The following is a 115,343-nucleotide window of genomic DNA, read 5'->3' on the forward strand; positions in this document are numbered from 1 at the left end:
CGATTATTTTCTTTAATCTTGTGATGCAGACGATTTCTGCTTTTATGACATTTACACCTGCCTATATCATTTCGAAGGGCGAGGGAGGGCCGCTTGACGGGACACTTCTCTATTCGCTTTATTTGTTCCAGCGGGCGTTTAACTATTTTCAAATGGGCTACGCATCGGCGATGGCGTGGGTCATGCTTGTCATTGTCGGGCTGATTACGCTCATATTGTTTAAAACATCGTCATATTGGGTTCATTACGAGTCAAAGGAGGAATGACGGATGGAGCCGGTCAACGAGCCTGTCAGAAAAGCCCCGGTTTTTGAAAGAAAAAAAGCCGGGCGCGTCAGTCCCAAACGCATACTGTTCCATGTTTTTACGGCAACGCTGGCGGTGTTGCTGCTGTACCCGGTTATTTGGCTGTTTGTCAGCTCGTTTAAAGAAAGCGCCAGTATTTTTACAACCTCACATTCTCTCATTCCAGACCCTTTTATTCTCAGTAACTATGCTGAAGGGTGGAAGGGGATCGCGGGACAGCCGTTTCTGACGTTTATTAAAAACTCGGCGATTATTGTCGGGCTGTCAACAATCGGTGCCGTCCTGTCGTCGGCTGTCATTGCGTACGGATTTGCGCGTATACCGTTTAAGGGAAAAAAATTTTGGTTTGCGTGCATGATGGGGACGTTAATGCTGCCTCATGAAGTGTTGATGATTCCGCAGTATATTATGTTTGCGAAATTAGACTGGCTGAATTCCTTTAAACCAATAGTCGTTCCGCAATTTTTCGGGCATGCGTTTTTTATCTTTCTGATGATCCAGTTTATCCGGACGATTCCCGAGGAGCTGGATGAAGCCGCGCGAATCGACGGATGCGGACGCTTTGCCTGCTTTTGGCGGATCATTCTCCCGCTGATTGCTCCCGCGCTTGCGACGTCTGCGATTTTCTCCTTCTATTGGAAGTGGGAGGAGCTGATTCAGCCGCTCTTGTATTTGAATAAGCCGGAGCTTTACCCTGTTTCACTTGCGCTGAAGCTTTTTCTCGATACAGAGTCGGCTTCGAACTGGGGCGCGATGTTTGCCATGTCGGCCGTCTCGTTATTGCCTGTGATTCTTGTTTTCTTTTTGTTTCAGAAATATATCGTTCAGGGCATCAGTACGACCGGATTAAAATAAAAAGGAGTGTTGCAGATGGCACAGCTTATCTTTGATGAAGAAAAGGTGACGTCGGTTATTGACCGGATCGTGAAACGGACATTTCAGATGGATTTTGCGTGGGATTGGCCGGGCGGCGTCGCGTTTTACGGCGTGGCGGAGGCCTATGAAGCGACGGAAAACGAGGAATATATCAATCTGTTAAAAACGTGGGTGGATGAACAGCTGGAGGATGGGCTGCCGCCGCTTTCAATCAACGGAGTTTCCATCGGGCATACGCTTTTGTTCCTCCACAAGGTGACGGGTGATGACGTGTATTTGGAAACAGCGGCCGAGATGGCGGAATATGTGCTGCATAAGGCGCCGCGCTTTGGCGAGGGTATCCTTCAGCATACGGTGAATGCGGCAGAATATGTGTTTCCTGAGCAGGCATGGGCGGATACGCTGATGATGGCTGGGCTGTTTATGCTGAGAATTGGGCGGATCATGGAGCGTAAGGATTATTTTGAAGACGGCCTGCGCCAGTTTCACGGACATGAGGATGTGCTTCAGGACCCTGTCACGAATTTGTACTACCACGCCTGGGACAACAAAGCGCAAAATCATCTGTCGGGGATTTATTGGGGCAGGGCGAACGGCTGGGCGGCACTCACGATGGCAAAGGCGCTCCCGCTCATTGAGGTGACACATCCTTCCTTTATGATCATCGACGGATCGCTCAGAGACCAGCTGAGCGCACTTGTCCGGCTTCAGGATGAATCAGGGCTGTGGCATACGATTTTGGATGATCCGGATTCTTATCTGGAGGTTTCGGCATCAGCCGGTATTGCTTCTGCTCTGATGTCGAGCGGAAAGCTGTATACAAAATATGTGCAGAAATCGCTTGCCGCCATTTTGGATGCGGTGGAAGAGGACGGACGGGTCAGCAAGGTATCGGCCGGGACAGCCGTCATGAAAAATGCCGAAGGATACAAACAGGTGCCTTACAAACGAATACAAGGATGGGGGCAGGGACTTGCGCTGACGTTTCTTGCTGATGTATTGAAAACGAAAAAACGCGTGTATCAGTAAAGACAGCGGCGGGGGGAAAGGGATGAAAAAACAGCCTCAACAGAAGGAACGGGTTTCTCGCTGGAAGGGAACGTATTTCAAAAGAAACTTTGTCTTCATTTTGCTGATTGCCTGTATTCCCGGATTGCTGACTGGCGGCGCAATCTACTTTCTTTCGATCGACAAGGTGGAGAAAGAGCTGCAGAGATCGCATGAAGCACAGGTGGCGCGTGAGGTCAGCCGAATGGATGAGAAGCTGGGAGTGCTTGAACTGGCACTCACCCAGATGGCCTACGATTCTTCACTGATGAACGGATTGGCCGAGAGGGATTTGGAGAAAGACTTTACGTTCTCCTATCAATTAACGAAAAAACTGTTTCTTTTGCGGGACCAGCAGCCGCTGATCGAGCAGGCTTCCATCTTTCTGAACAGCCCCCGGCCACTTGTGCTGAGCCCTGAATACAGCGCTTTGACAGAACAGGAGGCGCTTCGCAAGTATCGCTCGCTGCTTGCCTCAGACCACAGCATTTATTGGAAACGGTCGGGAAACCAAGCGATGCTGACCCAGCTCATTCCGGGCGCGGCGGAGAAACCGTTCGGCGCTATCATGCTGGCGGTTGATCCGAAAGAAATGGAATCAATCCTGCAAAGCTTGTCCCCCTATCCTGATGGCAGTGCGCTGCTTTTAGATCAAAATCAAGAGGTGCTGTTTCATGAAGGGGAAATAGATTTTGAAAAGACTTTACTTCAAGAGATAAAAAAACAGCCTGCTGAGAAAGGTCATTTTCAGATGGAATGGGAAGGCAAGGTGTATTCTGTCTCCTTTGGAGAAATGAACCGGATGCATCAGCAATGGACCTTTGTGTCAGCGGCGCCTCTTTCAGCTATTACAGCGCCGATGGTGTTTTTATCAAAAGTGATCATCGTGATGCTGGTCATTTGCATCGGTTTGGCGGTATGCATGACATGGTATGCATCAAAAAAAATCTATCGTCCCATTCAGCATTTGCTTGGCTTGTTTACCGGAGGAGAGAAGAAAGAATGGCAGGCGTCCGGGCAGGATGAATTCAAGTGGATTGAAAAGAGATGGCAGGATCTATCCCTTGAAAGCCAGAAGCTCCAAGAGCAGCTCCTGCGGCAGACGCCCCATATGAAAAAGAGTTTTTTGCAGCATCTCTTGCAGGGCGATTTTTACTATGACAACGAGGAAAGCCTCAGATTGCGGATGGAGGAGGCTGGCTGGAACATCGGCGGAAACGCGTTTCATGTGCTTGATCTACAGGTGACAGGGCTCCGTTGTGAAAAAAGCATCTTCCGTGAAGGTGATGAACAGCTTGCCGTGTTTACCCTGACCAATCTGGCTGAGGAATTGGCGGATAAACGCGTTTTTCAGCTCTCCATACTTGATATCGGCCGGCTTTCTGTCACCGTTCTTGTGATGATAACAAACAGCTCTGATCTGAAGGTGTATATAACGGAGCTGGCACGCCAATTTGGGAATGTAACCGGACTATGCCTGACCTCGACATTGAGCAGCGAGACGGAGCGTGTCACGGAAATTCCTTCTTTATTTCAGAATGTGAAAAGCGGCAAATCCTGCAGGCAGTTTGCCAACCGGAATCAGGTCATTGATTTGCAGGCCGACTTCCCTCAGGATGAGCAGTTCGCTCCTTATTACCCTTTTGAACTGGAAAAACAAATTGTTCAGGCTATCCGGCTGGAAAGAAAACAGGAGGCCGAGGAACTGATTCGTGTATGCATGGAGGAACTGGCGGAAAAGGCGGCTATAGACAGGCATGTGCACTCCGCCCTGATTCAGCTGTTTTCCCGCATTCAGGAGGATATTTTGCATTCCGGGCTCAATCCCAGCGAACTGTTTCAGCATCGGAATCCGTTTCTTGATATTTCAGAATTGCGCGAACCTAACGAAGCGGCGGCCTGGCTGATGGATGTAGTGGTGACGCCTTACCTTTCCAAGCTTGAGGGCAGAAAAAACAGACAGCAAAAGCAGCTGGCAGAACGTGTGATTGCGATGATTCACGAACAGTATATGGCGGACATTTCATTGGAAAGCTGTGCCGATGCGCTTGGCATGAATTCATATACGTTAAGCAAGGCATTTAAGCAAGTGACCGGTATTAATTTTATCGATTATGTGACCCAGATCAGAATCGAAAAGGCGAAAGAACTGCTGGTCAATACGAATAAAAAAATTCATGACGTGTCAGAAGAAGTCGGCTACCGCCACAATTACTTTAACCGGATTTTCAAAAAACAGGTCGGCATGCCGCCGGGTGTCTTCAGGCAAATGTATCAGGAAACGCCGTGAAAGGAGAGAACATGTGATGAAGAAACCGATTCAAGTATTTTTAGCGGGAGATTCCACTGTGAGTGACTGCCCGCCTCATGAAGCGCCGATGGCGGGGTGGGGGCAGGTATTCGGGCAATTGTTTTCTGAAGAGGTAGTGGTGCACAATCATGCCAAAGGAGGAGCGAGCACCAATTCTTTTGTGGAGGAAGGAAGGCTTCAAGCAATTGCCGAGCGCATCACACAAGGCGATTATTTGTTGATTCAATTCGGCCACAATGACCAAAAACCGCGGGGGACGAAGCCGTACTCCACATTTCAGCAGTTTCTCACCTTGTTTGCAGATACGGCACGCGAAAAGGGCGCGCATCCTGTGTTCGTCACATCGGTGCAGCGCCGCCGCTTTGATGAAAACGGACGGATCGAGCATTCCCTCGGTGAGTATCCCGATGCGATGAAAGCACTGGCGAAGGAGCTCGATGTACCTGTGATTGATCTGCTTGCGAAAACAAAGGTGCTGTATGAAGAATACGGGCCGGAGGAGTCGAAGCGATTGTTCGTTTGGTTTCAGCCGAATGAACATCCGAATTACCCGGACGGCATTGAGGACAATACGCATTTTTCGGAAAAAGGTGCAATGGAGGTTGCGAAGCTTGTGGCAGAAGGCATTGAAGAGCTCGGACTTCCGCTTAAGGACCACCTTGTGAGCCGGGAGGGAAAAGAACATGTATAAGGAAGGCGCGTGCCTGTATCGCAATCCGCTCCGGTCTAAAAGCGATGTAAAGGACTGGCGGATGGAGGGAGGCGGACAGATCTCATTTGATGATCACAGCTTGCACTTGTCACATGTCCAGGACGAAGCGCACTTTGTCTTTTGGTGTCCGGAAACCTTTCCAGACGGCATCATTGTGACATGGGACTTCTCTCCGATCGAGCAGCCGGGATTGTGTATGCTGTTTTTTTCTGCTGCGGGAATGGGAGGCGAGGATTTGTTTGATCCAAGTCTCCAGAAAAGAACGGGAAAATACCCCGAGTATCATTCGGGGGACATCAACGCTCTCCACCTGTCGTATTTCCGCAGAAAATACCCGGAGGAAAGAGCGTTCCGCACCTGCAATTTAAGAAAAAGCCGCGGTTTCCACCTCGCCGCAATGGGGGCCGATCCGCTGCCTTCTCCAGACGACGCTGATTCTCCGTATCGTATGAAGCTGATCAAAGACAAAGGCTATGTGCACTTTTCAATCAATGGTCTGCCCATTCTTGAGTGGATGGACGACGGCAGTACATATGGGCCTGTGTTAACACAAGGAAAAATCGGGTTCCGGCAGATGGCCCCCATGAAAGCAGCTTACAGGGATTTTGCCGTGCATCAAGCGGTGAGAAGATGAAGACGACTGTAACGGATGCGCTTTATGCAGGCTGCGAAGCGGTGGTGAAAATAGCATGGCTCAACGGGCTGTGGCTGTTGTTTACACTTTTGGGCGGCGTTCTTTTCGGATGGGCGCCGAGCACAGCCGCGATGTGTGCCGTTATAAGGAAATGGCTGATGGGGCAAAAGGATGTCCCAGTATTTCCGTTATTTCTCGATACCTATAAAAAAGAGTTTCTCAAGGTTAATGCGATCGGATTGGCGTTTTCGGCTCTTTTGCTCATATTGTCTGCCAACTATCATTATTTTTCTGCCAGTACGAATTGGCTGTCCTTTGCCGTAACAAGCTGCACGCTGCTTGCAGGGCTTTTGTATATCATCGCGCTGATGTATGTGTTTCCCCTTTATGTGCATTACCAGCTCCCGCTTCGCAAATATATTCCGCAGGCACTGCTTTTTGGCGCCATGAGACCGCTGACGACCGGCTGTATGCTGATCGGGTGCGGATTTGTCCTTTATTTGCTGTATACGCTTCCTGGCCTGATTCCGTTTTACGGCCCATGTTTATTTGGGCTTGTGTTGATGTTTTTTGCTCTTAGGGGATTTCAAAAGACGGAGGCCCAGCATCATCAAGCCGGGTAACAAAAAAATGACAAATACGCAAAAAAGTGCAGTGTCCGAAATAGGCAGATGCAAAAAAGTGAAATTGAAGACAGCTCACACAGCGCATAAAATCCAATTTAAGTAAGCGCTTACAGATGAATGAGAAGGAGCTGTCTGATGATTACACGAAGGAAACGCATGTTTACTGCTGTTACGTTGCTGGTCTTGTTGGTGATGGGAGCCTCTGTATGTCCTGTGAAAGCTGAAGGGGCAGCGCGGCAGATGGAAGCGCTGAACCGGGGGCTTGTAGCGGTCAAGACGGACGGGGGCATTTTTGTCAGCTGGCGGTTTCTTGGAACCGAAAACGCATCTGTTTTGTTCAATGTGTACAGAGACGGGCAAAAACTGAATGCTGCGCCTGTCAAAACAACGAACTATGTGGATAAAAACGGATCGGCGGGCTCAACGTATACGGTTCGGGCTGTTGTAAACGGTACCGAACAGCCGGCTTCTGAAAAAGTCTCCGTATGGGCGCAGCCGTATCATTCCGTCCCCCTGGATAAACCGGCTGGCGGCACGACGCCAAAGGGTGAAGCTTACACGTACAGCGCTAATGACGCAAGTGTTGGCGATGTGGATGGTGACGGGCAATACGAGCTGATCCTGAAATGGGACCCGTCTAACTCAAAAGACAATTCACAGGATGGCTATACGGGTGACGTGCTGATTGACGCGTATAAACTGGATGGCACAAAGTTATGGCGGATCAATCTCGGCAAAAACATCAGAGCGGGCGCGCACTACACCCAGTTTATGGTGTATGACCTTGATGGTGACGGAAAAGCGGAAGTGGCAATGAAAACGGCAGACGGGACAAAAGACGGCACGGGCAAAGTGATTGGAAATGCCAATGCAGATTACAGAAATGAACAGGGGCGTGTGCTTTCAGGCCCTGAATATCTCACTGTGTTTCAAGGTTCAACCGGGAAAGAGCTTGTCACCGCAAATTTTGAACCGGCGCGCGGCAATGTGTCGGATTGGGGAGACAGCTACGGCAACCGTGTTGACCGTTTTCTCGCCGGCATTGCCTACCTTGATGGACAGCGGCCGAGCCTGATCATGACCAGAGGGTATTACGCTAAAACCATGCTAGTTGCCTATAACTTCAGGGACGGAAAGCTGTCAAAGCTTTGGACGCTGGACTCCTCAAAGTCAGGAAACGAAGCGTTTGCCGGACAGGGGAATCACAACCTGAGCATCGCGGACGTTGACGGGGATGGAAAAGATGAGATTATTTTCGGCTCAATGGCTGTAGATCATGACGGGAAAGGCATGTACTCGACCGGCTTAGGCCATGGGGATGCCCTCCATACAGGAGATCTTGATCCGGGCCGGCCGGGGCTTGAGGTGTTTCAAGTACATGAGGACAAAAATGCAAAATACGGCTTATCCTTCCGGGATGCTGCAACCGGAAAAATCCTTTGGGGCGTTTATGCCGGCAAGGATGTAGGCCGGGGAATGGCTGCTGATATTGACCCGCGTTATCCGGGACAGGAGGTGTGGGCAAACGGTTCCCTCTACTCGGCGAAAGGGGTCAAAATCGGAAGCGGGGCTCCGTCCTCGACCAACTTCGGCATCTGGTGGGACGGCGACCTGCTCCGGGAACAGCTGGACAGCAACCGAATTGATAAGTGGGATTATCAAAACGGCGTATCGAAAAATGTGCTGACTGCATCAGGCGCAGCGGCTAACAACGGCACAAAAGCAACACCGGCGCTTCAGGCTGATCTGCTCGGTGACTGGCGGGAGGAAGTCGTGTGGAGAACGGAGGACAGCAGTGCTCTGCGCATTTACACGACGACCATTCCGACTGAGCACAGGCTGTATACGCTGATGCACGATCCGGTGTACCGGCTTGGCATCGCCTGGCAAAATGTCGCCTATAACCAGCCGCCGCACACAAGCTTCTTTTTAGGAGACGGCATGGCGGAACAGCCAAAACCAAATATGTATACGCCTTAACTGAAAGGGGGAAGGAACGGGCTGCGCGCAGCCCGTTCCCATCAAATGAAACCAAAAAAGAGGCAAATGGAATACTTGACCAGAGGTTTGATTGCAGTAAAGACAGATCAGGGCGTGTTTGTCAGCTGGCGTTTTCTCGGCACGGATCATGAGACGACGGCTTTTCACCTTTATCGGGACGGAATGCGGATCACCCGCGAGCCAATCGCTGAAAGCACCAATTTTCTCGATCAAAACGGAACGGCTGACTCTGTTTATCAAGTGGCGGCTGTCAATAAAGGACGGGAAGAAAAGCTTTCCAAGGAAGCTCGTGTTTGGCAGGAAAATGTTCTGGAGGTTCCGCTTGCCAGACCGGAAGGCGGTGTGACGCCGGACGGAAAGCCGTACACTTACAGCGCCAATGATGCCAGTGTCGGGGATGTAGACGGGGATGGAGAATATGAAATCATCCTGAAGTGGGACCCGTCTAATTCCAAAGACAACGCCCATGACGGATATACCGGGGAGGTGCTCATAGATGCCTATAAACTGGACGGCACCTTTTTGTGGCGCATCAACCTCGGCAGAAACATCAGGGCGGGCGCTCATTACACGCAATTTATGGTGTATGACCTGGATGGTGACGGAAAAGCAGAAATCGCCATGAAAACAGCTGACGGCACAACAGACGGGAAAGGACATATCATCGGTGATGAGCAGGCCGATTTTAGAAACGAACAGGGCAGAATTTTGTCCGGCCCGGAATATTTGACTGTGTTTAAAGGAGAAACCGGTGAGGCACTCACGACCGTGGAATATGAACCGCCCCGCGGCAAGCTGGAGGATTGGGGAGACGGATATGGAAACCGGATGGACCGTTTTCTCGCTGGAATTGCCTATTTGGATGGGGAGCGGCCGAGCCTTGTAATGGCACGCGGCTACTATACGAGAGCCGTGCTCGTGGCATACGATTTCAGAAACGGAAGGCTCAAAAAACGCTGGGTATTTGACTCCAACCAGCCGGGACATGAAGCGTACGCAGGACAGGGGAACCACAGCTTAAGCGTGGCGGATATCGACGGAGACGGAAAAGATGAAATCATATACGGCGCAATGGCTGTCGATCATGACGGAACCGGCCTGTACTCAACGGGGCTCGGGCACGGAGACGCGATGCATGTAGGGGATCTGGACCCGTCACGAAAAGGGCTTGAAGTGTTCCAGGTGCATGAGGACGCCACGAAGCCGTACGGACTGTCACTGCGAGATGCCGGAACCGGTGAGATATTATGGGGCGTCCATGCTGGAACTGACGTTGGCCGGGGCATGGCGGCTCATATTGATCCAAGCTACAAAGGGGCGCTCGTCTGGGGAATTGATCCGCCGGGCAATGATGGCAAGTCGTATGGGCTTTTCACGAGCAAAGGCGAAAAAATCAGCGATAAAGCGCCCGCTTCAGCCAATTTTGCCATCTGGTGGGACGGTGATTTGGTCAGAGAACTGCTGGATCATGACTGGGACGGAACGATCGGCAGGCCAAAGATTGAAAAATGGGATGCTGAAAACGGCTGTCTGAAGACGATATTTCAGCCAGCCGGCGTGTTGTCCAACAACGGCACGAAAGGAAACCCGGTTCTTCAGGCCAACCTGTTCGGAGACTGGCGGGAAGAAGTGATATGGAGAACGGAAGACAGCAGCGCGCTCCGTATCTATACAACGACACATCTCACCCGCCACCGCTTTTACACGCTGATGCATGAACCGGTTTACAGGCTCGGCATCGCCTGGCAGAATACCGCCTACAACCAGCCGCCACACACGAGCTTTTACCTCGGAACGGGAATGAAAAAACCGCCGAAGCCCGCCCTGTACATAGCGGGAAGTAAAGCGGAGGCGCCGCTGTAGGAGGACTAAGGGATAAGACGCAAAGGCTGAACGCTACGACAAGATGATTAACGAACGGGCAGGATGAACCAATGCTCAAGCGCTGTACGCACCGTTCTTTTTCAAGGGAAGAGCTATCCGTGATGGAAGCTGTATAAAAAACGAGGGGGAATGAAAAATGGCAAATCATATTTATCTTGCCGGCGATTCGACTGTTCAAACGTATGGAGACAGCACAAATCAAGGGGGCTGGGGGCAGTTTCTCGGCTCGCATCTGCCGGAGCATATTCAAGTGATCAACAGAGCGATCGGGGGAAGAAGCTCGAAAACATTTGTGGAAGAGGGCAGGCTTCAGGCAATCCTTGATGTGATCGAGCCGGATGATTGGCTGTTCGTGCAGATGGGCCATAATGACGCGTCGAAAAATAAGCCGGAGCGCTACACCGAGCCCTACACGACCTATAAACAATATTTAAAGAAGTATATCGTAGGCGCGCGGGAAAAAGGCGCCCATCCGCTTCTCATTACCCCCGTAGCCCGCTTTCATAACGAAAACGGCGTGTTTTTGAACGACTTTCCAGATTACTGCATTGCCATGAAGCAGACGGCTGAAGAGGAGAATGTCCAGCTCATTGATCTGATGGAGAAAAGCCTTGCTTTCTTTACTGAGAAGGGCGAGGAAAAAGTATACACCTATTTTATGATTTCAGAAGGGATTAACGATTACACGCATTTTACAAAAAAAGGCGCAAATGAAATGGCGAAACTTGTGGCAAAAGGCATAAAGGAGCTCGGCCTGCCATTGACAGAATCGATCATCAAAGAAAGGTGAAAATGTGATGAGAAAACTGTATCATGGCGCTTGCTATTATCCGGAATTATGGGATGAAGAGACGATTCAGCAGGACATTGACATCATGCGTGAAGTTGGCGTAAATGTTGTGCGGATCGGCGAATTTGCCTGGTCTGTCATGGAACCTGAAGAAGGAAAAATTGACGTCGGTTTTTTCAAAGAAATCATCGCCCGGCTGTATGATAGCGGGATCGAAACGATTATGTGCACGCCGACGCCTACCCCGCCGATTTGGTTCTCACATGGCCGGCCCGAACGCATGCATGCCAATGAAAAAAGAGAGATCATGGGGCATGGCTCCCGTCAGCATGCCTGCACGAACAACCCGTTTTTTCAAAAAAAAGCCGCTATCATCACCACAGCCATCGCCAAGGAGCTTGGCCGGCTCCCGGGGCTGATCGGCTGGCAGCTAGACAATGAGTTTAAATGCCATGTTGCAGAATGCATGTGTGAGACATGCTTGCACCTATGGCATGACTGGCTCAAAAATCGCTACGGGGTAATTGAGCGCTTGAATGAAGCTTGGGGAACCGATGTGTGGAGCGAGACCTATCAGACGTTTGAGCAAGTCCCGCAGCCGGGACCGGCCCCGTTTCTGCATCATGCTTCTCTACGCACTATGTATCAGCTGTTTTCGATGGAGATGATCGCTTCGTTTGCGGATGAACAGGCCAAAATCATCCGCTGCTATTCAGATGCGCCGATCACGCATAACGGATCAGTCATGTTCAGCGTGGACAATGAGCGAATATTTCAGAATCTCGATTTTGCCTCCTATGACACGTACGCTTCGCAGGAAAACGCCTCTGCCTTTTTATTGAACTGTGATTTATGGAGAAATCTGAAACAGGGGCGCCCGTTTTGGATTTTGGAAACGAGTCCGTCGTATGCTGCCTCGCTTGAAAGCTCCGCTTACCCGCACGCAGACGGGTATTTGCAGGCTGAAGCCGTATCGTCCTACGCCTTAGGGAGCCAGGGGTTTTGCTACTGGCTATGGCGACAGCAGCGTTCAGGCAGCGAGATTTCCCACGGTTCGGTTCTCAGTGCCTGGGGCGAACCCACTATCGGCTATCAAAATGTGCTGGCGGTTGAGCGGGCAAGAAAGGAAATCGAGCCTGTTATTCTATCGACTGAACCCGTTCAAGCCGAGGCGGCGATGACTTACTCTGACAGAGCAAAAGCATTTATTAAAACTGAGCCTCACCGGGGACTCCGGCATCGTTCGCTTGTGACGCTTTTTTATGAACGTATTCTCAACACGGGGATTCACCGTGACCTTATTCCGGAAGGCGCTCCACTGGACGGCTATCGCTTGCTGTTTACGCCATTTGTGCCGTATTTGTCTTCTGAATTTATCAAAAAAGCTTCGGCATTCGCTGAAGCGGGCGGCATCTGGATCACCGGGCCGCTGACAGGAGGGCGCACATGCGAGCATACCATTCATACCGATTGCGGACTTGGCGAACTTGAGAAAACGTCAGGGATCAAAACACTTTTTACCTTTCCGATGAATGAGAACGTGAATACAGGAATAGCGTTTGGCATCACGGCGCCGCTCGGACTATGGAGCGCGGTGTTTGACACAGAGAGCGGAAATACCCTTGGCACGGTTGAATCAGGACCGGGGGCGGGCCATGCTTTTCTGACAGAACGGAATTACGGCGAGGGGAAAATTGTCATGCTGGGCTCGCTTCCATCCGGAAAAGAAGGGGATGCGATGCTGGAAGCGCTCGTCAGGCATTATGCGGAGGAAGCTGTTATTTCCAGCCGCTCGGATGTAACACCCGGCACGATCGTTGCCCCGCGCAAAGGCGATAACGGCCTTGTGTGGATCGTTGTGAATATGGATGGAAAAGGAGGAAGTGTGACACTGCCGGAAGCGGGAACAGATCTGTTGACGAACCGTTTGGAAAAGGCGGGGAGACTGGCGGTCGGACCGCATGAATACCGTGTGATTCAATTTGACAATCACAGCTGATTCTTTGTATCGAATCAGCTTTTTTCTATGGAGGGAGAGACAGATGAAAAAGATCAAATGGTTATCAGGACAGCCAAAGTTGACAAGCGGCGTGACGTGGGGCGTGCCATGGAAAAAAGGAGAATTAAAAAAAGGAGACCGTCTGGCGCTTATGAATGAAAACGCGGAAACGCGATATGTGCAAAGCGAACCGTCGGCCTATTGGCCGGACGGGAGCATCAAGTGGACGAAGCACGCGGCGGTGTTTGGCGGTCAGGAAAACCAAAGCTTTACAGTTCGCAAAAGAGAAGTGCCGCAGCCAACTGAATCGCTCAGCATTCTTGAGACAGAGCATGACATCCAAGTGAATACAGGAGCACTCGTTTGTACCATTCATAAAACAGGATCTGATTTCATTCAATCATTGCAGATCAACGGAAAGCCGATCGCCGCAGGCGGGAGGCTCGTTGCGATAAGAGAAACGAGAAAAGAGTCGGCGGCGGAAACGGTTCTTTTGCATGAAAGGTCTGTCAGCTTTATCAAACGGGCGGCGATTGAGCAGAGTGGTCCTGTCAAAGCAGTAGTCAAAATCGAGGGAGTGCATGTGCTCCATAAAACGAATGAAGAATGGCTGCCGTTTGTCAGCCGATTGACGTTTTATGCCGGGCTGTCTGAGATCGGCCTTGTGCACACGCAGCTGATTGACAGGAGCGGTAAACAAGAATTCGTTAAGGGGCTCGGCATCGAATTCGACCTTTTTTTGGAGGGAGAGCCGTACAACCGCCATTTCCGCTTTGCGGGAGAGAAAGGGATGTATAAAGAACCCGCCCAGCTGTTTGGCACACGTAAATTCAATGAACGATATCCGCTTTATGAAAAACAAATCAATGGCGAAATGCTGTCTCCAGATGAAGAGCATAAGGAATGGTTTGCACATGGCACACAGAATGCGGTTTGGGACGATGTCAAGCTCGTGCAAGATTCCAGCGATCATTACAGCCTGTCAAAACGGACCGGAAAAGATTATGCGTGGGTTGGAATGCTGCATGGCAGCCGGGCTAAGGGGCTCTGCTATGCGGGCGGAAAAAATGGCGGTGTGGCTCTCGGCCTGCGGTATTTCTTTGAGAAATATCCTTCAGCACTGGAAATCACAGGTCTTGCCGGCAGCCGCCCCAAAATGACCGTCTGGCTTTGGCCCCCGGACGGCGAAGTGATGGATTTGCGGCATTATACAGGAAACACCCACGTGGCCAGCGCGTATGAAGGCTTTGATGAAATGCGCTCTGATCCGACAGGCATTGCGAACACAAATGAAATAAGCCTGGCGTGCTTTTCGCACATGCCGTCTGACGAAGTCCTCAATGCGCTCGCTGACAAATGGCAGGCGCCGCCGCTCTTGGTATGCGAGCCGAACGTCTATTACGAATCAAAAGCGCTCGGGGTTTGGAGCATCATTGACACATCCCATCCGCTCAAAAAAGAGCTGGAGGAACAGCTTGACGCCGCCTTTCTGTTTTATAAAAAGGAAGTAGAGCAGCGCAAATGGTACGGATTTTGGCATTATGGCGATGTCATGCATACGTATGATCCAATTCGGCACATGTGGCGATATGATCTCGGCGGATACGCATGGCAAAACAATGAGCTCGTTCCGACCCTATGGCTGTGGCAGGCGTTTTTTCGCTCAGGCAGAGAGGATATCTTCCGAATGGCAGAAGCCATGACCCGCCACACGAGTGAAACGGACAGCTTTCATCTCGGTGAATACGCCGGGCTTGGCTCACGGCATAACGTTGTGCACTGGGGATGCGGCTGCAAGGAAGCGAGAATCAGCATGGCCGGGCTTTATAAATTCTATTATTATCTGACGGGTGATGAGCGCACGGGAGACCTTTTGACAGAAGTGAAGGATGCCGATTATGCCCTCGTCAAAACCGATCCGATGCGCGCTTTTTACGAGAAAGGCAAGCACCCGACTCACGCCAGAACGGGACCGGACTGGGCGGCGTTTTGCTCGAACTGGCTGGCGGAATGGGAGCGGACCGAAAATCCTGATTATCTCCACAAAATCCAAACAGGCATCAACTGTCTGAAGCGGCTGCCGCTCCGCTTATTATCCGGCCCGACATTTGAATATGATCCGGCAACCTCGATGCTTCATCATATGGGAGACGGCATTGCGGGCGGATATCATATGATCATTGCCTTCGGCGCGCCGCAAGTGTGGATGGAGCTGGCTGAGCTTCTTGATGACCGGGAATGGGAGGATATGCTGAGTGAATTCGGCGAATTTTACACAATCAGTGATGAGGAAAAACGGAAAAAAAGCGGAGGCGCTCTTCATGACGGTCATTTTCACTGGCCGATGTTCGCCGCCGGTATGACAGCCTACGCCGCGAGAAAAAAACAAGATCCTCATCTCGCCGCCAAAGCGTGGAATCTTTTGCTAGATGATAAGCTCAGCCATACGCCGCTTCCGATCAAACCGGAGCGCATCGAGACATGGACGCAGCTAGAGGAGCTTCCATGGGTGACAACGAACACTGTCTCTCAATGGTGTTTAAATGTCATAGCGGCGCTGGAACTGATCGGAGATTCCCTTCCGGCAAAAAAAGAAACATCGGGCAAAAAAGGATAACAGCCGGAATTTCATAGGAGAAATGGTGCAAAAAATGAAGATTGCAAGAATTTATGTAAGCGCTTTATATTGAGAGGGGCAAAGGGGAAATGCAAATTGAAAAAAGGGGGACTTACGCAACATGAAAATAAGAATGCGAAAAAAATGGATGGCCTTGCCGCTTGCTGCCATGATGATCACCGGATGCAGCCATTCGGAAACATCCAATTCAGCAAGCGGTTCGAAAGATACGATCAAAATTATGGCGCCGCTTTTATCGCCGGAAAGCCCGAGTGATAAAAGCCCTTCATTAAAAGCGCTCGAAAAATACACAGGCAAAGAGATTAAGGTCACATGGGTGCCTGATTCATCCTACAACGACAAATTCAACATCGTCATGGCTTCAGGAGAGATGCCTCACGCGATTGTCATTAAAGATAAGTCAGCCGGCTTTATCAAGTCTGTCAAAGCAGGGGCGTTTTGGGAACTGTCTCCTTATTTAAAAGACTACAAGAATTTAAGCCAGGCAGATGAAAAGATTTTGAAGAACAGCTCGGTGAACGGCGAGGTGTACGGAATCTACAGAACGAGGGATCTGATCAGGGCGTGTATGATCATCAGAACCGACTGGCTGAAAAATGTCGGTCTGGATATGCCGGAAACGCTTGATGATTTCTATGAAGTGCTGAAAGCCTTTAAGGAAAAAGATCCTGACGGAAACGGCAAGGATGATACGTACGGCATGGTCGTGCCGAAATGGATGGGACTCGGCAACGGAAGCCCATGGGATGTTCTGCAAATCTGGTTCGGCGCTCCGAACCGCTACGGTGTTGAAAACGGAAAGCTGATTCCAGATTTTACAACGAAGGAATACATGGATGCGCTCACGTTTTTTAAAAAGCTCTATGATGAGGGATTGATCAATAAGGACTTTGCTGTCATGGATTCTGCGAAGTGGAATGATCCGGTTGTAAAAGGAAAAGCGGGTGTCATCGTTGATACAGGCTCAAGAGCGTCTCAAATCCAAAGCGCGATGGAGGAGGCGGATGAGTCGAACAAGGATATCATTGATATCGTCGGCTCGCTTGAGGGACCGAATGGCAAGCGCACCTTCCCGACATCTGGTTATTCAGGCATGATCACGATACCAAAATCAAGCGTCAAAACCGAAAAAGAGCTGAAAGAGGTGCTGTCCTTCCTCGATAAGATGAATGATAAGGAAGCGCAGATTCTCACGAACAACGGAGTGAAGGGCCGCAATTACGAGCTCAAGGACGGCGTATTCACCTCACTTGAAAAAAACAACAAATCTCTCCTGTATGAGCATGAAGGCTTGGCACAGTTCAGCATGTCGATTCCGAAAAGCGAGTATTACATCGAAGACCAGAAAACCAAGCTCTTCCAGCATCGCAAGGACATCATAACCGAAGGAGAAAAAATAGCCGTCTTTAACCCGGCTGAGTCGCTTGTATCTGATGTCTATACCCAAAAAGGAGCCCAGCTTGACAACATCATCCTCGACGCGAGAACACAATTTATCATTGGAGAAATTGATGAAAAAGGGTTCGCTGATGCAGTGGAGCTTTGGAAAAAAAGCGGCGGCAATGACCTGATGAAGGACTTGAACAAATTGTACCAATCGTCAAAATAAACCGATGCGCCTGCCTTTCGGCGGGCGCCCCGGTAACACGAAAGGAGAACAGATATGGAAACAGTGCCGAAGAAGGGAGATTCACCTGTTCTCACCGCTGGAAAAGGCATCAGCTGGATGGCTGCGCTCAAACGGGACAAATGGCTTTATCTTCTTCTTATTCCCGGTCTGCTTTATTTTTTGATTTTTAAATACTTGCCGATGTGGGGCGTGCTGATCGCTTTTAAAGACTATTCGCCATATCTTGGCTTCTGGAAAAGCGAATGGGTCGGTTTTGATTATTTCAAAGACTTTTTTATGAATCCGGATTTTTTCCGGCTGCTGCGCAACACCCTCATGCTGGCGAGCCTGGATCTTTTGTTTGCCTTTCCCGCGCCTCTCATTTTAGCCCTGCTTTTGAATGAGGTAAGAAAGGCCGCGTATAAAAGATGTATCCAAACCTTCATTTACGTACCCCATTTTGTATCATGGACAATTGTGGTCAGCATCACCTTCGTTTTCTTTACTGTCGATACAGGTGTGATCAACAAAATGATCATGAGCCTGACAGGTGAGCAGATTTCTTTCTTGTCGGATGCAGACTGGTTCCGGCCGATGATTGTGATGCAAAGCATTTGGAAGGAAACAGGCTGGGGAACGATTCTATTTTTGGCAGCGCTCGCTACGGTTGATCAAGAGCAGTATGAAGCGGCCATCATGGACGGAGCGGGGCGGTTCAGGAGAATGTGGCATATTACGCTGCCGGCGATTAGAAGCACAATTATCGTTTTGTTGATTTTAAGAATCGGCAGCTTTTTGAATCTTGGCTTTGAACAGGTGTATTTGATGACGAACTCGCTCAACCGCAGTGTGGCTGACATCTTCGACACGTATGTGTACATGATGGGGATTACCCAAGGGGCGTATAGCTACAGCACGGCGGTCGGTTTGTTTAAATCAGTTGTCGGGATTATCTTGATTTTTGGCGCCAATTACATTGCAAAAAAGTTTGATCAGGAAGGATTGTTTTAGAGGAGGGGAGAGGTATGGCTGAAATTCACACGATGCACAACACCAAAGCCGGACGGGTGTTTGACGTCTGCAACATTCTGTTTCTCGGCGGTGTCGGCGCGATTACCATTTTGCCGTTTTTATATATTATCGCCGGTTCCTTTGCGACAGAAGCGGAACTCGCCCAGCGGAGCTTCTTTATTTTCCCGAAAACCTTTACACTTGATGCTTACAAGTATGTGTTTTCGACACCGACGTTCCTTCGAAGCATGGGTGTGTCCATCTTCATCACGGTGGTCGGGACGGCTGTACAGCTGTTTTTCACCTTCACGATGGCGTATCCGCTGGCGAAGCGGCATGTGAAGGGACGGAATCTGCTGTTGAATCTGGTGATTTTCTCCATGCTGTTTTCAGGCGGCATGATTCCGACGTACCTTGTCGTAAAATCACTTGGCCTTTTGGATACGTATTGGGCATTGATTCTGCCGATGGCGATTAATCCGTTCAACCTTATTATTATCAAAAACTTCTTTCAGCAGCTGCCGCGTGAGCTGGAGGAATCAGCAAAAATTGACGGCTGTTCCGAAATCGGTGTCTTCTGGCGGATCGCCCTGCCACTGTCAAAGCCAGTTATTGCGACCTTTGCGCTGTTTTATGCGGTCGGGATTTGGAATGATTTCTTCCACGCTCTCTTATATATCAATGACAGTGCAAAATGGCCGCTGCAAATGGTGCTTCGCCAAGTCACGATTTTATCGGATTTAACGGCGACCAATGGCGATACGATGCAAAATGCCGTTCCGCCGGAGCAGGGAATTAAACTCGCTGTCATTGTCATTGCAACGCTGCCGATTTTGGCGGTCTATCCATTTTTACAAAAACACTTTGCAAAGGGAATGCTGATCGGTTCGGTGAAAGGCTGAGAAAGGGAGTGTTTCATATCAGTACATTAGATCAGATTAAGATTGCCTATATCGGCGGGGGGTCCCAAGGCTGGGCCAGAAGCCTGATGAGTGATTTGTCGATTGATGAACGGATGTCAGGCACGGTGGCGCTCTATGATCTTGATTTTGAAGCCGCTCAGAAAAATGAAGTGATCGGCAATCACAGCGGGAACGGCAGATGGAGATATGAGGCTGTTTCTACTTTGAAAAAGGCGTTATCAGCCGCTGATATCGTTATTATTTCCATTTTGCCGGGATCACTGGATGATATGGAAGTCGATGTCCACTTGCCTGAGCGCTGCGGTATTTATCAGTCTGTAGGTGATACTGTCGGGCCTGGAGGGATCATCAGAGGCTTGCGTGCTGTGCCGATATTTGCAGAAATTGCCCGGGCAATAAGAGACTACGCACCTGAATCATGGGTCATTAATTATACAAACCCGATGTCTGTCTGTACAAGGGTGCTGTATAAAGTGTTTCCCGGAATCAAAGCGATTGGCTGCTGCCACGAGGTATTCGGGACGCAAAAGCTATTGGCGGAAATGGTCACGGAAAGGCTGGGGATAGAGGTGCCGCGGCGTGAGGATATCCGCGTTAATGTGCTCGGCATTAACCATTTTACATGGATCACAAAAGCCTCTTACCGCCATATTGACCTGCTGCCTATATTCCGTGAATTCAGCGCGCACTATGGGGAATCAGGATATGAGCTGGAGGGGGAAAGCTGGAGGGACAGCGTCTTTTGTTCGGCACACCGTGTTGCGTTTAATTTATTTGAAACGTATGGCGCCATCCCTGCTGCAGGAGACAGGCATCTGGCAGAGTTTCTTCCCGGCCCATACCTCAAACAGCCTGAAGTATGGAAATTTCATCTCACACCTATATCATTCAGAAAACAAGACAGAGCTGAGAAACGACAAGAAACAGAACGGTTGATCGTGCAACAACGGGGCGTTGCTGAGAAAGCTTCGGGAGAAGAAGGCGTGAACATCATAGCGGCTCTTCTCGGATTGGGTGAACTCGTCACAAATGTAAATATGCCGAATCAAGGCCAGGTCTCAAACCTTCCTATACAAGCTATTGTCGAAACAAACGCATTCATCACAATGAACGGTGTCCAGCCGATTTTTTCCGGAGCGCTTCCGAAAGGGGTGGAAATGCTGGCGGCTAGGCATATATCCAATCAAGAGGCAGTGTCGGAAGCAGGTCTAACAAAGGATACTGGCCTCGCGTTTCAAGCTTTCCTCAATGACCCGCTTGTCAGGATTGACCGCAGTGATGCAGAGCAGCTTTTCAATGACATGCTCCAATGCACCATGCAACGTTGAGCGGAGCTTTTCCGGTTTAGAAAAGAAACCATTGACCATACTGATAGTATAATCAAGAAGTAGGTGCTATCAATATGGGAGATTATTTAAGTGTTGCGGTAGAATTGGTCTGCGGTTTAGGCATTTTATTTATTATCTTAAAGCTTCTCGGGAAAACCCAATTTTCTCAAATTACGCCGTTTGACTTTATTTCTGCTTTAATTTTAGGAGAATTGGTCGGAAATGCCGTCTACGATCATGATATCAAAATCAAAGAAATCATTTTTGCTTCGCTGCTGTGGGGCGTGCTGATTTATGTTATTGAATTTATCACGCAAAAAATGAAATCATCGCGAAAGTTCTTGGAGGGTGAGCCGAATATCGTCATCCGCAAAGGAGAGCTTCAATATAAAGTAATGAAGAAAAATAAGATAGACATTAACCAGCTGCAAAGCCTATTGAGGCAAGCGGGGAGTTTTTCGATCCAAGAAGTGGAATATGCGATTCTTGAAACAAACGGGATGGTCAGCGTGCTCCCCAAATCCGACTTTGACAAACCGACAAATAAGGATTTGCAGATTCCTTCGAAGTCTGTTTCCCTGCCGATCACTTTAATCATAGATGGAGAGGTTGTCCGGGATAATTTGAAGGAAGCAGGTGTGGATGAACAGTGGCTGAAGCAAGAATTGAAAAAGAAGAACATTGATAAGACGGAGGACGTGTTATTTGCAGAATGGCATAAAAATAAGCCGCTGTATACCGTAACATACGAACAAAGCAGATCAACATGACTCTTAGAAAAAAGCTTGCAGCAAGGCGCAAGCTTTTTATTGATTGTATGTCCCTTGTTTGACAGCACGTACATGGTACATGCTCACTTCAGTGCTGATCAGATAGTCAGGCTTTGGTTTGCCTTTGTTTGCTTTATGGCCGGCGATATGCGCATCGCTTTTTTCCCATTGCTTCCAGTGATCCTCTGATTCCCAGCGAATCATGACAACAACTTCTTCATCACCGCGGCGTACATTTTTCTCAAGCACTGTCACATCAAATAAACCTTCTTGTTTTTCAATGATTCCTTCAGCGCTGAAACGTTCTATGACTTTATCTGCAAAGCCTTCTTTAACCGTCATTTTTCTCAACTGTACAAACATTTGTCTCACTCCAATCATTCTCACATATGAATAATTGTAAATGAAATTCATTCTCAATGTCAAAGAAAGCGCAGGACGGAATCGAACCGCCGTGCGCAACAGTTTATTCTTTTAATAAAAACACATTTCCGTCTTCGTCCTTAAATTGAACGAAGGTGCCCCACTCCATTTGATTGGGCTCACCGAGAAATTCTACACCGTTTGTCTTCATTTTCTCGTATGTACCAAAGATGTCTTCGCATTCAAACACAATAGAAGCCTTCATTTGCTCTGAGCCTTTCATCATGGCTTTCGGGTAAATGACTAAACGAGTCTCGGCCCCTTTTGGCGCAACCTCCAGCCAGCTTGCTTCAGGTCCCATTGGGTGGTCCGCTGCAATATCAAAGCCTACCTTCTCTGTCCAAAATTGCTTCGCTTTCTGCTGGTCCTCGACATATACAGCAACAGTGCCAATTTGTTTGATCATAGGGAAACCTCCAAGTTGAAAAGATAATAATACTATAACCTGTTTACAGCCGAAGTAACATAAAAAAATCAGCCGGGAAACCGGCTGATTATTAAAATGAGCAGCTTACAACATCGATGTGATTTGTGTCTAAGGCGAAATAAACCCAGCGGCGCCGTGAGGAATCCCAATAAAAGCCGCCGACGGATCTTCTGCCAAGGATGATCGGGTAAAACCAAAATGAGCGGCCATTGGTTAACCAAACATAGGTAAATCGGAAAAGGCAAGGACGAATGGTGATGGGTTCAACTAACAAAACGGCTCCTTGAGAACCCTGCGGTTTTGGGGGTTTCGCTGGTATTTGGGAAGGAGGAGGTCCCTGCGGGGCACCGCCGAAGCCTGGGCTGGCACCGCTGCCAATACCAGGACCGGAGCCGCCGCCAAAGCCTGGAACAGCGCCACCGCCAATACCAGGGCCGGAGCCGCCGCCAAAGCCTGGAACAGCACCGCCGCCAATGCCAGGGCCGCCGCCAGAGCCCGGAACAGCGCCGCTGCCAATGCCAGGCCATGGATATCGGTATTCATATTCAAAAGCAGGCCAAGGCTCATAAAAATGCCCCGCAAACATATAAGGATCAACATAATACATGTGATAACGTCCTTTCTCATTGTAAACTGTACATTGCAGTTTATGCGGGCGGACTCTTATTGGTGCATTCGCCTAAGGATATGAAGCAGGAATGCTCTCAGAGAGCAGAATCATTTGATTTTTCTCTAGTCTTATTCACAATTCCGATTTATCATTTTATAATGAAAGTGCTTCTATTACGAAAAAGGAGACAGACCGTGAATATCGATCAATTATTATATCAATATATCATAGACAACACTGCGGATATTACTGAGAAATGGTTCAGTTTGCGTTGCCAGCTAAAAGGCGAGCTATATTCCGCCAGCCATTTAAGTGAAGAAACGAAAACACTTTTAACCGAGCAGCATACATTTACCAATATAACAATCGCAAGCGCATTTCTGGAGGATCAAACCGATTTTCAAGAAAACATGACAAAATGGGCGCAAAACGTTGCGAAAAACAGGGTAGAGCAGGATGTTCAAGTTCATGAGGTCGTAGAAGCCATATCCAATTCAAGAATCTCATTCTGGGACGCAGTCGCCACATTTATAAAAGAGAATCAGGAGATTGTGACAAATGAGGATGCAGACCGATGGAACCGCATTGTGAATCAGTCGTTCGATAAGCTGATTATTGAATTCTCCGAGCAGTACCAAAAATTCATGCTGATGAGGCTCACATCTCAGCAGGAATTGATCTCAGAGCTTGGCTGCCCGGTCATTTCCATTGCCGATGGAATCGGGATATTGCCGCTTATCGGCTCAATTGATACAAAACGGGCACAGGTCATTTTAGAAACAGTGCCGGTCCGCTGTGTCGAGAGAAAAATCACAAGCCTCGTCGTTGATCTTTCGGGTGTTCCGATTGTGGATACCATGGTGGCTCAGCAATTGTACAACCTGTCTAAAACGCTTTTCTTATTAGGCGTCAAAGCCGTATTTTCAGGGATTCGCCCGGATGTGGCCCAAACATCGATTCAATTGGGGCTTGATTTTAGTGAATATGAAACGTACGGCACGCTGAAGCAGGCATTAGAAAACATGGGTGTCCGCTGTATTGTTGAGGAATTGGAAGAAAACAAATAGGAAGTTTCCAGGCATATGATTGTCCGTCACCGGGTGATCATATGCCTTTTTGATTTGAACAGAAATCACCATTGATTTATCGAAAAAAACATAATATTATAATTCTTATAAGAATACTGTGAATTAAAACCTATTCAACAGGGGGGAAGGTCTTTTGGTTTCAAAATCAACGATTGATCCGGAAGTGATTGAAAAAATCATCAGCTCGCTGGAAACACTCCATTTCGGCACCGTTCAGATTACGGTTCATGATTCTCAGATTACCCAAATTGAGAAAATAGAAAAGCACCGTTTTTCGCTGAAAAGGAAAGAATCAAAATGATAATGTAAAGGGCGTTTGTTTTCATTAAATTCTCCTTAAAACATATACATATTTCATCCAATTTTTATATAATAGACCTTTAAGATCATTTTTTAGGAGGATTTTTGACATGCAAGCTACGGTTCACGAGAGTAAGCAATCGATCATGCAACGCATTTTGACAGTCTTTGTCTTCACATTGCTGATCGCGACTGTCGGCCTTTTTATCGGCCAATTTGTTCCTGTCGCTTTGATGCTGCCGCTTTCTATTCTTGAAGTGGCGATGATTATTCTGGCCTTCTGGATGCGCAGAAGAAAAGCGGTCGGGTATGCGTTTGTATATACATTCGCGTTCGTTTCCGGCATTACCTTATTTCCGATCGTCAGCCATTACGCTTCCATCGCCGGCGCCTATGTCGTGCTTGAAGCCTTTGGCTCTACATTTGTCATTTTTGCCGTCTTGGGCACAATCGGCGCAAAAATGAAGAAGGATTTATCCTTCCTGTGGTCATTTCTGCTGGTTGCGGTGCTCGCCCTCGCAGTGGTAGGGATTTTCAACATTTTCAGCCCGTTAAACTCAGCGGCGATGATGGCGTATTCCGTGATCGGAACCATCGTCTTTTCCCTTTACATTTTGTATGATTTGAACCAAATCAAACACCGCCACATTACGGAAGACTTGATTCCCGTTATGGCATTATCGCTGTATCTTGACTTTATCAACTTATTCATCAACCTGCTCCGCTTCTTCGGCATTTTGAGCAGTGATGATTAATGAAAAAGCGCCTGTCATTGGATAGGCGTTTTTTGCTATACATAAAAAAGGCAGGTGGAGTCGTGCGTCTGTCATGTTGTCAGGCGTGCATTGAAGGAGCCGTTTGAGCTTGTGCATTTGATTGGCATTACATGTGTCATCGGCGGCATATTTGTTACGGTCATAAAGAAAAAACAGCCGGATGCGTATCCGGCTTCAGAAGAAAAGACGCTTTAGCCTGTCCTGGTCGGACGGGTTTTTTAGTCTTTAAATACGCTCAGCCTTTCAAAAAGATCACCAAGCATCTTTACGAACATGTCTTTTTCCTCGTTGCTGTAGTTTTCCATGACCGCTGAGATTTTGCTGAAATGGCCGGGCAGAAATTCCTCAAGGCGTGCTTTGCCTTCCGTTGTCAGTTCAATGCTGATTTTTCGTTTATCCTCTGTGTGATACCTGCGGCTGACAAAACCGTCTCTCACCAGCCCGTTCAGCAGACCTGTAATCGTCGCTTTCGTGACGTTTGACTGCTTGGCAAGCTCTGTCGGACTTAACCTATGATCCTTGGCATCAAAGAGCAGCATCAGGATTTTGAATTTTCCTTCTGATAGCCCTCGGCCAGCAAAGTAATGCTCCATCACATGATTCATTTTTTTTGAAATATCAAAAAGAGATAAAAACAATTCAAGAGAGCCGGCGTCAATATTGGCATACGTTTCGGCGTGCTCTGTTATATGCTTATATTTCGGTAAATGTTTTAATTCCATCGCAAGTAGCTCCCGTACATTCGTTGTGACACGATTATAAAGGAGGGAAAACCATAACGCAACTTGGCTTGGAGATGATTGACAGCTTTTCTTGGGACATAGTAAGGTAATATAGTTAGGTGCCTAACTAATACATATAGAGCTGAAAAGGTGGTTATTTATATGAAACATATGTTAATAGCAGGAGGCGGAATCGGCGGCTTGTCAGCGGCCATTTCTCTCCGTAAGGCAGGGTTTTTCGTCACCTTATGTGAAGCGGCTTCAGAAAACCGAAAAACAGGTGCGGGGATTCTTCAGCCGCAAAACGCACTCGCGGTGTTGAAAGAACTGGGCGTATTCGAAGAGTGCTGTAAGCACGGCTTTCAAACAGAATGGTTTAAAACGTTTGATGAACAGGGGGATTTGCTGTTTCAAGTCAGTGAATCCTTTTTAGACGATTCACTTCCGGGACGCAATAATATCCTGCGCAAAACGTTAAATGACATTCTCCTGAAGCATGCCGAGGCGGCGGGTGTAGACATCAAGTTGGGGAAAAAGGTTGTTGCTTATGAAGAAACAGCTGAATCGGTCACTGCCGTATGTGAAGATGGAGAAAAGATGCAGGCTGACATTCTGGCGGGCTTTGACGGCATTCACTCCGTTGTTCGCGATATAATGCTGCAAAAGGAGACGGAAAAAGAGCATCTCGGCATGGGAGCGTGGCGCTTTTATATCGAACTTCCTGATTACACATTCGAGGACGCAACATTCATGTATAGAAGCGGAGACACACAAATCGGGGTGGTGCCATTGGCAGAACACGCTGGCTATGTCTTCGTCCTCCAGCCTTGCACGAGCGATTACTGGGATGAGGAAGATACCCGGTTTGATAGAGTAAAAGAGATTCTTTCTGGTTTTCGGGGGCTGGATTTTGTCACAAAGCACATGTCAAAACAGCATCCTGTCATCTTTAACAAACTGGAGCAGGTCGCCGTGCAGGAGCCATGGCATAAAGGCCGCGTTGTCATCGGAGGAGACGCCGCCCACGCCGGCGCGCCGACCCTGGCGCAAGGAGCGGCAATGGCGATCGAGGATGCCATCGTCCTCGCCGAAGAACTCCAAAACCACGCCGACCACGAAACAGCATTACAGGCGTACTACAAAAGAAGGGCCCCACGAGCGCTCAAAGTTCAGAACCTATCCTCAGAAATCGTCCGCCGCGGGCTAACAGAAGAGCCGGCAACGGAAGAGCTGATCGGGGAGTGCTATGCGGTGTTGAGGGAAGGGTATTAAATAGGAAAAGTCCAGAAAGTGATTTCTGGACTTTTTAGTCTTGCTCTGTTTTATTCCTTATCCGCTCAATCACCTCATGCAGCCCCTCAGGCTTATAAAACTCCACCGGCGAACTGCCCTTTTCAAACGAAATGGTCTCGGCTTCAATCAGCGCGACATAGCGCCCGTTTACTTTTGCGAGATGAATGGAGTCGCCAAAATCCGCTAGCAATCCCTTAATCTCTGTTTCTCCGACTTTCATTTTCAGTTGGGCCTCTGGCGTGTGCTCGATGATTTGGGCGGAGGCTTCGATGACTTGATGGGTGTCGAGGCGCTCTTGGATTTCCCGCTTTTCGCTTGCTTCCCAAATTTCAATGTCGTGCTCGAACTGCTTGAGCTCTTCGCTGTTGTCTTCAAATGTCTCGTAGACGTGCTCCTGCACCATGTTCATGACCTGATTTTTCATGATTTCCGGCATCGATTCGCCGTACTCGACGAATTTCAGAAAGTCCTCAAAATAGCGGGCGTGCGAGGCCTGATGGATTTTTAGCTCACCTTCTTCGACCATTCCTTCCTCTGGCATGTACGGGTATTGGATGCTTTTCATGTTTTTTGTCGTGATCGCCATTTCGACTTTTTTAATGAGAGAAGACGCGTCAGAGATGCGGGCGACCTTCGGCTCAAAGTCACATTTCATAATAAAGACAAATGACTCGTCAAAGTATTTTCTCGGTACGGCCGAAGCGACGAGAAACACGCCGCCGCGAACCGCGCTTGTGTCAAGGTACGTGCGGACGAACTGCTCGCTCAGCTCATTGAAGTCTTCTTTTGTTTCCGCCAGACGCGCGCGGTTGAACATGTTGTAGTTTGGGTTAGAATCGAGCTCGTGGCCGGGCTCGACGATAAAATGGCCGATTTTCGTCGGGACCTGCTCGGACTGCGGATGGCGGTCTGCTTTCCGTTTGACGATTTTTTTCAGTTCCCCGTCGAGAAAGTCCTTTAGCTCGCTTTCTTCAAATTCGCCCGTATCAAGGGTCTGGAAGTGCTTGAACTGCTTGTTCGCCTGCTCATCTTTGCCTTCCACCTGTATGACATAAAAGGATAAAAACCGAATTTCAAAATCCATATATAAACTCACCTTATTCGCGTATTGTACAGCTTCTCAAGTATAGAAAAAACAGCAATCATGCGTCAATTGGGAGAACGGAATAATCATGACCATGAAAGGGAAATGTAGTCAAATAGAAGGCATCTCATACGGAAAGGAATGGTTCGATGAAGGAAACAAGCCCGATTCCTCAGCCGAAGACGTTTGGGCCGCTCGGCAATTTGCCTTTAATCGATAAAGACAAGCCGACGCTTTCGCTGATCAAACTGGCGGAAGAACAGGGCCCGATTTTTCAAATCCATACACCCGCGGGCACGACCATTTTAGTGTCCGGCCACGAATTGGTGAAAGAGGTTTGTGATGAAGAACGGTTTGATAAAAGCATTGAAGGCGCCTTGGAAAAGGTTCGCGCGTTTTCCGGTGACGGATTGTTTACGAGCTGGACGCATGAGCCTAACTGGAGAAAAGCGCACAACATTCTGATGCCGACGTTCAGCCAGCGGGCCATGAAGGACTATCATGAGAAAATGGTCGATATCGCTGTTCAGCTCATTCAAAAATGGGCAAGGCTCAACCCGAATGAAGCAGTCGATGTCCCGGGAGATATGACCCGGCTGACGCTCGACACCATTGGGCTATGCGGGTTTAACTACCGCTTTAACAGTTACTACAGAGAAACGCCCCACCCGTTTATCAACAGTATGGTGCGGGCGCTTGATGAAGCGATGCATCAAATGCAGCGGCTTGATGTTCAAGATAAGCTTATGGTCAGAACAAAGCGGCAATTCCGCCATGATATCCAAACGATGTTTTCGTTAGTCGACAGCATTATTGCAGAGCGCAGATCGAATGGAGACCAGGGTGAAAAAGATTTGCTCGCCCGCATGCTGAATGTGGAAGATCCGGAAACGGGTGAAAAGCTCGACGACGAAAATATCCGTTTTCAGATCATCACGTTTTTGATTGCCGGCCATGAAACAACGAGCGGCCTGCTTTCCTTTGCGACCTACTTTTTATTGAAGCACCCTGACAAACTGAAAAAGGCGTATGAAGAGGTCGATCGGGTGCTGACGGATGCAGCGCCGACCTATAAACAAGTGGTGGAGCTTACATACATACGGATGATTTTAAATGAATCACTGCGCTTATGGCCGACAGCTCCGGCTTTCAGCCTTTATCCAAAAGAAGACACAGTCATTGGGGGGAAATTCCCGATCACGACGAAAGACAGAATTTCTGTGCTGATTCCGCAGCTTCATCGTGATCGAGACGCTTGGGGAAAGGACGCCGAGGAATTCCGGCCGGAACGGTTCAAGCATCAGGACCAAGTGCCTCATCATGCGTACAAACCATTCGGAAATGGACAACGGGCCTGTATCGGCATGCAGTTTGCCCTTCATGAAGCCACACTTGTGTTAGGCATGATTCTAAAATATTTCACGCTGATTGATCATGAGAATTATGAGCTTGATATCAAACAAACCTTAACACTTAAGCCGGGCGATTTTCACATCAGGGTTCAAAGCCGTCATCAGGAAGCCATTCATGCGGACGTTCAGGCAGTTGAAAAAGCCGCGTCTGATGAGCAAAAGGAGAAAACGGAAGGAAAGGGCGCATCGGTCATCGGTCTTAACAACCGCCCGCTTCTCGTGCTGTACGGCTCAGATACCGGCACTGCAGAAGGCGTCGCCCGGGAGCTTGCTGATACTGCCAGTCTTCACGGCGTAAGGACAGAGACAGCACCTCTGAACGACCGGATTGGAAAGCTGCCTAAAGAGGGAGCGGTTGTCATTGTGACCTCGTCTTATAATGGAAAACCGCCAAGCAATGCCGGACAGTTCGTGCAGTGGCTTCAAGAAATCAAACCGGGTGAGCTTGAGGGCGTCCATTACGCGGTATTTGGCTGCGGCGACCACAACTGGGCGAGCACGTATCAATACGTGCCGAGATTCATTGATGAGCAGCTTGCAGAGAAAGGCGCGACTCGGTTTTCTGCGCGCGGGGAAGGTGATGTCAGCGGTGATTTTGAAGGGCAGCTTGACGAATGGAAAAAAAGCATGTGGGCGGACGCCATTAAGGCATTCGGACTTGAGCTTAATGAAAACGCTGATAAGGAACGAAGCACGCTGAGCCTTCAGTTTGTAAGAGGGCTGGGCGAGTCTCCGCTGGCTAGATCGTACGAAGCCTCTCACGCATCCATTGCCGAAAATCGTGAACTCCAGTCCGCAGACAGCGACCGCAGCACTCGCCATATCGAAATTGCATTGCCGCCGGATGTTGAATATCAAGAGGGCGACCATCTTGGCGTATTGCCAAAAAACAGCCAAACCAATGTCAGCCGGATTCTCCACAGATTCGGCCTGAAGGGAACCGACCAAGTGACATTGTCGGCAAGCGGCCACAGTGCGGGGCATCTGCCATTGGGCCGGCCTGTCAGCCTGCATGATCTTCTCAGCTACAGCGTCGAGGTGCAGGAAGCAGCCACAAGAGCGCAAATACGTGAACTGGCGGCATTTACAGTGTGTCCGCCGCATAGGCGTGAATTAGAAGAATTGTCAGCAGAGGGTGTTTATCAGAAGCAAATATTGAAAAAACGAATTTCCATGCTGGATCTGCTTGAAAAGTATGAAGCGTGCGACATGCCGTTTGAACGATTTTTAGAGCTTTTACGGCCGTTAAAACCGAGATATTATTCGATTTCAAGCTCTCCAAGAGTGAATCCGCGGCAAGCATCAATCACAGTCGGTGTCGTGCGCGGCCCTGCGTGGAGCGGCCGTGGCGAATACAGGGGCGTGGCTTCAAATGATTTAGCTGAGCGCCAAGCCGGTGATGATCTCGTGATGTTTGTCCGCACACCGGAATCCCGGTTTCAGCTTCCAGAAGACCCTGAAACGCCAATCATTATGGTCGGACCTGGCACGGGAGTCGCGCCATTCCGCGGTTTCCTTCAAGCCCGCGAAGTTTTAAAGCGGGAGGGGAAAACGCTCGGTGAAGCTCATCTCTATTTTGGATGCAGAAACGATCGTGATTTTATATACCGCGATGAGCTTGAGCAGTTTGAAAAAGACGGAATTGTCACTGTCCACACAGCCTTTTCCCGCAAAGAAGGCATGCCGAAAACGTATGTCCAGCATGTCATGGCTGACCATGCAGAAACGTTAATATCGATCCTTGACCGCGGAGGCAGGCTTTATGTATGTGGTGACGGCAGCAAAATGGCCCCGGATGTGGAGGCGGCATTGCAAAAGGCGTATCAGTCTGTTCATGGCACCGGGGAGCAAGAAGCGCAAAACTGGCTGAGACATCTGCAGGATACCGGTATGTACGCTAAGGATGTCTGGGCAGGGATATAGATAAAGAAGACTGGAGACATCCAGTCTTTTTTGTCCTTTCGAAAAAATAGTGATCGCACTAAACATTAGTGCATACAATAACTTCAGTCCGCCGGAAGGGCGGGCTGTCTGCAAAACCTATTTTTCGTTTTTGCTAGTTTATGTTATTCTTATACTCGGTATCTATTTCTTTTTTCAAAGGCACACATGACAAAAGAAATCCTTTTTTTATTTCCGAGAAAAAAATGTGAAACGAAATGAAGGTTTCTTTCGTCCAGTGATTGGTTTCCAAATGGTTGTAATAAAAATGATATGGTGCGAAACATAAATATTCCGGCTTGCCGCGGTGTATTTATTGTTGTGTGATGCCTTGATTTTGTTTGGAAAGAAGGAATTGGAAGGCAGGATATAAAGAGCAGGTAAATATGAATGAAGAACTTAAAGTGTTTAAGAAAGTAGAGGTTGCCATGAAGAAACTTTTTTCTTACAAACTTAGCTTTTTTGTGCTGGCTGTTATACTGTTTTGGGCAAAAACGTATTTATCCTACAAGACTGAGTTTAATCTTGGGGTAAAAGGCACAACTCAGGAGATCCTCCTGATATTTAACCCATTCTCAAGCGCCGTCTTCTTTTTAGGACTGGCTTTGCTGGCGAAAGGGCGTAAATCAGCCATTATTATGCTGATTATCGATTTCTTGATGACATTTGTGTTATATGCAAATATTTTATTCTATCGTTTCTTTGACGATTTCTTGACGTTCCCGAACATTAAACAGTCCGGAAACGTTGGAAACATGGGAGACGGGATTTTCAGTATCATGGCCGGTCATGATATTTTCTATTTCTTAGATATTATCATTTTGATTGCGGTATTGATCTGGAGACCTGAATTAAAAGAATACAAAATGAAAAAACGCTTTGCGTCTTTAGTGATCCTTTCTGGGATCGCACTGTTTTTCATCAACCTGCACTATGCGGAAAAAGACCGTCCGCAGCTGCTGACAAGAACGTTTGACCGCAATTATATCGTGAAGTATTTAGGTCTTTACAACTACACCATTTATGACGGTGTGCAGACGGCTCAAACAGAAACGCAACGGGCCTATGCAAGCAGCGATGATTTAACAAGCGTCGAGAATTACACGACGTCTCATTATGCGAAACCGAACGCCGAGTACTTCGGCTCTGCCAAAGGCAAAAATATCATTAAAATTCACCTCGAAAGCTTCCAGTCATTCCTGATTGACTACAAGCTAAACGGTGAAGAGGTGACGCCTTTCTTAAATAAACTTGCGCACGGCGGGGAAGATGTGACGTATTTTGATAACTTCTTCCATCAGACAGGCCAGGGAAAAACATCTGATGCCGAGCTGACAATGGATAACTCGATCTTCGGTCTTCCTGAAGGCTCCGCGTTTGTGACGAAAGGCGAAAACACGTACCAGTCGCTTCCTGCGATTTTAGACCAGAAGGAAGGCTATACAAGCGCCGTCCTGCATGGTGATTACAAATCGTTCTGGAACCGTGACCAGATTTACAAACATATCGGATATGACAAGTTCTTCGACGCAAGCACGTATGATATGTCAGATGAAAATGTGATTAACATGGGACTTAAGGATAAGCCGTTCTTTACAGAATCGATTCCAAAGCTTGAGTCTCTTAAACAGCCGTTTTACGCTCATTTGATTACTTTGACAAACCATTATCCGTTTAACCTGGATGAAAAAGACGCGTCTCTTAAAAAAGCGACAACTGGCGATAACACTGTTGACAGCTACTTCCAAACAGCGCGTTACCTTGACGAAGCGCTTGAGCAATTCTTCAAGGAGCTGAAGGAAGCCGGCCTGTATGACAACTCAGTCATCATGATTTACGGTGACCATAACGGTATTTCTGAAAACCATAACCGAGCGATGAAAGAGATTCTTGGAAAAGAGATCACAGATTATCAAAACGCACAGAACCAGCGTGTGCCGCTGATGATCCGCGTTCCTGGCAAAAAAGGCGGAGTGAACCATACGTATGGCGGCGAAATTGACGTTATGCCGACACTTCTGCACTTAGAAGGAATTGATTCTCAGAAATATATCAACTTTGGTACTGATTTATTCTCTAAAGACCACGACGATACGGTGGCATTCAGAAACGGAGACTTCGTAACGCCGAAGTACACATCAGTCGACAATATCATTTACGATACGAAGACAGGTGAAAAACTGAAAGCGAATGAAGAAACGAAGAATCTGAAAACAAGAGTGAACCAGCAGCTGAGCCTTTCAGACAGTGTCCTGTACAAAGACTTGCTGAGGTTCCATAAACTAAATGATTTCAAAGCCGTTGATCCGTCAGACTATCATTACGGCAAGGAAAAAGAAATCAAATAAGATGAAAAAGAGCCTTGAGCGGGCGCATTGCCTTCGCTCAAGGCTCTTTTTTTTGGTTACATAACCAACTTCAAAAAATAGATTCTATTTGGTCACCAAGGCCGTCTTTCTCTCATATCATTACAGTAGATTTTGAAACCGGATTGAAATCGGACAAATTATCGGGGAAATGCCTTGATAGATTGTGAAGATGTACCAGGTTTCGAACTCAATATTCATAGAGATGAGGGGTAGAGATGAAAGCGGTCATTCTCTGCGGCGGAAAAGGAACGAGAATGAGTGAAGTCACGAATGACATTCCTAAACCGCTCGCCATGATAGGCGGCAAACCGATTCTATGGCATATTATGAAAATTTATCAGTACTACGGAGTAAACGAGTTTATTCTGCTGTTGGGCTATAAAGGCGAAAAAATCAAGGAATACTTTCTCGACTATGAATGGAAGCACAACAGCCTGACACTCGACACCTCTACGGGAGAGGTACAGATCCTGGGGCAGCCTGAAACGTGGAAAATTACGTTTTTGGAGACTGGGGAAGATACGCTGACAGCCGGAAGAATCTTGCAGGCGAAAGACTATATCGGTGATGAAACATTTCTGCTCACCTATGGGGACGGGCTGGCCAATATCAATCTTTTCCATCTCATCAGCTATCATCAGACAAAAGGTGCTGTCGCGACTGTCACCGGGATTGACAAAGTCTCGCAGTTTGGCACCTTGACGGTTGAGGATGGCATGGCGAAAACATTTTCTGAGAAGACATCAAGTGACGGAATTATCAACGGCGGATTCTTCGTTCTCAGTCCAAAGGTTTTCGAGTATTTGCCGAAGGACGGGAACGCGATGTTCGAAGATGAACCGCTGAAGAACCTTGCCAAAGACGGGGAGCTTGCTGTGTACCGCCATTACGGATTTTGGACGGCCATCGATACGTATAAAAATCTCTTAGAAGTCAACAAAATGTGGAATCAAGGACAACAAGTATGGAAGGTATGGTGAATCGATTTGAGTTTCTGGAAAAATAAAAACGTATTTGTCACGGGATGTACAGGTCTTTTAGGAAGCTATTTGGTGAAAGAGCTGATCGAACAGGGCGCAAACGTGACAGGGCTTGTCAGGGATCATGTGCCGCAATCTAATCTTTATCAGGGAGAACATATCAAGAAAATGAACATCGTGCGGGGTTCTCTTGAGGACTTGGCTGTAATTGAACGCGCGCTTGGCGAGTATGAGATCGACACTGTCTTTCATCTCGCTGCACAAGCGATTGTCGGCGTAGCAAACCGCAACCCGATTTCTACCTTTGAAGCGAATATCCTCGGCACATGGAATATTCTCGAAGCCTGCCGCAAGCATCCGTTAATTAAGCGGGTCATTGTCGCTTCAAGTGATAAAGCTTACGGCGATCAAGAAAACCTTCCATACGATGAAAACATGCCGCTGCAAGGCAAGCACCCGTACGACGTCTCAAAAAGCTGCGCAGATCTGATCAGCCACACCTATTTTCACACGTACGGGCTTCCGGTCTGCATTACACGCTGCGGAAACTTATACGGCGGCGGAGATTTGAACTTCAACCGCATCATTCCTCAGACGATTCAGCTTGTGCTGAACGGGGAAGCGCCGGAAATCCGAAGCGACGGCACATTTGTACGGGACTACTTCTATATTGAAGACGCCGTTCAGGCTTATCTGCTTCTTGCAGAAAAAATGGAAGAAAACAATCTTGCCGGAGAGGCCTTTAACTTCAGCAATGAGATCCAGCTGACCGTACTTGAACTGGTAGAGAAAATATTAAAGAAAATGAACAGTAATCTGAAACCTAAGGTGCTGAATCAGGGAAGCAATGAAATCAAACATCAATATTTATCCGCGGAAAAAGCAAGAAAGCTGCTGAATTGGACACCGGCCTACACTATTGATGAGGGACTTGAAAAAACGATTGAGTGGTATACAGAATTCTTCAAAAAGTAATGTGAAACGAGGTGAACAAGACTGTGACCAGCGCGTATTGCACCGTTTTATCAAAAGGAAGATTATATCAGGCAGTCGCTTTGTTTAAGTCGTTAGAGCAAGTTGATCAAGACAGTCCCATTTTTATACTTTGCATGGATGAAGATACGCACCGCGTGTTACAGAAGCTGAAGATGAAGCAGCTGAACCTTGTGCCGGTGGCCGCTCTTGAAAATGAAATGCTTCTAAAGCTGAAGGAAACTAGAGATCAAAGTGAGTATTGCTGGACGATGAAGCCGATCTTTCTGCAAGCTGTGCTGAACAGCAATCCTGAGCTGGAGCGCGTGACGTATATTGACGGGGATCTCTTTTTCTATGCAGATCCATCGCCGATTTTTGAAAACCAGCCGGACTGCTCGGTGCTGCTTTCACGGGGGGATATTGTAATCCCTTCTTTTGAGAAAGAGCAGATTGACATGCTGCAGCGTCTTTTAGGCAGATATAATTCCGGATTTATCAGCTTCAAGCATGATGATGCAGGCACGGATTGCTTGGAGTGGTGGAAGGAACGCTGTCTTGAGGAATGCAAAAATGCACCGGGTGAAGGGAAATTCGGTGATCAAGGCTATTTGGATTATATGTCTGAGCTGTTTCCGAATGTGTGTGACATTACGACACCCGGCGTGAACATCGGCCATTGGAATTATGGGCAGTATACGTTTTCCTGGAAAGATGGCCGGATCGTGCTGGAGGATGGCAGTCCGCTGATCTTTTATCATTTCAGCGGATACCGAATCGTCAGCATCAATGAAATCAAACAGATTCATGAAACAACCCGCACAGATCTGCCGTTTGTGCATGAACTGTATCAAGAGACACTGCCGCATATCATTCAGCACATCAAAACGTTAGACCCTGAATTTAACGGTTTTGCTTCAAAAGATGACAACAAATAAATGAGTAAATACAGGAAGTGAAAATGAAGTGAAAGCAAGCGTTATTATTCCTGCATATAATTCAAAGGAGCGCCTTTACAACAGCCTTCTGTCATTAAACCAGCAGGAGTGCGATGAAGAATTCGAAGTCATAGTAGCGGACAATGGCTCTGAGGACGGGACGCTCTCGATGCTTGAGTCATTTCAAGCTGATTTTCCGCTGATCTTTACACGGATTAAAGAAAACAGGGGCATTGCGTACGGACGAAATCAGGCGCTTCGCAATGCCAGAGGAGACATCCTGATTTTCCATGACAGCGATATGCTTGCGGCAAAGGACCTTGTGGCAAAACATATAAAAGCCCATGAGAACGAAGAGAATCTCGTCGTGTGCGGGTTGTTTTGGAAACGGATCTACAGTTTTTATTATGAACGGTTTGAAGAAGAACATAAGGAACAGCTCGCAAAGCTCACAGGTGAAATGCCGAAGAAAGACAAACAAAAGCTGCTGGAGGAAGCGGACATCAAAAACGGAAGCTTTCTTGATAATAGCTTTGACCTCGATACCGACTTTATAGACGTGCTCAAGAAGATTTTAGATGAGTACGGCGATGACTTGAAAGGCTATCATATGCCATGGCGCTTTTTTATCACGAATAATTCCTCTGTGAAACGCAAGCATGTGGTTGATCTCGGTTTATTTGACGAAGGCATTGTGCGTTACGGGTTTGAGGATTATGACCTCGGGATCAGGCTTCATCAGGCCGGATTGACCTTCAGGCTTCGTCGCGATATTGTCAGTGTTCATCAGGAACATCCAAGCAATTGTAAGTCTGTAGACGATATTCGGGCAAACATTGCCTATATGTGCGATAAATACAATAACATCCGCTCCTTAGACGTTCATCTCGCATTTAATGGGCCGTTCCCGCCTGACATGACGAACAGAATCATGGCTGATATTCAAAAGCTGCTGGAATCACAGAAATATGATATGCTGCTGAATCTGTTTCTTGAGCTTCTACATGTTGTTAAAGAGCGCAACATTGATCCGGATTGGCGAAAGAAATCCCCAAGGGTGACGGCGAAAAGCTTTGATTTACAAACTGTCCGCAAGCTTCTGCCTAAGGCGAAGAAAAAGCTAGGCGTGAACGATTTTGCTAACGCACTGTATGCGCTTGTCAACGATTTGCTGCACGTGGATCTTAGATCATTGGATGTGGTATAAGTGAGTACATTTCATTTTTCAACGATAGTGTCAAGGACACATATCTTTAAGCTCATGCCTATGATTCATTCTCTCCATGAGCATTGCGATGATTTTCATTTATATGTGCTGTGTGTCGACCAGAAAGCGTATGAATTGCTTCAGCACGTTCCATGGGAGCATGTAACCTTTGTGCAGCTGCATGAAATGGAAGACCCGGAGCTGCTGAAAGCGAAAAGCAACAGAACGTTTCATGAATATTGCTGGACGTTAAAGCCCGCCTTTTTGTTTCATGTGATGAGCAAGTGGGATGACGCTGAATACTTTGCCCATATGGATACGGATCTATTTTTCTTTTCTGATCCGGCGCGTATTTTTGCAGAAAACCCAACGGCGTCTCTGTATTTGACTGATCATCGTAATTCGCCGCGCTTCATGTCCTACTACGACCGAACCGGACGCTTTAATACAGGTTTTGTCGGTGCCGGTCATACAAAGGAAGCATATGAAGCGGTGTGGCAGTGGAGACAGGACTGTATTGAATTTTGCACGGTCGAAATGGATACGGCACGAAAGACATATGGTGATCAAAGATATGTGGAGAAATGGCCGGAGCAGTTTAAAGGTGTTCATGTTGTCAAATCAATAGGAGCCAATACAGCGCTTTGGAATATCGAAAACTATAAGGTCGGGCAAAAGGACGGCCGCGTGTATATAGATGAAACGCCGCTGATTTTCTATCATTTCTCTGGGTTTACACTGGTGACAGAAAAAGAGTTTAATCTTTGCTGGTACTACCGGATTGAAGACGAAGCGGCAATTGAGATGATTTATATGCCGTATATATTAAATCTGAAAAGATGGATTGATGAAATACAGTCGGCGTTTCCGGACTTTGCGGATGGCTTTATCCCGAAGCACGCAGTGCCTGACACTCATTTTATCCAGCTGGATTAAAAAACCCCTGCCGCCTGGCAGGGGTTTTTTCAGCTATGCCATTCTCTCAGCTTCTGGTCACTCGGCAATAGGAAGGCAAGGATGCCGAGAACAGGGAGAAAGGCAATGGCGATCATCGTGGGGGTCAGTCCCGCGGCGTCAATCAGAGCGCCCAGCGCCACAGCGCCGATCGCGCCCATCCCGAAGGCAAGCCCGACGGTTAAACCGGACATTGTGCCGATTTTTCCAGGAACTAGTTCCTGTGCATAGACAACCGTTACGGAAAAGCTCGACATCAGAACCACGCCAATCAATGCGAGCACGCCATAGGCGAGAACCGGGCCGGCAAATGGCAGCACAATCGCCAATGGCGCCGAGCATAACAGCGAACCGACGATCACGAAGCGTTTTCCAAAACGGTCTGCAAGCGGGCCGCCGAGAAACGTGCCGATCGCGCCGAACAGCAAGAAGACAAAAATATAGCTTTGTGCCTGCTGAATGCTTACGTGATAGGTATCCATCGCGTAAAACGTGTAAAAGTTGCCGATCGCACTCGTATACCAAGAACGAGCAAAAATGAGAAATATAATAATAATAAGAGCAGATACAACAGATTTGGTGATGGCCGTGTTTTCAGCCGTTTTCTTTTGTTTGCCTGATTTCTGGGCAAGGCTGCCGAGACGTGAGGCGTACCATTTCGCAATATACATGAGAAACATAACAGCAAGCGCGGCGACAAGCGTGAACCAAACAGCGCCGAATTGCCCGAGCGGCACAAGGATCAGCGCGGTGATCAGCGGCGCCATCGCCTGGCCTGAGTTTCCGCCCACCTGATAAATCGACTGGGCGAGCCCGCGTTTTGTGCCGGCGGCCATATACGCCACACGGGAGCCCTCCGGATGGAAAATGGCCGAGCCTAATCCAATGAAAAACACACAGCATAAGATCGTTATGAATGACGGGGCAAATGCAAGGCCTAAAATGCCAAGCATGCTGGCGGTCAAACCGACTGGCAGCGCATACGGCCGCGGCCGTTTATCGGTATACCAGCCGACAACAGGCTGCATGACGGATGACACCATGTTTAATGTGAAAGCGATGATGCCGAGCTGTGTAAACGTCAGGCTCATGGAGCGTTCCAAAATAGGGAACATGGCCGGAATCACAGCTTGAAGCGAATCGTTGAGCATATGGCAAATTCCGATAATAATCAAAATCCGATACACCGTGGTGCCTGGTTTTTGAACTGTGTTTTCTTTTAACGGGGCGGCGATAGCCAATTGAGTCTCCTCCTTACATATATAACCAAAGCATACCACCATATTATTCATAAGGTGAAGAATTTATCAAGAGGAAAAAAGATTCTTATGAAAGAAATACCGTCAGCCTGATTAGCAGCTGACGGTATTTTCGATATTCAAAATGTGATATAGCTCTTCAAGCTTACGAATCTCATAGGTTGGTATGATCTCTGGCACATTCGGCTTCATGTCAGGGTTCATCCAGCAAGTATCAAGCCCGGCGATCTGTCCGCCTTTGATATCAGCAGTTAGTGAATCCCCAATGATTAATGTGTGCTCTGCTGAAAATTGAGGAATCCGTTCAAACACGTAATCGAAATATTCCTTCATCGGCTTTTGGAAGCCTGTGTCTTCAGAAACGAAAATGTCCTTGAAGAATGGAAATAATCCTGAATCACGGAGACGCTTATATTGTGTGTGTGACACGCCGTTTGTCACGATGTACAAATCGAACTGTTGCTGCAGATTTGAGATGAGATCAAATGCACCGTCAATAAGCTGATGTCCTTCTTCAAGAAAGCGGCGGTATTTTTGCTCAAGCAAAGCGCCGTCCGCCTCGTAACCGTACTCCTTGAGCAAAGCGGAGAAACGTGTGTTTACGACTTCATCCCGTGTCATCTTACCTTCTTCAAAGGCTCTCCAGAGACCTTGATTGATGGTTTTATACTGCGCCTTCATGTCATTTGTTAAAGGAATGTTCTGATCTTCAAACAGCAAACGCAGGGCTAAAGCTTCTGCCGCTTGAAAATCAAGGATGGTATCATCTACATCAAATAATAAAGTGCGGTATCGTTTCATCTGTGTGTCTCCCTTTCTCATATGTATTCAAAGTATAGCACATAAAAAAAGGAAAAAGCCGGCGGGTGAGGCACTGCCGGCTGAAAAGAGATTATTTGTTTAATAAGCTGTGTTTTCTCGAATATAGGAAGTAAACCAGTGTTCCGACAGCGATCCAGATGACAAATGAAAGCCATGTGACGCCGGGAAGGCTGTACATGAACCAGAGGCAGATGCCTGCGCTGATAATCGGCACAACCGGAACGAACGGCACTCTGAAGGACGCCTTGATTTCAGGATGTTTCTTTCTTAGCACAATGACAGCAATAGATATAACCGTAAACGCGGCAAGTGTTCCCATGTTCACCAGATGGGCCAGCGTTCCGAGGTTAATAAAGCCGGCGATTCCCGCTGCAACGATCCCTGTCAGCCATGTGTTGCGGAACGGGGTTTTAAATGACGGATGAACCTTTGCGAACAATCCAGGGAGAAGGCCGTCTCTGCTCATGGCAAATGTCAAACGAACCTGAGCGTACAGCAAAGCGAGCATCACCGTCGTAATCCCGATAATCGCACCGACAGAAATAATTCCGGCAACAGCGTCCTGTCCGACGAATTTCAGCGCAAAGGATACAGGATCTCCGACATTCAATTTGGCATAAGGCATCATGCCTGTCAGCACAAGCGATACCGCGATGTATAGAACCGTGCAGACAGCTAGAGCTGAAATAATGCCGACGGGCATGTTTTTTTGCGGATTTTTCACTTCCTCTGATGCATTAGAAACCGCGTCAAACCCAAGGTACGCGAAGAATACAGTGGCAGCGCTAAGTATGACGCCTTTCATCCCGAATGGCATAAAAGGAGACCAGTTGTCCGGTTTCACATAGCCGATGCCGACAATAATGAACAATAAAATGATCGCGATTTTCATCAGTACAATGACGTTGTTAAAGCGTGTGCTTTCCTTGACGCCTCTGCTGACAATCGCAGTGATGAGGAGAATGATCACCGCAGCCGGAAGGTTAAATACGGCGCCCGCCGTGCTTCCCGGCGCTCCTGTCAGTGCAGCCGGAATATGAAGATTGAAGCCGGCAAGCAATGATTGAAAGTATGAAGACCAGCCGGTGGCAACCGCCGACAGTGCAATGACATATTCAAGCATGAGATCCCATCCGATCAAAAAGGCGAGCAGCTCTCCAAGTGTCACGTATGAGTATGAGTACACGCTTCCCGAAATCGGAATGGAAGACGAAAACTCAGCATAACAGAAAGCAGCCAGCGCACAGGCGAGCCCCGCTAAAATAAACGATATGATGAGGGCGGGACCTGCACCGGTCGCTGCCACTGTTCCTGTAATGACAAAAATCCCTGTACCGATGACACAACCGATACCGAGCAAGGTTAAATCAAATGCGCTTAACGTACGGGCAAGGCTTTTTGACTTGCTCTGCGCACTCAATGTTTCAAGCGGTTTTTTTCTAAATAATGAACTCATCAAAAGTTCCTCCTGTAAATATTCAAAATATTCTAATCATTATATACAGTTCTTGTTGTATTATATTGTCGAAATTTGACGCAGTCAATAAAATATTTTTCTGCTTTAAACGATAGAAGCGAAACAGCGTTGTCGTATCATAGGATAGTAATTTTTACTAATCGTATATTCAATTTTATGCAAGATGAACCGATAGAAAAAATAGATTCGCCCATATTTTGATTTGCGGTTATAAAGGAGATGCTGACCATGTTTCAATATGAAGAGTTGAATAAACAGTTTATCGGCGGGAAATGGCAGGAGGGCAGCAGCCCAAATGTATTGGAAAACAAAAATCCTTATACTCAAAAAACATTCACAACATTCCGTAAAGCGACTGCTGACGATGTAGATGAAGCGTACAGGGCAGCGGCGCTGGCGAAGAAAAAATGGGATGCGGTCAATCCGTTCGAGAAAAGGACCATTTTAGAAAAAGCCGTCACGTATATCGAAGAGAACGAAGAAGCCATTATTTATTTGATTATGGAGGAGCTAGGCGGTACAAGGCTCAAAGCGGCTTTTGAAATCGGACTAGTCAAAAACATCATGAAAGAAGCGGCAACGTTCCCAATCCGCATGGAGGGGAAAATTCTTCCGTCCACAATAGATGGCAAGGAAAACAGATTATATCGCGTGCCTGCAGGTGTAGTCGGTGTCATCAGCCCGTTTAACTTCCCATTCTTTTTATCTATGAAATCAGTGGCGCCTGCACTCGGAGCCGGCAATGGCGTTGTGCTAAAGCCGCATGAGGAAACGCCGATTTGCGGCGGAACGCTGATTGCGAAAATTTTTGAGAACGCGGGAATTCCAGCGGGGCTGCTGAATGTTGTTGTCACAGACATTGCTGAAATCGGCGACAGCTTCGTTGAGCATCCAGTGCCGCGGATCATCTCATTTACCGGTTCTACGAAAGTCGGCAGCTACATTGGACAGCTTGCGATGAAGCATTTTAAAAAGCCGCTTCTTGAGCTTGGCGGGAACAGCGCCTTCATCGTGCTTGAGGATGCAGATATAGAATATGCGGTCAATGCGGCGGTGTTCAGCCGATTTACACATCAAGGACAGATTTGCATGTCAGCCAACCGCGTGCTTGTTCATTCTTCTATTTATGACAAGTTCCTTGAGCTGTACCAGGCAAAAGTGGAATCGCTGAAAGTCGGCGACCCAATGGATCCTGATACGATTATCGGGCCATTAATCAACAGCAGACAGACGGACGGGCTGATGAAGACTGTTGAGCAAGCAATTGAAGAAGGCGCTGTACCAGTGAAGCTTGGCGGATTTAACGGGACGATCGTGGAACCGACGATCTTAAAAGACGTCAAACCGTTCATGAGCATTGCCAAGGAAGAGCTTTTCGGACCAGTCGTCTCCTTTATGAAGTTTGATTCAGAAGACGAAGCGGTGGATATCGCAAACGAAACCCCGTTTGGCTTGAGCGGTGCTGTACATACGTCAAATCTTGAGCGCGGCGTGGCTTTTGCGAAACGCATTGAAACAGGCATGATTCACGTCAATGACACGACCATCAATGATGAACCGAATGTAGCCTTCGGCGGTGAAAAGCAATCAGGCCTCGGCCGTTTAAACGGTGAGTGGAGCCTCGAAGAATTTACAACGCTGAAATGGATCTCGGTCCAGCACGAAAAACGCAGCTTCCCTTATTAATGAAAAGGAGTGAATGGAATTGACCATAAATACGGAAAAAGAAACCGCAGATATTCTGGACGCATTTATCAAAGTAGCCCCTTATTTAAACAGCCTGGTTCAGGATGATATTACAATCGGCATTTATGATACGGAAAAACTGCTCGTGAATATACCGGCCAAAACCTTTTCGCTAAACGTAAAAGCCGGCGATCCGCTGCAGGAAGGGGATATCATCACAGATGCCATCCGAAGCAATCAGAAGAAGACGAGCATGGTTCCGAAAGAATTGTTCGGCTTCCCATTGATCGCGCGTGCCATCCCGCTGCACGACGAGAATGGAAGAGTCATTGGAGGCGTCGGCCTCGGAACGAGCCTTGAGGAGTCGTCAAAGCTGCATGATGTGGCGGAAAGCTTATCGGCTGTCGTTGAACAAACAGCCGCGGCTATTTCCGACATTTCTGAATCAATTAACGGGTTTTCAACTCAAATGTCGGGCATTTCCTCTCAGGCGAAAAAAGTAAGCGAAAGCGCCGGTGAAATCGCCGATATTTCAGTAACTGTTAAAGGCATCTCTGACCAAAGCAATCTGCTCGGCTTGAACGCCGCGATCGAAGCGGCAAGAGCAGGGGAGTCCGGAAAAGGATTCTCTGTTGTCGCAGATGAGATCAGAAAGCTAGCGACGCATTCAAAAGAAAATGTCGGCCAAATTGACCAGATTACGAAAAAAATCCACAGCCTGCTGAAAGGGCTGGAGGAATCCATTGAGTCGATTAATCAGCATACAGACGGACAAGCCGCTGCCGTTGAACAAATTTCCGCCACGATGCAGGAGATTTCAGGAAGCGCGCAGCATCTTGCAAAAATGGCTGAAAAAGCGCTTGAGGAAGAGTAAGAGACCGGGGACAAATGTCCCCGGTCTTTTTCTATCCTGCATTTCCATGAAATTCGTCTGACGTTTTACTAGTTTTATTCCAGCGGCTGATTTAAAATGTACACATGAACTTACGTGAGGATTGATAGGAACCATGAGCATATTAAAAGCGGAAAATCTTTATAAAACATACGGAGATAAAACATTATTTGACCATATCTCCTTTCATATTGAAGAGAATGAGAGAATCGGATTAATCGGGCCGAACGGAACAGGAAAATCAACGCTGCTGAAAGTGATTGCCGGCTTGGAATCTATCGAAGAAGGAGAAATCACGAAATCCGGAAGCGTGCAGGTCGAATTTCTTCATCAAGACCCGGAGCTGCCTGCGGGGCAAACAGTGCTGGAGCATATCTATTCCGGTGAATCGGCTGTGATGAAAACCTTGCGTGAATATGAAAAAGCGCTGTATGAACTGGGGAAAGATCCCGAAAATGAACAGCGCCAGAAACATCTGCTGGCAGCACAAGCGAAAATGGACGCGAACAATGCATGGGATGCAAACACCTTGGCAAAAACCGTATTGTCTAAGCTGGGCGTCAAAGACGTAACAAAACCGGTCAATGAGCTCTCAGGCGGCCAGAAAAAACGGGTGGCCATTGCCAAAAACTTAATTCAGCCCGCTGATCTGCTCATTTTGGACGAGCCGACAAACCATTTGGATAATGAAACGATTGAGTGGCTTGAAGGGTATTTAAGCCAATATCCCGGCGCCGTCATGCTGGTGACGCACGATAGATATTTCTTAAACCGTGTCACCAACCGCATTTATGAGCTTGAAAGAGGCAGTCTCTACACGTACAAAGGCAACTATGAAGTGTTTTTAGAAAAACGCGCGGAACGGGAAGCGCAGGCTGAGCAAAAGGAAACGAAGCGGCAAAACCTGCTGCGCCGCGAGCTGGCCTGGCTCAGACGAGGAGCGAAAGCCCGCTCCACAAAACAAAAGGCGAGAATTGACCGGGTAGAGTCGCTTAAAGAGCAGAAAGGGCCTCAGTCATCAGGTTCACTCGATTTTGCCATTGGCTCGCACCGTCTCGGAAAACAGGTTATTGAAGCGGAGAACGTCATGATCGCTTATGACGGCCGCATGCTCGTCGACCGTTTTAATGAACTTGTCATACCAGGTGAACGGATCGGGATCATCGGGCCAAACGGCATCGGGAAAACAACGCTGTTAAATGCCCTTGCCGGCCGTCATACGCCGGACGGAGGCGATATTACGATCGGACAGACGGTCAGAATCGGCTACTATACTCAGGATCATAGTGAAATGAACGGTGAGTTGAAGGTCATTGACTATATAAAAGAAACGGCGGAGGTCGTAAAAACGGCAGATGGCGATATGATTACAGCTGAACAAATGCTCGAGCGTTTCCTCTTCCCGCGTTCGATGCAGCAGACGTATATCCGCAAGCTGTCCGGCGGGGAAAAACGGCGTTTATACTTGCTTCAGGTTCTCATGCAGGAACCGAATGTCCTGTTTCTTGATGAGCCGACGAACGATTTGGATACTGAAACATTAAGCGTTCTTGAGGATTATATTGACCAGTTCCCAGGCGTCGTCATCACCGTATCCCATGACCGCTATTTCCTTGACCGCGTCGTCGACCGTTTGATTGTATTTGAAGGAAATGGCGTCATTTCCCGCTTTCAAGGCTCCTACAGCGACTATATGGAGGAGTCAAAAGCGAAAAAAGCGGCCCCAAAACCTGCAGCTGAGGAAAAAACGGCTGAAGCCGTGCCGAAGAAAAAACGGAAAAAGCTTTCTTACAAAGACCAGCTGGAATGGGACGGCATCGAAGATAAAATTGCCCAGCTGGAAGAAAAGCATGAGCAGCTCGAAGCTGACATCGCCGCAGCAGGCAGTGATTTTGGCAAAATCCAAGAGCTGATGGCCGAGCAGGCGAAAACTGCGGAAGAGCTTGAGGCTGCGATGGACCGCTGGACAGAATTGTCCCTCATGATCGAAGAACTGGAAAGCTAAAAAGCGTGGCCGCAGCAGGCCGCGCTTTTTTTCACATAATGGACAAAAACGAACCGGCCTGCTTATGTTAGGATAAAATTGTGTGTCAGCGGCACATGGAAAACTAACGGAGATGATGAAGTATGACATGGGCGATCGTGATGTTAATTCTCATGAGTCTGGTGAAAATCGTATTAACCTGTCTTCCTACAGGCGTCATAGAATGGCTGCTCGGCAAATTTGAAGTGCACGCCAAGCTGAGTGACGAAAATGCGAGTCTCTCTCTAGATGGAAAACGTCTCGAGGGTGCAGAGAAGCAGAAAGTGATTGATCAATTTAACGAAGCTGTCTTCCTGGAAAAATATTATATCTATCCAGGTGATGAAGAGCGTTATTTACATCCGGAAAACGGCGGCACGCCGCTGGTAATAGATACAAAAAAAGGAAAAAGAGACGTGAAGCTGTTCGTGTACCGCTACGACGACCATATCGACGTCGTGAAACAGTACAAGAAGAAAGTGATCGCGTATCGAGTGCTTTCTGAAAGCCTTCAAAAAGAGTCTCTGTCAGTGGCGGGAAGTTTAGCTTAAACAGGAAAGTGAAAGACGGGTGCTGTATGCTACTCGTCTTTTTTATTGTTTTTTAAAACTTAACGTTTACGTTAAGGTTCAAAAGGTGTATAATGGTAACAGAAACGGCGAAGGGGGATTTACCTTGGAATGGATGAAGATTGATCAAGTGGCCAAAAGAAGCGGACTGACAAAGCGGACCATCCGGTTTTATGAAGAAATCGGCTTGATTCCGGCGCCGAAACGGACAGACGGCGGTGTAAGGCTTTATTCAGAGGATGATATGGAGGAGCTTGAGAAAGTCATCAGCACAAAAGAGGTGCTCGGTTTTTCCCTTCAGGAGCTTCAGCATTTCATGGAAACCAGCCGCCAGCTAGAGTTAAACAAAGAGGGGTATTTGTTGTCACTGGATCCCAAGGAACGGAAAGAAAAACTGGAGGAAATTCAGGAAACCCTGAATCACCAGCTGAGTTTGATTGATGAGAAAATCCGCACATTCCAAAGCTTTAAAGAACGCCTGCAAGGCATGAAAAATAAAGCGGAACGCGCCATTCAATCAATCGAATGAAAAGTTTGTTAAACGCTATTTTTGTAGCGTTTCTTTTAATGGAATAAAGATGGAGGTCAGGTCAAATGGATAAGACAACACAAGTGAATCAGAAAACAGGCTTGCTCAGCCAGCCAAAAGCGGTATGGGCTGTCGCGTTTGCCTGTGTGATTTCTTTTATGGGAATCGGGCTGGTCGATCCAATTCTTCCGGCCATTGCCGCACAATTACATGCTTCACCTAGTGAAGTATCACTCTTGTTTACAAGTTATTTGCTTGTAACCGGATTTATGATGTTTTTCTCAGGAGCCATTTCCAGCCGCATCGGCGCGAAATGGACATTAATTCTCGGACTTATTTTTATTATTGTGTTTGCGGGGCTTGGCGGCAGCTCAAGCTCAATCGCTCAGTTAGTCGGCTATCGCGGCGGCTGGGGATTAGGAAATGCTTTGTTTATTTCAACAGCGCTTGCGGTCATCGTTGGTGTATCAGTCGGAGGAAGCGCCCAAGCGATTATTTTGTATGAGGCTGCGCTCGGTCTCGGGATTTCTGTCGGGCCGCTTGCAGGCGGAGAGCTTGGAAGCATTTCATGGCGCGCACCGTTTTTCGGAGTATCTGTCCTGATGTTTATTGCGTTAATCGCGATTTCCTTCATGCTTCCGAAGCTGCCGAAACCGGCAAAACGCGTCGGTGTGTTTGATGCGATGAAGGCCCTCAAATATAAAGGCCTTTTAACAATGGCGGTATCGGCATTCTTATACAACTTTGGATTTTTTATTTTGCTTGCTTATTCTCCGTTCGTTCTGGATTTAGATGAACACGGTCTTGGATATGTCTTCTTCGGCTGGGGCCTTCTGCTGGCGATTACGTCAGTCTTTACGGCGCCGCTCGTGCACAAAGCGCTGGGCACAGTGCGTTCGCTCGTCGTTCTCTTTATCGCCTTTGCGGCCATTCTCGTTATTATGGGGATCTGGACAGACCATCAGACTTTGATTATTACATGTATCGTTGTCGCTGGTGCTGTCCTCGGTATGGTGAATACGATCATGACAACCGCTGTGATGGGTTCTGCGCCGGTTGAACGTTCAATCGCGTCTTCAGCCTACAGCTCAGTCCGCTTCATCGGCGGCGCGCTCGCTCCGTGGATTGCAGGAATGCTGTCAGAACACTTTACTGCAAGCACACCATATACAGTAGGCGGAATCGTCGTTTTTGTCGGCATGCTTGTCCTTCTCATGGGACGTAAACATCTTGCTGGGATTAAGGCGGGACATTAATAACGAAAGACACTGCGCATATGCAGTGTCTTTTTTTAATCGTGGAATCTTCCCATTACTACCGTATTGTAGTAATTTCCGTCAGAAAGCAATTTCTCCTTTTTTAAGATTTCTTCTGCTTCAAATCCGTAAGTCTTATATAGTGAAATGGCTCTTTCGTTTGTTTCCAGAACATTCAGTGAGATTTTTTTAACGCCGTTGATGGTTCATGCTGTAGAGGGGACGTTTGCCATAGATAAGGCAAAACCGACGAATATGATCAGAAATGTTTAGAAACGCTCTATCAATACATACACAGCGTCATGAAAAACAGCTTTTCGCACGAGTGGTTTACCGCTTGGGCAGATGAGGAGGATTTTGAGCTGTCTGCCAAAAGAGAGCTGACACTTGATGAATTCACATCTCCATTTTAAAAGACAGAGAGCTTTTGAGAATCGTTCAGAATAAATGGCAGTAAAAAACCCGCCCTTTAGCAGGCGGGTTTTTTTATAAATTAAAGCACTTTCGTCGTCCAAGACTCGCAGTTCCACGTTTCTGTCGCAATATCCATATAAAAGTCTGGCTCGTGGGAAATGAGCAGAATGGAGCCTTTATATTCTTTCAGGGCGCGCTTGAGCTCTTCCTTGGCATCAACATCCAAGTGGTTTGTCGGCTCATCGAGCACCAGCAGGTTTGTTTCTGAGTTGATTAGCTTACACAATCTTACTTTCGCTTTTTCGCCTCCGCTTAATACGGAGACGCGGCTTTCGATATGCTTTGTCGTCAGTCCGCATTTTGCCAAAGCGGCACGGATTTCATACTGCGTATAAGAAGGGAATTCGCTCCATACTTCTTCGATGCACGTATTGTTGTTTGTTTCCTTGACCTCTTGCTCGAAATAGCCGGTATAGATGTGCTCACCGCGTTCAACAGAGCCTTCGAGCGGCTGGATTTCACCAAGCAAACTTTTCAGCAATGTCGTTTTTCCGATCCCATTCGCGCCGTAAAGGGCAATTTTTTGGCCGCGCTCCATGCGGAGGTTGAGCGGACGGGACAGCGGGGAATCGTAACCGATCACGAGATCCTTCGTTTCAAAAATCAGCTTGCCTGACGTTCTCGCCGGCTTGAAGTGGAATTCCGGCTTTGGCTTTTCTGCCGCAAGCTCGATCATATCCATCTTATCGAGTTTCTTTTGGCGGGACATCGCCATGTTTCTCGTGCTGACGCGCGCTTTGTTGCGGGCGACGAAATCCTTCAGCTCTGCGACTTCCTGCTGCTGCTTTTTGTAGGCCGCTTCAAGCTGCTGTTTTTTCACCTCGTAGACTTCCATAAACTGATGGTAGTCGCCGACATAGCGTGTTAGCTCTTGATTTTCAACGTGATAAATCAGGTTGATGACACTATTCAAGAACGGAATATCGTGGGAAATCAGGATGAACGCGTTCTCGTATTCCTGCAGGTAGCGTTTCAGCCATTCAATATGCTGTTCATCAAGATAGTTGGTCGGCTCATCGAGAAGCAGAATTTCCGGCTTTTCAAGGAGAAGCTTAGCGAGAAGGACCTTTGTGCGCTGTCCGCCGCTCAAATCGGTGACATCTCGCTCTAAACCGATATCGCTCAAACCGAGACCGCGGGCAATTTCCTCCACCTTGGAATCGATGACATAAAAATCATTGTTTGTCAGCGCGTCTTGAATGACGCCGACTTCTTCAAGCAGCTTCTCGAGCTCGTCGGGATCAGCCTCGCCCATTTTGTTGTATATCTCGTTCATTTCCTCTTCCATCGCAAATAAATAATGGAATGCGTCTTTCAGGACGTCGCGAATAGATTTTCCTTTTTCCAGCACGGTATGCTGATCAAGATATCCGACACGGACATTTTTTGACCATTCGACTTTTCCCTCATCAGGTTCAAGCTTTCCGGTAATAATATTCATGAAGGTTGATTTTCCTTCACCGTTTGCGCCGATCAAGCCGACGTGCTCGCCTTTTAACAGGCGGAAGGAAACGTTATTAAAAATGGCCCGGTCCCCGAAGCCGTGGCTTAAATCCTTTACAGATAAAATACTCATGTTTACACCTCTATCGTTATCAAACACGCACAATCGGCGTGTAATATTCACCCTTTTGATTATAAAGGAGGATTCGGAATGTTGAAAGGTATAGGAAAGAAAAAGAACAATTGCGTTCCGGGCGAGGTTTTGAGATACTATGGAATAGATTTCAGGAATTGAGGAGAACAAAATGACGCAAACTTGGCCATTTTTACATAATGCACAATCATTTATACAAGAGAATTGGAATGCTTCCGGCTTTCAAACGCCAACCCCTGTTCAAGAGCAGGCAGCCCATCTGATCATGGACGGAAAGGATGTCATTGCAGAATCGCCGACAGGCACAGGGAAGACGCTGGCGTATGCGCTGCCGGTCTTGGAGCGGATCAAACCAGAGCAAAAGCATCCGCAGGCGGTGATTTTAGCGCCTTCCCGTGAGCTGGTCATGCAGATTTTTCAGGTGATTCAGGATTGGAAAGCGGGCTCAGAGCTGCGCGCCGCTTCCTTAATCGGCGGGGCGAATGTGAAGAAGCAGGTCGAAAAGCTGAAGAAACATCCGCATATCATTGTCGGCACACCGGGCAGGGTATTTGAACTGATTAAAGCAAAGAAACTCAAAATGCATGAAGTGAAAACGATCGTGCTTGATGAAGCGGATCAGCTTATCCTGCCGGAGCATCGCGAGACGATCAAACAAATTATTAAAACGACATTAAGAGACCGCCAGCTTCTATGTTTCTCTGCCACGCTTAAAAAGGAAACAGAGGATGTGCTCCGCGAATTGGCACAAGAGCCTGAGGTGTTGAAGGTGCAGCGAAGTAAGGCGGAGGCAGGGAAAGTGAAGCATCAATACCTGATTTGCGACCAGCGCGACAAAGTGAAGCTGCTGCAAAAGCTGTCAAGGCTTGAAGGCATGCAGGCACTCGTATTTGTGAGAGACATTGGCAACCTGAGTGTATATGCGGAAAAACTGGCATATCACCACGTTGAACTCGGCGTTTTGCACAGTGAAGCGAAAAAAATGGAGCGGGCAAAAATCATTGCCGCATTCGAAGACGGAGAGTTTCCTCTTTTATTGGCGACTGATATTGCCGCACGCGGTTTAGACATTGAAAACCTGCCATACGTGATTCATGCTGATATTCCTGATGAAGATGGCTATGTCCACAGATCAGGACGAACAGGCCGGGCCGGAAAAGAAGGCAACGTGCTGAGCCTTGTGACAAAATTGGAGGAATCTAAGCTAAAAAAAATGGCGAAGAAGCTTGGCGTGGAGCTGAGTGAAGCTGTGTATGCAGGCGGAAAACTGAAGACGAAATAAAAAGGAGGGCGGAAAGCCCTCTTTTTTTGTTGTAAAATAATAGAAAAGATTCGCGGGGGTGGGAAGATGGCTTCAATAGACAGGTTTCAAGCAGTGAAGGAGTCAGAGCTGAAAATCCTTGAACACTGGTTTGAGAATGAGGATACCAGACGGAGAATGGATGGGATGCTGCCATTAGATGAGTGGTACGCACGAGTAAATAAAGATAAACACTATACTGTCATCATGGCATATGATGGACAGCTGCCGGCAGGGATGGCCGTGATTGAGTTCGGGGAGGAGCGGACGTATATTGGATTGATCGTCAATCCTGTGTGCCGGCTTCAAGGGTACGGAAAACGGATATTGCAAAAACTGCTGACCGAACCTGATTTTACTAGAGTGCGGGAATGGGTGGCATGCATTGAAGAAGACAATCGAATCAGTTTGGCTTGCTTTCAAGCAGCAGGATTCACTTTGGAAGATACGGAACCTGATGAAGATGGTTTTCTTACGCTGATTCTTCGCAGCTGATCTCATCTAAACACAAAAGGAGGGCAAAAAGCCCTCCCGTTTTCATCTTCATTCAGCTCGGATCACTGACCTTGATCAGCTGTTTCCCTTTATTTTCTCCCTTAAATAAACCGAGAAACGCGTCAGGAATGTTTTCGAAGCCTTCTGTGATGGTTTCCTCGTAATGGAGTTTACCAGCCTTCAGCCATTCGGCCAGCTGTTTTGCTCCCTCAGAAAAACGATCGGAGTAGTCGCTTACGATAAAGCCTTGCATCAGCGACTTCGTTTTAATGAGTTTTGATTGGACACGAGGGCCCATGTCATCTGCTTCGCTTTCTGCGTTATAGGAAGAAATGGCGCCGCACACCGGAATGCGGGCAAATTCATTGAGCAGATTCATCACCGCGTCTGAAATCGGTCCGCCGACATTGTCAAAATACACATCGACACCATCAGGACAAGCGTTTTGAAGCGCTTTTTGGATATCATCCGCTGTTTTGTAATTGATGGCTTCGTCAAACTGCAGCTCCTGTTTTAAATAGTCGATTTTTTCATCAGAGCCCGCGATGCCGACGACTCGCGCGCCTTTGATTTTGGCAATTTGCCCGACTGTTGAACCGACGGCTCCAGCAGCTCCGGAGACAACCACGGTTTCGCCTTCCTTCGGGCGTCCGATGTCCAGCAATCCGAAGTATGCTGTTAAGCCGGTCATTCCCAAAATGCCGAGATAGGCCGAAGCGGGAGCAAGGCTTGTATCAATTTTTCGCAAGGCAGACTCGCTCACAGCGGAAAATTCCTGCCAGCTGAGATTTCCGATGACGATATCGCCTTTTTTCAATTGGTCGCCGTCTGACACGACTTCAGCGATGACCCCGCCAGAGAGTGCTTCATCCAAGGCGAACGGTTCAACATATGACTTCGTATCCTGCATACGTCCCCGCATATAAGGGTCAACCGATACATAAAGCGTTTTGACAAGCACTTCCCCTTGCTTCGGCTCGGGGACCGGAATGGTTTCAAAGCGAAAGTCTTCATGAACAGGAACACCTTGCGGACGTCTTGCTAATTGAATTTGCTGCTGAGATGCTGTCATTTTCATCCTCCTATCACTTGGTTGACACCACTGTAACATGGACAGGAGAGGAAATACAAAAGGTAAGCTGGTATACAAAAAAGGTTATAGATGAGCTTATGCTTTCTACAAGCTCTTTTGTTTTAAAAGTTCTCTTTAGTCATTTATCATTATTAGAAAACAGAACAGAAAAAGAGCTCCTGTACACCTAGCTAAGATTGGCTAGTGTGTATGTCGATTCTTTTTCATATTCTTGCAAGCATCTGCGAGGGGGAGCTTAGTCGTTCACATTTTGATTTCGCATCAATCTGCAATAGCAAAGTCTATGCGATTTTTATACATCAGCAAAGATTTGTTCATTTTTTCCTTTTATGCCGAGTTTTTCCGAAAAAGATAATTGATGGCACTCAACCATTTTCTTTTGGTCAATTAAGTAATGTTTACTTATTAATTAAACACGCGAAAAAGCAAACGAAAACATAATTAAATTTTATATATTTATTAAAAGCTTATATGTTTATTTACCTTTTTTTTGAATTGTAATTGAGAAAATCCATATATTGCGGACACTAATAAAAGAATACCTGCTGAAACATAAACTAAACGAACTCCAAGGAAATCTGAAATAGCCCCTATAGCCAGAATTGAAAACATAAAAATGAACTGGACTAAAGAAGACCTTGCAGACATTATATTAATTCGAGTTTGCTCGGTTGTTATGTTCTGAATAAGTGTTTCTTGTGTAAGATCTCTTAATATATAAGCCGGCCCCATAAAGAGAACCAAAATTAGAGCTAAGTATGAATTACTTATAAAACCATATATTAAAGTTAAACTTCCATATGAGACAGCACCAATTAACATAAAATTAATTAACTTATTTTGAAATCTCTCCGACAGCTTATATATTATAAATCCCCCTATCATCGAACCTAAATAATATGCTCCATTAATAAATCCCCACCATGATTCTCCTTTATGCAAGACTTCGTTAACGAAAGCTAAAGAGACAGATCCTATCCAAATCATTCCTGCCCATGACTCAATTAAATCCATAATAATAATTGTTCTAAGTTTCTTTTGGCTAAATAAATACCGCCAACCACTTACTATACTCTTATTGGGAGAATTTTTTTCACGTATGACAGAATTAGCGTGGCCATGTGGTAGACAAAATAAAAGAGAAAGAAGAGATGTAAACAACAAAAAGATAGTAAGTATAATGGTATATCCCTCACCTAAAAATGCAATTATGAGACCACCTAAAGACCAGCCTACAAATTGAAAAGTTTGGTCCACTGTAGATAATAATCCATTTGCTTTTACTCTTTTATCAGGAGAGATTATTTCCCCTATAATTGCACTTTTTAAAGGTGAGAACCATCCATTAAAAAAGGAAATACAGCTAATAATAATAAAGACTAAAATGAGAGTTTGATTAGAGTAAGTTCTTAATAAAGCATAGAACAAACATATTAATAACAGCATTTGTATCAATTGAGAAATAATTATTGTAAGAGGCAGTTTTAAACGAATTGTTATTAACGGTAATATAGCACTTCCAAAAATACGAAAAATAATACTTATTAATGTCACCATAGAGGCGATGGTTGTCGAATTGGTCATTTTAAACAAAAACGAAATCACTACCATAGTATATAGAGAAAAACCTAAATTTGTAGTGGTCTGGCTAAATAAAATAGAATAATAACCTTTACTCATATGTATCCTCCCTTGGAATAATTTTTCTCGGTAAAGAGCTTAAACATATTTAAACACCTTAAAACAACAAAAGTAAAGAAAAAATTTCCTTGTAAACTATTTACTTTTATTCTATTTATTGTTATTGTTTATTTAAGTTCTCTGACTATTCTATCAATATTCAGGGAACCACATATCTTATTAAAGGGGGGAAAACCATGAAAAAATTAAGAAAAAACTGGAGAAAATCGATTGTTAGCCCGGTTCTTTATACTAATGAAAAATGGTAAACACTTAGGGAATAGCATTTAATGCTATTCCTTATTTCAACAAACAAATCGGGAGGTTATCGTAATTTGACTCTATTAATGCAAGATCATAAATCAATTTACAATAAAGATATAGAAATATTAATTGAAGTTGAAGAACTTATTACTTCTGTTCCAGAAAATAAAAAAAATGATTTTAAGAGTTTAATCGATAATAGAATTATGACTCTACTAAATAAAATTCAACACCCTGTAGCAGCTGAAAATGTGTTTGGGATGTGTATTGCTTATCCGAATACTTACATAAGGTATAGATTAATTGATTTCGTTGAAAAATGGGTACCTTATTTCTCTGCTGTAGAAACTATAATCAATCTAACCCAGGATCCGGATGATTTAGTTTCTTTTAAAGCTATGGATGTCTGTGCAAATCATAAAATTGAAGAATCTGTAGCATATTTGTCTTCGATCATTGATGATGTCCGGGAGAGTATAAGCTACCCTAAAAAACCTGTGGGATTAGGGGCCCAAAAAGTATTAAGTACATTATTAGATATATTCGGTGTTGAAAAACATGAAGAGCTAGTAATGCTAAAAAATTATTTTGATCAAAATGGTATCCTTCCTAATAACTTTGACTTTGAAGAAAAAATTCCTCAAAGTCTAATAGAGGAATTCGAAAAAACAGAAGAAGATGGCATGATTTTAATTCCGGGTGGCTTTTTTGAATTCGGTTTAAATGAAAATGAAATTCCTGACAAAACATTTAATTGGAAAGATGCTGTTCCTAGACAAAAAGTATGGTTACCTCCATTTTTTATCGATAAGTATCCTGTTACAAATAAAGATTATGATATCTTTACCGAGTTCATAGAGGAAAATGGGCATATATTCTGTCATCCTAATGAACCGCAGAATAAACAACATAGAAGAAATACATATTGGGATGATAGGTATTTAGATAATCATCCCGTTACAGGTATAGATTTTTATGATGCATTTGCTTACGCAAGATATAAGGGGAAAGAATTGCCAACCGAGTTTCAATGGGAAAAAGCTGCTCGAGGCGAAAAGGGTAATGTCTGGCCTTGGGGAGATAAATTTGATCCTGCAAAGGTTCAATATGCTGGAAGTCTTTATAATGAACCCATTACTTCTTTAAAGTCCTGGAGAGAAAATTTATTAAAAGCTCATGCTGATAAAGAATTAAATCATTTAACAAGTGATATTTTTGAGCAAAATGGTGAAAGTCCCTATGGAGTATGCGGTATGATCGGCGGAACATGGGAGTGGACTAGAAGTGAGCTTAAAACAAAGAGAGCTTTCCACCCTATTTTTGAGAATGTACCATTTAATAGTGTTAACTCATTTGCCGTTCTTAAAGGAGGATCATTCTTCTCTCATCCTGGCTTAATGTTCCCTTCTTTTAGAGCAAAAGATATTCCTTTCTGTCGACACAATGAAATGGGGATTAGATGCGTAAAGAATATTCCAGTATATAAAATTAGAGAATCAATTAATGGGCCAATTACTAATAAAGCAATTTATTAATCATTCTAGGTTAGAGACTTGATAAAAGTATACTAACATTGTGTAATAATGTTCAGCTTGTAGAAAAAACAATGTTTTTTCTACAAGATTTTATTTTAAATGCTTTTCATAATTATCAGGGATTGAGAATCAGAAAAAGAGCCATTAAGCTCGATCTTAGCTAGGTATTACGATCTTCTGTATATTATTGTGAGAAATATAGAAGATTCAGTTAGTTAGCATTTCGATTTTAAGCTGAGCCTGCAATAGCAAAGCATCTGTTTTGATTATTCTTTTTCTGATACATAAGCTAATTTTGTCGCTTTTCTTTTTTGTCTTTTCACGCATTTCGAGGATGACTTACTATAATTCTTTCAGCTTTTCTATGTGTTAAGATTCGAATAGATGAAATAACTTTAACAAGTTGGTCAATAAGAACAGATTTAACTTTATGTTAAAAGAGTATCTCGTATAGAACATAAGAAGAATGACGAGTTTTTTAAGATTATCATCAATTATGTGAGAATAAAATATTATAAGGGAAAATGAAGGCTGTCACGTTTCTCGACAGCCCTAGGGATTTCCTCTCCTTTTCATTTCGCCCGTAATTTCGGGCACAGTCCCGTCGGCAGGCACATTGGCTTCTGGTCGATCGGGCTTCTCATGATGCAGCATTCCAAGCCGAAGACTTCACGGAAAAATGGCTGGGTGAACACATCTTCCGGTGTTCCGGCGTTGTATATTTTTCCGTCCAGCACACTGATCAGATAGTCAGCGTATTGAGCAGCTTGGTTTAAATCATGGAGCACCATGACAACGGTGCGGCCATGGTCGCGGTTCAGCTTTTTCAGCAGTTCAAGCACTTCAATCTGGTGTGAGATGTCTAAATACGTGGTCGGCTCATCAAGCAAAAGCAAATCAGTGCCTTGCGCAAGTGCCATTGAAATCCAGGCTCTTTGTCTTTGGCCGCCTGAGAGGGCATCAAGTGTCCGATCCTTCAGTTCAATCATGCCCGTTGCTTCCAGCGCCCACTCTACCATGTCATGATCCTCTTGGGTATGCTTGGATAACAGCTTTTTGTGAGGATGTCTGCCAAAATAGCATAATTCCTCTACCGTCAATCCTTCAGGAGCCTGAGGAGATTGTGGAAGAATGGCCAGTTTTTTTGCGACTTCTTTTGATGGCTGGCGGTGGATGTCTTTTCCTTCTAGTAGCACTGTACCGCTTTTCGGAGCCATCAGCCTGGCGAGCGATTTGAGGATTGTTGATTTACCGCAGCCATTAGCGCCGATGAGCGCAGTGATTTTTCCTTCTTCTATCTTTAAGTCGACTCCGTCAATAATCACTGTACTGTCATATGAAAGAGTGAGCTGGTCTGCAGCCAGTTTTCCCATGGTATCCTCTCCCTACTGTTTCCTCGCTTCGAATTTCAATAAATATAAGAAATAAGGCGCGCCGATCACGGCTGTCAGTATTCCGGCAGGTATTTCAACCGGAGGCATGATGCCGCGCCCTAACGTATCTGCAATTAATAATATAATAGCACCAATCAATGCCGATGCAGGCAGTAAATATTTGGCTTTTTCTCCGGTAAGCCGTCTGGCGATATGCGGAGCAAGCAAGCCGATAAAACCGATTGAGCCGACGACGGCTACACAGCTTCCCGCCAGCGCCACCGCGGTGAAAATCAGGATGAATCTCAGCCGGTTTGCGTTTTCTCCGAGACCCTGTGCAAGCTCATCCCCGAGTGACATAAGATCCAGCTTCGGTATGAGTATGCAGACGATCGGAAAAAGAATCAAAAGCCATGGCGCAAGCAGGTTGACTTCTTCCCAGTTTCTTCCCCAGAGGCTTCCTGTCAGCCAAATGAGTGCAGCATTCACGTCGCCCGGAAACTTGACCATCATATATTGCATTCCGGCGTGGCAGACCGCGCCTAAAGCAATGCCTGATAAAGCCAGTGAAGAGGGCTGAATGCTCTTTTTTCGGGCTATCATTAATAATAGTACAGCAATAATGGCGGCTCCGGCAAATGCGGAGAACGGAAGCACGTATACCGGCGACTCAGGAAAGATGAGAATCACAGCCATCGCCGCAAGTCCGGAGCCTTTTGAAATGCCGACAACGTCCGGAGAAGCGAGCGGATTTCGGATCACACCCTGTAAAATCGCTCCGGCAGCGGCAAGCCCAGCACCGGCCAAAATCGCTAATATGATGCGGGGCAGACGATATTGCTGGATGATAAATTCAAAGGAATGATCCAGTCCCAGCAGATTCGTCACAACCGCATCAGGTGAAATGTATAATGCACCGATTCCAATGCTGATGACGGACAGTACGATCAAAATCACGGCCAATATGAGTATCGCCAGCAAGGGGCGTTTTTGTTTTCTGGTTGTTTTCTTCATTTCAGATGTCGCCCTTTCCTTGCCAAATATAAGAAAAACGGCGTTCCGATAATCGCGGTGACAATGCCGACCGGTGATTCATAAGGAAATGCAATCCATCTGGCCAGAACATCTGCGTACACCAGCAAAATGGCACCGAACAGTGCCGAAAACGGAAGCACGTATTGATAATGTTCTCCGATCAGCTTGCGGACAATATGCGGGACGAGCAGCCCGACAAAGCCAATCGGCCCGGCGACGGCTACGGAAGCGCCGGAAAGGACTAAAATAATCAAACTGATTAGAATCCGGATGCCGTTCATATTTTGTCCAAGTCCTTTTGCTGTTTCGTCTCCGAGACCGAGAACAGAAACAGAACCGGAAAATACGAGGGCAAGCCCGATGCCAATGACAGAAAACGGAGCGATGGTTATGACGTCCTGCCAGTTGCTGCCGTCGATTGCGCCTGTCATCCAGTACAGAACATCCTCACCTGACTCATTTAAAATAATGATGGCCTGTGTCATAGAGGAGAGGAACAAGTGCACGGCCATTCCTGACAGCGCCAGCTTGACAGGTGTCATTCCGCCGGATGAGGCAATCATATATACAATCGCGCCGCCTGCTGCCGCACCCGCAAAAGCGAATATAACAGATGAATAGGGCGATGCCGGCAGAATGACGAGAGAAGCAACGACAAAAAGCGATGCACCCGCATTCACACCGAAAATTTGGGGTGAAGCCAGAGGATTTCTGGTCATAGCCTGCATCAGCGCCCCTGCTACAGCTAGGCTGGCGCCGACAAAAACGCCGATTAATGTGCGGGGAAGGCGAAGAGTAGAGATGATGAGCTGTTCCTTTGAACCGTCCCATACAAAAAGATATTTCAATGAATCTATGATGCCGATGTCTGAGGCTCCTACTGAAAGATTCAGCCCAAGCCCAAATATAAAAATAATCAGTGCAATGATGAACATCATCAGTCTTGATGATGAGCGCCGTTTGGCTGAATGATACAACAGTCTCACTTCCTTACTGCGTCTGGTTGCAAAAACGAAGAAGCAAGGATTTCCCCTCGCTTCTCATTTGTCCTATTTATTATACACTTTTTTAAGCACATCTTTGGCGCTTGTTTCACTAGACTTGATGCCTCTGAATCTTGTCCAAGTGTCACGGTCCGCATCATAGACTTGTCCATTTTTCACCGCTTTGAGATTTTTCCAGAGCGGGTTCGTTTTCCACTCATCTACAATGGTTTTGCCTTCGTTGGCTGAGATGAACAAAATATCAGGATCGATTTTGCTCAATTGCTCGAGGCTGACCTCTTGATAGGCGTTATCTGACTTCACAGCGTGTGTAAAGCCGAGCATTTTAAAGATTTCTCCGTCATAGGATGATGATGTATGAAGCTGGAAGGAATCCGCTCTTGCAACGCCGAGAACGATGTTGCGGTTTTCATCTTTCGGAAGTTCGGCTTTTAGATCGTTGATGACTTTTTTGTGCTCGGCAAGCTTTTCTTTTCCTTCATCTTCTTTATTTAATGCTTTAGCAATGGTCGTAAAGCTGTCGATCGTTTCGTCATATGTCGCTTCACGGCTTTTTAATTCAATCGTCGGAGCGATTTGTTTCAGCTGTTTATAAATGTTTTTATGGCGCTCAGCGTCAGCGATGATTAAATCAGGCTTCAAGGAACTGATGACCTCAAGATTGGGTTCGCTGCGTGTGCCTACAGATGTGTAATCAATGGAGCTGCCGACAAGCTTTTTAATCATATCTTTTTTGTTGTCATCGGCGATGCCCACCGGCGTAATGCCGAGATTGTGAACGGCATCCAAGAATGAAAGCTCAAGCACAACCACCCGCTTAGGTGTGCCGCTTACTGTCGTTTTTCCTTCTTCGTCATGGATCACTCTGGAATCCTTAGACTCGCTTTTGCCGCTTCCGTTGTTATTCTGGCTTGATGAACAGCCGGATACAATGAGGCAGGCGAGCAATAAAACACTCATGATGGCAATCAACTTGTTAGAATAGGTGCGCATGTCATTCTTCCTTTTTTCAGATTTAGTAATGAGAATCATTATCACATGTAACACTATAATAGCATGGCTTATCATGTCAATATTTTTTTAGTAAAGAAAGCTGCGTTTTTTACTGCTTTCTCATGAAAGCATCATCAGACACAAATAAGTGGTATGCAGCGTTACCGTGTCTTCGAGACAAAAACGCATGGGCGTTGGCTTTAGAGGTTTCGAACATATCAGCAGTGACATAAGGAAGGAGAGTGCTGAGATAACCGGACAATTTCTTTTCTATTTCATCTGTTAGTGCAAATTCAATGTCGCCGATATTCATGATAATCGAGAAAACAAAGTCGATATCGATATGAAAATGTTCCTCGGCAAAAACCGCAAGCTCGTGAATTCCTGGTGAACATCCGGCACGCTTATGGAAAATCTGTTTGACTAAATCACTCACAATCCAAGCATTGTATTGCTGTTCTGGTGAAAAATATTGCATTAGACATACCTCCTGCTCGTACGGATAAAGGCAGCGTTTTATGGTCGTGTGCTCCGTGCAGCGGCTTCTCTTTAATTTTGATTTTTCTGAAAATACTTCCCGTTCCTATCACTTTACCATGGACGGAAAACAAATAGCTACTACCATTCCTCCTGTTTTTCTCTTTAATGTTCTGGAATCTGTTTCAGGTACAGACGATCGGGTATGAAAGAAATATAGAAAACATGAAGGAGGAATATCGACATGAAACCAGTTGTAAAAGAGTATACAAATGACGAACAGCTCATGAAGGATGTAGAGGAATTACAGAAAATGGGTGTTGCGAAAGAGGATGTATACGTCTTAGCTCACGACGATGACAGAACGGAACGCCTGGCAGACAACACGAGTGCCAATACGATCGGAGCCAAAGAAACAGGTTTCAAGCACGCGGTGGGAAATATCTTCAATAAAAAAGGAGATGAGCTCCGCAATAAAATTCACGAAATCGGTTTTTCTGAAGATGAAGCTGCTCAATTTGAAAAACGCTTAGATGAAGGAAAAGTGCTTCTCTTTGTGACAGATAACGAAAAAGTGAAAGCTTGGGCATAAAGCAAGGAAAAAACCAAAAGGCTATGACGGCCTTTTGGTTTTTTTGCGGTCTTTGCGGTGGTATTTTGCAGAATGCCGCAATAGGATAGCGGAACATTTTCGGTTCTGAATGTCCCTCAATTTGCTATTATATTTTTGTGATAAATTGGAATAAAATCTCACAAAATAGAAAATGGGGGTACATAGTGGATGAAAAAAGTGATGTTAGCTACGGCTTTGTTTTTAGGATTGACTCCAGCTGGCGCGAACGCAGCTGATTTAGGCCACCAGACGTTGGGATCCAATGATGGATGGGGCGCGTACTCGACCGGCACGACAGGCGGATCAAAAGCATCGTCCTCAAATGTGTATACCGTCAGCAACAGAAACCAGCTTGTCTCGGCATTAGGGAAGGAAACGAATACAACGCCAAAAATCATTTATATCAAGGGAACGATTGATATGAACGTGGATGACAATCTGAAGCCGCTTGGTCTAAATGACTATAAAGATCCGGAGTATGATTTGGACAAATATTTGAAAGCCTATGATCCTAGCACATGGGGCAAAAAAGAGCCGTCGGGAACACAAGAAGAAGCGAGAGCACGCTCTCAGAAAAACCAAAAAGCACGGGTCATGGTGGATATTCCTGCAAACACGACGATCGTCGGTTCAGGGACTAACGCTAAAGTCGTGGGCGGAAACTTCCAAATCAAGAGTGATAACGTCATTATTCGCAACATTGAATTCCAGGATGCCTATGATTATTTTCCGCAATGGGATCCGACTGACGGAAGCTCAGGAAACTGGAACTCACAATACGACAACATCACGATAAACGGCGGTACACACATCTGGATTGATCACTGTACATTTAATGACGGTTCGCGTCCGGACAGCACATCACCGAAATATTATGGAAGAAAATATCAGCACCATGACGGCCAAACGGATGCTTCCAACGGCGCTAACTATATCACGATGTCTTACAACTATTATCACGATCATGATAAAAGCTCCATTTTCGGATCAAGTGACAGCAAAACCTCCGATGACGGCAAATTAAAAATTACGCTGCATCATAACCGCTACAAAAATATTGTCCAGCGCGCGCCGAGAGTCCGCTTCGGGCAAGTGCACGTATACAACAACTATTATGAAGGAAGCACAAGCTCTTCAAGTTATCCTTTCAGCTATGCATGGGGAATCGGAAAGTCATCTAAAATCTATGCCCAAAACAATGTCATTGACGTACCGGGACTGTCAGCTGCTAAAACGATCAGCGTATTCAGCGGGGGAACGGCTTTATATGACTCCGGCACGTTGCTGAACGGCACACAGATCAACGCATCGGCTGCAAACGGGCTGAGCTCTTCTGTCGGCTGGACGCCGTCTCTGCATGGATCGATTGATGCTTCTGCTAATGTGAAATCAAATGTTATAAATCAAGCGGGTGCGGGTAAATTAAATTAAGAAAGTGAAAAACACAAAGGGTGCTAACCTTTGTGTTTTTTAATTAATTAAAATGTTTATTAACTTAGTTAAGGAGTAGAATGGAAAAGGGGATCGGAAAACAAGTATATAGGAGGAGACCTATTTATGGCTTCAGAAAAAGACGCAGGAAAACAGTCAGCAGTAAAGCTTGTTCCATTGCTTATTACTGTCGCTGTGGGACTAATCATCTGGTTTATTCCCGCTCCGTCCGGACTTGAACCTAAAGCTTGGCATTTGTTTGCGATTTTTGTCGCAACAATTATCGGCTTTATCTCCAAGCCCTTGCCAATGGGTGCAATTGCAATTTTTGCATTGGCGGTTACTGCACTAACTGGAACACTATCAATTGAGGATACATTAAGCGGATTCGGGAATAAGACCATTTGGCTTATCGTTATCGCATTCTTTATTTCCCGGGGATTTATCAAAACCGGGCTAGGTGCGAGAATTTCGTATGTATTCGTTCAGAAATTCGGAAAAAAAACCCTTGGACTTTCTTATTCACTGCTATTCAGTGATTTAATACTTTCACCTGCTATTCCAAGTAATACGGCGCGTGCAGGAGGCATTATATTTCCTATTATCAGATCATTATCCGAAACATTCGGATCAAGCCCGGCAAATGGAACAGAGAGAAAAATCGGTGCATTCTTATTAAAAACCGGTTTTCAGGGGAATCTGATCACATCTGCTATGTTCCTGACAGCGATGGCGGCGAACCCGCTGATTGCCAAGCTGGCCCATGATGTCGCAGGGGTGGACTTAACATGGACAAGCTGGGCAATTGCCGCGATTGTACCGGGACTTGTAAGCTTAATCATCACGCCGCTTGTGATTTACAAGCTGTATCCGCCGGAAATCAAAGAAACACCGGATGCGGCGAAAATCGCAACAGAAAAACTGAAAGAAATGGGACCGTTCAAAAAATCAGAGCTTTCCATGGTTATCGTGTTTCTTTTGGTGCTTGTGCTGTGGATTTTTGGCGGCAGCTTCAACATCGACGCAACCACAACCGCATTGATCGGTTTGTCCGTTCTCTTATTATCACAAGTTCTGACTTGGGATGATATCAAGAAAGAACAGGGCGCTTGGGATACGCTCACTTGGTTTGCGGCGCTTGTCATGCTCGCCAACTTCTTGAATGAATTAGGCATGGTGTCTTGGTTCAGTAATGCCATGAAATCATCCGTATCAGGGTTCTCTTGGATTGTGGCATTCATCATTTTAATTGTTGTGTATTATTACTCTCACTATTTCTTTGCAAGTGCGACAGCCCACATCAGTGCGATGTATTCAGCATTTTTGGCTGTCGTCGTGGCAGCGGGCGCACCGCCGCTTTTAGCAGCGCTGAGCCTCGCGTTCATCAGTAACCTGTTCGGGTCAACGACTCACTACGGTTCTGGAGCGGCTCCGGTCTTCTTCGGAGCAGGCTACATCCCACAAGGCAAATGGTGGTCCATCGGATTTATTCTGTCGATTGTTCATATCATCGTATGGCTTGTGATCGGCGGACTATGGTGGAAAGTACTAGGAATATGGTAGAAAGAAAAAGGCAGACGCGGTCTGCCTTTTTTTTATTTTCACTCCTTCGCAAGAAAACGGATTTTGAAAAATGAGAAAATTTCCTGTGAAAAATGGTATGATCTAGGTAGAAAGGACGGCTGGTGCTGTGGTGAAAAAGCGGTTCCATTTTTCCCTGCAAACAAAAATAATGGGGCTGATTGCGGCTCTGCTGGTCTTTGTCATTGGTGTGCTGACCATTACGTTAGCCGTTCAGCATACACAGGGAGAACGGAAACAGGCAGAGCAGCTGGCGGTTCAAACGGCGAGAACCATTTCCTATATGCCGCCGGTTAAAGAGCTCATTGAGAGAAAAGACGGACGTGCGGCTCAGACGCAAGAGGTCATTGAACAAATGAAAGAACAGACTGGCGCGTTTGCCATTTATGTTTTGGACGAAAAAGGAGACATTCGCAGCGCCTCTGGAAAAAGCGGATTAAAAAAACTGGAGCGGAGCAGAGAAATTTTGTTTGGCGGTTCGCATGTTTCTGAAACAAAAGCGGATGGACGAAGAGTGATCAGAGGGAGCGCGCCGATTATAAAAGAACAGAAGGGATACAGCCAAGTGATCGGCAGCGTGTCTGTTGATTTTCTGCAAACGGAGACAGAGCAAAGCATCAAAAAGCATTTGAGAAATTTGAGTGTGATTGCTGTGCTTGTACTGCTGCTCGGATTTATTGGCGCCGCCGTGCTGGCGAAAAGCATCAGAAAGGATACGCTCGGGCTTGAACCGCATGAGATTGCGGCTCTATATCGTGAGAGGAACGCAATGCTTTTCGCGATTCGAGAAGGGATTATTGCCACCAATCGTGAAGGCGTCGTCACCATGATGAACGTATCGGCGGCCGAGATGCTGAAGCTGCCCGAGCCTGTGACCCATCTTCCTATAGATGACGTCATGCCGGGAGCAGGGCTGATGTCTGTGCTTGAACAAGGAGAAATGCTGCCTAACCAGGAGGTAAGCGTCAACGATCAAGTGTTTATTATCAATACGAAAGTGATGAATCAAGGCGGGCAGGCGTATGGGATTGTCGTCAGCTTCAGGGAGAAAACAGAGCTGAAGAAGCTGATCGACACATTGACAGAGGTTCGCAAATATTCAGAGGATCTCAGGGCGCAGACTCATGAATTTTCAAATAAGCTTTATGCGATTTTAGGGCTGCTTGAGCTTGGGGAGTATGATGAAGCCATTGATCTGATTAAAGAGGAATATGCGATACAAAATGAACAGCATGATCTTTTATTCCATAACATCCATTCGCAGCAGGTGCAGGCCATTTTGTTAGGGAAAATAAGCAAGGCATCGGAAAAGAAGGTCAAGCTGGTGATTGATGAGAACAGCTCACTCGCGCCTCTTCCTGCGCATATCGGCTTGTCCCATCTTATTACGATTATTGGCAATTTAATTGATAACGCTTTCGAAGCTGTAGCGGAGCAAAGCGTGAAGGAAGTTTTGTTTTTTATCACGGATATGGGCCATGACATTGTCATTGAAGTATCAGACACAGGGCCCGGTGTGCCGCCAGAGAAAATAGAAGCTGTGTTTGAGAGAGGCTATTCCTCAAAGGGGATGAAGAGAGGCTACGGTCTGGCCAATGTGAAAGACTCAGTGTGTGAACTGGGCGGCTGGATCGAACTGGCGAATCAAAAAACTGGTGGGGCGGTATTCACTGTGTTTATACCGAAGGAGAAACAAAGGGGGAATCCATTTGATTCACATCGCGATTGCGGAGGATGATTTTCGAGTTGCGCAAATCCATGAGAGATTGATTAAACAGCTTGATGGATTCAAGATTATCGGCAAGGCGGCCAACGCAAAAGAGACATTGGCGCTTTTGAAGGAACACAAGGCTGATTTGCTTCTGCTGGATATTTATATGCCGGACGAGCTTGGGACCGCGTTGATTCCTGATATACGAAGCCAATTTCCTGAAGTGGACATTATGATTATCACAGCGGCAACAGAAACCCGGCATTTGCAGGAAGCGCTAAGAGCAGGAATTGCCCACTATTTGATCAAACCCGTAACGGCTGACAAGTTCAGGCAGGTGCTGCTTCAGTATAAAGAAAAAAGGAAGCTGCTCATGTCTCAGCCGGAGGTCAGCCAATCCATGATCGACCATATTTTTGGGAACAGTGTGAAGACAGCTTTGCCGGCAGAGGATTTGCCGACTGGCATTAATTCGATTACACTGCGAAAAATTAAGGAAGCGCTTCAGACTGCGTCAGAAGGATTGACAGCGGAGGAACTTGGGGAAAAAATGGGGGCGTCACGAACAACTGCCCGCCGTTATGCCGAGTATCTTGTGTCAAAGGAAGAAGCAAGAGCCGAGCTTGAATACGGGATTATCGGCAGGCCGGAGAGAAAATATTATTTGGCGGCGGATTAGATATGAAAAAATCTATAATCCTATTGATTATTCTATTGATCTTTATGCAGGGTGATATCAGGCAGGCGGCTGCGCCGCGCCTGCCGGACGGGCCGATAGAAATTGTCGTCCCTGCCGAACCTTCTGGCGGCTGGGATGTCACAGCGCAGGCGATCCAATCAGTTTTGAGGCAGAAGCAGATCGTGAAGGGTGATGTTCATATCGTCTATAAATCCGGCGGCGGGGGAGAGAAAGGCTGGAAATATGTCAACAAAAGCAGCAAACAAACCATCAGCATGACGTCCAGCCTAATATTAAGCAATGATCTTCTCGGGCAAAGCAAATTAAAAATGTCCGATTTTACGCCGCTCGCCATTCTCTCCAAGGAATGGCAGACGATTGCATTGCCAAAAGGATCAGCGTTAACAAATGGCAAGGATGTGCTGAATGAGATCAACATGCATCCCGGCAAGGTGAGAATCGGCTTTGCCCCGGGGTTTGGCAATGATGATCAGCTCTCGTTCGTCAGAGCGGCAGATATGTACGGCATTGACCCGTTTGACATTCAATTCTCACAGTATGACAGCAGCGAACAGCTCATTCAGGCGCTGATCAGACATGAGATAGAAGCGGCTTCCATGACACTTTCTGAAGCGAAACCATATGAACGAAACGGCGATATCACGTTAGCCGCTGTAACGTCTGATAAAAGGCTTCCCGGTTTTCCAAATGTACCGACGTGGAAGGAGCAGGGAATCCCGTTTGTTTTTTCTCATTGGAGAGGGATTTTGGGCCCGAAAAATATGTCTGAGGAAGAGATTTCTTATTGGGATCAAGCGCTAAAGAAGGTCACCTCTTCACCTGAATGGAAGCGGAAAATAAACGAACAGGACTGGGAAAGCTTTTATTTGAACAGCAGGGAAACGAAACGGTTTTTAGAAGAGCAATCTGCTTTTTATCAAAGCATCATGACAGGAAATTAAGATCCCGGCATCCCGGGATTTTTTTCATGGCGAAAATTGATCAAAAAGAACAAAACGGTTTTAAAAAATTAAAAATACAAAAAAACCAAATTATTTACTTGCGGTTGGTTTTCCCATACGATGGCAAAAAGGCAAGACAAAAAGGGGAGTAAGGGAGAAAAAAATGTAAGCGGATTCATTTAAGGGGGAATGGATGTGTTAGCAATTTTAGGCTTTCTCATGATGCTTGTGTTTATGGCATTGATCATGACAAAACGGCTTTCTGTTTTAACAGCATTGGTTTTGACGCCGATTGTGTTTGCGCTTATCGCCGGATTTGGATTTACTGAAGTTGGGGACATGATGATTTCGGGGATTCAGCAAGTCGCGCCGACTGCGGTCATGATTATGTTTGCGATCTTATATTTTGGAATTATGATTGATACAGGCCTGTTTGATCCAATGGTTGGCAAAATTTTAAGCATGGTCAAAGGAGACCCTTTAAAAATTGTTGTCGGGACAGCGGTTCTTACAATGCTCGTCGCCTTGGACGGAGATGGCTCGACAACGTACATGATTACGACAAGCGCCATGCTTCCGCTCTATTTGCTGCTAGGCATCCGGCCAATTATCCTGGCAGGAATCGCGGGAGTCGGCATGGGAATCATGAACACAATTCCATGGGGCGGTGCGACGCCGAGGGCGGCGAGTGCGCTGGGGGTTGATCCAGCTGAGCTTACAGGGCCGATGATCCCTGTCATTGCAAGCGGGATGCTTTGTATGGTGGCGGTTGCGTATGTGCTTGGAAAAGCGGAACGAAAGCGCCTTGGTGTGATTGAACTGAAACAGCCAGCCAATGCCAATGAACCGGCGGCTGCGGTTGAAGATGAGTGGAAGCGGCCGAAGCTTTGGTGGTTCAATTTATTGTTAACGCTTTCTTTAATAGGATGTTTAGTATCGGGTAAAGTCAGTTTAACCGTACTGTTTGTCATTGCGTTTTGTATTGCGCTGATTGTGAATTATCCCAATCTCGAGCATCAGAGACAGCGCATCGCGGCGCATTCCAGCAACGTGCTGGCTATCGGTTCAATGATTTTTGCCGCGGGGGTGTTTACGGGGATTTTGACAGGCACGAAAATGGTTGATGAAATGGCGATCTCGCTCGTGTCCATGATACCGGAACAAATGGGCGGATTGATCCCGGCGATTGTTGCCTTAACAAGCGGCATTTTCACATTTTTGATGCCGAATGACGCGTATTTCTACGGGGTGCTGCCGATTTTATCAGAAACAGCTGTCGCATACGGTGTGGATAAAGTGGAAATTGCCAGAGCCTCTATTATCGGCCAGCCGATTCATATGCTGAGTCCGCTTGTGCCATCCACTCATTTGCTTGTCGGACTCGTCGGAGTTTCTATTGATGACCATCAAAAATTCGCATTGAAATGGGCGGTTCTCGCAGTGATCGTCATGACGGCTATCGCTCTATTGATCGGTGCGATCTCTATTTCCGTATGATAATTCAGGCGTAATGACACACACTAACGGCATATAACATTCCGGAGGTGTCATTATGAGTAATCCTTATATGCCGCTGACTTCAGTCAGAAGCGGAACGGGGTTCGAAGCGGCAAAAGGGGTGCACGGCCTGACTGTGCAAATTGCGAATGTCTATTTTATTCAGCTGCCTTCTGAACCTCACTCATTTGTTTTAATTGATGCCGGCATGCCTCAATCAGCCGGCATGATTGTCAATGAAGCCAAACAAAGATTCGGTGAAGGGTTTCAGCTGAAGGCGATTATCCTCACACACGGGCACTTTGACCATATTGGGGCAATCGAAGAGATCCTTGAGCATTGGGATGTGCCTGTTTATGTCCATTCTCGGGAAATGCCCTATGTAACAGGTAAAGAGGATTATCCTCCGGCTCGTCCTGACAGCAAGAGCGGGCTGGTCGCCAAGCTGTCGCCGCTGTTTCCGCGGCACTCCATCGATATTTCCTCACATGTCCAGGCACTGCCGGAAGACGGTTCAGTTCCTTTTCTTGACGAGTGGATGTGGATTGCGACACCAGGACACACGCCGGGCCATATTTCGTTATTCCGCGATGACGGCCGCGTGCTTGTGGCAGGTGATGCTGTTATTACAGTGGAACAGGAGAAAATGGCTGACGTCTTGATACAAAAACAGGAGCTTCACGGTCCGCCGGCTTATTTCACGCCTGACACAGAGACGGCCGCTGAGTCCATTCTGAAGCTGGCCGGTCTTGAACCGGAAGCGTTATTGACAGGGCACGGCATACCGATGACCGGCAAAAACTTTCGAAGTGACTTAACTGAATTGGCAAATCGGTTATCGTCTATTTGACACCCGCATTACGCGGGTGTTTTTTATTGTTTTCCAGGAAGTTGCAGAAAAATCATTTGTCTTGCCGCTTAAAAACGATACAATGAAAAGCATGAAGTGATGTGAAGGGGAGAGTTTGTTGGAAGAAAAAGAAATACTCTGGAACGAAGCGAAAGCGTTTATTGCCGCATGCTATCAGGAATTGGGAAAGGAGGAGGAAGTGAAAGACCGTCTCGAGGACATTAAAAGTGAAATTGACCTGACCGGGAGCTATGTACATACGAAGGAAGAGCTAGAGCACGGAGCGAAAATGGCTTGGAGAAACAGCAACCGCTGCATCGGCAGATTGTTCTGGAATTCGCTGAATGTTATTGACAGACGAGACGTCCGGACGAAGGAGGAAGTGCGTGACGCCCTCTTTCACCATATTGAAACCGCCACCAATAACGGCAAAATCAGACCGACCATTACGATTTTCCCTCCGGAAGAGAAGGGTGAAAAGCAAGTCGAGATCTGGAATCATCAGCTGATCCGGTACGCTGGATATGAGTCAGACGGAGAAAGAATCGGAGACCCGGCTTCCTGTTCCCTGACAGCAGCCTGCGAAGAGCTCGGCTGGCGCGGAGAGCGAACGGATTTTGACCTTCTGCCGCTCATTTTTCGCATGAAAGGCGACGAACAGCCTGTCTGGTATGAGCTGCCGCGTTCACTTGTGATCGAGGTTCCAATCACACATCCGGACATCGAGGCGTTTTCTGATTTGGAGCTGAAGTGGTACGGCGTGCCTATCATCTCTGATATGAAGCTTGAGGTCGGGGGCATTCATTATAATGCCGCGCCATTTAACGGCTGGTATATGGGCACGGAGATCGGAGCGAGAAACCTCGCAGATGAAAAGCGGTACGACAAGCTCAAAAAAGTAGCGTCCGTGATCGGCATCGCCGCTGATTACAATACGGATTTATGGAAGGATCAAGCGCTAGTTGAATTGAATAAAGCTGTGCTGCACTCGTATAAAAAGCAGGGTGTCAGCATCGTTGATCATCATACAGCGGCAAGCCAGTTTAAACGGTTTGAAGAACAGGAGGAAGAAGCGGGCAGAAAGCTGACGGGAGACTGGACGTGGCTGATTCCGCCAATTTCACCCGCTGCCACTCATATCTTCCACCGCTCCTATGATAACTCAATCGTTAAGCCGAACTATTTTTATCAAGATAAGCCTTATGAGTAAACAATAGAAAATCGATGATGGCCTTCAAGGCTGCGGGATTCAGTCACAGAGATGTCGGTAACCTTTGAGAAAGGGCTTCCGTTCTTTACAGCCTCAACAAACGATTGCAGGGCGTTTTCCGGACCCTCTGCCAAAATCTCGACACGCCCGTCATCACGGTTTTTGACCCAGCCGGCCAGTTTTCGCTTATCAGCTTCCATTTGAACAAAATAGCGAAAGCCCACACCTTGAACCCGGCCGTCAACAATGATTCGGTATTGAAGCATGTAAAAACCACCTTTTCTTTTTATGATAATCAATCATTTTACAACCTGTAAAGGGGATGTGTTTGTATGAAACCAGAGCGCTATTCAGTTCTTTCTCTTAATCTGGGAAAACCGCAGACGCTTGAATATGACGGAAAGAAAATCGAAACCGGCATCATGAAGCGGCCGGCTGAATCAGCCGTCATGCTGCATCGGGAGAATTTTGAAGGAGACGGACAGGCGGACCTCGTCAACCACGGCGGACCTGATAAGGCTGTTTGTGTCTATCCGGCAGAGCATTATCCGTTTTGGGAAGAGTTTCTCTCAAGACCGCTGTCAAACGGCGCATTTGGAGAAAATCTGACGGTCGCGGGCCTGACTGAGGAGAATGTTTGCATCGGAGATGTGTTCAAGCTTGATGAAGCTGTTGTTCAGGTCAGCCAGCCGCGCCAGCCGTGTGTAAAGCTGGCGAAAAAGTTTGGTGTAAAAGAAATGGTGCTGAAGGTCCAGCAAACCGGCTATACAGGGTTTTATTTTCGCGTGCTGGAGGAGGGCAGGGTGTCTCCCGGTGCGAACCTTGAATTGCTGTCCAGAGGAGAGAAGGGGATATCCGTCCAGTTCGCCAACCGCATCAACTACCATGATGCAAAAAATCTCACCGCCATTGAACGGATTTTAAGTGAGGCTGCACTATCGAAAAGCTGGAGAGCATCCTTTATGAAAAAAAAGGACAGGCTGCTGCCGGTTGAATAGAAAAAAGCCGCGCATATCAACGTGCGCGGCTTTGCCATATTTAAGATTGTTTTTTCTTTGTTTCAAGCAGGTTGGCAAGAAAATAGGTTTTATAGCTTTGAAGCTTTCTTCCCTCATGGTGCGTGATCCCCTGCTTTTTTAGTTCTGCCACATACCAGCCTTTACTGCCGTAATGCATGTCAGAAAACTCCTTTCCCTATCTGATTTCGAAACGATTGGCATTGTAACATCTATAAAAAGATGCTGAAAAGAGATGCGGGGAAAACTGAGCCTTTCGCACTAGATGTGCGAATGTTCTTCTGTATGTATATGCGGAGCAAAAGCCGAATATGATTTAATGGCCGGTTAGTTTGATCATGACAACGCCAAATGTCATAATGGCGAAAACAATGCCGATATATGTGAGCATCCCGTTTTTTTTCTTAACGCCATAAACGGTCATAATGATGCCTTCAATGAAAAAAATGATGCCGAAAATAATAAACCACATGCAGATAAAGGCTCCTTTCACAGACATAATAGTAGTGTAGCATATCTGAAAGAGCCGGGCTGTGACAATATCAAGAAAGCCGGGCGCATATCGCCCGGCTCATGTTTTATTGTTTATCAACAAATTTGACCAGAAGCTGTGCTAAATGTTCTTTCTCATCTTCGTCTGCAACGCTCCAAAGCTCTTGCAGCAGCATTTCTTCACCGTTTTGCGGCTCTTCATGCTTTGCGAGGTAGTCTCCCAGGATCGCAGCGCTTTTGACAAGCTTGCCGTCATCCAATCCCAGCTTTTTACCTCGGTTGACTTGTTTTTTCAGGTAGCCTTTAAATTCCTCAAAGTCTTTTAAAATGTCTTCTTTTATTGTGCCATGCATCGCGTTCATTTCGTTTTCAATTTGGATTTTTTCTTGATCTCTGTTCATTGCAAGACCTCCTCGTGCAGAATAATGATGTTTTACCTGCTATTGGAGGAGGTTAAACCTGCCGGAAGCCCGGAATGTGTTTTACAGTTTCGTCAGGATAATCGGTTCATCTTTTGTGATGACGATCGTGTGTTCAACTTGGGCAACCATGCTTTTATCCGGCGTCTTGAACGTCCAGCCGTCTCCAGCTTCAACAATCGTTTCTGCTTTCGTTGAAATAAACGGTTCAAGCGCGATGACTGTGCCATTTTTGAACAGTGCGTTATCAAACGGATCATAATAGTTCATGATGTGGTTCGGCGCTTCATGCAGGCTTCGGCCGATTCCGTGGCCGGTCAGGGTTTTGATGACGGTAAAGCCTTGAGAGCGTGCTTCATGATAAACGGCTCTTCCGATCTGGTTTTGGCGCTTGCCCGCTTTTGCCTGCTGAAGCCCCTTTTGAAATGCGTTTTCCGCGCATTGGCAAAGCTTATGAAGGCGTTCTTCTCCTTCACCGAGCACAAATGAGATGCCTGTGTCGGAATAGAAGCCGCCAAATTCAGCGGAGATGTCGATGTTGACAAGATCCCCTGCTTTTAAAATTTTGGATGTGCTTGGTATGCCGTGAGCCACTTCATCATTTACGCTGATGCATGTCACGCCTGGAAAATCGTATTCCTTCTCAGGAGCTGAAACGGCGCCGTGCTCATCAAGCACAGCTTTTCCGATAAGGTCAAGGTCTTTTGTGCTCATGCCGGGCTCTGCCTTCCGCTTCATTTCTTCACGCGCAAGCGCGACGATTCTTCCGATTTTTTTCAGGCCTTCTAATTCTTGATCGTTTGTTACAATCATCTGTCATTCCCGCTTTCTTTTTAAATAATCTAGATTAAGCTTACCACAACTGTCTTAAAAATAGGAAACACACGGGCCTGGGAAAAAAGAAATACCCCCGGGAAAATTGGTATAGATCACTAGATATCTTATATGGTATATTTGAAAAAAAAGGGTATGAGGGGGATGGGTATGCTTTCATTTTTACAAAAACTCGGGAAGTCATTTATGCTCCCGATTGCAGTTCTGCCTGCGGTTGGAATTATCCTTGCGCTTGGCAGAGAGGATGTATTTAATATCCCGTTTGTCTATCAGGCGGGGACGGCGGTTTTTGATCATCTGCCGCTTATTTTTGCGATCGGAATTGCCATCGGCATTTCAAAAGACAGCAATGGGGCCGCGGGTTTATCAGGGGCGATATCGTATCTGATGCTTGACGCGGCAACAAAGACAATTGATAAAACAAATAACATGGCGGTGTTTGGGGGAATTATTGCCGGTTTAATTGCCGGTTACACCTATAACCGCTTCAAGGATACCAAGCTGCCTGAATATCTCGGGTTCTTCAGTGGCAGACGGCTTGTGCCGATTTTAACAGCCATTATTACGATCATTTTAGCGGGCATATTCGGAGTCGTCTGGCCGCCGATTCAATCGTGTATAAACTCGTTTGGAGAGTGGATGCTCGGGCTCGGCGGCATCGGGGCAGGCATATTCGGCCTATTCAACAGGCTGTTAATTCCGCTTGGCCTTCACCATGTGCTGAACAATATTTTCTGGTTCCAATTCGGAGAATATAACGGAGTGACAGGGGATTTGGCGCGCTTTTTCGCGAAAGATCCGACAGCGGGCACATATATGACCGGATTTTTCCCAATCATGATGTTCGGTCTTCCGGCGGCGTGTCTGGCTATGGTTGTGACTGCGAAGCCGTCTAAACGGAAAGCGACGGCTGGAATGATGATTGGATTTGCTTTAACAGCGTTTATCACAGGGATTACGGAGCCGATTGAGTTTGCATTTATGTTTTTATCTCCGCTTTTATACGCTGTTCACGCGGTCTTAACCGGGTTATCTTTATTTATCGTCAACTGGCTCGGCATCCGCTCAGGCTTCTCTTTTTCAGCCGGAGCTATCGATTATGTGCTCAGCTATGGAATCGCGGAAAAACCGCTGCTTCTGCTTTTGGTAGGTATATGCTATGCGGCAGTATACTTTATCGTGTTTTATGTACTGATTAAGGCGTTGAATTTAAAAACGCCTGGACGGGAAGACGATGATGTGGATGAAGTGCTGGATGAAAATAATGTTCAGGATGTAAATGAAAACATCATGCTGAAAGGGCTCGGCGGAAAAGAAAACCTTCAAACCATTGATCATTGCGCCACAAGGCTGCGACTGACTGTGAAGGATACCGCTTTGGTGGATGAAGCGCTGCTAAAGAAAGCAGGCGCAAAAGGGGTTGTCAAATCAGGGGGGCAATCGGTTCAAGTCATTATTGGCCCGAATGTGGAATTTGCGGCGGAAGAATTGAGAGCTGCTGTCAAATAAAAAAAGCGGAGAGGGCAACCTCTCCGCTTTTTCTTATTTATCTTCGTTATCCTTTGACGTTTCGGAAGAATCTTCGTCATGTTTTGTGTAATCATAATCAGAAGGATTCACCTTCTTAAAACCTTTCGGCTCGTAGAACCGCAGCAGGTCTCCGTTTATGATTTTATCGGACATTTCAAGTTCCTTCTTGACGAGCGAGTCTTCTGACTTGTCGACTTCGGATTCATCGAGTTCTTTTCCGGTTTTCGTGTCGTAATACTTACCGGATATTTTCGTGTACTTCGGTGAAATAAAGTCTCCGTTTCGGAACGGAATCACTTCACGGTGTTCTTTCGATAAAATATCAGAACCGGACATCAGATAGTCCTTCGTATCCACTCCGAGCAGATGCAGAATGGTAGGAGCCACATCAACGTCTCCGGCATATTTATGAACTTTCTCGCCCTTCACGCCGGCAGCGTGGATAAAGAGCGGCACCCGTTGAAGCTGGGCGTTGTCGTAATCAGTGATTTCATCCTTGCCAAGCACTTTCGCCATCGCTTTATTGTGGTTTTCAGAGATGCCGTAGTGGTCTCCGTACATCACAATAATCGATTTATCATATAACCCGTCTTTTTTCAGATCATTGAAGAATTGTTCAATAGACTGATCAAGGTAATGGGCTGACTGGAAGTAGTTATCGACGACAGAGTCACCAAAGTCTCCAGCCGGGAAGTCTGTATCCCCCTCATCCATTCCGAATGGGAAGTGGTTAGACAGGGTAATGAACTTCGTATAGAACGGCTGCGGCAGGCTTTCCAGCAGCGGCATTGATTCTTTGAAGAACGGTTTGTCTTTCATGCCGTAGTTTTTCGTGTTTTCTTCGTTCATGTCATAATAAGCAGAATCAAAGAATTTATCAATGCCTTCCGCCTTGTACATTTCGTTACGGTTCCAGAACGTCTGCGTGTTCCCGTGGAAAGTAGCAGATGTGTAATTCTTAGACTTCAGAATCGCCGGAACGGATTGCAGCGTGTTTTGCGCTTTGTTTACGAAAACTGAACCTTGAGCCAGCGGGTACAGAGAGTTTTCCATCATAAATTCAGCATCAGATGTTTTGCCTTGTCCCGTTTGGTGGAAAAAGTTATCAAAGTAGAACGTTTCGTTATCATGTGCCAGTTTATTTAAGAACGGTGTCACTTCTTTGCCGTCAATTTTATAGTCGATGATAAATGACTGCAAAGATTCAAGTGAAACGTAAATGACGTTTTTTCCTTCCGCTTTGCCGAAATACACGTTATTCGGCACATCGTAATTGGCTTTCATGTAGTTTTCTACTTCCGTCACGTCGCTGGAATCGGCAAGCGCGCGCTGGCTGTTGGACTTGATATTCTGTACAGCGTCATAAATCGTGAAATTGTATGTTCCCAAGTATTTCACAAGATAGTTCCGGTCGAATGATCTTGTCAGCAATTCAGGACGGTCTGATTCCGCAACTGCCAGGTTGATCAAGAACACAAGAATTGAAGACGCAAAAATAATTCGGAACGATTTTTTGCTTGACGTTTCGGCAGGCTTGTTTACTTTGATCGCCAAGATGATCAGGATGATCGTATCGATAAAGTAAAAGGCGTCAGTCGGTCTCATCAGCGAAAATGCGCTGTCACCGAGTTGGCCGCCGTTTGTTTTAGCCTGCATAATGACCGGAATTGTAATAAAATCATTGAAAAATCTGTAGTACACAATGTTGGCGTACAGTAAAAAAGACATTAAAAAATGAATCACTATAATGGCTGTCTGCTGTAATTTTTTCTTGAACAAGAGTCCAAAGCCAAGAAAGAACAAGCTTGAGCTAAGAGGATTCACAAAAAGCAATATTTTTTGTATCGTGTTGTCTATTCCTAAGTTGAAGTTCAGGACATAACCGACATACGTCTTGATCCATAACAGGACGACCGCAATTAAGAAGAAGGCCAGTCCTCTTTCTTTTATAAATGTTTTCATTGTTACACTCCTTTTTTCCGATCCAGTTCGAGCGAAACGATAGAAAAAACGAACGTATCCAATATAACACGAATCAGCAGATTAGAAAAGTGAAAATCGTATGATGGAGAAAGTGGCGAAAAACGCCGTCGAATCAACGTTTCGCTTTGATATGACCAAATGTAAAACAAGGTATCTTTCTAGAAACAAAGGAATAAAATGGTACATTGGGAATTGTATGATAAAATATAAGGTATAGATAAAAAGAGGTGAAATGATGGATTTTTCCCATATTGTGTCTGAAGATAAAATTAAGCGCGCCATCAAAGACGGGGACTTTCAAAACCTCCCGGGAATGGGAAAGCCGCTGCCGAAGGATGACGCGGCACACTTGCCGGAATCGCTGCGCATGGGCTATCGTATTTTGAAAAACGCGGGAATGGCAGAGGACGAGGGTGCGCTCAAAAAAGAGCTTATGACCATCGACCATTTAATCGAAAAGTGCTATGACGAAAAAGAACGCGAGCAATTAATCAGAAAAAAATCTGAAAAGCAATTGCTGCTTGATAAGCTTGTCGACAAAAAAGGCATGTTTTCAAAGCCAGCATCCGCTTTTTATAAGAATAAAGTATATGACCGGCTTGGACGAAACAGGCCTTCTTCCAGCTGATTTGTCTGATCTGCAGGATGGCGATTGATAAAAGCCATCCTTTTTATGTTCCAAGTTCTATGTCAAAAGGTTTATGTTTTTCCATCTATGGGAAATGACCCATAAACGAAAAAAGGGTGATGGGATGGAACGACTATTAGTATGGATAGAGCATATATCTGATTGGCTGTGGGGCCCGCCGCTAATCATCCTGCTGACGGGGACAGGGTTGTATTTCACTATTTTGCTGAAAGGTTTTCAATTTCGCTATCCTTTATACATTTTCAAACAGACAATTGGCAGCGTAGGAAAAAAGCCGAAGGGAGAGGGCACAGTCACACCGCTTCAGGCATTGACCTCAGCCCTCAGTTCAACGATCGGTGCAGCGAACATTGTCGGTGTGCCTGCCGCTATTATGTTTGGAGGGCCGGGAGCGGTTTTTTGGATGTGGCTGATTGCCTTATTTGCCATGGCGATTAAGTTTTCTGAGAGTGTTCTTGCTGTTCATTACAGAGAAAAAAATGAGCAGGGTGAATACGTCGGGGGACCGATGTATTACATAACAAAAGGGCTGCGCATGAAATGGCTCGGCGTATTCTTCTCTGTTGCGCTGATTGTGGAGCTGATCCCGAGCATTATGGTTCAGGGAAATTCGGTTTCAGTCTCGCTTGCCGAGACGTTTTCTTTCAATAAAATATACGCAGGAATCGGAATTGCATTTTTGATTGGGTTAGTGGTGATAGGAGGGGTAAAGCGGATCGGAAAAGTAACAGAGTTTGTCGTGCCTCTTATGGCAGGGGCATACGCAGGTGCCGGTCTCCTGATTGTTCTCATGAATCTATCATCAGTGCCGGCGTTTTTCTCTCTCATCTTTTCAAATGCGTTTACCTCTTCTTCAGCAGTTGGAGGGTTCGCAGGTGCTGCGTTGGCGGAAACCGTTCGCTGGGGATTTGCCCGCGGGCTGTATTCTAATGAAGCCGGGATGGGAACAGCCCCGATTGCACATGCGGCAGCAATGACTGATCATCCTGTGCGGCAAGGGTTTTGGTCTGTGATCGGCATTGTCATTGACACCTTGATCATCTGCACGACCACCGCTTTTGTCGTTCTTGCATCTGGTGTCTGGACAGGGAAGAACGCCTCAATTGACCCGGCAGCACTGACGACGGCTGCATTTCAGCATTATTTCGGTTCTGGCGGAGGGTACTTCGTTTCGGTTTCCCTAGTCTTCTTTGTCGTATCAACCATTATGGTTGTCATTTTTTACGGCGTAAAGCAAGCTGAATTTCTGTTCGGGCGGCTGGCAGGACACGTGATCAAATTCGTTTATTTAGCGGCTATTATCATAGGTGCCGCAGGCGGAGCAAAAGCCATTTGGGGTTTTTTGGACTTAGCATTGGCTTTTATTCTCGTTCCAAATGTGATTGCGCTGTTGTTATTGAGCAGAAAGGTAAAAGCGCTGTACACCGAATTCTTTACATCTGAACAGTACTACCTGAAAGATATAAGAAAAACAAAACAGAATCCTGTTTATCAAACAAAAGAAGCTAAAAATTCCTAGTGCTTTGCTTTGGCGCCGAACAACGCTTTGCTTTTTATGATCAAATAAATGAGTAAAGGCAGCAAAAGAGAAATCACTACATTAATGATTGGTTTGATTCTGTTAAAGTCGATTAGCTGATTTGTATTTAAAAAGAACCAAAAGCTGCATACGACTGAGAACATGCCGATTGGTGTATACATGGCTTTCGGGTCGATTTTTGAGTGTAAAAACGAAAGGCCGTATACCACGATATATAGGGAACCTGCTATCTTCACCATAATGACCGGAATCCAAAAGGCCGCGATGATCAGGTCTGAGCGATCCAGAAAATCCGTAATGCGGATCTGCCTGATGACCATATAAGCAGGATCAAAGAAAGTAGATGTCAGGTTGGGACCAAAGACAGAAATTGAAGAAAATAACATCACGGCCAGCAATAAAAGCGCCCAGCAGTATCGCGAAAATGGTGTATTTTAGCGGGATGCTTCGGTTTGAGAAGAGAAGCGGAAGGATAATCAATTCCCCCATTGTCCCAAACGCGTAATAGCCTGATTGAAGGTATGGGATTAGACCTTCAAAAACAGGCGTCAAGTTTTGAAGCTCAATTTGTGTGGCCAGCGTAAATGGAAGGAACAAGACCAGGGTGCCGAATGGAAATAAGAATATCTGCGCCATTCTGGTCAATGTTTCTTTTCCCTCTCTGGCAATACAGATCGCCACAAAGATAATAACACCGCCAAGAACAGCCATTGGTGTTCTCGGGAGAAATAAAATGTTAATCAAATTGATGAAAAAACGTATATCATGAGCATTGATTAACAGGAAATACAAAGAAAACAGTAAAATGATAATCCGGCCTGCGATTGGTGAGGAATCGCTCAGCAGCTCATAGATATTTTTATCCTGATGCTTTTTCATTAGCCTATGCATGAGCCAGAGTGCCGGAATCACGATGACAACGCCGAGGATGTAGCTGTGCCAGGCATTTTGTTTTGCTGATTCGATCATGAGAATCGGAGCATGCTTTAATCCGACCGCTAACGTATACAGTGCTCCGAAAAATAATCCTTGGTATGCAGAGGTCTTGTCCATAAAGCACATCCTTTCTGTCATGTTCAAAACGGAATATATTTAAACAGGTGCCCCAGCCGCGGAAGCAGGGGATTCACTCTCATATAAATCCATAGAAAAGCACTTCCTGCAATCAGCAGGCTGAAGGCCCATTTTGTTAGATTGTTTGCGGAACGAAAATTCTTCCATTCATATGCGTATATGGCAATGCACACAATCAATGTCTGTACGATATAGCTGATCATGCTAACGCACCTCCATTAATGGCTGATCGTTTTGTATAGGACACCGCCCTGCTCAATCGTCACAATTGGGACGACGTGAACCTCCATATCCTTATATACCTCTTCCCATTCCTTTTTCAGCAGATTCTTCGTGGTTGCCGTGCTTCTGATGGTCCTGTCTTGAAAGCCGGCCGGGTCTGCCTTTAGCTTTTGCAAACGATGAACGGTGCTGATCACATCCTTCTTTATGGTTCTGTTTAATGCTTTTTGAATGATGTAATACTGGTCATTTTCTCTCGTCTCATAGGTTGATTGGTTTTCCATAATAATTCCTTTAGCTCTGATCTCGATTGTCATTGACAGCTTTCCGTTTTTTTCAGCGGCATGAAAGGATGCATTGGACTTTTGAAGCTGAATGGATGCTTGTCCCATTTGATTCGGCAGGTCTACTACGAATTCTGGCTGGCGGGCTTGATTCAGCAACATCAGGGCTGCTGTCATGTGTTCATCTTTGAAAATATCCATCAATCTGTCTTTTTTAAAAATCGCAAGCCCGTCAATTTTCAAATTAGATTTGCCTTTCCCTCCAGGTTTTGTTTTAGATGCAGAGATGACCGGTGCATACGGATCACTGCCTATTTCTACTAGATCAGACATGAATCTGCTTAAAAAAACGGGGCGGCTCGTTGCGATAATGGCCAGCTCCCGAATCATTTCCGCCGGAAACTGTTCAAGCTGAACATCGGTGTTTAAAATGTCCCGCGCTTCTCCCCGGCTGACTAAAATGAGCGCCGTTAATCTGTTCTGCGGATTTCGCGTTAAAATATCAAAGACTGGGGCAACGCCGTCTCTCGCCATATCTTCTCCAATAATGACTGTACGTCTGTGGGACGTATTGATTGTCCGTGACAAGGAGGTTTGCAGCTTGTTGTTCGCTTCTCTGATCGTAGTGCCGGAAGCTGAATCAACATACCATGTTTTTGAACCGGCAGTTCCGCCGCCGCCCCCTGTTTGTCCGCCTAATTGGCCGACCAAGGGAATCTGCATGGCCACTCGATACTGATCTTTTTTCTTATCAATGGCTGAGCTGACAACAAATGCAATGTCATTGATTTCTGTCCGGTCCCAGCACCCCGTTAGAAGGATACAAATGAGAAGCGGCAAAACACACTTATATATTGTTTTCTTCATCTTTTGGGTCCTCTCTTTTCGCTCCCTTCTGTCCGTTGCCGCGCGAATACGTGCCCGGCCTTCTGGTCATCGTCCACCAAGGCGCCCTGACAAAAATATCTTTTACTTCATCTCGTTTAAACGGAGAAATCCCGGATAAATAAGGAATGCCGAAAGATTGCAGCTTGCATAAATGAAGCACTAAGATAATCGTGCCGAGCATAATGCCGAATATCCCAAAAATACTTGCCAAAAACATAAGCGGGAAACGAAGCATCCTGATGGAGATAGCTAAGTTAAACCGCGGAATTGTAAATGACGCGATCCCTGTTAACGATACGATGATCACCATGGGGGCAGACACAATTCCCGCTTCAACAGCGGCTGTCCCAATGACTAGGGCTCCGAGAATACTGACGGTCTGGCCGATGGTTTTCGGCAGGCGCACTCCCGCCTCACGGAGAGCCTCAAAAGAAATTTCCATAATCAATGCTTCTATGATGGCGGGGAAAGGAATCGGTTCACGAGCGGAGGCCACACTGAACATTAAGTTTGTCGGCATTAAGTCCTGATGGTATGTAATAACGGCAACATAAATAGCCGGCAAATATAAAGCAACGAATAAAAACATATAGCGAAGCCAGCGGATTAAGTTAGACATCAAATAACGCTCATAGTAATCTTCACTGGCCTGCATAAGCTGCCAAAACGTAATCGGGCCTGTTAAGACAAAGGGCGTATTATCTGTGAAAATGGCAAATCGGCCTTCGAGAAGCTGGGCGGCGACAGTGTCCGGCCTTTCTGTGTATTGCAGCTGGGGGAATGGCGAGTACGTGTCGTCTTCGATAAACTCTTCAATATATCCGCTTTCTAAGACAGCATCAATCTTTATCTTTTTGATTCTTTTTTTTACTTTGTCAATGACCTTTGGATCGGCAAGCCCGTCAATATAGGCCAAGACAACATCGGTTTTGGTTTTCGTGCCGATTTTAAACGAGATCATTTTAAGCTGAAACGTTTTGACGCGAAAGCGCACAAGAGCGGTATTGACCCTGAGGCTTTCAGTGAAGCCCTCTCTTGACCCTCTGATGGTCGATTCTGTTATCGGCTCTTCAATGCTTCTTCTTTGTCCGCCTTTTATATTTAAGATCAGGCCTTTTGAGTGCCCGTCGGCAAATAAAACCGCGTTCCCCTCAATGATGGATGCAGCCACTTTGCTCATACTCGTTTCTAATGCAACACTTGAAATTGATAGTGTATTTTGCAGCGCCTCTTCATGTTCATCTATTTGATCCGTCAAATGCATTAAGAAAGGGCGGAGGGCGTGATCCTGAATATGTTCAGATTTTACAATTCCTTCGATATAAACAATAAATCCGCACAGCCCGTTTCCAAAGTCAAATTGTCTAAATACGATGTCTGAGCAGCCTTCTGTTAATAAGGTCAGATTTTCGAGGTTTTCCTTCAAATTGGGAGAGATCGGTCTGTCCTGATTGTCTTCAAGCTCTTTGATGAGCTGAAGCGCTTTGTCGCGTTTATTCATAGAGGCTCACCCTGCTTTTTAATGTCATATTCAATAAGTGCTTGTGACTTTTAGGGTAACCTTGTCTGTTTCATATATTCCAGACTAGGATGAAAGCGCTATAAAAAAGTGTTGACTACCTGTATATACAGGAATACAATATGATTATAAGTTGTATATACAAGTTATAAAAACGGATACGGAGGGGTTGGCATGGGGGAACTGAACAAATCGGCACGTCAGATTGTCGAAGCAGTCGGCGGTGCTGAAAATATTGCAGCGGCAACTCATTGTGTTACACGTTTGCGTTTTGCTTTAATAGATGAAAGCAAGGTTGACCAAGAGATGCTTGATCAAATTGATGTGGTAAAGGGATCATTCTCGACAAACGGACAGTTTCAGGTCGTAATCGGCCAGGGAACTGTCAATAAAGTATATGCTGAACTGGTTAAGGAAACGGGGATTGGCGAGTCAACAAAGGATGAAGTGAAGAAGGCCTCAGAAAAAAATATGAATCCTTTGCAGCGTGCTGTGAAAACGCTTGCAGATATTTTTATTCCAATATTGCCTGCGATTGTCACGGCGGGTCTTTTAATGGGGATCAATAACATTTTAACGGCGGAAGGCATTTTCTTTAGCACAAAATCGATTGTGCAGGTTTATCCGCAGTGGGCGGATCTTGCTAATATGATTAACCTAATTGCAGGCACGGCCTTTACGTTTTTGCCTGCGTTAATCGGATGGTCTGCCGTCAAGCGGTTCGGCGGCAATCCGCTTCTCGGCATCGTGCTCGGGGTTATGCTCGTGCATCCTGATTTGCTGAATGCGTGGGGATATGGCGCGGCAGAACAAAGCGGAGAGATCCCGGGATGGAATCTATTCGGCCTAGAGGTGCAGAAAGTCGGCTATCAGGGCCAGGTGCTCCCAATTTTGCTTGCTTCTTATATGCTGGCGAAGATTGAGGTATTTTTAACAAAACGCACACCTGAGGGCATACAGCTGCTCGTTGTCGCACCAATTACGCTTCTCTTAACAGGATTTGCCTCTTTTATCATTATCGGCCCGATTACATTTGCGATCGGTAATGTACTGACTTCAGGGCTTATCTCGGTGTTTGGTTCTTTTGCTGCACTGGGCGGTCTGTTATATGGCGGTTTCTACTCAGCGCTCGTGATTACCGGTATGCATCACACGTTTCTTGCAGTCGACCTTCAGCTCATCGGTTCAAAGCTCGGCGGCACCTTTTTATGGCCGATGCTGGCGCTTTCTAATATCGCACAAGGTTCGGCGGCTCTGGCCATGATGTTTATCGTGAAGGATGAGAAACAAAAAGGCCTCTCCCTCACATCAGGGATTTCTGCTTATCTTGGCATTACAGAGCCTGCCATCTTTGGGGTGAATCTGCGATACAGATTCCCGTTTATCATTGCAATGGTCAGCTCTGGCCTGGCCGGAATGTATATTTCTTCTCAAGGTGTGCTGGCAAGCTCCGTTGGTGTCGGCGGCGTGCCGGGGATTTTCTCAATCATGAGCCAGTACTGGGGCGCGTTTGCAATCGGGATGGCTATTGTATTGATCGTGCCGTTTGCCGGAACATACGCGTATGCGAGATTCAAACATAAATAACAAATGGGGAGCGGGACGTGTTGAACGTTCCCTTTTCCCATTTTCAATTTAAATATGGTGGTGGAAACAGATGAAAACAGAACAAACGCCATGGTGGAAAAAAGCTGTGGTTTATCAAATTTATCCGAAAAGCTTTAACGATACGACGGGAAACGGTGTCGGCGATTTGAACGGCATTATTGAAAAGCTGGATTACTTAAAAACACTTCAAGTGGATGTGCTATGGCTGACGCCGATTTATGATTCTCCTCAGCATGATAATGGGTATGATATCCGTGACTATTACTCGATTTATCCTGAATATGGTACGATGGAGGACTTTGAGCGGCTAGTGTCCGAAGCACATAAAAGAGACCTGAAAGTCGTCATGGATCTTGTTGTCAATCATACGTCAACAGAGCACAAATGGTTTCGCGAGGCGATCTCTTCAATAGACAGCCCGTACCGTGATTTTTATATATGGAAAGACCCGCAGGAAAACGGTTCTCTTCCGACAAACTGGGAATCGAAATTCGGCGGCTCGGCATGGGAGCTTGACGAAGCATCGGGCCAATACTATTTGCATCTGTTTGATGTGACGCAGGCTGATTTGAATTGGGAAAATGAAGAGGTCAGAAAGCATGTCTATGACATGATGCATTTTTGGTTTGAAAAGGGAATAGACGGCTTTAGGCTTGATGTCATCAACCTGATTTCTAAAGATCAGCGCTTTCCGAATGCGGAGGAAGGCGACGGCCGCTCTTTTTACACTGACGGGCCGCGGGTGCACGAATTTCTGCATGAAATGAACGAAAAGGTGTTTTCGCATTACGACAGCATGACGGTCGGTGAGATGTCTTCAACAACCGTAGACCACTGTATCCGGTATACGAATCCTGACAATAAAGAACTTGATATGACATTCAGCTTCCATCATCTCAAGGTTGACTATCCTAACGGCGAAAAATGGGCCTTGGCGCCGTTTGATTTTTTGAAGCTGAAGGAGATCCTATCTGACTGGCAAACGGGGATGCACGCAGGAGGAGGATGGAACGCTCTGTTCTGGTGCAATCATGATCAGCCGCGCGTTGTATCAAGATATGGAGATGATGGCGCATATAGGGTGAAATCGGCGAAAATGCTTGCTACGGCCATTCATATGATGCAGGGCACGCCTTATATTTATCAGGGCGAGGAGCTGGGGATGACGAATCCGAAGTTTACTGACATAAGCTCCTATCGGGATGTCGAATCGCTGAACATGTATCACGCCTTTAAGGAAAAAGGAATGGCTGATCAAGAGATTACAGCCATTTTACAGGCGAAATCCCGTGACAATTCCAGAACCCCCGTTCAGTGGGATGCTACGGAGAATGGCGGTTTTACAACGGGCACACCGTGGATACCGGTTGCCGGAAATTACCGGGAAATCAATGCTGAAGCGGCGCTAAGGGATCAAAATTCGGTGTTTTACCATTATCAAAAATTGATTCAGATTCGCAAAATGTATGACATTGTGACAGAGGGAACGTATGAGGTAATCGCAAAGGATGACCCGAACATTTTTGCGTATCTCAGACATGGCAGCAATGAAAAGCTGCTCGTGATCAATAATTTTTACGGGACAGAGGCGGCCTTTACACTGCCGGACTCTTTAGCGCCTGACGAATGGAAGGCAGAGGTGCTGTTGACGAACGATGAAGCAAGGGAAGGGCTTCAGAACATGAAGCTCCGCCCGTATGAGTCCATTGTTTATCGTTTAACGAAACCGTGTTAAACTAAGCTGGGTGGTCCATAATGAAGGTGAATAAATTCATCACAATTTATAAAGACATCGCACAGCAAATTGAAGGCGGCCGATGGAAAGCGGAGGAGATTCTTCCGTCTGAACATGAGTTGACCGCACAGTACGGTACATCAAGAGAAACGGTCCGAAAGGCGCTTCATATGCTCGCGCAAAACGGTTATATCCAGAAAATCAGGGGAAAAGGCTCCGTCGTGCTCAATCGTGAAAAAATGCAGTTTCCCGTTTCGGGCCTTGTCAGCTTCAAGGAGCTCGCACAAACGCTTGGCAAAGAAACGAAAACAACTGTACACAAATTCGGGCTGGAGCCTCCGTCAGAGCTGATCCAAAAACAGCTCCGGGCCAATCTGGATGACGACATCTGGGAAGTCATCAGGTCTAGGCAGATTGACGGGGAGCATGTGATTTTGGACAAGGATTACTTTTTCAGAAAGCATGTCCCTCACCTGACGAAAGAAATTTGTGAAAACTCCATATATGAATATATAGAAGGAGAGCTCGGTCTTTCGATCAGTTACGCCCAAAAAGAAATTGTCGCCGAGCCGTGTACGGACGAGGACAGAGAGCTGCTCGATTTACGCGGCTATGACCATATGGTCGTGGTGAGAAACTACGTCTTTTTGGAGGATACCAGTTTGTTTCAATATACGGAAAGCAGACACCGTCTCGACAAATTCCGATTTGTTGATTTTGCGCGGCGGGGGAAATGAGAGAGGCGCCTGCCTGCGGCAGCGCGCTTTTTTGTTTGGTATCAAAATTGATACTATCCAACAAAAATGTGCGTACTTTTACTTTTTATCATAATGGCTACAATAGAGATGAGAGTAACCTAAAGGAGAGGTGTTTTACATGGCAGATCTAAAGAAACAAATTCTGGATGCATACAATTTCAGGCATGCGACTAAGGAATTTGACCCGAATAAAAAAGTGTCAGACAGCGATTTTGAATTTATTTTAGAAACAGGAAGACTGTCTCCGAGCTCACTCGGCCTTGAGCCTTGGAAATTTGTCGTCGTCCAAAATCCGGAATTCCGCGAGAAGCTTCGTGAATATACATGGGGCGCACAAAAGCAGCTGCCGACCGCAAGCCATTTCGTCCTGATTCTTGCGCGTACAGCGAAGGATATCAAATATAATGCGGACTACATCAAACGTCATTTAAAAGAAGTAAAACAAATGCCTCAAGACGTATACGAAGGCTATTTAAGCAAAACAGAAGAATTCCAGAAAAACGATTTGCATTTGCTTGAAAGTGACAGAACATTGTTTGACTGGGCATCAAAACAAACCTATATCGCGCTTGGCAACATGATGACTGCCGCTGCGCAAATCGGTGTTGATTCCTGCCCGATCGAAGGCTTCCAGTACGATCACATTCACCGTATTCTTGAAGAAGAAGGCCTTCTGGAAAACGGAAGCTTTGATATTTCTGTGATGGTGGCATTCGGCTACCGAGTGAGAGACCCTCGTCCGAAAACAAGATCTGCTGTTGAAGATGTTGTGAAGTGGGTTTAAATAAAGAAAGCTGCTCGCTTAGCGAGCAGCTCTTTTTTTATGCCTGATTCGCTCTATTCTGTTTTCTCCTCTGATGTAAGTACATTGCCGTTCCGAGTGCGCTGATCAGAAATCCGGCCAACAGGATCGAGTACATGGATGTGGCTGTGTCCGGAAGCAGGCCGCCAGCCGGACCGTCTGTTCCTGATCCGCCCGAACCGTTTCCTCCAGAGCCGTTAGTCGGTTGAGTGCCGGGAGGCGTATCATTTCCTCCGTTTCCGTCAGTTGGCTGTTTTCCGCCTGGTTTGTCGGAGCCGCCGCCATGATTGCCATCATCACCGCCTGTCGGTTGATCTGACGGGAATGCAGGCGGTTTGTTGTTCTCTCCGGAATTTAAGATCGTGTATTCGCTGAAGTGGTTTGTATATCCTGTCACCATATCATCATCGACTGATCCGTGATCTGTCTTTGTGAAAGCTTTCTTTTTCCTGTCGACATGATAAATGGCAGGGTTATGGGCTTCTTCAATATCAAACATGCGAAGCGAAAGCTGAACGGGCTCCTTGAATGATTTTATTTCTTTTCCTTTTTGCTTCACTGTAAAGTCATATACATCTGCCAGTGACACATCCAATTCTCCCGTCGACTTGATTCCGATTGCAGTGTCTGCTGATTTAAGGTTCGCCATTGGCATCTTCATGCTGTACCAGTAGTTGAACACCGTCAATGAAGGATCTGACTCTCTTTCTTTCAAAAGTTTGACCTGATCTTTTTTCATTTTAAGATTGATAGGCTTCTCTTGAGATCCTTCATGTGTTCCATAATAGACAAGTGGCGTGTTGGCATTTTTAGCGTAAATCGCAAATTTGTCTTCATCAAGTGTCCAGCTGCCGTCCTTCTGCTTTGTCGGCAGGAATACTTCTTTGATCCGTCCTTCAAGTTTAGGAGAGACCTTGTTTCCTAGTTTTTTCAGCTGTTCGGTGAAAATCTCATAATCAACGTAGCCAAGGTCTTCACCATGGGAGGCTTCTGTAAAGACAGAATATCCGTCTCCTCCGGCACCGACAAAATTATTCGTTGCCACGCGGTAGGTATTGTCAGGATCAAGATTAACTGTTTTTCCGTCACGCATTTCCAATTTGACTTCAAGAACACGGTGTCCGGGTTCCTTGTTTAATGTAAACGTATATTGGATTCCGGCCACCTGAGGGAAGGCGCCGCCTCCGTTTTCCACATTGCTTAATCCTTGTTCAAGAGCTTCTTTAATTTGTTTTCCGGTTAAATCGGCCACGTAAAGCGTATTGCCGAACGGCATCACGTTGAGCACCTCGCCGAGTGTGATATCACCTTTGTCAATGCCGGCTCTGATGCCGCCGCCATTTGTTATCGCTATTCTGGCGCCGGCTGCATCTTTCGCTTTTGCCAGCATACCGTCCGCGATGAAGTTTCCGAGATTCGTTTCTTTCGTGCGCACATGCTCACGCTGGCCGTCAAGCGCCACATCCGTATAGCCGACTTTTTCATTTTTCACGTCTTCTAATTCACTTTTGAACTGATCAAGTTCTTGTTTTGCTTCTGCGTTTTCTTCTGTATGCTCATCAATTGGCAGCACGCTCAGATTTGATTTGTCTGTTTGCACAACGCCATTTTCATCAAACGCGACATCAACGCGCCCCAAGAATTGGCCGTATTCTTTTGCCTGCGCCACGATCGTCGGTTCTTCGTTGTTTACGACCTCCATTTTGTCAACGAGGGTGTGAGTGTGTCCGCCGATGATCAAGTCAATGCCTTTTACTTTTTTGGCTAGCTCAAGATCCCGGTTATGACCGATATGGGTTAAAGCAATAATTTTATTTACTTTTTCTTCTTCCTGAATCGCTTTGACGGTGTTTTGTGCTGTTTCAAAGGCATCATTGAATACGATGCTTTTGCCCGGGCTTGAGGTTGTGGCTGTGTCTTCGGTTGTCAGTCCGAACACGGCCACTTTCTCGCCGTCAACGTCTAACAGAATGTACGGATGGATGCCCGGCTCTTTCTTTTCTCCCGCAGTAAAGGTCTGCGGCTTTTTGACAAATGATTTCAGCTTGGGCTCATTTGACACATCTACGTTTGCACTGACAATCGGAAATTCCGGCGCTTCAAAGTGATAGCGGTTCGCCGGATCAACGGTTGCGCTGTTTCCGCTTAGAAAATCAGAAAGCACTGTCGGGCCTTTATCAAATTCATGGTTCCCGAAGGTCATGGCGTCATAGCCCATCATGTTCATCATTTTCAGATCGGCCAAACCGTTCCATTTTGTAAAATACAGATTGCCGGAAAACACATCTCCCGCATCAAGGAGAATGTTGTGATTTGTTTCGCTGCGTACTTCGTTGATTTTCGTCATTCGTCTCGCTGCATCATCGAGATGTGCGTGCGTATCATTGGTGTGCATGACGGTCAGATCCCACAGTCCGTCTTTAGGAGGATCTGGATTTGTATCATCATCGAATTGCAGCTTATACACACCATAGCCTTCATTCGCAGACTTGCCTACATAAGCGACATCGTCTGCTTTATCGGCAAATGGCTTGGCCAAAAGCGAGGATTCAAACGTCAGATTCGTGCCGGAAACAGGCGCGATTGACCAGTTTTTGTCTGCCTTTGGATTGACTGTTTTTTGTTCAATAATGTAATCCATCAGCACCTGCCTGTTTTCAACCGCAGAGCCGTGGACAATTTTATCGCTCGTCAGATGAGGGAACCCGCCGCCTCCGGACGCACGATAGTTATTGGTGACGACGAGAAATTCCTGGCTTGGGCTGATCGGCTTGCCTTCATAGGAAAGATTGATGATCCGGGATGAATCCGCATTGATCACTTTTCCGTTCTCATTGTATTTAGCCGGTTTTGTCACATCGACCTGATATGTGACACCGTCAATCACGTCAAAATTATAGGAGCGGAAATTCTCGTTCAGCAAGGCCTGGTCGCCGCCTTTAGCTGGATCAATTTGATTGAATTGGCCTGCTGACATCTCCAGCCAGTCCTTGACCTCGCTGCCTGTCAGCTTGACGATTTGAACAGTATTATCGTAAAGATACAAGTCACCGACATTTTTAATCGCAAGATCTCCGGCTGGAATGTTTGTATAGTAATTGGCTCCGTTTCTGCCGCCTGCTTTAAACGGCGCTCCAGCGGATAAAATCGGCAGGTTCTTGTACTCGGTATCCTTCATTTCTTTTTCAGCGTACCACTTTTGCGCGTCAGTCACGATCTGAATGGAAGGATCATCTTTGACCTGTGCAAAGAAGCTGTTAATATCTGCTTCGGTTTTGCCGACTGGCTTTCGTACATACTCCAGTGTGTTTTGGTGTGTTTGCTGAATGGTGTTTGTAACGGTTTCGTTTCTTGATGTGACGTTGCCAGCAATAGATTCAATACTTCCTTTGGAATCTGCTACCTTCCATGAGCCGTCCGCCTTTTCAAGCTTGAGGTCAATCACGCCTAAATATTTGCCCCAGCTGCTTGGCATGACGACAGGAATGCCGTTAATTGTTCCCTTTTCCACATCGAACTGAGCAACACCCGCATACTCGGCGGAAGGAAAGAGTCCGTGCTGATGGCCCGAGATAATCGCGTCAATGCCTTTCGTTTTGGTGGCAAGGTCAAACACGGCGTTTTCTGCACCTGATGATTGTGACTGCTTTTCAATGCCGGTGTGGGCGAGGGCAATAATGACATCTGCGCCTTCCGCCTTCATTTTCGGGATTGTTTCATTGGCGGATTCTACGATATCCTGCACCTGCACCTGCCCCTCGAGATTCTTTTTGTCCCATGTCATGATTTGCGGCGGGACAAAGCCTATGTAACCGACTTTTACTTTCTGCTCATTACCGTTTTCATCAATGAGGGTTTTTTCATTAATCACATACGGCGTATAACGGTTTTCGCCGCTAGTTGTTTTGACGTTGGCATTTACAATCGGGAAATCGGCTCCTTTGATTGTGCCGTCGAGAAAGTCGAGCCCGTAGTTGAATTCATGATTGCCAAGCGTTCCGGCGTCGTATTTCAGCGCATTCATGACGCTGATAATCGGATGGGTTTTCGTGCCGGAGATAATGTCGTCTTTTTGATATTTCACCGCGTATTCACCCAGCGGATTCCCTTGAATCAAGTCGCCGTTATCCACAAGCAGGGTGTTAGGGTTTTGCTCGCGGTGCTTTTGGATCAATTGCGCTGTTCTCGCCAGACCGAAATCCGCCGTTTCTTTGTCGCTGTAGTAATCGTAATCCATCATGTTGGCATGAATATCAGTCGTAGCCAAAATACTCAGATGCACCTGAGGAGCCGCGCTTTCTTCTGCATGAATGGGTGGTGTTGGGAGGATTAGGCTAAGTATCATAATTGGGGGCAAAAGAATACGGAGAATGTTTTCGACGTGTGTTCGTCTTTTCTGTATTCTCACCAGTTCTCCACCTTTCAACGAAATTTGTGTTACAGCTCCTATTGTAAGAATATTTTGTAACTATTTGTAGGTGTTTCTTTATGATTATTGTAAAAGGGAGAAAAATGAGTATTATGTAGCAGTATCAAGCGACAAATACTGGGTATTTATGCTTATCGTTTGTCACAATCGCGGAATGTTTATTTTAGTGTGGCTGGGGTAGAGTGTTTTATGTAGACATATAAAGCGGGAGGTTATGAATCATGGGGAAAAAAATTGCAGTTGTTTTAACAGATTATTTTGAGGACAGCGAGTACTCTGAGCCTGCGAAAGCCTTTAAAGAAGCGGGACATGAACTGACTGTCATCGAAAATGAAAAAGGAAAAACAGTAAAAGGCAAGCAGGGAAAAGCGGAAGTGACGGTTGACGCGTCCATTGACGACGTAAATCCTTCAGACTTTGATGCGCTTTTGATTCCCGGAGGATTTTCACCAGACCAGCTTCGCGCTGACGATCGTTTTGTCCAATTTACAAAAGCGTTTATGACTGACAAAAAGCCGGTATTTGCCATTTGCCACGGCCCGCAGCTTTTAATCAATGCGAAAGCGCTCGACGGCCGAAAAGCGACGGGCTATACGTCCATTCGTGTTGACATGGAAAACGCCGGTGCCGACGTTGTGGACAAGGAAGTGGTTGTTTGCCAGGATCAATTGGTCACTAGCCGCACACCGGACGATATACCGGCATTTAACCGCGAGTCATTGGCATTGCTTGCGAAATAAGAAAAAACGGGCGCCCGCGGGCGTCCGTTTTTTTGTTGCTTAGGCTTGAGCACCTGTCAGTTTCTTGTACCTGTAATACAAGAAAGCAGCTGCAGCCGTTCCGATGACCGCAATGCCGAAGTCGAATATGAAAATATGGGCGATGCCCCCCGCTTTTGCGATAAGTCCTGTTGCAATCGGCAGCAGAATCGATGCAAGGCTTGAAGCGGTCGCTACAATTCCGGTAACGGTTCCTTTTCGCTTCCAGAAAAGCTCTGTCATTAACGTAATGGTAATTTGAAACACACCCGCAGTTGAAAAGCCTAAGAAAAAGGCAGTGATGTCCAGCACAACTGGGATGTGAACGGTCAGCATGACTGCGAGCGTACATAAAGTAATAATAGGATATAAGAGCGTTATGAAGACAGGTTTGACCCATCTGTTCAGCAAAACGGCTAATAATAAAACAGATGCCAGAGATCCTATACTATAATAGCTCAGCAATTGTACAGATGCTGATTCAGCTAAACCGGCTGCTTTTTGCGCGTAGCTCGGGAGCCAGATTTGAGAAACCGTAAATAAAGCCGTGGATGTAAAACCGATGATAATCAGTGCGGTGCCTTCTTTCTGAAAAACGGGTTCAGACAAGAAAACGGGAGATTCCTGTTGGCCGCTATTCGTTGGTTTCTTATGTTTTTTAGGAAACGAAAGCGTTGATAAATAAATAATATTCAGGAGATAGACCGCTGCCGGCAGATAAAAAGCAAATCCGTAAAACATGCTGTGGTCTGCTAAAAATGTGATCAAAAGCGGCAAAAGTGCGGCCCCGACAGACATAAAGGCCTTGACCAAGACATTCGCCGAACCGGAAGCAGACGGAAAGAGCTCGGTTAGGGCCGGATATGTTCCGGCATCCATCGCTGAATTTGCGACTCCGGCTAATAAGGCGAACACAAACGCCAGCTCATAGCTCGGTGATAAAGGAATACCGACTAAAAAGACGGCCATAATTCCCGCAGAAGCGACAACAAGCGGCTTTCTGCCGATTTTATCTGATAGAACGCCGGAAATGCCGTATGTCAGAAGTTTGCCAAACCCGATAGCGGCAATGACATAACTGATGCCGGTCGGATCGGTATTCCACTGTTTTGTTAATGAAGACATATTGGATGCGAGAATGATGTTGACCATCCCCAGAAAGAAGTAGTTGATATACATTCCGGATGCTGTTTTGATAGATGTCGATTGCATGCTTGTACTCCTTCAAATCTTATTCGAACACTTTGCTGTTTACTGTTCTAAGGAAAATTGGTTTGGGGAAATGATAAAAAAGACTCGCCGAGTTTCGGCCAGTCTCCATTATTTACGAAGCGAGGCTAATTCTTGAGCAATCGCCTGCATTTCACTTGGGCTGAATGATTCTTTTCTCATCACCATGCTGTGAAGGTACGTGAGGTCTTCAATCTTCTCATCACTGAAATCCTCCGCTTTGATTACGCCGACGTTCAGCATGTTCAGCTTTTGGGAAATCTCTTCAATCATCTGAGTTAATGTTTCTGTATTTGGGCTGGACAAATGGTTCCATCCTTTCTATGCGCAATATAGGTATGTTTTATTCTAACAGAATTCCATCAGAAAAAAACCCTATTCTAAAAGCAGGCTTTTAATTCCAAAAAAGTGAAGACATCAGTTGAAAAGGAAATGAACATCCTACTAAGATATTCATGAAGGTTTCTCTTTAGAGAAATAGGGGCAAAGAATAGGGAGGTTGCACAACATGATAAGCGTGTTATTTGTTTGTTTAGGAAACATTTGCCGGTCTCCGATGGCGGAAGCGATTTTTCGGGACCTGGCAGCCAAAAAAGAATTAGAGGGGAAAATTAAGGCGGACTCAGCAGGAATCGGCGGCTGGCACATCGGCAATCCGCCGCATGAGGGAACGCAGGAGATATTGCGCAGAGAAGGAATCAGCTTTGATGGCATGCTGGCGCGTCAAGTCAGCGAACAGGATCTGGACGATTTTGATTACATCATTGCAATGGATGCAGAAAATATCGGAAGTCTCAGAAGCATGGCGGGATTTAAAAACACCTCGCATATCAAAAGGCTTTTGGACTTTGTTGAAGATTCAGATCTTGCCGACGTTCCCGATCCTTACTACACAGGGAATTTTGAAGAAGTTTGCCAATTAATCAAATCGGGCTGTGAGCATCTGCTTGCGTCTATTCAAAAAGAAAAACAATTGTGAGTGAAAGGAGAATTTGCATGAACAACGAACGTTTAATGCTGAAAGGGATATTTCTCGGAGCTGCGGCAGGTGCGGCGTTATCACTGCTCCATAAGCCGACAAGACAGGCGTGCGGCATGAGATGGCTGACATGCAAGCATAAACTTTCACTGTACAAAAGCAATCCGGAGCTTTTAAAAAACACTGTCATCACAAAAGTGGATGAGGCCAAAAAGCTCGCCCAAACGCTTTCAAAGGAAGTCGACTTTGTGAACCAGCAGGTGAAAGAGCTGAAGAAAACAACGCCGCAAGTGATGGAACTCGTGCAAGAAACGAAAGAGCATTTTTCAAAAAAATGATCAAACATGCGAGGTGAGACGACATGAGTTTTTTGAAAGAGCTTTTCAGCAGATACACCCTTCATGAAGGACAAAGTAAATCAGCGGAGCTGGCGTATTTTTTTCTATTGTCACTGTTTCCGTTTTTGATTTTTATGCTGACGCTCACCGCGTATCTTCCGCTTTCTACTGATGATGTTTTAGGAGTCATAGAACAATATGCTCCCGCCAGTGCGATGTCTCTCGTTGAATCCATTACCCATCAAACCTTAAATAATCGAAATGGCGGTTTGCTGTCATTCGGGATTATCGCCGCATTATGGTCTGCGTCTAATGGAATGAACGCGATCGTCCGGTCGCTGAACCACGCGTATGATGTGGAAGAAAACCGCTCTTTTATCATTGTTCGTCTAACCTCTATTTTTTTGACGATTGCCATGGTATTTACGATTTTAGTGGCTTTGCTTCTGCCGGTATTTGGCCGGGAGATTGGAAGGCTCGCTTCTGACTTTGTCGGCGCGTCGGATCTGTTTTTATCCGTCTGGGCCGCCATTCGCTGGGGTGTCAGCCCGCTTGTGCTTTTGATTGTTTTTTCCGCGCTGTATGTGATTGCGCCGAACAAAAAGCTGTCTCTCCGGTTTGTCATGCCGGGTGCGGTCTTTGCGACCATCGGCTGGATCGTTGTCAGCACATTGTTTTCATTTTACGTCAGCACGTTTGCGAACTATAGCGCCACTTACGGGAGCATCGGGGGAATCATCGTTCTGATGATTTGGTTTTACTTGAGCGGCATTTTAATTATCCTAGGCGGAGAAATCAACGCTCTTTTACATAAACGTAAAAAGCTTCCTGATGAAAATCCCTACCATTAGCGCACCCTATAAACGAACTTCGGTTCAAAAAGAAGTCGGGGGGATATCGTGATGACCAAGCATACGAAAAAAGGCGGAAGCCATAACAAACAAAATTCGAAAAGCAAATCGAGCCATAAAACAAGCGGAAGCGCCAACGGACAAAACGGCTACCATTAGCATAAAAGCCTCCTGACATGATGTCGGGAGGCTTTTTGATTAAGAAGATGAAGAATAGGTTTCAGCCGGTGACCAGCTTTTCGGTTTGCCCAGCACAAGGGCCAGCCACACAATACTAAGCGTGAGAGTAATGAAGTAGAACAAGTTTGCGCTTTCAAATGTCTGCATATACCAGCCGCCGGCAACCGGGCCGAGGATGCTGCCGAGACTGAATGTAATGCCGCAAAGCAGGTTTCCCGCCGGCAGGAGGTGGGGCGGAAGAAGATCTGTCATATAGCTGATGCCAAGTGTAAAGGTTGATCCTACTGCCATTCCTGCAATAAAAAAGCAGCCGCCGATCACGTAAGGCGAAGGAAATACACCGGCAATGAAAAAGCAAAGAGCCCCAGTCAGTAAAATCACCAGCAGCACATTCCGCCTGCCGTATCTATCGCTGAGGATGCCGAGCGGAAACTGAAAGATAATGCTTCCAATCGCAAATGCGGGAAGGATGATCGCTACTGCGTCTACTGATATCCCCAAACGGAGCGCGTACACCGGAAAGCTTCCGTTCAGCGCCGTTTCCAAAAAGCCATAGCCAAATGTAGGCATAAAGGCAACCCACCCAAACAGCATGGCCTGATAAAATCGCCTGAAACTATTGTCTGATTTGGTTTCATGAGGACTGGTTTCCGGGTATGCATTTTGTAGAAAGAAAACAAAAAGCCACGCAAACAGACTGATGCAGCCGGACACGATAAAAGGAAGCGACGGACTCAGCTTGACAAGCGGCACCATGAACGGGCCTGCGGCAAAGCCAAGGCCAAAGGAAAGCCCGTAAATAGACAGGTTTCTTCCGCGATTTTGTTTTGATGACATGGAGGTCACCCACGTTTGCGTAGAAAAGTGAAGCATGTGGTCGCCGATTCCAATGAACAGGCGAAGCAGGAACCAGACCCAAACTGACTGAAGCCAAATAAATCCGAATAAGCTTAAAATGACAATGCTTCCGCCCATAACGATCAGCGGCTTGAATCCGAGCTTTCTGAGCGGCGCTTCCATAAACGGCGAAGCCAAAAGCACACCGATATACAGCCCGGTCGCGTGCAGGCCGTTGATAGCAGCGGATTCTCCATTTGTTTCAAAAATGATTGAAATGACAGGCAGCAGCATGCCTTGTGAAAACCCAGAAATGGATACGAGCAAGACAAGGATAAAGAAATGAAATCGTGACATCGTGTCAGTTCTCCTTATGTGGAATCTATGTTGATCGTACAATGTTTTCCAAAAGCAGGCAACCTGAAAAAAGCCTATATCACGCTATACATTTGCCCTCGTGTAATCATGAAGGTTTTTGAGAAGAATAAAAATAAAACAAGTCATAAAAAAGGAGCTATTTCACCATGAATCGTATCTTTTTTATTTTAGTGGCGGCCGGTGTTCCGCTTTCTGTGATTGGCAGTTTGATGCATTGGCCTTCCGCGGTTCTATTTGCCGTTTATTGTGTGACGATTATCGCGCTTGCAAGCTATATGGGGAGGGCGACAGAATCACTGTCCATCATTGCAGGACCGCGTATCGGCGGTTTGTTGAATGCAACCTTCGGGAATGCGGTGGAGCTGATTATTTCCCTTTTTGCATTAAAAGAAGGCCTGACAGGAATCGTGCTTGCCTCTTTAACCGGTTCAGTGCTGGGGAACCTGTTGCTGGTAGCGGGCCTATCGTTTTTTGTCGGCGGTTTAAAATATAAGCGGCAGGAATTTAATATCCATGATGCCCGCCATAACTCCGGGCTTCTGATTTTTGCCATCATTGTCGCCTTTGTGATTCCGGAGGTATTCTCTGTTGGTATGGGAAACGCCAGCAAGCTCAATTTAAGCATCGGCATCAGCATCATTATGATTCTGTTGTATGTGGCGGCGCTGTACTTTAAACTTGTCACGCATCGGGGCGTTTATCAGCCGAATAATGCCGCTCAGACTGAAGAAGAGGAAGAGCCGGAATGGTCAGGGAAGGTTGCGACGATTGTCTTGTTTGCGGCAACGATTGTGGTTGCATACATATCCGAAAACCTGGTCCATACCTTTCACTCGGTTGCTGAACAGTTCGGGTGGAGCGAGCTGTTTATCGGGGTCATCATCGTGGCGATTGTAGGAAATGCGGCGGAGCACGCGTCAGCGATTATTATGGCCTTCAAAAATAAAATGGACATTGCGGTTGAAATTGCAGTCGGCTCTACGCTGCAGATCGCTATGTTTGTCGCACCGGTTCTCGTCATCTGTTCTATCTTTTTTCCGACAAGCATGCCGCTTGTATTTACATTGCCTGAGCTCGTCGCGATGGTATCAGCGGTTCTCTTGATGATCGCGATTTCGAATGACGGGGATTCCAACTGGTTTGAAGGGGCGACACTGCTTGCTGCATATGTCATTATGGCGATCGGCTTTTTCCTTCTTTAACCTGAAAAAATGATGGATAACAACAAAGCGGGATGAAAAGACTAAGGGAAAATGCCATAGAAAGAGTGATATGATGAAAAAGCTATTTCATTCCACACTTATCGTGTTGTTATTCTTTAGTTTTTTCGGCGTTCAGCCCATCCACGCGAAAAAGCAGTTTAAGGTTCCTAATTCTGTCGCAAGCATTTCAAAGGAAAACACGTATCCGAATGCTTCACAGGATCAGCCAATGCTTCAGCCGAGCAAGCTGGCAAAGGAGTTGCTCGATCATTCTGAGGTGAAGATTGAAAATCCGCATCTCATCAAAATGCTGAATGAATCCAACATATCCGGCACACCGCTTGCAGTAGGGTACCGGGCGACAATATTTCTCGGGAAATGGGCGCTCGGCTATGAATCAAATGAAACAGTCGCAAACTGGGAATATAAAAAAATCAATACAAACCGTGCGGATAACCGCGGCGGGAAAGAAACGGCTGAAATGCATTATGCCCAGGAACAGCAGTACAGAGTGAAGGGCGGCCTGACAGCTAAAGTTCCAAATGCTGAAGATGTCAAAAGCATGATGATGCAAAAAGCAATGAAGAAAACGAACCTTCCGCTTGCATTTGAGACGGTCATTGGGGCTGGCACAAAACGGGATCAGATTTATAAAGTCGCTCCTAAAAAAATCGGTTATCTACATGCATATGCACCGGCTGTGAATGAAAAAGGAAAAGTGACTTACGGAGAAGTGTACTTAGTGCTGAAAGGAAATAAACGAAAACTCGTCGTGAAAAATGTCACGTCACAGGGAATCGGCGCCTGGATTCCGGTTCAAGATCATGTCACATTTGGCTTTCAGCTTTCCTCACTGCCAAGATAAATAAAAAACTGATTCCAACTCGGAATCAGTTTTTTTGTTTATTGGGTTCTCTCGATTCGGACCGCTTCCTCAAGCATTTGCACATTGTTTTGGTAGAGCTGGCGAACGAGAACCCGTCTTACTGCAAGGCTGGCACTGAAATAATCATCATCTTTCACCATGCCTTTAACCGTAAATTCGACGCCGCGATTGATTTTATTCAATGCGGTGATGCCGTGGATTTGAAACGGTTCTGTCGGATTGCCGAATTCATCCCGCTTCAATGAATCACGAAGCTCTTCATTCAGCATGTCACATGCCTCTTCCAACACGCTGTACACGCGGTCCGGATCTTCTTTAAAGCTGATAAGAAAGGATTCGGTAATCCGCATAAAATCAATATTATAGTTCTCTATTTGTCTGACCTCGCCGTTGCTGATGGTGAGCAGCTTCCCGCTCCATTCCCGGATTTGCAGCGAGCGGAGGCCGATTTCCTCCACTGTCCCGTTGAACAAGTTGTTGACGGTGACATAATCGCCTTTGTGCAGCTGGCGTTCATATATTAAGAACACACCAGCCAGCACATCTTTGATCAGCGATTGGGCGCCAAAACCGATCACGATACCTGCTACGCCCGCCCCGGCCAATATCTTGCCGAAATCATGCACAAATAAAGAAATAACGTAAAAGATAAAACCAATTGTTGCCGTATATTGGGTGACAGAACGGACAAGGCTTTCAATCGTTTTTTCCTTTTTTTCTTCAATAAAGTCCGTCCGTTTAAAAAATAGCTGTACCAGCCGGTTGATGATAAAGACACAGATCCAAAGGATAACCGCAACGAGGAGAATATCGACGATTTTATTTTGAAAAATCTCCGTAAGTGTTTCTTTCATCCGCATCTAACTCCTGGCTTGACGTTTTGTGAAGTCTGTATCCTGATAATAACTGTTTTTGACAAGAACATTCGGTCCGAGGCACCGGACATTCGGGCAGTGGCAACTCAGTTCTTTCGCAAGCTTGGTCTCTCTCCACTTTTCATAGGCGGAAGGGAGGCTGTCCGTCTGAATGTTGCCAAGCGGCGGGGTATCACCGAAATCTGTCACGATAATGTTTCCGTCGAAAATGTTCACATTCAGGCGGGACCGGCCGTCAGGGTCATTTCGCACTGTGACGTTTTTCGCCGCGCGAAGCCGGCGAAGCAGCTTTTGGTCGTCTTCGTCCGGACTGCAGGCATAAAACGGCAGCGTTCCGAACAGCATCCACGTATTTTCATCACGAATATCCAGCAAGCGGTGAATGGCCTGTCTCATCTCTTTCAAGCTGAGGGATTCAAGAGCGCTTGCGAAATCGCTTGGATACATTGGGTGGACCTCGTGACGCTGACATTTCATATCTTCTGTGATTTGGCGGTGAATATGCTCAATATGCGGAAGAGTTCGTTTGTTCAGCATCGTTTCCGCAGATACCATTACTCCGGCATCCACGAGCGTGCGGCTGTTTTCGATCATTTTTTCAAAATAGCGCGCGCGCTGTTCGAAGGTCGGTTTTCTGTCCATCATGGCAAAGCCGATTTCAGCAAAATCTTCAACTGTACCCCAGTTATGAGAAATATGTAGCACATCGAGATACGGAATGATCCATTCGTACCGCTCGATGTCGAGGGTCAGATTTGAATTAATTTGTGTCCGCACACCCCGTTCATGGGCATATTTCAATAAAGGAACAACATATTCTTTTACTGATTTCAACGAAAGCATCGGCTCTCCGCCTGTGATGCTGATGGATCTGAGGCGCGGGATTTCCTCCAGCCGTTTTAACAGAAGATCTATTGGCAGAGCATTCGGGTCTTTAGGCTGCAATGTATAGCCTACAGCACAATGCTCGCATCTCATATTGCACAGTGTCGTCGTTGTGAATTCAACGTTTGTCAGCTGCATGTCTCCGTATTGGTCAACATCCATATAGGCTTCCCAAGGGTCAAACTCGGGCGTAATCGGACGCAGCTTCGTGTTTTGTGTCATGACTATCTAACTCCTTTATAAATGGGCATACTAACGCTGCCAACAGTTAATTTTAGACCTGATTTGCCAAGATCGCAAGTAGCGCGGCGATTGAAAAACGGCAAAAAATGAGCTACCATAATAAAAAATGAATGGAGGAACAGAATGGGGAACGCCGTAAACAATAAAGATCAGCAGATTGATTATTTAAAGAACAGACTTGACATGTTTATGAACGTCATCGATTCATTAGACCCTGAAGCAACCGACGTTGAAGATATAGACAGGCTCATCAGCATGCTTGATGACTTGGAAGCCAAATACGAACGTTTTAAAAAAGATTGGGAATAAAACCGCGCGCCCGCCGCGGTTTTTTCTATTGGCATAAAGCAACAGTATAAAACAAAGCCCCTATCTGTAAAATAAGAAAAAATGCAGAAGGAGCGCTGGCCATGAAGTGGATGTGTTCAATATGCTGCGCCGCCGTATTGCTTGCCGGAGGTGCAGCACAGGCGGAAGCGGTGCCGAATGAGCCGATTAATTGGGGCTTTAAACGAAGTGTCAATCATCAGCCGCCAGATGCCGGGAAGCAGCTGAACAGTTTAATTGAAAAATATGACGCGTTTTATTTAGGGAATACAAAGGAAAAAACGATTTACTTAACGTTTGATAACGGATATGAAAATGGCTATACGCCAAAAGTGCTTGATGTCTTAAAAAAACATCGCGTAACAGGAACGTTTTTTGTCACCGGGCATTTCGTAAAGGACCAGCCTCAGCTGATCAAACGTATGTCAGATGAGGGCCATATTATCGGCAACCATTCCTTTCACCATCCGGATTTAACGACAAAAACAGCTGATCAGATTCAGGATGAACTTGATTCAGTCAACGAAGAGGTTTATAAAATTACGGGAAAGCAGGACAATCTGTACTTGCGTCCGCCGCGCGGCGTGTTCAGTGAGTACGTACTGAAAGAAACGAAACGCCTCGGCTATCAAACCGTTTTCTGGTCGGTCGCTTTTGTTGATTGGAAAATCAACAACCAAAAGGGAAAGAAATATGCCTACGATCATATGATCAAGCAGGCGCACCCGGGAGCCATTTACCTGCTTCACACCGTATCGAGGGACAATGCAGAAGCGCTGGATGACGCGATTACAGATCTGAAAAAACAGGGCTACACATTTAAAAGCATTGATGATCTGATGTTTGAGAAAGAAATGAGGCTGCCGTCTTTGTAAAAGAGAAAGACCTCTCCTTAAACGGAGAGGTTTTTCTTTATTTTATACATTTAATCAGTGCGGCCCAGTCCAGATCCCCGAAGCCTTTCTCAATCCCGCTTTCAAAATGGCTCTTGGCCAGCTCGGCAAGAGGAAGATTTGCAGAAACCTGTTTTGCGGCGGCGAGTGCCAGGTTGGTATCCTTCAGCCCTAAAGACATTTTGAAGCCGGCCGGCTCAAATTTCTGCTCGGCCATAATGGTTCCGTAATTTTGATAGACTGGAGAACCAAAGAGCGCGCTGGCGATTTCTAAAAATTGTTTTTGTTCTAAGCCGTATTTCTCCATCATTAAGAAGGATTCAGATAACGCCTCCAGCATGGACACGAGCAAGAAATTGATGCTGATTTTGGCTGCATTTGCCGTCTTGCTTTCTTCGCCGACGTCAAATACCTGCTGGCTCAGGCTGTCGAGCAAAGGCTTGGCAGCTTGCTTTGCTTCCGCCGGTCCGGCTGTTATGATACGGAGCGCGGCTTTGGCTGCGGCATCCGGTCTGCCAAGGACAGGAGCGGCGAGAAAAAATTGTCCTTTCTCTGCATGAGCTGCTGCGAGCTTCTCTGAGAATTCAACACTGATCGTGCTCATCGAGATGTGAATGCCATCCTCTGCTAATCCTTCAAGCAGCCCGTCTTCTCCAAATGTCACGGCGCTGACAGAATCATCATCTGCAAGCATTGTGATGACAATATCAGCGGACTTCGCCGCCAGCCGCGGCGTATCAGCTGCCTGTGCGCCTTCTGTGACAAGGTCTTCTGTCTTTTGTTTCGTCCGGTTATAGACAGTCAATTCGTAGCCTGCTTGAAGAACATTTCGGGCAATGGGCTGTCCCATATTGCCGAGTCCGATGACAGCAATTTTCAATCTGATCACTCCCTGAATATTTTTTCCATTATAAACAATATGAACAGAATATGCATAGCGATCGGCTTACAACAAAAAAGAACAGCTGCTCGCTGTCCTCATTTAAAAATATTGAACCATCCTTTATGTACAAACCAAATCAGCATTCCAATCACAAGCGCGGCCATCAGGCCAAGTACAGCAAAATATCCGTATTTCCAATGCAGCTCCGGCATGAAGTCGAAATTCATACCGTATACACCGGCAATAAAGGTGAGCGGGATGAAAATGGTCGACACTATCGTCAGTGTCATCATAATCGCATTCATCCGGTTTGAGTTTAGCGTCACGTAGCTGTCACGCAAATCGGACGTCATGTCCCGGTTGGATTCCACAATTTCAGACAACTTTAACAAATGATCATATATGTCGCTGAAGTAGGCTTTCGTTTCCCGCTGCTCTTTCACATGGTCAAGGCTTAAAATCCGATAGAGCAAATCACGCATCGGGATAATTGTCCGTCTTAAATGCAATAGGTCTGTTCTGAGTTCAAACACCTCGTTCATCAGCGTTCCATACGTTTTGTGGGGACGGCTTTCTTCAATTTCATTCAGCCGGTCTTCAATTTTATACACGAGAGGAAAATATTCATCAACAAGCTGATCCATGATCATATAAGAAATATGCCCGGGCCCTTTTTTCAATATATCCGGTGAAGCATACAAACGCTCCCGGACTTTAGCGATACCGGGCGTTTCGTGTAAATGAAAGGTGACGACAAATTTTTCGCCTTGAAAGATATCGACTTCCTCCGTCTCAAGTGTTTCCTTATTCAGCGCATGAATCACGTAAAAACGATAGCCGTCATAATGGTCAAGCTTCGGCCGCTGCATATGCTGGAAGCAATCCTCAATGGCAAGCGGATGAAAATGAAAAAAATCTCTCAATAACGCCGTTTCCGTATCCTCCGGGCCGTAAAAATCAACCCAGTACCATGCAATATCAGGCTGTTCCACTCGTTCGATCGGTATATTTTTCAGCAGCTGATGCTCTGTTGTGATTGCGGTAATGTTGATCATAAACAACCCTCCACCTGCCATTATATCATGCGGTCTTTATGAGAAAAGTATACGGTACTCTCTGCCTAATTCCAGTGGCATGTTATACTGAACAAAAACGGAAAAAGGGTGGATCTCATGTGGAAGGAAAAAGTATCTGTCACGCCTCCGTATCATTTTGACCGCGTGCTGGACAGGCTGTCTTTAGACCCCCTCAGTGCTGTTGATCGAGAGGCGAGGGAAGTCCGTGTGCCAATCAGAAATCAAGCGGGGGACGTATATATTTTAAAGGTACAGGCGTTAGGCCATGCGGGCGATCCTGAGTTCCTCGTCAGCGGGGAAACGGATCAGGGAGAAATGATGAAGGAAATCAAGCGGATTTTTCAATGGGAAAATCATTTGCAGGACGTTCTGGATCACTTTTCAAAAACGAGCCTGTCCGCCATTTTTGAAGAGCATGCCGGGACACCGCTTGTTCTGGACTATAGCGTGTACAACTGCATGATGAAATGCATTATCCACCAGCAGCTTAATCTTTCCTTCGCTTACACGCTAACAGAACGGTTTGTACATGCGTTTGGCGAGCAGAAGGATGGCGTGTGGTGCTACCCAAAGCCGGAAACGATTGCTGAACTCGATTATCAGGATCTGCGTGATCTGCAATTCAGCATGAGAAAAGCGGAATACACTATTGATACATCAAGGATGATCGCAGAAGGCACACTCAGCTTGTCAGAGCTGCCGCATCTGGCGGATGAAGACATTATGAAGAAACTGATCAAAATCAGGGGTATCGGCCCGTGGACCGTGCAAAATGTCCTCATGTTCGGACTTGGCCGTCCCAATTTATTCCCGCTTGCCGATATCGGCCTCCAGAATGCCATCAAACGCCATTTTCAGCTGGACGATAAGCCGGCAAAGGATGTCATGCTGGCGATGAGCAAGGAGTGGGAGCCTTATTTAAGCTATGCGTCTTTGTATTTGTGGAGGAGTATAGAATAATTCGTCTCCCACAATGAAGGAAATCCTGCAAACGTGTTATACTAGAAAGATGTGAAAAAACCATTTCACTTTCTGCCATCCGCAGAAAGCTTCATATAGAAACGGAGAGAACAACGTGAACCAACAAAAGAAACAGGCGCCCGTCGAACTGAAGGTCGGACAAACCTTTCCGCTGACGATTAAGCGTCTCGGCATTAACGGAGAAGGTGTCGGCTATTTTAAGAAAAAAGTCGTCTTCGTGCCCGGCGCGCTTCCTGGTGAAGAGATTGTTGTGCAGGCCACAAAGGTCCAGCCTAAGTTTTCGGAGGGCCGCATTAAGAAAATCCGCAAGGCGTCTGAACACCGGGTGGCACCGCCTTGCCCTGTTTATGAACAATGCGGCGGCTGTCAGCTTCAGCACCTTGCATACAGCCAGCAGCTTCGGGAAAAACGCGATATCGTCATTCAGTCTCTTGAACGCCATACGAAGTTTAAAGTTGAAAACATGGAAATCAAAGAAACGATTGGCATGGACAACCCGTGGAATTACCGCAATAAAAGCCAATTCCAGATCGGGCGCTCGCAAAGCGGCAGCATCATCGCCGGCTTATACGGCCTTGATTCTCATGACATCGTTCCGATTAAAGACTGTATCGTTCAGCATCCGGCAACGAACAAAACAACAGGCATCGTCCGCCGCATTTTAGAGGACTTCAATGTGTCTGTTTATAATGAAAGAAAACGAAAAGGCGACGTTCGCACGATCGTGACGAGAGTCGGCTTTGAAACAGGTGAAGTGCAGGTCGTGCTTGTAACCGCAAAAGAAACGCTTCCGCACAAGGAAGAAATCGTCAAAGCGATTCAAAAGCGATTGCCAGAGGTCAAATCCATTATTCAGAATGTAAATGGTGCGAAAACTTCAGTGATTTTTGGTGAGAAAACAAAACCGCTCGCCGGAAAAACAGTGATTCAAGAAGTGCTCGGCGACGTATCTTTTGAATTGAGCGCCCGCGCTTTCTTCCAGCTCAATCCGGAACAGACCGTCAAGCTGTATGATGAAGTGAAGAAAGCGGCGCAGCTGACCGGAAAAGAAAAAGTCGTTGATGCGTATTGCGGCGTCGGCACTATCGGCATGTGGGTGGCGGACGGAGCGAAGGAAGTCCGTGGCATGGACGTCATCAAGGAATCAATTGACGATGCCAAGAAAAACGCCAAAAAACACGGCATGGCAAATGCCACATACGTAACAGGAACAGCCGAGCACTGGCTCCCGAAATGGACGAAAGAAGGCTTCCGCCCGGACGTCGTCATCGTAGACCCGCCAAGAACCGGCTGTGACAGCACGTTCCTGGACACGATCAAAAAAGTCAAACCGAAACGCTTCGTCTACGTTTCCTGCAATCCATCCACGCTTGCGAAGGATTTGCAGACGCTGTCGAAGGACTATCGCGTGGACTATATTCAGCCTGTCGATATGTTTCCGCAGACGGCGCATGTTGAAGCAGTGGCGAGACTTGTATTAAAATCGTCTAACTAAAATAAACAATACCTAATCAGACCTAGATTTCGGTAGTATGAACAATTCCGATTTCCGGGTCTTTTTCATGTGCAGCCCTTGTCCTAACTGTCTTTTCTCAATTTTATCTTCCTTCTCATTCTCGGAGATCTTTATTTTAACTGGCGAAAAGAATTGAAAAAACGTGTTGAAAAGCGGGTGAAAAACAGCGTTATTTAACCGGAAAAATTTCCTTCCAGTATGATTAAAATACATGAGTAAAATGATGTAAAATCATAGATATTTTTTCATAATTTGTAAAATTATATATTGACTTGCAGTTATTACGTGTGAAATATTGATTATAGGAATATAAGGAAAGGTATGGCGTATATCATTTCAAGAGTCATTCGATGTAAAAAGTTGAAACATTGTAATAAACGAAAGAGGTGAAAATGATGGCCAACCCCATTTTAAAATGAATAACGTATGAGCACTAAAATAATAGTGCCGAGACGATAAAAACTATTACAGTAATACCAACAATAGTTATACTGGCTAAAAAGTATTGCAGAGAAGGAAATGGATAACTAAATGGATAAAGTATATAAAAAACGACCGTTATATAAAAGAAGTTGGTTTCAAACATTTTTGGCATTTTTAGTATCTCGGCTTTATTTTAATTTTGTAGAATTAACGGGATGGGGTCCTAAGTATAGAGAAATGAATGGATTCCCAGCAAACATAGTTGAACTAGATTTCTTTCAAACATATCTTTCATTCTATAATAATCCATGGTTTAATATTATTACTGTTTTCTTGGGAGTTTTCACTATTATACAAATAATTACAGGTATAACAAAGGATATTCGAAATTAAAGCAATAACTTCTGATGCCTTATTAATGATGAAAGAAAATGAACACTTTCTTAATTATCTTATGAGTGAAGACTGCGACACTTAGTCAGCAGTCTATTTTATTGGTTCTGGATCAGGATTACCGAATTATAACCCTATATAAATATATAGTAGGTTGCCACTTGCTGCGTTGGTTATTTTCTAAATCATGAGCAAATCCCAAATGATTCAGATTGAAGTTCTTGAATTCTTTTAAATAAGGGTTTATTTTCTCTTCTCATCCTCTTTACTCCATGTGATTCACAAGTGGTAGCAGCTTAAGTAGGTTTTTTCATTCTCTCGAGTACTCAGTTATACCACCCCCAACTCAATTTGCTTAATCAAAGTTTATCTCTTGAAGTTAGTTTTTCCGCAAATATGATATAGAGATACGGATATGGTGTAGTGTTAAATATCTTATCTTCAATAACAGGGCAATTATTTTGCGTTGGTAATATGGAGAACTCATATGATATTCTATTTAGGTTGGAATCCTTTTTATCCAAAAGTTCAAAAGTAAGGCCACTAAGATAGACGAAGGTCAGCGCGAGTTAACCACAATATAAAAAATAGGGTAGATAATCATCCCACGTGAAATGTTCAAAATTTACTATAGATTGATAAGAAATGCTTTCGCATGCGATAAGTGTAAAAAGAAAGCATGGTCAGTTTTTTAATATTGAGATACAGGTATAGCTGTATCCCCTAATGAAAGGATTTGATTTTTGTTATGACAGAAAATTTCTGGCGTGAATTACCACGGCCGTTTTTTGTACTGGCACCAATGGAAGATGTGACAGATGTAGTTTTCCGGCATGTAGTAAGTGAAGCAGGCAGACCGGATGTGTTTTTTACAGAGTTCACAAACTCAGAGAGCTATTGCCACCCGGATGGGAAGGATAGCGTGCGCGGCCGTTTGACTTTTACAGAGGATGAACAGCCAATGGTAGCCCACATATGGGGGGATAAGCCTGAAAACTTCCGTAAAATGAGTATTGGCATGGCAGAGTTAGGATTTAAAGGCTTAGATATCAATATGGGCTGCCCTGTACCTAATGTGGCAGGGAATGGAAAGGGAAGCGGCCTTATTTGCCGTCCTGCAGTTGCAGCAGAATTAATACAAGCTGCAAAAGCAGGGGGATTGCCTGTAAGCGTGAAGACAAGACTTGGATACACGGATGTGGATGAATGGCGCGAGTGGCTGACACACATTTTGAAACAGGATATTGCGAATCTTTCTATTCATCTGCGTACAAGGGCAGAAATGAGCAAAGTAGATGCGCATTGGGAGCTCATCCCGGAGATTAAGAAACTTCGTGATGAGGTGGCACCAGATACATTGTTAACAATAAACGGGGATATCCCTGACCGCCAAACTGGCTTGAAACTTGCTGAACAATACGGCGTCGATGGAATTATGATAGGGCGCGGTATTTTTACAAATCCATTTGCCTTTGAAAAGGAGCCGAAAGAGCATAGCAGCAAGGAATTGCTTGATCTCTTAAGGCTGCATCTGGATCTTCATGATAAATATTCAGCATTAGAAGCCCGTCCGTACAAGCCTCTTCCTCGCTTTTTCAAAATTTATCTCCGCGGGTTCCGAGGGGCAAGTGAATTAAGAAATCAATGCATGAACACAAAGTCAACAGATGAAGTGCGTGCATTGCTCGACGACTTTGAGAGAAAGTATCTTGATGGGGTAGAATAACAGCAGTGCTTGATTCAAAAAAGGCTAACACCATTCTTGACTAAAATAAACCTGGATTTTCGGTAAATCCGGGTCTTTTTTGTACGCAGCTTTTACTCAGCCTGTCTTTTCTCTAATTTATTGTAAGTAAATAATGGTATATTTAGTGGAGATATCTTATAAAGGGGAGAGGAAAATGAAACGACTATGCATCATCCCCTGCGGCAAGAAAAAAATCTGGGACGTCCAGCCTGATGCCGGGCCGGTAAGAGCAGAGGACGCTTATCTCAGCCCGTTTCATCAGGCGTGCGAGCGGTATGCGAAAGCATTTTTCGATGAGTGGGTGATTTTGTCTGCGAAGCACGGGTTCCTCCGCCCTAATGATTTCGTTTCGGGAAATTACGATGTCACTTTTGGCACCGGTCATCTGGAAATCATGACAGCGGACGAGCTGCGCCGTCAATTTCACGAAAAAGGCTTTTCTGATATCGAAGAGCTAGTCATGCTTGGCGGAAAAAAATATCGAAGCATTCTAAACGCCGTCATCGGAGAACACCAGCATATCAGCTGGCCGCTATCATCGTACAAAGGCATAGGCTATATGCTCCAAGCGCTGAACCGGGCTGTTGAAGAAAAGCATGAACTGTAGCTCGTACATATGTGGAAAAGAGTGGGAACATGAAAAAACTTGTGTTTGGCTTGCTTGCCATTGCGTTATTCGGATGCGGACTATATATCTATCATGTATGGTTCGGTGATCCATTTTCGAAAAATGCTGCAGAACAGAAGCTAGTCTCTTATGTGAAACAAACCTATCCTAAGAAAGAAATCAAGATCACGAATGGGGTATATAACGCTAAAACCTCTGAATATGTATTCGAAGCAACCTCCCAATCTCATCGCTACCCAATGTGTACGAAGGGATTTCTGCATCCTAAAGTAACGTGCGATGGAATTGAAGAAGCGTATACCGAATCAGTATCAAAACATGTAAATGAAGAAGCAACGAAGGCAATCGAAGCAGATCTGAAAAAAGCGGTTCCTCGACTTATAAAAGCTGATGCTGCTTTGAGTATTGAAAACGGACAGTTCACGTTAGATACAAAATGGAACAAACAGCTGGCTGAAAAAGCGCCTATGAGCATGACGATTCAGTTAGACGCCAGCGGGTTATCAAAAACAGATGCCGCAAAGATGGCGGAAACGGTCAGAAAAACGCTTAATGAAAAGGGATATACATACTCAAACGGCACGATAGACTGTATGCAGAAGGACGGGAACGGCGGTATCGGATATGTTAAATATTCAATTGATTTTCTTTCAAAAGCAGCTATTCAGTCAAACGATGCAGAGGAACTAGGAAGTTAAAAAGATTTCCAAGGAAATAAATACGTCGATCATTGTCAAAGGCCGGGTGATATCCGGTCTTTTTTTGCATGCTGTAAAACGAGACAAATGAATCAGTTTGAGACAAAACGAGACACACGTCTCAAACTGTCTCCAAGGTGAAGACGAGAAGACTGATTTTACGGGCTCAAAAGACTGGCACACTTCTTGCATTTATAATGGTGAACCCTAAATAGAAGGAGGCGCACAAAATGAAATTGTTAAAACGAGAAGGCTTGTCATTAACTGAGGAAAAAGCGCTGTGGATGTACCAAAAGATGCTGGAGATCAGGGGCTTTGAAGACAAAGTGCATGAACTGTTCGCCCAGGGAGTGCTTCCCGGATTCGTTCATTTATATGCCGGTGAGGAAGCCGTGGCTGTAGGGGTGTGCGCTCATTTACATGATGGCGACAGCATTACAAGCACCCACAGGGGACATGGACATTGTATCGCCAAAGGCTGTGACCTGGACGGCATGATGGCGGAAATTTTCGGGAAAGCGACCGGATTGTGCAAAGGCAAGGGCGGTTCTATGCACATTGCGGATCTTGATAAAGGCATGTTAGGCGCAAATGGAATCGTCGGGGGCGGCTTTACGCTCGCATGCGGATCAGCGCTCACGGCTAAATATAAACAAACTAAAAATGTAAGCGTTTGCTTTTTCGGAGACGGGGCAAATAACCAAGGCACCTTCCACGAAGGGCTGAATTTAGCGGCTGTATGGAACCTTCCTGTCGTGTTTGTCGCCGAAAATAACGGCTATGGCGAAGCCACCCCATTTGAGTACGCATCAGCCTGTGATTCAATCGCCGATCGGGCGGCTGCTTATAACATGCCGGGGGTTACAGTTGACGGCAAAGATATTTTAGCAGTTTACCAGGCAGCCGAGGAAGCGATAGAAAGAGCAAGAAACGGCGGAGGCCCATCTTTGATTGAATGTATGACCTACAGAAACTACGGCCATTTCGAAGGAGATGCCCAAACCTATAAAACGAAGGATGAAAGAGT

The 115,343-nt window shown here is 46.1% G+C and carries 104 protein-coding genes and 4 pseudogenes (2 of these 108 cut by a window edge); 73 read left to right on the forward strand and 35 right to left on the reverse strand.

Translation table 11 applies throughout. The features are described 5' to 3' along the window. The 17 genes from WA279_RS13545 to WA279_RS13625 all read left to right on the forward strand — a co-directional run. Positions 1-266, forward strand: the end of a protein-coding gene (locus tag WA279_RS13545; RefSeq protein ID WP_003233835.1) for a carbohydrate ABC transporter permease. 664 nt of this gene lie to the left of the window's left edge; the window shows 266 of its 930 coding nt (coding positions 665-930); its start codon lies off the left edge, out of view; its stop codon occupies positions 264-266. A gap of 3 nt (positions 267-269) precedes the next feature. Further along, positions 270-1,160, forward strand: coding sequence for a carbohydrate ABC transporter permease (locus WA279_RS13550; protein WP_014479106.1), 891 nt, complete (start codon positions 270-272; stop codon positions 1,158-1,160). Between the two features lie 15 nt (positions 1,161-1,175). Further along, positions 1,176-2,210 carry a rhamnogalacturonyl hydrolase YesR gene (gene yesR / locus WA279_RS13555; protein ID WP_336155627.1) on the forward strand — a complete coding sequence of 345 codons (1,035 nt, stop codon included), beginning with the start codon at positions 1,176-1,178 and terminating at the stop codon, positions 2,208-2,210. 22 nt (positions 2,211-2,232) lie between these two features. Further along, positions 2,233-4,518: a transcriptional regulator YesS gene (gene yesS, locus WA279_RS13560; RefSeq protein ID WP_336155629.1), complete on the forward strand. Its 2,286-nt coding sequence runs from the start codon at positions 2,233-2,235 to the stop codon at positions 4,516-4,518. Positions 4,519-4,531: 13 nt separating this feature from the next. Further along, positions 4,532-5,230, forward strand: a complete 699-nt coding sequence (gene rhgT / locus WA279_RS13565; RefSeq protein ID WP_080121151.1) for a rhamnogalacturonan acetylesterase — start codon at positions 4,532-4,534, stop codon at positions 5,228-5,230. After that, positions 5,223-5,885, forward strand: a complete 663-nt coding sequence (locus tag WA279_RS13570) for a YesU family protein (RefSeq protein WP_336155631.1) — start codon at positions 5,223-5,225, stop codon at positions 5,883-5,885. Before rhgT ends, WA279_RS13570 begins: the two co-directional genes overlap by 8 nt. After that, the gene (locus WA279_RS13575; protein ID WP_336155633.1) at positions 5,882-6,508 is read left to right on the forward strand and encodes a YesL family protein; all 627 of its coding nucleotides are present in this window, start codon (positions 5,882-5,884) and stop codon (positions 6,506-6,508) included. The genes WA279_RS13570 and WA279_RS13575 overlap by 4 nt, the downstream gene beginning before the upstream one ends. A 138-nt stretch (positions 6,509-6,646) precedes the next feature. Continuing rightward, a complete protein-coding gene (rhgW, locus tag WA279_RS13580) occupies positions 6,647-8,491 on the forward strand; it encodes a rhamnogalacturonan lyase (RefSeq protein WP_442894665.1) in 1,845 nt (614 codons plus the stop codon). Between the two features lie 45 nt (positions 8,492-8,536). Beyond that, entirely contained in the window at positions 8,537-10,375 is a 1,839-nt protein-coding gene (gene rhgX, locus WA279_RS13585; RefSeq protein ID WP_336155636.1) for a rhamnogalacturonan exolyase, read from the forward strand. A 157-nt stretch (positions 10,376-10,532) separates the two neighbouring features. Continuing rightward, positions 10,533-11,186 (forward strand): rhamnogalacturonan acetylesterase, encoded by a 654-nt coding sequence (locus WA279_RS13590; protein WP_336155637.1) that lies wholly within the window; start codon positions 10,533-10,535, stop codon positions 11,184-11,186. A 7-nt stretch (positions 11,187-11,193) separates the two neighbouring features. Then, the gene (gene yesZ, locus WA279_RS13595; RefSeq protein ID WP_336155638.1) at positions 11,194-13,185 is read left to right on the forward strand and encodes a beta-galactosidase YesZ; all 1,992 of its coding nucleotides are present in this window, start codon (positions 11,194-11,196) and stop codon (positions 13,183-13,185) included. 43 nt (positions 13,186-13,228) lie between these two features. After that, positions 13,229-15,802, forward strand: coding sequence for an exo-rhamnogalacturonan lyase family protein (locus tag WA279_RS13600; protein ID WP_336155640.1), 2,574 nt, complete (start codon positions 13,229-13,231; stop codon positions 15,800-15,802). Positions 15,803-15,923: 121 nt separating this feature from the next. After that, positions 15,924-17,432 carry an extracellular solute-binding protein gene (locus WA279_RS13605; RefSeq protein WP_336155642.1) on the forward strand — a complete coding sequence of 503 codons (1,509 nt, stop codon included), beginning with the start codon at positions 15,924-15,926 and terminating at the stop codon, positions 17,430-17,432. 54 nt (positions 17,433-17,486) lie between these two features. Then, positions 17,487-18,443: an ABC transporter permease gene (locus WA279_RS13610; RefSeq protein WP_015482931.1), complete on the forward strand. Its 957-nt coding sequence runs from the start codon at positions 17,487-17,489 to the stop codon at positions 18,441-18,443. A 14-nt stretch (positions 18,444-18,457) separates the two neighbouring features. Further along, entirely contained in the window at positions 18,458-19,345 is an 888-nt protein-coding gene (locus tag WA279_RS13615; protein ID WP_003242715.1) for a carbohydrate ABC transporter permease, read from the forward strand. 8 nt (positions 19,346-19,353) lie between these two features. After that, positions 19,354-20,694 (forward strand): alpha-galacturonidase LplD, encoded by a 1,341-nt coding sequence (gene lplD, locus WA279_RS13620; RefSeq protein WP_336155643.1) that lies wholly within the window; start codon positions 19,354-19,356, stop codon positions 20,692-20,694. Positions 20,695-20,768: 74 nt separating this feature from the next. Further along, positions 20,769-21,464, forward strand: a complete 696-nt coding sequence (locus WA279_RS13625; protein WP_015383052.1) for a DUF421 domain-containing protein — start codon at positions 20,769-20,771, stop codon at positions 21,462-21,464. Positions 21,465-21,500: 36 nt separating this feature from the next. Here the strand turns inward: WA279_RS13625 and hmoA are convergent, their stop codons facing one another. The 3 genes from hmoA to WA279_RS13640 form a co-directional block, all read right to left on the reverse strand. Continuing rightward, positions 21,501-21,827 carry a heme-degrading oxygenase HmoA gene (hmoA, locus tag WA279_RS13630; protein ID WP_336155645.1) on the reverse strand — a complete coding sequence of 109 codons (327 nt, stop codon included), beginning with the start codon at positions 21,825-21,827 and terminating at the stop codon, positions 21,501-21,503. 103 nt (positions 21,828-21,930) lie between these two features. Then, positions 21,931-22,293, reverse strand: a complete 363-nt coding sequence (locus tag WA279_RS13635; protein WP_003233803.1) for a VOC family protein — start codon at positions 22,291-22,293, stop codon at positions 21,931-21,933. A 91-nt stretch (positions 22,294-22,384) separates the two neighbouring features. Next, entirely contained in the window at positions 22,385-22,921 is a 537-nt protein-coding gene (locus WA279_RS13640) for a hypothetical protein (RefSeq protein ID WP_336155647.1), read from the reverse strand. A 197-nt stretch (positions 22,922-23,118) separates the two neighbouring features. Between WA279_RS13640 and WA279_RS13645 the strand changes: the two genes are divergently transcribed. The 4 genes and pseudogenes from WA279_RS13645 to WA279_RS13660 all read left to right on the forward strand — a co-directional run. After that, positions 23,119-23,991: an STAS domain-containing protein gene (locus WA279_RS13645; protein ID WP_032722991.1), complete on the forward strand. Its 873-nt coding sequence runs from the start codon at positions 23,119-23,121 to the stop codon at positions 23,989-23,991. A 154-nt stretch (positions 23,992-24,145) separates the two neighbouring features. Beyond that, positions 24,146-24,313 carry a YezD family protein gene (locus tag WA279_RS13650; protein ID WP_251188053.1) on the forward strand — a complete coding sequence of 56 codons (168 nt, stop codon included), beginning with the start codon at positions 24,146-24,148 and terminating at the stop codon, positions 24,311-24,313. A gap of 109 nt (positions 24,314-24,422) precedes the next feature. Next, on the forward strand, positions 24,423-25,067 hold the full coding sequence (locus WA279_RS13655) for a Bax inhibitor-1/YccA family protein (protein WP_003244397.1): 645 nt from the start codon (positions 24,423-24,425) through the stop codon (positions 25,065-25,067). 64 nt (positions 25,068-25,131) lie between these two features. Continuing rightward, positions 25,132-25,283 (forward strand): annotated as a pseudogene (locus WA279_RS13660) (DMT family transporter); the annotation flags it as partial. 23 nt (positions 25,284-25,306) lie between these two features. Here the strand turns inward: WA279_RS13660 and yetL are convergent. Beyond that, positions 25,307-25,810: a transcriptional regulator YetL gene (yetL, locus tag WA279_RS13665; RefSeq protein WP_336155653.1), complete on the reverse strand. Its 504-nt coding sequence runs from the start codon at positions 25,808-25,810 to the stop codon at positions 25,307-25,309. A 162-nt stretch (positions 25,811-25,972) separates the two neighbouring features. On the opposite strand from yetL, the gene WA279_RS13670 reads away from it, so the two are divergent. Further along, positions 25,973-27,082: an FAD-dependent oxidoreductase gene (locus WA279_RS13670; protein WP_336155655.1), complete on the forward strand. Its 1,110-nt coding sequence runs from the start codon at positions 25,973-25,975 to the stop codon at positions 27,080-27,082. A 34-nt stretch (positions 27,083-27,116) separates the two neighbouring features. Here the strand turns inward: WA279_RS13670 and WA279_RS13675 are convergent, their stop codons facing one another. Continuing rightward, a complete protein-coding gene (locus tag WA279_RS13675; RefSeq protein ID WP_003233793.1) occupies positions 27,117-28,187 on the reverse strand; it encodes a DUF3900 domain-containing protein in 1,071 nt (356 codons plus the stop codon). A 149-nt stretch (positions 28,188-28,336) separates the two neighbouring features. On the opposite strand from WA279_RS13675, the gene cypD reads away from it, so the two are divergent. The 7 genes from cypD to WA279_RS13710 all read left to right on the forward strand — a co-directional run bounded on the left by cypD (position 28,337) and on the right by WA279_RS13710 (position 38,942). Next, positions 28,337-31,522, forward strand: coding sequence for a bifunctional P-450/NADPH--P450 reductase (cypD, locus tag WA279_RS13680; protein WP_336155658.1), 3,186 nt, complete (start codon positions 28,337-28,339; stop codon positions 31,520-31,522). 446 nt (positions 31,523-31,968) lie between these two features. Beyond that, the gene (ltaS1, locus tag WA279_RS13685; RefSeq protein ID WP_003243930.1) at positions 31,969-33,888 is read left to right on the forward strand and encodes a lipoteichoic acid synthase LtaS1; all 1,920 of its coding nucleotides are present in this window, start codon (positions 31,969-31,971) and stop codon (positions 33,886-33,888) included. 236 nt (positions 33,889-34,124) lie between these two features. Further along, complete coding sequence (locus WA279_RS13690) at positions 34,125-34,889, forward strand: glucose-1-phosphate cytidylyltransferase (protein WP_336155660.1); 765 nt, start codon at positions 34,125-34,127, stop codon at positions 34,887-34,889. Positions 34,890-34,895: 6 nt separating this feature from the next. Then, positions 34,896-35,864 (forward strand): GDP-mannose 4,6-dehydratase, encoded by a 969-nt coding sequence (locus WA279_RS13695; protein ID WP_003244102.1) that lies wholly within the window; start codon positions 34,896-34,898, stop codon positions 35,862-35,864. A gap of 23 nt (positions 35,865-35,887) precedes the next feature. Then, positions 35,888-36,799 (forward strand): putative nucleotide-diphospho-sugar transferase, encoded by a 912-nt coding sequence (locus WA279_RS13700; RefSeq protein WP_336155661.1) that lies wholly within the window; start codon positions 35,888-35,890, stop codon positions 36,797-36,799. A gap of 28 nt (positions 36,800-36,827) precedes the next feature. Next, positions 36,828-38,006 carry a glycosyltransferase family 2 protein gene (locus tag WA279_RS13705; protein ID WP_251188060.1) on the forward strand — a complete coding sequence of 393 codons (1,179 nt, stop codon included), beginning with the start codon at positions 36,828-36,830 and terminating at the stop codon, positions 38,004-38,006. Beyond that, on the forward strand, positions 38,007-38,942 hold the full coding sequence (locus WA279_RS13710; RefSeq protein WP_336155664.1) for a hypothetical protein: 936 nt from the start codon (positions 38,007-38,009) through the stop codon (positions 38,940-38,942). A 29-nt stretch (positions 38,943-38,971) separates the two neighbouring features. Here the strand turns inward: WA279_RS13710 and WA279_RS13715 are convergent, their stop codons facing one another. The 3 genes from WA279_RS13715 to WA279_RS13725 all read right to left on the reverse strand — a co-directional run bounded on the left by WA279_RS13715 (position 38,972) and on the right by WA279_RS13725 (position 42,497). Next, on the reverse strand, positions 38,972-40,201 hold the full coding sequence (locus WA279_RS13715) for an MFS transporter (RefSeq protein ID WP_336155666.1): 1,230 nt from the start codon (positions 40,199-40,201) through the stop codon (positions 38,972-38,974). Between the two features lie 111 nt (positions 40,202-40,312). Further along, the gene (locus tag WA279_RS13720) at positions 40,313-41,020 is read right to left on the reverse strand and encodes a YjjG family noncanonical pyrimidine nucleotidase (protein WP_336155669.1); all 708 of its coding nucleotides are present in this window, start codon (positions 41,018-41,020) and stop codon (positions 40,313-40,315) included. A 91-nt stretch (positions 41,021-41,111) separates the two neighbouring features. Further along, a complete protein-coding gene (locus WA279_RS13725) occupies positions 41,112-42,497 on the reverse strand; it encodes an amino acid permease (RefSeq protein WP_003233771.1) in 1,386 nt (461 codons plus the stop codon). Between the two features lie 249 nt (positions 42,498-42,746). Between WA279_RS13725 and yfmT the strand changes: the two genes are divergently transcribed. The 6 genes from yfmT to WA279_RS13755 all read left to right on the forward strand — a co-directional run bounded on the left by yfmT (position 42,747) and on the right by WA279_RS13755 (position 49,473). Then, positions 42,747-44,204: a benzaldehyde dehydrogenase gene (gene yfmT / locus WA279_RS13730; RefSeq protein WP_014479141.1), complete on the forward strand. Its 1,458-nt coding sequence runs from the start codon at positions 42,747-42,749 to the stop codon at positions 44,202-44,204. 469 nt (positions 44,205-44,673) lie between these two features. Next, the gene (locus tag WA279_RS20885) at positions 44,674-45,078 is read left to right on the forward strand and encodes a methyl-accepting chemotaxis protein (RefSeq protein WP_369888597.1); all 405 of its coding nucleotides are present in this window, start codon (positions 44,674-44,676) and stop codon (positions 45,076-45,078) included. 133 nt (positions 45,079-45,211) lie between these two features. Continuing rightward, positions 45,212-47,101, forward strand: a complete 1,890-nt coding sequence (locus tag WA279_RS13740) for an ABC-F family ATP-binding cassette domain-containing protein (protein WP_336155672.1) — start codon at positions 45,212-45,214, stop codon at positions 47,099-47,101. Positions 47,102-47,223: 122 nt separating this feature from the next. Then, on the forward strand, positions 47,224-47,670 hold the full coding sequence (locus WA279_RS13745) for a YfmQ family protein (protein ID WP_327828780.1): 447 nt from the start codon (positions 47,224-47,226) through the stop codon (positions 47,668-47,670). A 124-nt stretch (positions 47,671-47,794) separates the two neighbouring features. Further along, on the forward strand, positions 47,795-48,217 hold the full coding sequence (locus tag WA279_RS13750; protein WP_043857940.1) for a MerR family transcriptional regulator: 423 nt from the start codon (positions 47,795-47,797) through the stop codon (positions 48,215-48,217). A 65-nt stretch (positions 48,218-48,282) separates the two neighbouring features. Beyond that, positions 48,283-49,473 carry an MFS transporter gene (locus WA279_RS13755; RefSeq protein ID WP_003233759.1) on the forward strand — a complete coding sequence of 397 codons (1,191 nt, stop codon included), beginning with the start codon at positions 48,283-48,285 and terminating at the stop codon, positions 49,471-49,473. 35 nt (positions 49,474-49,508) lie between these two features. Here WA279_RS13755 and WA279_RS13760 read toward each other — a convergent pair. Further along, positions 49,509-49,673: pseudogene (locus tag WA279_RS13760) on the reverse strand (GNAT family N-acetyltransferase); the annotation flags it as partial. Positions 49,674-49,715: 42 nt separating this feature from the next. Here WA279_RS13760 and WA279_RS13765 point away from each other — a divergent pair. Further along, positions 49,716-49,857, forward strand: a pseudogene (locus WA279_RS13765) (hypothetical protein); the annotation flags it as partial. Positions 49,858-49,966: 109 nt separating this feature from the next. Here the strand turns inward: WA279_RS13765 and WA279_RS13770 are convergent. Continuing rightward, the gene (locus tag WA279_RS13770; protein WP_014476110.1) at positions 49,967-51,523 is read right to left on the reverse strand and encodes an ABC-F family ATP-binding cassette domain-containing protein; all 1,557 of its coding nucleotides are present in this window, start codon (positions 51,521-51,523) and stop codon (positions 49,967-49,969) included. 172 nt (positions 51,524-51,695) lie between these two features. Between WA279_RS13770 and WA279_RS13775 the strand changes: the two genes are divergently transcribed. Both WA279_RS13775 and WA279_RS13780 read left to right on the forward strand, forming a co-directional pair. Continuing rightward, on the forward strand, positions 51,696-52,826 hold the full coding sequence (locus WA279_RS13775) for a DEAD/DEAH box helicase (protein ID WP_336155676.1): 1,131 nt from the start codon (positions 51,696-51,698) through the stop codon (positions 52,824-52,826). Positions 52,827-52,892: 66 nt separating this feature from the next. After that, positions 52,893-53,339 carry a GNAT family N-acetyltransferase gene (locus tag WA279_RS13780; protein WP_336155677.1) on the forward strand — a complete coding sequence of 149 codons (447 nt, stop codon included), beginning with the start codon at positions 52,893-52,895 and terminating at the stop codon, positions 53,337-53,339. 52 nt (positions 53,340-53,391) lie between these two features. Here WA279_RS13780 and WA279_RS13785 read toward each other — a convergent pair whose 3' ends face one another. Both WA279_RS13785 and WA279_RS13790 read right to left on the reverse strand, forming a co-directional pair. Continuing rightward, positions 53,392-54,411 (reverse strand): NADP-dependent oxidoreductase, encoded by a 1,020-nt coding sequence (locus WA279_RS13785; protein WP_336155679.1) that lies wholly within the window; start codon positions 54,409-54,411, stop codon positions 53,392-53,394. A 480-nt stretch (positions 54,412-54,891) separates the two neighbouring features. After that, positions 54,892-56,112, reverse strand: coding sequence for an MFS transporter (locus WA279_RS13790; protein ID WP_015252577.1), 1,221 nt, complete (start codon positions 56,110-56,112; stop codon positions 54,892-54,894). A 335-nt stretch (positions 56,113-56,447) separates the two neighbouring features. On the opposite strand from WA279_RS13790, the gene WA279_RS13795 reads away from it, so the two are divergent. Beyond that, the gene (locus WA279_RS13795) at positions 56,448-57,911 is read left to right on the forward strand and encodes a formylglycine-generating enzyme family protein (protein WP_003244287.1); all 1,464 of its coding nucleotides are present in this window, start codon (positions 56,448-56,450) and stop codon (positions 57,909-57,911) included. A 572-nt stretch (positions 57,912-58,483) separates the two neighbouring features. Here the strand turns inward: WA279_RS13795 and yfmF are convergent. From yfmF to WA279_RS13820, 5 genes are all read right to left on the reverse strand, one after another. Then, positions 58,484-59,284 (reverse strand): Fe(3+)-citrate ABC transporter ATP-binding protein YfmF, encoded by an 801-nt coding sequence (gene yfmF / locus WA279_RS13800; RefSeq protein WP_003233737.1) that lies wholly within the window; start codon positions 59,282-59,284, stop codon positions 58,484-58,486. A 12-nt stretch (positions 59,285-59,296) separates the two neighbouring features. Further along, positions 59,297-60,298, reverse strand: coding sequence for a Fe(3+)-citrate ABC transporter permease YfmE (yfmE, locus tag WA279_RS13805; protein WP_069703760.1), 1,002 nt, complete (start codon positions 60,296-60,298; stop codon positions 59,297-59,299). Next, positions 60,295-61,296, reverse strand: a complete 1,002-nt coding sequence (fecD, locus tag WA279_RS13810; protein ID WP_336155684.1) for a Fe(3+) dicitrate ABC transporter permease FecD — start codon at positions 61,294-61,296, stop codon at positions 60,295-60,297. The genes yfmE and fecD overlap by 4 nt, the downstream gene beginning before the upstream one ends. A gap of 72 nt (positions 61,297-61,368) precedes the next feature. Further along, positions 61,369-62,316 carry a Fe(3+)-citrate ABC transporter substrate-binding protein YfmC gene (gene yfmC, locus WA279_RS13815; protein ID WP_070548703.1) on the reverse strand — a complete coding sequence of 316 codons (948 nt, stop codon included), beginning with the start codon at positions 62,314-62,316 and terminating at the stop codon, positions 61,369-61,371. 109 nt (positions 62,317-62,425) lie between these two features. Beyond that, the gene (locus WA279_RS13820) at positions 62,426-62,794 is read right to left on the reverse strand and encodes a YfmB family protein (protein WP_003233730.1); all 369 of its coding nucleotides are present in this window, start codon (positions 62,792-62,794) and stop codon (positions 62,426-62,428) included. A 243-nt stretch (positions 62,795-63,037) separates the two neighbouring features. Between WA279_RS13820 and WA279_RS13825 the strand changes: the two genes are divergently transcribed. From WA279_RS13825 to nosA, 10 genes are all read left to right on the forward strand, one after another. Then, positions 63,038-63,385: a general stress protein gene (locus WA279_RS13825; protein WP_335388916.1), complete on the forward strand. Its 348-nt coding sequence runs from the start codon at positions 63,038-63,040 to the stop codon at positions 63,383-63,385. 189 nt (positions 63,386-63,574) lie between these two features. Then, positions 63,575-64,837 carry a pectate lyase gene (locus WA279_RS13830; RefSeq protein ID WP_003244025.1) on the forward strand — a complete coding sequence of 421 codons (1,263 nt, stop codon included), beginning with the start codon at positions 63,575-63,577 and terminating at the stop codon, positions 64,835-64,837. Positions 64,838-64,963: 126 nt separating this feature from the next. Next, entirely contained in the window at positions 64,964-66,400 is a 1,437-nt protein-coding gene (locus WA279_RS13835) for an anion permease (protein ID WP_015383080.1), read from the forward strand. A 127-nt stretch (positions 66,401-66,527) separates the two neighbouring features. Continuing rightward, positions 66,528-68,156, forward strand: coding sequence for a two-component sensor histidine kinase CitS (gene yflR, locus WA279_RS13840; protein WP_336155688.1), 1,629 nt, complete (start codon positions 66,528-66,530; stop codon positions 68,154-68,156). Further along, positions 68,128-68,808, forward strand: coding sequence for a two-component response regulator CitT (gene citT, locus WA279_RS13845; protein ID WP_015252569.1), 681 nt, complete (start codon positions 68,128-68,130; stop codon positions 68,806-68,808). The genes yflR and citT overlap by 29 nt, the downstream gene beginning before the upstream one ends. A 2-nt stretch (positions 68,809-68,810) precedes the next feature. Next, the gene (locus tag WA279_RS13850) at positions 68,811-69,770 is read left to right on the forward strand and encodes a tripartite tricarboxylate transporter substrate binding protein (RefSeq protein ID WP_032726663.1); all 960 of its coding nucleotides are present in this window, start codon (positions 68,811-68,813) and stop codon (positions 69,768-69,770) included. A 26-nt stretch (positions 69,771-69,796) separates the two neighbouring features. Next, complete coding sequence (locus WA279_RS13855) at positions 69,797-69,922, forward strand: hypothetical protein (protein ID WP_336155692.1); 126 nt, start codon at positions 69,797-69,799, stop codon at positions 69,920-69,922. Positions 69,923-69,965: 43 nt separating this feature from the next. Continuing rightward, positions 69,966-71,267 (forward strand): citrate transporter CitM, encoded by a 1,302-nt coding sequence (gene citM / locus WA279_RS13860; protein ID WP_003242978.1) that lies wholly within the window; start codon positions 69,966-69,968, stop codon positions 71,265-71,267. Positions 71,268-71,322: 55 nt separating this feature from the next. Then, positions 71,323-72,117: an MBL fold metallo-hydrolase gene (locus WA279_RS13865; protein ID WP_251188072.1), complete on the forward strand. Its 795-nt coding sequence runs from the start codon at positions 71,323-71,325 to the stop codon at positions 72,115-72,117. 118 nt (positions 72,118-72,235) lie between these two features. Beyond that, complete coding sequence (gene nosA / locus WA279_RS13870; protein WP_003233711.1) at positions 72,236-73,327, forward strand: nitric oxide synthase; 1,092 nt, start codon at positions 72,236-72,238, stop codon at positions 73,325-73,327. On the opposite strand, the gene WA279_RS13875 is transcribed toward nosA, so the two are convergent. Beyond that, positions 73,318-73,593 carry an acylphosphatase gene (locus WA279_RS13875; protein WP_003243829.1) on the reverse strand — a complete coding sequence of 92 codons (276 nt, stop codon included), beginning with the start codon at positions 73,591-73,593 and terminating at the stop codon, positions 73,318-73,320. The genes nosA and WA279_RS13875 overlap by 10 nt on opposite strands. A gap of 66 nt (positions 73,594-73,659) precedes the next feature. On the opposite strand from WA279_RS13875, the gene WA279_RS13880 reads away from it, so the two are divergent. After that, positions 73,660-74,325: an MOSC domain-containing protein gene (locus WA279_RS13880; protein WP_251188073.1), complete on the forward strand. Its 666-nt coding sequence runs from the start codon at positions 73,660-73,662 to the stop codon at positions 74,323-74,325. A gap of 40 nt (positions 74,326-74,365) precedes the next feature. On the opposite strand, the gene WA279_RS13885 is transcribed toward WA279_RS13880, so the two are convergent. The 4 genes from WA279_RS13885 to map all read right to left on the reverse strand — a co-directional run bounded on the left by WA279_RS13885 (position 74,366) and on the right by map (position 76,067). Further along, positions 74,366-74,503: a YflJ family protein gene (locus tag WA279_RS13885; protein ID WP_003239885.1), complete on the reverse strand. Its 138-nt coding sequence runs from the start codon at positions 74,501-74,503 to the stop codon at positions 74,366-74,368. 156 nt (positions 74,504-74,659) lie between these two features. Then, on the reverse strand, positions 74,660-74,815 hold the full coding sequence (locus WA279_RS13890) for a hypothetical protein (RefSeq protein WP_003244572.1): 156 nt from the start codon (positions 74,813-74,815) through the stop codon (positions 74,660-74,662). A 106-nt stretch (positions 74,816-74,921) separates the two neighbouring features. Further along, positions 74,922-75,236: a DUF3243 domain-containing protein gene (locus WA279_RS13895; protein WP_336155694.1), complete on the reverse strand. Its 315-nt coding sequence runs from the start codon at positions 75,234-75,236 to the stop codon at positions 74,922-74,924. Positions 75,237-75,317: 81 nt separating this feature from the next. Continuing rightward, positions 75,318-76,067 (reverse strand): type I methionyl aminopeptidase, encoded by a 750-nt coding sequence (gene map, locus WA279_RS13900; RefSeq protein ID WP_003233698.1) that lies wholly within the window; start codon positions 76,065-76,067, stop codon positions 75,318-75,320. 171 nt (positions 76,068-76,238) lie between these two features. Between map and nagE the strand changes: the two genes are divergently transcribed. Further along, positions 76,239-77,597 carry an N-acetylglucosamine-specific PTS transporter subunit IIBC gene (gene nagE, locus WA279_RS13905; RefSeq protein WP_336155695.1) on the forward strand — a complete coding sequence of 453 codons (1,359 nt, stop codon included), beginning with the start codon at positions 76,239-76,241 and terminating at the stop codon, positions 77,595-77,597. Between the two features lie 33 nt (positions 77,598-77,630). Here the strand turns inward: nagE and ltaS are convergent, their stop codons facing one another. Then, complete coding sequence (ltaS, locus tag WA279_RS13910; RefSeq protein ID WP_003233694.1) at positions 77,631-79,580, reverse strand: lipoteichoic acid synthase; 1,950 nt, start codon at positions 79,578-79,580, stop codon at positions 77,631-77,633. A gap of 100 nt (positions 79,581-79,680) precedes the next feature. On the opposite strand from ltaS, the gene WA279_RS13915 reads away from it, so the two are divergent. The 3 genes from WA279_RS13915 to WA279_RS13925 all read left to right on the forward strand — a co-directional run bounded on the left by WA279_RS13915 (position 79,681) and on the right by WA279_RS13925 (position 81,769). Continuing rightward, positions 79,681-79,818, forward strand: coding sequence for a hypothetical protein (locus WA279_RS13915; protein WP_327828954.1), 138 nt, complete (start codon positions 79,681-79,683; stop codon positions 79,816-79,818). Positions 79,819-79,836: 18 nt separating this feature from the next. Further along, complete coding sequence (locus WA279_RS13920; RefSeq protein ID WP_003233692.1) at positions 79,837-80,229, forward strand: J-domain-containing protein; 393 nt, start codon at positions 79,837-79,839, stop codon at positions 80,227-80,229. Positions 80,230-80,353: 124 nt separating this feature from the next. Beyond that, complete coding sequence (locus WA279_RS13925; RefSeq protein ID WP_015715497.1) at positions 80,354-81,769, forward strand: alanine/glycine:cation symporter family protein; 1,416 nt, start codon at positions 80,354-80,356, stop codon at positions 81,767-81,769. On the opposite strand, the pseudogene WA279_RS13930 reads toward WA279_RS13925, so the two are convergent. The 4 genes and pseudogenes from WA279_RS13930 to WA279_RS13945 form a co-directional block, all read right to left on the reverse strand. Beyond that, positions 81,766-82,843, reverse strand: a pseudogene (locus WA279_RS13930) (endospore germination permease). The gene WA279_RS13925 and the pseudogene WA279_RS13930 overlap by 4 nt on opposite strands. Before the next feature lie 23 nt (positions 82,844-82,866). Beyond that, the gene (locus WA279_RS13935; protein ID WP_003233686.1) at positions 82,867-83,067 is read right to left on the reverse strand and encodes a hypothetical protein; all 201 of its coding nucleotides are present in this window, start codon (positions 83,065-83,067) and stop codon (positions 82,867-82,869) included. A 15-nt stretch (positions 83,068-83,082) separates the two neighbouring features. Further along, positions 83,083-84,237 (reverse strand): Ger(x)C family spore germination protein, encoded by a 1,155-nt coding sequence (locus WA279_RS13940; RefSeq protein WP_336155698.1) that lies wholly within the window; start codon positions 84,235-84,237, stop codon positions 83,083-83,085. After that, positions 84,218-85,759 carry a spore germination protein gene (locus WA279_RS13945; RefSeq protein ID WP_336155699.1) on the reverse strand — a complete coding sequence of 514 codons (1,542 nt, stop codon included), beginning with the start codon at positions 85,757-85,759 and terminating at the stop codon, positions 84,218-84,220. Before WA279_RS13945 ends, WA279_RS13940 begins: the two co-directional genes overlap by 20 nt. A 192-nt stretch (positions 85,760-85,951) precedes the next feature. On the opposite strand from WA279_RS13945, the gene treP reads away from it, so the two are divergent. The 4 genes from treP to WA279_RS13965 all read left to right on the forward strand — a co-directional run bounded on the left by treP (position 85,952) and on the right by WA279_RS13965 (position 90,662). Beyond that, positions 85,952-87,364 (forward strand): PTS system trehalose-specific EIIBC component, encoded by a 1,413-nt coding sequence (gene treP, locus WA279_RS13950; protein ID WP_336155700.1) that lies wholly within the window; start codon positions 85,952-85,954, stop codon positions 87,362-87,364. 70 nt (positions 87,365-87,434) lie between these two features. Next, positions 87,435-89,120, forward strand: coding sequence for an alpha,alpha-phosphotrehalase (gene treC / locus WA279_RS13955; RefSeq protein ID WP_336155702.1), 1,686 nt, complete (start codon positions 87,435-87,437; stop codon positions 89,118-89,120). 20 nt (positions 89,121-89,140) lie between these two features. Further along, positions 89,141-89,857, forward strand: coding sequence for a trehalose operon repressor (gene treR / locus WA279_RS13960; RefSeq protein WP_160244137.1), 717 nt, complete (start codon positions 89,141-89,143; stop codon positions 89,855-89,857). A gap of 139 nt (positions 89,858-89,996) precedes the next feature. Continuing rightward, positions 89,997-90,662 carry an NAD(P)H-dependent oxidoreductase gene (locus WA279_RS13965; protein WP_014476144.1) on the forward strand — a complete coding sequence of 222 codons (666 nt, stop codon included), beginning with the start codon at positions 89,997-89,999 and terminating at the stop codon, positions 90,660-90,662. A gap of 37 nt (positions 90,663-90,699) precedes the next feature. On the opposite strand, the gene WA279_RS13970 is transcribed toward WA279_RS13965, so the two are convergent. Then, complete coding sequence (locus tag WA279_RS13970; protein WP_336155705.1) at positions 90,700-95,088, reverse strand: multifunctional 2',3'-cyclic-nucleotide 2'-phosphodiesterase/3'-nucleotidase/5'-nucleotidase; 4,389 nt, start codon at positions 95,086-95,088, stop codon at positions 90,700-90,702. A gap of 242 nt (positions 95,089-95,330) precedes the next feature. Here WA279_RS13970 and yfkM point away from each other — a divergent pair, with 242 nt between their 5' ends. After that, positions 95,331-95,849 carry a general stress protein 18 gene (gene yfkM, locus WA279_RS13975; protein WP_251188078.1) on the forward strand — a complete coding sequence of 173 codons (519 nt, stop codon included), beginning with the start codon at positions 95,331-95,333 and terminating at the stop codon, positions 95,847-95,849. A 39-nt stretch (positions 95,850-95,888) separates the two neighbouring features. Here yfkM and WA279_RS13980 read toward each other — a convergent pair whose 3' ends face one another. Both WA279_RS13980 and WA279_RS13985 read right to left on the reverse strand, forming a co-directional pair. Further along, on the reverse strand, positions 95,889-97,079 hold the full coding sequence (locus tag WA279_RS13980; protein WP_336155706.1) for an MFS transporter: 1,191 nt from the start codon (positions 97,077-97,079) through the stop codon (positions 95,889-95,891). Between the two features lie 108 nt (positions 97,080-97,187). After that, positions 97,188-97,403: a DUF1128 domain-containing protein gene (locus WA279_RS13985; protein WP_015715504.1), complete on the reverse strand. Its 216-nt coding sequence runs from the start codon at positions 97,401-97,403 to the stop codon at positions 97,188-97,190. A 202-nt stretch (positions 97,404-97,605) separates the two neighbouring features. On the opposite strand from WA279_RS13985, the gene yfkJ reads away from it, so the two are divergent. Genes yfkJ through WA279_RS14000 form a run of 3 tightly spaced genes read left to right on the forward strand, consistent with a single transcriptional unit; the run spans position 97,606 to position 99,265 of the window. Further along, the gene (yfkJ, locus tag WA279_RS13990) at positions 97,606-98,076 is read left to right on the forward strand and encodes a protein-tyrosine-phosphatase (protein WP_336155707.1); all 471 of its coding nucleotides are present in this window, start codon (positions 97,606-97,608) and stop codon (positions 98,074-98,076) included. 17 nt (positions 98,077-98,093) lie between these two features. Further along, positions 98,094-98,414: a hypothetical protein gene (locus tag WA279_RS13995; RefSeq protein WP_003233665.1), complete on the forward strand. Its 321-nt coding sequence runs from the start codon at positions 98,094-98,096 to the stop codon at positions 98,412-98,414. Between the two features lie 23 nt (positions 98,415-98,437). After that, a complete protein-coding gene (locus tag WA279_RS14000) occupies positions 98,438-99,265 on the forward strand; it encodes a YihY family inner membrane protein (RefSeq protein ID WP_014479170.1) in 828 nt (275 codons plus the stop codon). Between the two features lie 198 nt (positions 99,266-99,463). On the opposite strand, the gene WA279_RS14005 is transcribed toward WA279_RS14000, so the two are convergent. After that, a complete protein-coding gene (locus tag WA279_RS14005) occupies positions 99,464-100,639 on the reverse strand; it encodes an MFS transporter (protein ID WP_336155708.1) in 1,176 nt (391 codons plus the stop codon). Positions 100,640-100,806: 167 nt separating this feature from the next. On the opposite strand from WA279_RS14005, the gene cax reads away from it, so the two are divergent. Both cax and WA279_RS14015 read left to right on the forward strand, forming a co-directional pair. Next, positions 100,807-101,862, forward strand: coding sequence for a calcium/proton exchanger (gene cax, locus WA279_RS14010; protein ID WP_003242902.1), 1,056 nt, complete (start codon positions 100,807-100,809; stop codon positions 101,860-101,862). Positions 101,863-101,932: 70 nt separating this feature from the next. Next, positions 101,933-102,727: a YfkD famly protein gene (locus tag WA279_RS14015; RefSeq protein WP_003233657.1), complete on the forward strand. Its 795-nt coding sequence runs from the start codon at positions 101,933-101,935 to the stop codon at positions 102,725-102,727. Positions 102,728-102,765: 38 nt separating this feature from the next. Here the strand turns inward: WA279_RS14015 and mscC are convergent, their stop codons facing one another. Then, on the reverse strand, positions 102,766-103,608 hold the full coding sequence (mscC, locus tag WA279_RS14020; protein WP_336155709.1) for a mechanosensitive ion channel protein MscC: 843 nt from the start codon (positions 103,606-103,608) through the stop codon (positions 102,766-102,768). Next, positions 103,609-104,730 carry a radical SAM/CxCxxxxC motif protein YfkAB gene (gene yfkAB / locus WA279_RS14025; protein WP_003233655.1) on the reverse strand — a complete coding sequence of 374 codons (1,122 nt, stop codon included), beginning with the start codon at positions 104,728-104,730 and terminating at the stop codon, positions 103,609-103,611. A gap of 144 nt (positions 104,731-104,874) precedes the next feature. Between yfkAB and WA279_RS14030 the strand changes: the two genes are divergently transcribed. Further along, positions 104,875-105,060 (forward strand): SE1561 family protein, encoded by a 186-nt coding sequence (locus WA279_RS14030; RefSeq protein ID WP_003223132.1) that lies wholly within the window; start codon positions 104,875-104,877, stop codon positions 105,058-105,060. Positions 105,061-105,161: 101 nt separating this feature from the next. Further along, entirely contained in the window at positions 105,162-105,953 is a 792-nt protein-coding gene (pdaA, locus tag WA279_RS14035) for a delta-lactam-biosynthetic de-N-acetylase (RefSeq protein ID WP_003244439.1), read from the forward strand. Between the two features lie 37 nt (positions 105,954-105,990). Here pdaA and WA279_RS14040 read toward each other — a convergent pair whose 3' ends face one another. Both WA279_RS14040 and corA read right to left on the reverse strand, forming a co-directional pair. Continuing rightward, positions 105,991-106,851 carry an NAD(P)-dependent oxidoreductase gene (locus WA279_RS14040; RefSeq protein ID WP_336155710.1) on the reverse strand — a complete coding sequence of 287 codons (861 nt, stop codon included), beginning with the start codon at positions 106,849-106,851 and terminating at the stop codon, positions 105,991-105,993. Positions 106,852-106,949: 98 nt separating this feature from the next. After that, on the reverse strand, positions 106,950-107,909 hold the full coding sequence (gene corA, locus WA279_RS14045; protein WP_070548711.1) for a magnesium/cobalt transporter CorA: 960 nt from the start codon (positions 107,907-107,909) through the stop codon (positions 106,950-106,952). Between the two features lie 117 nt (positions 107,910-108,026). Here corA and WA279_RS14050 point away from each other — a divergent pair, with 117 nt between their 5' ends. From WA279_RS14050 to acoA, 7 genes are all read left to right on the forward strand, one after another. Further along, positions 108,027-108,890, forward strand: a complete 864-nt coding sequence (locus WA279_RS14050) for a DNA-3-methyladenine glycosylase family protein (protein WP_336155711.1) — start codon at positions 108,027-108,029, stop codon at positions 108,888-108,890. 115 nt (positions 108,891-109,005) lie between these two features. After that, positions 109,006-110,406 (forward strand): 23S rRNA (uracil(1939)-C(5))-methyltransferase RlmD, encoded by a 1,401-nt coding sequence (gene rlmD, locus WA279_RS14055; RefSeq protein WP_038829508.1) that lies wholly within the window; start codon positions 109,006-109,008, stop codon positions 110,404-110,406. Positions 110,407-110,958: 552 nt separating this feature from the next. Beyond that, on the forward strand, positions 110,959-111,243 hold the full coding sequence (locus WA279_RS14060; RefSeq protein ID WP_336155712.1) for a YfzA family protein: 285 nt from the start codon (positions 110,959-110,961) through the stop codon (positions 111,241-111,243). Between the two features lie 748 nt (positions 111,244-111,991). Beyond that, on the forward strand, positions 111,992-112,969 hold the full coding sequence (locus tag WA279_RS14065; protein WP_086344577.1) for a tRNA dihydrouridine synthase: 978 nt from the start codon (positions 111,992-111,994) through the stop codon (positions 112,967-112,969). A 175-nt stretch (positions 112,970-113,144) separates the two neighbouring features. Next, positions 113,145-113,597 (forward strand): DUF6884 domain-containing protein, encoded by a 453-nt coding sequence (locus WA279_RS14070; RefSeq protein ID WP_336155713.1) that lies wholly within the window; start codon positions 113,145-113,147, stop codon positions 113,595-113,597. 29 nt (positions 113,598-113,626) lie between these two features. Continuing rightward, positions 113,627-114,316 (forward strand): YfjL-like protein, encoded by a 690-nt coding sequence (locus WA279_RS14075; protein WP_041339077.1) that lies wholly within the window; start codon positions 113,627-113,629, stop codon positions 114,314-114,316. Between the two features lie 230 nt (positions 114,317-114,546). Continuing rightward, a protein-coding gene (acoA, locus tag WA279_RS14080) for an acetoin:2,6-dichlorophenolindophenol oxidoreductase subunit alpha (protein WP_003242898.1) crosses the window boundary here: on the forward strand, positions 114,547-115,343 show its 5' portion. 205 nt of this gene lie beyond the right edge of the window; the window shows 797 of its 1,002 coding nt (coding positions 1-797); the start codon lies at positions 114,547-114,549; its stop codon lies beyond the right edge, outside the window.

It is taken from the genome of Bacillus sp. 204(2023) (genome assembly GCF_037027505.1).
GTDB classification, from domain to species: Bacteria; Bacillota; Bacilli; order Bacillales; family Bacillaceae; genus Bacillus; species Bacillus subtilis.

Coding starts and splice junctions, on each gene's coding strand:
- WA279_RS13550 (WP_014479106.1), top strand. CDS start 270: ATGGAGCCGGTCAACGAGCCTGTCAGAAAAGCCCCGGTTTTTGAAAGA.
- WA279_RS13830 (WP_003244025.1), top strand. CDS start 63,575: ATGAAAAAAGTGATGTTAGCTACGGCTTTGTTTTTAGGATTGACTCCA.
- WA279_RS13850 (WP_032726663.1), top strand. CDS start 68,811: ATGAAAAAATCTATAATCCTATTGATTATTCTATTGATCTTTATGCAG.
- WA279_RS13895 (WP_336155694.1), bottom strand. CDS start 75,236: ATGAACAGAGATCAAGAAAAAATCCAAATTGAAAACGAAATGAACGCG.
- WA279_RS13775 (WP_336155676.1), top strand. CDS start 51,696: ATGACGCAAACTTGGCCATTTTTACATAATGCACAATCATTTATACAA.
- WA279_RS13920 (WP_003233692.1), top strand. CDS start 79,837: ATGGATTTTTCCCATATTGTGTCTGAAGATAAAATTAAGCGCGCCATC.
- WA279_RS14005 (WP_336155708.1), bottom strand. CDS start 100,639: ATGTCACGATTTCATTTCTTTATCCTTGTCTTGCTCGTATCCATTTCT.
- WA279_RS13755 (WP_003233759.1), top strand. CDS start 48,283: ATGGATAAGACAACACAAGTGAATCAGAAAACAGGCTTGCTCAGCCAG.
- WA279_RS13835 (WP_015383080.1), top strand. CDS start 64,964: ATGGCTTCAGAAAAAGACGCAGGAAAACAGTCAGCAGTAAAGCTTGTT.
- hmoA (WP_336155645.1), bottom strand. CDS start 21,827: ATGTTTGTACAGTTGAGAAAAATGACGGTTAAAGAAGGCTTTGCAGAT.
- rhgX (WP_336155636.1), top strand. CDS start 8,537: ATGAAACCAAAAAAGAGGCAAATGGAATACTTGACCAGAGGTTTGATT.
- WA279_RS13945 (WP_336155699.1), bottom strand. CDS start 85,759: ATGAATAAACGCGACAAAGCGCTTCAGCTCATCAAAGAGCTTGAAGAC.
- yfkJ (WP_336155707.1), top strand. CDS start 97,606: ATGATAAGCGTGTTATTTGTTTGTTTAGGAAACATTTGCCGGTCTCCG.
- WA279_RS13670 (WP_336155655.1), top strand. CDS start 25,973: ATGAAACATATGTTAATAGCAGGAGGCGGAATCGGCGGCTTGTCAGCG.
- yesS (WP_336155629.1), top strand. CDS start 2,233: ATGAAAAAACAGCCTCAACAGAAGGAACGGGTTTCTCGCTGGAAGGGA.
- WA279_RS14000 (WP_014479170.1), top strand. CDS start 98,438: ATGAGTTTTTTGAAAGAGCTTTTCAGCAGATACACCCTTCATGAAGGA.
- WA279_RS13605 (WP_336155642.1), top strand. CDS start 15,924: ATGAAAATAAGAATGCGAAAAAAATGGATGGCCTTGCCGCTTGCTGCC.
- WA279_RS13720 (WP_336155669.1), bottom strand. CDS start 41,020: ATGAAACGATACCGCACTTTATTATTTGATGTAGATGATACCATCCTT.
- WA279_RS14015 (WP_003233657.1), top strand. CDS start 101,933: ATGATGAAAAAGCTATTTCATTCCACACTTATCGTGTTGTTATTCTTT.
- WA279_RS13590 (WP_336155637.1), top strand. CDS start 10,533: ATGGCAAATCATATTTATCTTGCCGGCGATTCGACTGTTCAAACGTAT.
- WA279_RS13965 (WP_014476144.1), top strand. CDS start 89,997: ATGGCAGATCTAAAGAAACAAATTCTGGATGCATACAATTTCAGGCAT.
- WA279_RS13600 (WP_336155640.1), top strand. CDS start 13,229: ATGAAAAAGATCAAATGGTTATCAGGACAGCCAAAGTTGACAAGCGGC.
- cax (WP_003242902.1), top strand. CDS start 100,807: ATGAATCGTATCTTTTTTATTTTAGTGGCGGCCGGTGTTCCGCTTTCT.
- WA279_RS13995 (WP_003233665.1), top strand. CDS start 98,094: ATGAACAACGAACGTTTAATGCTGAAAGGGATATTTCTCGGAGCTGCG.
- WA279_RS13885 (WP_003239885.1), bottom strand. CDS start 74,503: ATGCATTACGGCAGTAAAGGCTGGTATGTGGCAGAACTAAAAAAGCAG.
- WA279_RS13790 (WP_015252577.1), bottom strand. CDS start 56,112: ATGAGTAAAGGTTATTATTCTATTTTATTTAGCCAGACCACTACAAAT.
- WA279_RS13625 (WP_015383052.1), top strand. CDS start 20,769: ATGGGAGATTATTTAAGTGTTGCGGTAGAATTGGTCTGCGGTTTAGGC.
- WA279_RS20885 (WP_369888597.1), top strand. CDS start 44,674: ATGTCGGGCATTTCCTCTCAGGCGAAAAAAGTAAGCGAAAGCGCCGGT.
- yfmT (WP_014479141.1), top strand. CDS start 42,747: ATGTTTCAATATGAAGAGTTGAATAAACAGTTTATCGGCGGGAAATGG.
- WA279_RS14065 (WP_086344577.1), top strand. CDS start 111,992: ATGACAGAAAATTTCTGGCGTGAATTACCACGGCCGTTTTTTGTACTG.
- WA279_RS13915 (WP_327828954.1), top strand. CDS start 79,681: ATGATGGAGAAAGTGGCGAAAAACGCCGTCGAATCAACGTTTCGCTTT.
- WA279_RS13980 (WP_336155706.1), bottom strand. CDS start 97,079: ATGCAATCGACATCTATCAAAACAGCATCCGGAATGTATATCAACTAC.
- WA279_RS14030 (WP_003223132.1), top strand. CDS start 104,875: ATGGGGAACGCCGTAAACAATAAAGATCAGCAGATTGATTATTTAAAG.
- WA279_RS13780 (WP_336155677.1), top strand. CDS start 52,893: ATGGCTTCAATAGACAGGTTTCAAGCAGTGAAGGAGTCAGAGCTGAAA.
- ltaS1 (WP_003243930.1), top strand. CDS start 31,969: ATGAAGAAACTTTTTTCTTACAAACTTAGCTTTTTTGTGCTGGCTGTT.
- WA279_RS13770 (WP_014476110.1), bottom strand. CDS start 51,523: ATGAGTATTTTATCTGTAAAGGATTTAAGCCACGGCTTCGGGGACCGG.
- treP (WP_336155700.1), top strand. CDS start 85,952: ATGGGGGAACTGAACAAATCGGCACGTCAGATTGTCGAAGCAGTCGGC.
- WA279_RS13575 (WP_336155633.1), top strand. CDS start 5,882: ATGAAGACGACTGTAACGGATGCGCTTTATGCAGGCTGCGAAGCGGTG.
- WA279_RS13745 (WP_327828780.1), top strand. CDS start 47,224: ATGACATGGGCGATCGTGATGTTAATTCTCATGAGTCTGGTGAAAATC.
- ltaS (WP_003233694.1), bottom strand. CDS start 79,580: ATGAAAACATTTATAAAAGAAAGAGGACTGGCCTTCTTCTTAATTGCG.
- nagE (WP_336155695.1), top strand. CDS start 76,239: ATGCTTTCATTTTTACAAAAACTCGGGAAGTCATTTATGCTCCCGATT.
- WA279_RS14075 (WP_041339077.1), top strand. CDS start 113,627: ATGAAAAAACTTGTGTTTGGCTTGCTTGCCATTGCGTTATTCGGATGC.
- WA279_RS13880 (WP_251188073.1), top strand. CDS start 73,660: ATGAAACCAGAGCGCTATTCAGTTCTTTCTCTTAATCTGGGAAAACCG.
- WA279_RS13690 (WP_336155660.1), top strand. CDS start 34,125: ATGAAAGCGGTCATTCTCTGCGGCGGAAAAGGAACGAGAATGAGTGAA.
- WA279_RS13825 (WP_335388916.1), top strand. CDS start 63,038: ATGAAACCAGTTGTAAAAGAGTATACAAATGACGAACAGCTCATGAAG.
- yesR (WP_336155627.1), top strand. CDS start 1,176: ATGGCACAGCTTATCTTTGATGAAGAAAAGGTGACGTCGGTTATTGAC.
- WA279_RS13875 (WP_003243829.1), bottom strand. CDS start 73,593: ATGCTTCAATACCGAATCATTGTTGACGGCCGGGTTCAAGGTGTGGGC.
- WA279_RS13925 (WP_015715497.1), top strand. CDS start 80,354: ATGGAACGACTATTAGTATGGATAGAGCATATATCTGATTGGCTGTGG.
- WA279_RS13635 (WP_003233803.1), bottom strand. CDS start 22,293: ATGATCAAACAAATTGGCACTGTTGCTGTATATGTCGAGGACCAGCAG.
- WA279_RS13890 (WP_003244572.1), bottom strand. CDS start 74,815: ATGTGGTTTATTATTTTCGGCATCATTTTTTTCATTGAAGGCATCATT.
- WA279_RS13655 (WP_003244397.1), top strand. CDS start 24,423: ATGCAAGCTACGGTTCACGAGAGTAAGCAATCGATCATGCAACGCATT.
- yfmE (WP_069703760.1), bottom strand. CDS start 60,298: ATGAAGAAAACAACCAGAAAACAAAAACGCCCCTTGCTGGCGATACTC.
- yfkAB (WP_003233655.1), bottom strand. CDS start 104,730: ATGACACAAAACACGAAGCTGCGTCCGATTACGCCCGAGTTTGACCCT.
- yesZ (WP_336155638.1), top strand. CDS start 11,194: ATGAGAAAACTGTATCATGGCGCTTGCTATTATCCGGAATTATGGGAT.
- WA279_RS13675 (WP_003233793.1), bottom strand. CDS start 28,187: ATGGATTTTGAAATTCGGTTTTTATCCTTTTATGTCATACAGGTGGAA.
- rhgW (WP_442894665.1), top strand. CDS start 6,647: ATGATTACACGAAGGAAACGCATGTTTACTGCTGTTACGTTGCTGGTC.
- WA279_RS14060 (WP_336155712.1), top strand. CDS start 110,959: ATGGATAAAGTATATAAAAAACGACCGTTATATAAAAGAAGTTGGTTT.
- WA279_RS13940 (WP_336155698.1), bottom strand. CDS start 84,237: ATGAAGAAAACAATATATAAGTGTGTTTTGCCGCTTCTCATTTGTATC.
- WA279_RS13855 (WP_336155692.1), top strand. CDS start 69,797: ATGGCGAAAATTGATCAAAAAGAACAAAACGGTTTTAAAAAATTAAAA.
- yetL (WP_336155653.1), bottom strand. CDS start 25,810: ATGGAATTAAAACATTTACCGAAATATAAGCATATAACAGAGCACGCC.
- corA (WP_070548711.1), bottom strand. CDS start 107,909: ATGATCAACATTACCGCAATCACAACAGAGCATCAGCTGCTGAAAAAT.
- WA279_RS14050 (WP_336155711.1), top strand. CDS start 108,027: ATGTGGAAGGAAAAAGTATCTGTCACGCCTCCGTATCATTTTGACCGC.
- WA279_RS13610 (WP_015482931.1), top strand. CDS start 17,487: ATGGAAACAGTGCCGAAGAAGGGAGATTCACCTGTTCTCACCGCTGGA.
- treC (WP_336155702.1), top strand. CDS start 87,435: ATGAAAACAGAACAAACGCCATGGTGGAAAAAAGCTGTGGTTTATCAA.
- WA279_RS13865 (WP_251188072.1), top strand. CDS start 71,323: ATGAGTAATCCTTATATGCCGCTGACTTCAGTCAGAAGCGGAACGGGG.
- WA279_RS13725 (WP_003233771.1), bottom strand. CDS start 42,497: ATGAGTTCATTATTTAGAAAAAAACCGCTTGAAACATTGAGTGCGCAG.
- WA279_RS13740 (WP_336155672.1), top strand. CDS start 45,212: ATGAGCATATTAAAAGCGGAAAATCTTTATAAAACATACGGAGATAAA.
- WA279_RS14070 (WP_336155713.1), top strand. CDS start 113,145: ATGAAACGACTATGCATCATCCCCTGCGGCAAGAAAAAAATCTGGGAC.
- yfmF (WP_003233737.1), bottom strand. CDS start 59,284: ATGGGAAAACTGGCTGCAGACCAGCTCACTCTTTCATATGACAGTACA.
- yfkM (WP_251188078.1), top strand. CDS start 95,331: ATGGGGAAAAAAATTGCAGTTGTTTTAACAGATTATTTTGAGGACAGC.
- cypD (WP_336155658.1), top strand. CDS start 28,337: ATGAAGGAAACAAGCCCGATTCCTCAGCCGAAGACGTTTGGGCCGCTC.
- WA279_RS13570 (WP_336155631.1), top strand. CDS start 5,223: ATGTATAAGGAAGGCGCGTGCCTGTATCGCAATCCGCTCCGGTCTAAA.
- map (WP_003233698.1), bottom strand. CDS start 76,067: ATGATTGTAACAAACGATCAAGAATTAGAAGGCCTGAAAAAAATCGGA.
- WA279_RS13820 (WP_003233730.1), bottom strand. CDS start 62,794: ATGCAATATTTTTCACCAGAACAGCAATACAATGCTTGGATTGTGAGT.
- WA279_RS13935 (WP_003233686.1), bottom strand. CDS start 83,067: ATGATCAGCTATATCGTACAGACATTGATTGTGTGCATTGCCATATAC.
- treR (WP_160244137.1), top strand. CDS start 89,141: ATGAAGGTGAATAAATTCATCACAATTTATAAAGACATCGCACAGCAA.
- WA279_RS13640 (WP_336155647.1), bottom strand. CDS start 22,921: ATGTATTATGTTGATCCTTATATGTTTGCGGGGCATTTTTATGAGCCT.
- yfmC (WP_070548703.1), bottom strand. CDS start 62,316: ATGCGCACCTATTCTAACAAGTTGATTGCCATCATGAGTGTTTTATTG.
- WA279_RS13615 (WP_003242715.1), top strand. CDS start 18,458: ATGGCTGAAATTCACACGATGCACAACACCAAAGCCGGACGGGTGTTT.
- pdaA (WP_003244439.1), top strand. CDS start 105,162: ATGAAGTGGATGTGTTCAATATGCTGCGCCGCCGTATTGCTTGCCGGA.
- mscC (WP_336155709.1), bottom strand. CDS start 103,608: ATGCGGATGAAAGAAACACTTACGGAGATTTTTCAAAATAAAATCGTC.
- WA279_RS13785 (WP_336155679.1), bottom strand. CDS start 54,411: ATGACAGCATCTCAGCAGCAAATTCAATTAGCAAGACGTCCGCAAGGT.